The 80,852-nt window shown below is 60.3% G+C and carries 73 protein-coding genes; 30 read left to right on the forward strand and 43 right to left on the reverse strand.

The features are described 5' to 3' along the window. Together GIV35_RS14420 and GIV35_RS14425 are read left to right on the forward strand one after the other, a co-directional pair. Positions 1-532, forward strand: a 532-nt coding sequence (locus GIV35_RS14420) for a DUF2063 domain-containing protein (protein WP_236491410.1), incomplete at its 5' end; no start/stop codon positions are given. Beyond that, positions 529-1,014 (forward strand): DoxX family protein, encoded by a 486-nt coding sequence (locus tag GIV35_RS14425; RefSeq protein ID WP_200648554.1) that lies wholly within the window; start codon positions 529-531, stop codon positions 1,012-1,014. The genes GIV35_RS14420 and GIV35_RS14425, both read left to right, overlap by 4 nt. On the opposite strand, the gene GIV35_RS14430 is transcribed toward GIV35_RS14425, so the two are convergent. Beyond that, on the reverse strand, positions 1,005-1,919 hold the full coding sequence (locus GIV35_RS14430) for a LysR family transcriptional regulator (RefSeq protein WP_213153201.1): 915 nt from the start codon (positions 1,917-1,919) through the stop codon (positions 1,005-1,007). The two genes, GIV35_RS14425 and GIV35_RS14430, sit on opposite strands and share 10 nt — an antisense overlap. Positions 1,920-2,137: 218 nt before the next feature. Here GIV35_RS14430 and GIV35_RS14435 point away from each other — a divergent pair, with 218 nt between their 5' ends. The 3 genes from GIV35_RS14435 to GIV35_RS14445 all read left to right on the forward strand — a co-directional run bounded on the left by GIV35_RS14435 (position 2,138) and on the right by GIV35_RS14445 (position 5,225). Beyond that, on the forward strand, positions 2,138-2,737 hold the full coding sequence (locus GIV35_RS14435; protein ID WP_105226051.1) for a short chain dehydrogenase: 600 nt from the start codon (positions 2,138-2,140) through the stop codon (positions 2,735-2,737). 96 nt (positions 2,738-2,833) lie between these two features. Beyond that, positions 2,834-3,505, forward strand: coding sequence for a COG3650 family protein (locus GIV35_RS14440; RefSeq protein WP_105226050.1), 672 nt, complete (start codon positions 2,834-2,836; stop codon positions 3,503-3,505). 106 nt (positions 3,506-3,611) lie between these two features. Further along, positions 3,612-5,225, forward strand: coding sequence for an NAD(P)/FAD-dependent oxidoreductase (locus GIV35_RS14445; RefSeq protein ID WP_223024638.1), 1,614 nt, complete (start codon positions 3,612-3,614; stop codon positions 5,223-5,225). Between the two features lie 533 nt (positions 5,226-5,758). On the opposite strand, the gene GIV35_RS14450 is transcribed toward GIV35_RS14445, so the two are convergent. Next, positions 5,759-6,853 (reverse strand): PLP-dependent cysteine synthase family protein, encoded by a 1,095-nt coding sequence (locus GIV35_RS14450; RefSeq protein WP_236304393.1) that lies wholly within the window; start codon positions 6,851-6,853, stop codon positions 5,759-5,761. 216 nt (positions 6,854-7,069) lie between these two features. Between GIV35_RS14450 and nhaA the strand changes: the two genes are divergently transcribed. Continuing rightward, the gene (gene nhaA / locus GIV35_RS14455) at positions 7,070-8,254 is read left to right on the forward strand and encodes a Na+/H+ antiporter NhaA (RefSeq protein ID WP_105226049.1); all 1,185 of its coding nucleotides are present in this window, start codon (positions 7,070-7,072) and stop codon (positions 8,252-8,254) included. A 101-nt stretch (positions 8,255-8,355) separates the two neighbouring features. Here nhaA and GIV35_RS14460 read toward each other — a convergent pair whose 3' ends face one another. From GIV35_RS14460 to dinG, 6 genes are all read right to left on the reverse strand, one after another. Then, positions 8,356-8,820 (reverse strand): glycine zipper 2TM domain-containing protein, encoded by a 465-nt coding sequence (locus tag GIV35_RS14460; protein ID WP_003189251.1) that lies wholly within the window; start codon positions 8,818-8,820, stop codon positions 8,356-8,358. Between the two features lie 265 nt (positions 8,821-9,085). Further along, positions 9,086-9,733 (reverse strand): pyridoxamine 5'-phosphate oxidase, encoded by a 648-nt coding sequence (pdxH, locus tag GIV35_RS14465; RefSeq protein WP_105226048.1) that lies wholly within the window; start codon positions 9,731-9,733, stop codon positions 9,086-9,088. A gap of 27 nt (positions 9,734-9,760) precedes the next feature. Continuing rightward, the gene (locus GIV35_RS14470) at positions 9,761-10,900 is read right to left on the reverse strand and encodes an OmpA family protein (protein WP_223024455.1); all 1,140 of its coding nucleotides are present in this window, start codon (positions 10,898-10,900) and stop codon (positions 9,761-9,763) included. A 143-nt stretch (positions 10,901-11,043) separates the two neighbouring features. After that, on the reverse strand, positions 11,044-12,189 hold the full coding sequence (locus GIV35_RS14475; protein WP_060764380.1) for a serine hydrolase domain-containing protein: 1,146 nt from the start codon (positions 12,187-12,189) through the stop codon (positions 11,044-11,046). 82 nt (positions 12,190-12,271) lie between these two features. Beyond that, complete coding sequence (locus tag GIV35_RS14480) at positions 12,272-14,569, reverse strand: beta-galactosidase (protein ID WP_223024456.1); 2,298 nt, start codon at positions 14,567-14,569, stop codon at positions 12,272-12,274. Between the two features lie 88 nt (positions 14,570-14,657). Further along, positions 14,658-16,802 (reverse strand): ATP-dependent DNA helicase DinG, encoded by a 2,145-nt coding sequence (dinG, locus tag GIV35_RS14485; RefSeq protein ID WP_014717263.1) that lies wholly within the window; start codon positions 16,800-16,802, stop codon positions 14,658-14,660. 99 nt (positions 16,803-16,901) lie between these two features. Between dinG and GIV35_RS14490 the strand changes: the two genes are divergently transcribed. Further along, positions 16,902-17,366, forward strand: a complete 465-nt coding sequence (locus tag GIV35_RS14490) for a CopD family protein (protein ID WP_105226044.1) — start codon at positions 16,902-16,904, stop codon at positions 17,364-17,366. A gap of 103 nt (positions 17,367-17,469) precedes the next feature. Here the strand turns inward: GIV35_RS14490 and GIV35_RS14495 are convergent, their stop codons facing one another. Beyond that, positions 17,470-18,228 (reverse strand): hypothetical protein, encoded by a 759-nt coding sequence (locus GIV35_RS14495; RefSeq protein WP_105226043.1) that lies wholly within the window; start codon positions 18,226-18,228, stop codon positions 17,470-17,472. A 179-nt stretch (positions 18,229-18,407) separates the two neighbouring features. On the opposite strand from GIV35_RS14495, the gene GIV35_RS14500 reads away from it, so the two are divergent. From GIV35_RS14500 to pdeM, 14 genes are all read left to right on the forward strand, one after another. Further along, complete coding sequence (locus GIV35_RS14500) at positions 18,408-18,905, forward strand: DUF6231 family protein (RefSeq protein WP_223024457.1); 498 nt, start codon at positions 18,408-18,410, stop codon at positions 18,903-18,905. Positions 18,906-18,909: 4 nt separating this feature from the next. Further along, a complete protein-coding gene (locus GIV35_RS14505; RefSeq protein ID WP_034125936.1) occupies positions 18,910-19,380 on the forward strand; it encodes a YchJ family protein in 471 nt (156 codons plus the stop codon). 21 nt (positions 19,381-19,401) lie between these two features. Next, complete coding sequence (locus GIV35_RS14510) at positions 19,402-19,884, forward strand: LEA type 2 family protein (RefSeq protein ID WP_054897983.1); 483 nt, start codon at positions 19,402-19,404, stop codon at positions 19,882-19,884. After that, on the forward strand, positions 19,881-20,081 hold the full coding sequence (locus GIV35_RS14515) for an SEC-C metal-binding domain-containing protein (protein WP_003189235.1): 201 nt from the start codon (positions 19,881-19,883) through the stop codon (positions 20,079-20,081). Before GIV35_RS14510 ends, GIV35_RS14515 begins: the two co-directional genes overlap by 4 nt. Before the next feature lie 279 nt (positions 20,082-20,360). Further along, positions 20,361-22,802 carry a penicillin acylase family protein gene (locus GIV35_RS14520; protein ID WP_223024243.1) on the forward strand — a complete coding sequence of 814 codons (2,442 nt, stop codon included), beginning with the start codon at positions 20,361-20,363 and terminating at the stop codon, positions 22,800-22,802. Between the two features lie 637 nt (positions 22,803-23,439). Then, complete coding sequence (locus GIV35_RS14525; RefSeq protein WP_223024244.1) at positions 23,440-24,444, forward strand: ligase-associated DNA damage response exonuclease; 1,005 nt, start codon at positions 23,440-23,442, stop codon at positions 24,442-24,444. Then, entirely contained in the window at positions 24,441-26,075 is a 1,635-nt protein-coding gene (locus GIV35_RS14530) for an ATP-dependent DNA ligase (RefSeq protein ID WP_236264875.1), read from the forward strand. Before GIV35_RS14525 ends, GIV35_RS14530 begins: the two co-directional genes overlap by 4 nt. A gap of 308 nt (positions 26,076-26,383) precedes the next feature. Further along, positions 26,384-27,163: a transporter substrate-binding domain-containing protein gene (locus tag GIV35_RS14535; RefSeq protein ID WP_014717255.1), complete on the forward strand. Its 780-nt coding sequence runs from the start codon at positions 26,384-26,386 to the stop codon at positions 27,161-27,163. Positions 27,164-27,220: 57 nt separating this feature from the next. Then, the gene (locus GIV35_RS14540; protein WP_003189227.1) at positions 27,221-27,949 is read left to right on the forward strand and encodes an ABC transporter permease; all 729 of its coding nucleotides are present in this window, start codon (positions 27,221-27,223) and stop codon (positions 27,947-27,949) included. Next, positions 27,946-28,656 carry an ABC transporter permease gene (locus GIV35_RS14545; protein WP_236264874.1) on the forward strand — a complete coding sequence of 237 codons (711 nt, stop codon included), beginning with the start codon at positions 27,946-27,948 and terminating at the stop codon, positions 28,654-28,656. Before GIV35_RS14540 ends, GIV35_RS14545 begins: the two co-directional genes overlap by 4 nt. 9 nt (positions 28,657-28,665) lie before the next feature. Further along, the gene (locus GIV35_RS14550; protein WP_236264873.1) at positions 28,666-29,784 is read left to right on the forward strand and encodes a succinylglutamate desuccinylase/aspartoacylase family protein; all 1,119 of its coding nucleotides are present in this window, start codon (positions 28,666-28,668) and stop codon (positions 29,782-29,784) included. Between the two features lie 13 nt (positions 29,785-29,797). Further along, the gene (locus GIV35_RS14555; RefSeq protein WP_034126849.1) at positions 29,798-30,562 is read left to right on the forward strand and encodes an ABC transporter ATP-binding protein; all 765 of its coding nucleotides are present in this window, start codon (positions 29,798-29,800) and stop codon (positions 30,560-30,562) included. 57 nt (positions 30,563-30,619) lie between these two features. Then, positions 30,620-33,100 (forward strand): ligase-associated DNA damage response DEXH box helicase, encoded by a 2,481-nt coding sequence (locus GIV35_RS14560; RefSeq protein ID WP_223024247.1) that lies wholly within the window; start codon positions 30,620-30,622, stop codon positions 33,098-33,100. Beyond that, positions 33,100-33,750, forward strand: a complete 651-nt coding sequence (gene pdeM / locus GIV35_RS14565) for a ligase-associated DNA damage response endonuclease PdeM (protein ID WP_105226032.1) — start codon at positions 33,100-33,102, stop codon at positions 33,748-33,750. Before GIV35_RS14560 ends, pdeM begins: the two co-directional genes overlap by 1 nt. A 23-nt stretch (positions 33,751-33,773) precedes the next feature. Here the strand turns inward: pdeM and GIV35_RS14570 are convergent, their stop codons facing one another. Both GIV35_RS14570 and dcd read right to left on the reverse strand, forming a co-directional pair. Next, positions 33,774-33,971 carry a hypothetical protein gene (locus tag GIV35_RS14570; protein ID WP_005785769.1) on the reverse strand — a complete coding sequence of 66 codons (198 nt, stop codon included), beginning with the start codon at positions 33,969-33,971 and terminating at the stop codon, positions 33,774-33,776. Positions 33,972-34,079: 108 nt separating this feature from the next. Further along, entirely contained in the window at positions 34,080-34,646 is a 567-nt protein-coding gene (dcd, locus tag GIV35_RS14575) for a dCTP deaminase (RefSeq protein ID WP_003189215.1), read from the reverse strand. A 388-nt stretch (positions 34,647-35,034) separates the two neighbouring features. Between dcd and GIV35_RS14580 the strand changes: the two genes are divergently transcribed. Next, positions 35,035-35,244, forward strand: coding sequence for a cold-shock protein (locus GIV35_RS14580; RefSeq protein WP_002554837.1), 210 nt, complete (start codon positions 35,035-35,037; stop codon positions 35,242-35,244). A 235-nt stretch (positions 35,245-35,479) separates the two neighbouring features. On the opposite strand, the gene rpoS is transcribed toward GIV35_RS14580, so the two are convergent. The 8 genes from rpoS to GIV35_RS14620 all read right to left on the reverse strand — a co-directional run bounded on the left by rpoS (position 35,480) and on the right by GIV35_RS14620 (position 42,603). Then, positions 35,480-36,487 (reverse strand): RNA polymerase sigma factor RpoS, encoded by a 1,008-nt coding sequence (gene rpoS, locus GIV35_RS14585; RefSeq protein WP_034126846.1) that lies wholly within the window; start codon positions 36,485-36,487, stop codon positions 35,480-35,482. 106 nt (positions 36,488-36,593) lie between these two features. After that, positions 36,594-37,430 (reverse strand): peptidoglycan DD-metalloendopeptidase family protein, encoded by an 837-nt coding sequence (locus GIV35_RS14590; protein WP_032893170.1) that lies wholly within the window; start codon positions 37,428-37,430, stop codon positions 36,594-36,596. A gap of 209 nt (positions 37,431-37,639) precedes the next feature. After that, on the reverse strand, positions 37,640-38,275 hold the full coding sequence (locus tag GIV35_RS14595) for a protein-L-isoaspartate(D-aspartate) O-methyltransferase (RefSeq protein ID WP_169850588.1): 636 nt from the start codon (positions 38,273-38,275) through the stop codon (positions 37,640-37,642). Positions 38,276-38,316: 41 nt separating this feature from the next. Continuing rightward, on the reverse strand, positions 38,317-39,066 hold the full coding sequence (surE, locus tag GIV35_RS14600; protein ID WP_003189210.1) for a 5'/3'-nucleotidase SurE: 750 nt from the start codon (positions 39,064-39,066) through the stop codon (positions 38,317-38,319). Further along, positions 39,054-40,112, reverse strand: a complete 1,059-nt coding sequence (truD, locus tag GIV35_RS14605; RefSeq protein ID WP_105226031.1) for a tRNA pseudouridine(13) synthase TruD — start codon at positions 40,110-40,112, stop codon at positions 39,054-39,056. The genes surE and truD overlap by 13 nt, the downstream gene beginning before the upstream one ends. Continuing rightward, positions 40,109-40,582 carry a 2-C-methyl-D-erythritol 2,4-cyclodiphosphate synthase gene (gene ispF / locus GIV35_RS14610; protein WP_105226030.1) on the reverse strand — a complete coding sequence of 158 codons (474 nt, stop codon included), beginning with the start codon at positions 40,580-40,582 and terminating at the stop codon, positions 40,109-40,111. The genes truD and ispF overlap by 4 nt, the downstream gene beginning before the upstream one ends. A 54-nt stretch (positions 40,583-40,636) precedes the next feature. Beyond that, entirely contained in the window at positions 40,637-41,482 is an 846-nt protein-coding gene (fghA, locus tag GIV35_RS14615; protein ID WP_054897990.1) for an S-formylglutathione hydrolase, read from the reverse strand. Between the two features lie 8 nt (positions 41,483-41,490). Next, positions 41,491-42,603, reverse strand: coding sequence for an S-(hydroxymethyl)glutathione dehydrogenase/class III alcohol dehydrogenase (locus GIV35_RS14620; protein ID WP_003189203.1), 1,113 nt, complete (start codon positions 42,601-42,603; stop codon positions 41,491-41,493). A 109-nt stretch (positions 42,604-42,712) separates the two neighbouring features. On the opposite strand from GIV35_RS14620, the gene GIV35_RS14625 reads away from it, so the two are divergent. Next, positions 42,713-43,609 carry a LysR substrate-binding domain-containing protein gene (locus GIV35_RS14625; protein WP_034126841.1) on the forward strand — a complete coding sequence of 299 codons (897 nt, stop codon included), beginning with the start codon at positions 42,713-42,715 and terminating at the stop codon, positions 43,607-43,609. Positions 43,610-44,268: 659 nt separating this feature from the next. On the opposite strand, the gene ispD is transcribed toward GIV35_RS14625, so the two are convergent. The 23 genes from ispD to rpsB form a co-directional block, all read right to left on the reverse strand. Then, positions 44,269-44,976: a 2-C-methyl-D-erythritol 4-phosphate cytidylyltransferase gene (ispD, locus tag GIV35_RS14630; protein WP_236264608.1), complete on the reverse strand. Its 708-nt coding sequence runs from the start codon at positions 44,974-44,976 to the stop codon at positions 44,269-44,271. Further along, positions 44,973-45,251: a cell division protein FtsB gene (gene ftsB / locus GIV35_RS14635; RefSeq protein ID WP_003189195.1), complete on the reverse strand. Its 279-nt coding sequence runs from the start codon at positions 45,249-45,251 to the stop codon at positions 44,973-44,975. The genes ispD and ftsB overlap by 4 nt, the downstream gene beginning before the upstream one ends. Before the next feature lie 171 nt (positions 45,252-45,422). Continuing rightward, positions 45,423-46,712, reverse strand: coding sequence for a phosphopyruvate hydratase (eno, locus tag GIV35_RS14640; RefSeq protein ID WP_054897992.1), 1,290 nt, complete (start codon positions 46,710-46,712; stop codon positions 45,423-45,425). 157 nt (positions 46,713-46,869) lie between these two features. Further along, positions 46,870-47,715 (reverse strand): 3-deoxy-8-phosphooctulonate synthase, encoded by an 846-nt coding sequence (gene kdsA, locus GIV35_RS14645; protein WP_003189190.1) that lies wholly within the window; start codon positions 47,713-47,715, stop codon positions 46,870-46,872. Positions 47,716-47,720: 5 nt separating this feature from the next. Beyond that, positions 47,721-49,352, reverse strand: a complete 1,632-nt coding sequence (locus GIV35_RS14650) for a CTP synthase (RefSeq protein WP_034126838.1) — start codon at positions 49,350-49,352, stop codon at positions 47,721-47,723. Between the two features lie 273 nt (positions 49,353-49,625). After that, on the reverse strand, positions 49,626-50,945 hold the full coding sequence (tilS, locus tag GIV35_RS14655; protein ID WP_236264607.1) for a tRNA lysidine(34) synthetase TilS: 1,320 nt from the start codon (positions 50,943-50,945) through the stop codon (positions 49,626-49,628). A 174-nt stretch (positions 50,946-51,119) separates the two neighbouring features. After that, positions 51,120-52,067, reverse strand: coding sequence for an acetyl-CoA carboxylase carboxyltransferase subunit alpha (locus tag GIV35_RS14660; protein ID WP_003189182.1), 948 nt, complete (start codon positions 52,065-52,067; stop codon positions 51,120-51,122). Between the two features lie 129 nt (positions 52,068-52,196). Next, complete coding sequence (gene dnaE, locus GIV35_RS14665) at positions 52,197-55,718, reverse strand: DNA polymerase III subunit alpha (protein WP_003189180.1); 3,522 nt, start codon at positions 55,716-55,718, stop codon at positions 52,197-52,199. Positions 55,719-55,794: 76 nt separating this feature from the next. Continuing rightward, the gene (gene rnhB, locus GIV35_RS14670; protein ID WP_161793220.1) at positions 55,795-56,421 is read right to left on the reverse strand and encodes a ribonuclease HII; all 627 of its coding nucleotides are present in this window, start codon (positions 56,419-56,421) and stop codon (positions 55,795-55,797) included. A gap of 2 nt (positions 56,422-56,423) precedes the next feature. Then, positions 56,424-57,563, reverse strand: coding sequence for a lipid-A-disaccharide synthase (lpxB, locus tag GIV35_RS14675; protein WP_034126836.1), 1,140 nt, complete (start codon positions 57,561-57,563; stop codon positions 56,424-56,426). Between the two features lie 2 nt (positions 57,564-57,565). Continuing rightward, on the reverse strand, positions 57,566-58,342 hold the full coding sequence (lpxA, locus tag GIV35_RS14680) for an acyl-ACP--UDP-N-acetylglucosamine O-acyltransferase (protein WP_032893181.1): 777 nt from the start codon (positions 58,340-58,342) through the stop codon (positions 57,566-57,568). Beyond that, the gene (gene fabZ / locus GIV35_RS14685; protein WP_003172281.1) at positions 58,339-58,779 is read right to left on the reverse strand and encodes a 3-hydroxyacyl-ACP dehydratase FabZ; all 441 of its coding nucleotides are present in this window, start codon (positions 58,777-58,779) and stop codon (positions 58,339-58,341) included. The genes lpxA and fabZ overlap by 4 nt, the downstream gene beginning before the upstream one ends. Before the next feature lie 111 nt (positions 58,780-58,890). Then, positions 58,891-59,946 carry a UDP-3-O-(3-hydroxymyristoyl)glucosamine N-acyltransferase gene (lpxD, locus tag GIV35_RS14690; RefSeq protein ID WP_105226021.1) on the reverse strand — a complete coding sequence of 352 codons (1,056 nt, stop codon included), beginning with the start codon at positions 59,944-59,946 and terminating at the stop codon, positions 58,891-58,893. Between the two features lie 3 nt (positions 59,947-59,949). Further along, positions 59,950-60,453, reverse strand: coding sequence for an OmpH family outer membrane protein (locus GIV35_RS14695; protein ID WP_003189173.1), 504 nt, complete (start codon positions 60,451-60,453; stop codon positions 59,950-59,952). A gap of 45 nt (positions 60,454-60,498) precedes the next feature. Next, positions 60,499-62,886, reverse strand: a complete 2,388-nt coding sequence (gene bamA, locus GIV35_RS14700) for an outer membrane protein assembly factor BamA (protein ID WP_223024428.1) — start codon at positions 62,884-62,886, stop codon at positions 60,499-60,501. Positions 62,887-62,960: 74 nt separating this feature from the next. Further along, a complete protein-coding gene (gene rseP / locus GIV35_RS14705) occupies positions 62,961-64,313 on the reverse strand; it encodes a sigma E protease regulator RseP (protein WP_105226020.1) in 1,353 nt (450 codons plus the stop codon). Positions 64,314-64,366: 53 nt separating this feature from the next. Next, entirely contained in the window at positions 64,367-65,557 is a 1,191-nt protein-coding gene (gene ispC, locus GIV35_RS14710) for a 1-deoxy-D-xylulose-5-phosphate reductoisomerase (protein WP_223024430.1), read from the reverse strand. Then, positions 65,554-66,360 (reverse strand): phosphatidate cytidylyltransferase, encoded by an 807-nt coding sequence (locus GIV35_RS14715; protein ID WP_223024432.1) that lies wholly within the window; start codon positions 66,358-66,360, stop codon positions 65,554-65,556. Before GIV35_RS14715 ends, ispC begins: the two co-directional genes overlap by 4 nt. Next, on the reverse strand, positions 66,361-67,116 hold the full coding sequence (gene uppS, locus GIV35_RS14720) for a polyprenyl diphosphate synthase (protein ID WP_105226017.1): 756 nt from the start codon (positions 67,114-67,116) through the stop codon (positions 66,361-66,363). It lies immediately after the preceding gene. A 17-nt stretch (positions 67,117-67,133) separates the two neighbouring features. Next, a complete protein-coding gene (gene frr, locus GIV35_RS14725; protein ID WP_003189163.1) occupies positions 67,134-67,691 on the reverse strand; it encodes a ribosome recycling factor in 558 nt (185 codons plus the stop codon). Continuing rightward, positions 67,688-68,431 (reverse strand): UMP kinase, encoded by a 744-nt coding sequence (gene pyrH / locus GIV35_RS14730; protein WP_003189161.1) that lies wholly within the window; start codon positions 68,429-68,431, stop codon positions 67,688-67,690. Before pyrH ends, frr begins: the two co-directional genes overlap by 4 nt. Before the next feature lie 210 nt (positions 68,432-68,641). After that, positions 68,642-69,505: a translation elongation factor Ts gene (gene tsf / locus GIV35_RS14735; RefSeq protein ID WP_054899096.1), complete on the reverse strand. Its 864-nt coding sequence runs from the start codon at positions 69,503-69,505 to the stop codon at positions 68,642-68,644. A 191-nt stretch (positions 69,506-69,696) separates the two neighbouring features. Beyond that, on the reverse strand, positions 69,697-70,434 hold the full coding sequence (rpsB, locus tag GIV35_RS14740) for a 30S ribosomal protein S2 (protein ID WP_003189158.1): 738 nt from the start codon (positions 70,432-70,434) through the stop codon (positions 69,697-69,699). A gap of 388 nt (positions 70,435-70,822) precedes the next feature. Between rpsB and map the strand changes: the two genes are divergently transcribed. The 3 genes from map to dapC all read left to right on the forward strand — a co-directional run bounded on the left by map (position 70,823) and on the right by dapC (position 75,707). After that, complete coding sequence (gene map, locus GIV35_RS14745; RefSeq protein ID WP_003189156.1) at positions 70,823-71,605, forward strand: type I methionyl aminopeptidase; 783 nt, start codon at positions 70,823-70,825, stop codon at positions 71,603-71,605. Positions 71,606-71,669: 64 nt separating this feature from the next. Beyond that, a complete protein-coding gene (locus tag GIV35_RS14750; protein WP_034126830.1) occupies positions 71,670-74,372 on the forward strand; it encodes a [protein-PII] uridylyltransferase in 2,703 nt (900 codons plus the stop codon). A gap of 135 nt (positions 74,373-74,507) precedes the next feature. Continuing rightward, entirely contained in the window at positions 74,508-75,707 is a 1,200-nt protein-coding gene (dapC, locus tag GIV35_RS14755; RefSeq protein WP_034126829.1) for a succinyldiaminopimelate transaminase, read from the forward strand. An 11-nt stretch (positions 75,708-75,718) separates the two neighbouring features. Here the strand turns inward: dapC and GIV35_RS14760 are convergent, their stop codons facing one another. After that, a complete protein-coding gene (locus GIV35_RS14760) occupies positions 75,719-77,362 on the reverse strand; it encodes a Na+/H+ antiporter (protein ID WP_197900958.1) in 1,644 nt (547 codons plus the stop codon). A 279-nt stretch (positions 77,363-77,641) separates the two neighbouring features. Between GIV35_RS14760 and GIV35_RS14765 the strand changes: the two genes are divergently transcribed. From GIV35_RS14765 to GIV35_RS14780, 4 genes are all read left to right on the forward strand, one after another. Next, the gene (locus tag GIV35_RS14765; protein WP_229999207.1) at positions 77,642-77,950 is read left to right on the forward strand and encodes an arsenate reductase; all 309 of its coding nucleotides are present in this window, start codon (positions 77,642-77,644) and stop codon (positions 77,948-77,950) included. A gap of 31 nt (positions 77,951-77,981) precedes the next feature. Further along, positions 77,982-79,016, forward strand: coding sequence for a 2,3,4,5-tetrahydropyridine-2,6-dicarboxylate N-succinyltransferase (gene dapD, locus GIV35_RS14770; RefSeq protein WP_236264606.1), 1,035 nt, complete (start codon positions 77,982-77,984; stop codon positions 79,014-79,016). 68 nt (positions 79,017-79,084) lie between these two features. Then, complete coding sequence (locus GIV35_RS14775) at positions 79,085-80,290, forward strand: aminotransferase class V-fold PLP-dependent enzyme (RefSeq protein ID WP_236264605.1); 1,206 nt, start codon at positions 79,085-79,087, stop codon at positions 80,288-80,290. Next, positions 80,287-80,700 (forward strand): SufE family protein, encoded by a 414-nt coding sequence (locus tag GIV35_RS14780; protein ID WP_236264604.1) that lies wholly within the window; start codon positions 80,287-80,289, stop codon positions 80,698-80,700. The genes GIV35_RS14775 and GIV35_RS14780 overlap by 4 nt, the downstream gene beginning before the upstream one ends. Positions 80,701-80,852 lie beyond the last annotated feature (152 nt).

The following is an 80,852-nucleotide window of genomic DNA, read 5'->3' on the forward strand; positions in this document are numbered from 1 at the left end:
GATCAGTGAGTACGGCGGCACGTTCGCTGACTTTATCCAGGGTTTCGAACCAGCCTGGAGCGTGCCCTACCTGGCCGATGTCGCCCGGCTGGAACGCTTGAGGGTCCGCGCTTATCACGCGGCGGATTGCCAGGTTCTGGATCAGCACTGCGTACTTCGGCAACTGCAAGGTTGCGCACAACTGGGGCAACTGCGTGTACGACTGCATCCGTCACTTGCCACGTTGGAATCTTCCTACGCGGTGGTATCGGTTTGGGCGGCGCACCAGGCCGACGGGGCCATCACCAGCTTGAACCCCTGGCATGCCCAAGGCGCGCTGGTCTTGCGCCAAGGGTTGGTAGTCAAGGTATTCGCCATCGACCGCGGGTCTGTGACCTTTATCAACCGACTCAACCAAGGCGCAGGGCTGGAAATGGCCATAGCTGATGCCCTGCAAGCCTCCGACGAATTCGATTTGCACCTATGTCTCACGCTGTTGATCAGCCACGACGCCATCACCCATTTGCATCTGCAACCAGAGGTATCGCCATGAACTTTCCCGCTCCCTGCCTGGTAAAACGAACCGTCGCACTGTTTGAAAAAATCCCCTACAGCCTGATCGCCTTTATGGCGCGCTTCTCCATTGCGGCGGTGTTCTGGAAGTCTGGCCAGACCAAGGTCGAAGGCTTTGCCATTGACCTGATCAGCGGCACCTTCCAATGGGGTGAGCCCAAACTCGCCGCCTCGACGCTCTTTTTGTTTCGCAGCGAATACCAATTACCTCTGCTGTCGCCAGAGGTGGCCGCGCACCTGGCAACCTTTGCCGAGCACTTTTTCCCGGTATTGATTCTGCTGGGGTTCGCCACGCGCTTCTCGGCCCTGGCCTTGATCGGCATGACCTTGACCATCCAGCTGTTCGTCTACCCTGACGCCTACCCCACTCACGGCACCTGGCTTGCGCTGTTATTGTTGTTGCTTGCCAAAGGCCCGGGCTGCCTGTCCATCGACTACCTGATTGCCCGTCGTTATCGCTGAAGCCGATCCAGCGCTTCGCCGCTGCGCTTGAACCAGTCCACCAGGTAGTCGGCCAGCACCTGGGTACGCCGAGGCAAACCGCCCTGGTAGGGATGCACCAGGTACATCGGCATGCTGCGTGTCTGATAATCGCGCAGCAGCCAGCGCAATCGGCCGTCAGCCAGCTCCGTGGGTAGAACGTAGGACGGCAGGCGAGCAATACCGGCGCCGACCAACGCGGCTTTTTTCAACAGGTTGTAGTGGTTGGAGGCGAAGGTGCCGCTCACCTTTACCCGCAGCAATTCGTGTTGCTGGTGGTACAACCATTCCTCGCGGCCGCTGTAATGACTGTTGAGCAAACAGCTGTGCGCCGCCAGGTCTGCTGGGGTCTGCGGCTCGCCATGCTGTTCCAGATAAGCCGGGCTGGCGCAGGTCATCTCATGCCAGGCCAGCAAAGGTTTAGCCACCAAGCGTTCATGTTCGATGGCGCCCGAACGTACCCCCAAGTCAAAACCATCCCGTGCCAAGTCTCGGTAGCTGTTATTGAGCTCCAGCTCGATCTGCACCTGCGGGTATTGCTTGGAGAACTCCAGCAGCAAGCCATCGAAGAAGGTTTCACCCAACGACACTGGAACGGTCATACGCACAGGGCCAGCCAAATCATCTTTGATCCGCGCCAATGCCTGCCGGGCGCGTTCCACCTGCACCACCAATGCTTGTGCCTGGGGCAGCAACGCCGCGCCGGCAGCAGTAAGGCTCAGCTTGCGCGTGGTGCGGTGCAGCAAAACCACGGCAAACTGCGCTTCCAACTGGCTGATGCGCTTGGACAACTGCCCTTTGCTGCAGCCCAATTGTGCGGCCGCCACGGTGAAACTGCCGGCTTCGATCAGCACGGCGAACGCCGCCAGGTCATCCATTTCGCTCATGAACTGTTTCCATTTGAAAACCAAAAGTTGCCTATTAGCACGTTTATCCAGTTAAAAAGCCACATTAGACTGAACGCAAATCCCAACCCCTGTAGGAGCGAGCTTGCTCGCGAAGAACGTCAACGATCACGCGGTAAGCCTGACTACACGCCGGCGACCTTGAGTTTTTCGCGAGCAAGCTCGCTCCTGCAAGGAATCAGCCCCAGAGGAACAGCACGATGAAAATTCTATTGATCGGTGCCAGCGGCACCATCGGTTCAGCGGTCAAGGCGGAACTGGCCCAGCGCCACGAAGTGATCAGCATCGGCCGCACCAGCGGTGACTTCCAGGTGGATATCAGCGATAGCGCCTCGATCCGCACGCTGTTCGAACAGACCGGCAAGTTCGACGCCCTGATCTGCGCGGCAGGCAGCGTCAACTTCGTGCCCTTGGCAGACATGCACGACAGCGATTTCGAACTGGGCCTGCGTGACAAGCTGATGGGCCAGGTCAACCTGCTGTTGATCGGCCGTGAGTACGCCAACGATGGCGCTTCATTCACTTTCACCAGCGGCATCCTGAACCGTGATCCGATCCGCACCGGCGCTTCGGCGGCCTTGGTCAACGGTGCATTGGACGCCTTCGTCAAAGCGGCGGCCATTGAATTGCCACGCGGCCTGCGTATCAACTCGGTCAGCCCGACGGTGCTGCTGGAAGCCATGGGCAGCTATGCCCCTTATTTCCGTGGCTACAAACCTGCCCCCGCCGCCGATGTGGCGCTGGCTTACGCAAAAAGCGTCGAGGGCCTACAAACTGGTCAGACCTTTATCGTGGGGTGAGGGTGAGTGCTGTAAGAAACGCCTGAAGCTGGCAAGCGGGCTTGTGATGCACGGCCAGCCTGCGTAACGTGGCGGCACTTGCCTGGAGACCCGATAATGCGCGCCGCCCGTACCCTCGTTCTGTTTGCCTTGCTTCCTGTATTCGCCGCCTGCCAACTGTTCGAAAGCGAGCCGGCCAAGCCATCGACTGTCGGGCTGACCCGTATGCAGGGTGAGTTGACCGCGGTGGACGGCAAACTGCTGTTCCAGCCGTGCGGCGGCCAGCGTAGCTACGTGGTCAACGACACCGGCGGCACCAGCGTCCTGCAGGAAGCCGCCTCGCTGGCCGGTCAGCAGGGCAAGCTGTTTGCCGACCTGCGCGGCAAGTTTTCCGGGGTCGCCAGCGGCACCCAGGGTTCAGTGGACCTGCAACAGCTGTATCGCGTCGAACGCTCGACTTCAGCGTGCTCCGACCCGGATTTCAAGCGCATGATCCTGCGGGCCAACGGCCATAAACCCGCCTGGGCAATGAATGTCACGGCCAAGGGTATGGTGCTGGAACGCGAAGGCCATCCACCTTTGGCAGTGCCGTACGTCGAGGAACAACTGGGCGACGGCCGCTTCAATCTGATGACCGAAGCCAACAACCAGCACATCGAACTGTGGGTGGCGCCCCAGCGCTGCGTCGACAGTGTGAGCGGCAGCCTGCAACACATGAGCGCCGAGTTGCGCGTGAACGGCCAGGTGCAGCGTGGTTGCGCAGCATTCGGCGGCTCGCGGGACGACTGATTAGGCCCTGTGCTGTTTTAACCTGACGGAAACTTGCCATTGGGGCTTATAATCGCCGGTTTGCAAAACAGCCGGCCTCCTTGCCCGCCGCCTACCGGATCCTGTCATGTTACGAATCACCGAACTCAAGCTGCCCATCGACCATCCCGAAGAAGACCTGCGCACTGCCATCGTGCAGCGCCTGGGCATCGCCAGTGATGACCTGCTCGATTTCACCCTGTTCAAGCGCAGCTACGATGCGCGTAAAAAGACCTCTGAGCTGTGCTTCATCTATACCGTCGACCTGAACGTGAAGGGTGAAGCCGCCCTGCTGCTCAAGTTTGCCGACGACCGCAACGTCAACCCGGCACCGGATGTCAGCTACAAGGTGGTGGGCCAGGCGCCGGAAGGCCTGGCTGAGCGGCCAATCGTGGTGGGCTTCGGTCCCTGCGGGATCTTCGCCGGGCTGCTGCTGGCACAGATGGGCTTCAAGCCGATCATCCTCGAGCGCGGCAAGGAAGTGCGCCAACGCACCAAGGACACCTGGGGCCTGTGGCGCAAAAGCGTGCTCAACCCCGAGTCCAACGTGCAATTCGGTGAAGGCGGCGCAGGCACCTTCTCCGACGGCAAGCTGTACAGCCAGATCAAGGATCCGAAATTCCACGGTCGCAAAGTGCTGCACGAGTTCGTCAAGGCCGGCGCGCCGGAAGAAATCCTCTACGTCAGCAAGCCGCACATCGGTACCTTCCGCCTGACCGGCGTGGTGGAAAACATGCGCGAGCAGATCATCGCCCTGGGCGGTGAAGTGCGCTTCGAGCAGCGGGTCACCGACGTGTTGATCGAAGACGGCCAGTTGAACGGCGTGGTCATCGATGGCGGCGATCAGATCCTCTCCAAGCACGTGATTCTTGCCCTGGGCCACAGCGCCCGTGACACCTTCCGCATGCTCCACGACCGTGGCGTGTACATGGAAGCCAAGCCGTTCTCGGTGGGTTTCCGTATCGAACACCCACAGTCGCTGATCGACGCCGCACGCCTGGGTAAATACGCCGGCCACCCGAAGCTGGGTGCTGCGGACTACAAGCTGGTGCACCACGCCAAGAACGGCCGTTCGGTCTACAGCTTCTGCATGTGCCCGGGCGGCACCGTCGTGGCTGCGACCTCGGAGCCCCATCGCGTCGTGACCAACGGCATGAGCCAATACTCGCGTAACGAGCGCAATGCCAACTCTGGCATCGTGGTAGGCATTACCCCCGAGGTGGATTACCCGGGTGGCCCGCTGGCCGGTATCGAGTTGCAGGAACGCCTGGAGTCCCACGCCTACATCCTCGGCGGCAGCAACTACGAGGCCCCCGCGCAACTGGTAGGTGACTTCATCGCCGGCAAACCCTCCACCGCGCTGGGCAGTGTGGAGCCGTCCTACAAACCCGGCGTGTCGTTGGGCGACCTGGCCCTGGCCCTGCCGGACTTCGCCATCGAAGCCATCCGCGAAGCCTTGCCGGCGTTCGAGAAGCAGATCAAAGGCTACTCGCTGCACGATGCGGTGCTGACCGGCATCGAGACCCGCACCTCGTCACCACTGCGCATTACCCGCAACGAGTCGATGCAGAGCCTGAACGTCAAAGGCTTGTTCCCGGCCGGAGAAGGCGCGGGGTACGCCGGTGGGATTCTGTCGGCGGGTGTCGATGGGATTCGGATCGCCGAAGCGTTGGCGCGGGATATGCTCGGCATCGAGGCCTAAAGCACGCTGAAGGCCGGCATAAATCCCGTGTGGGAGCTGGCTTGCCTGCGAAAGCGGTGGTGCAGTTAAAAATTCAGTGACTGACACTCCGCTTTCGCGGGCAAGCCCGCTCCCACAGGGGATCTGTGCCGGGCGTTGATCCTGTGGGCAATACACGACCAATGTGGGAGCTAGCTTGCCTGCGATAGCGGTGGTGCAGTTAAAAATTCAGTGACTGACACTCCGCTTTCGCGGGCAAGCCCGCTCCCACAGGGGATCTGTGCCGGGCGTTGATCCTGTGGGCAATACACGACCAGTGTGGGAGCTGGCTTGCCTGCGATAGCGGTGGTGCAGTTAAAAATTCAGTGACTGACACTCAGCTTTCGCGGGCAAGCCCGCTCCCACAGGGGATCTGTGCCGGGCGTTGATCCTGTGGGCAATACACGATCAATGTGGGAGCTGGCTTGCCTGCGATAGCGGTGGGGCAGTTAAAAATTCAGTGACTGACACTCAGCTTTCGCGGGCAAACCCGCACACAGTTGGATAGTGGCGTGTCAGATATTAGCGCGCAGGATGTTAGCGGGTAGCGCCTCACCGCGCTCGACACTCGCCGCAACCGCCGCGATCAACCCTTCCAGCTCATAGCCCTGCCCCGCCAGCCACGCTTGATCGTAATAGGTCGTGGCATAGCGCTCACCACCATCGCACAAGATCGCGACGATCGACCCCGACTCCCCCGCCGCTTTCATCTGTTGCGCCGCCATCAGCGCACCGATCAGGTTGGTCCCGCTGGAACCGCCAACCCGCCGCCCCAAACGCTGCGCCAGGTAATGCATGGCCGCCAGGGACAATGCATCCGGTACCTTGACCATGGCGTCAATCACCGCCGGCAGAAACGATGCTTCCACCCGTGGGCGACCAATCCCTTCAATCCGCGAGCCACAGTCCAGGCGCAGGCTGGCGTCACCACTCTGGTAGAAGTCGAAGAACACCGAGCGTTCGGCATCGGCACACAACACCCGCGTGCAATGCTGGCGATAACGCACATAACGGCCCAGGGTCGCGGTGGTGCCGCCGGTGCCAGGGCTGGAAATCAACCAACTCGGCTCCGGGTGCTGTTCAAAGCGCATCTGCTGGAAGATCGATTCAGCGATGTTGTTGTTCGCCCGCCAGTCGGTGGCACGCTCGGCGTAAGTGAACTGGTCCATGAAGTGACCACCGCTTTCCTGGGCCAGGCGTTCGGATTCGGCGTAGATCTGCGTCGGATCCTGGACCAGATGGCTCTTGCCACCATAGAAGGCAATCTGGGCGATCTTTTCTTGGGACGTGGTAGCGGGCATGACGGCAATAAACGGCAAGCCGAGCAAGCGCGCGAAGTAGGCTTCAGAGATCGCGGTGGAGCCGCTGGACGCTTCAATAACGGGGGCGCCCGGCTTGAGCCAGCCATTGCACAGCGCATACAGGAACAGCGAGCGCGCCAGCCGGTGTTTCAGGCTGCCGGTGGGGTGGCTGGACTCATCCTTGAAGTACAATTCGATGCCTGGCAAACCCGGTAATGGCAGCGGGATCAGGTGGGTATCGGCGCTCCGCTGGAAGTCCGCTTCAATGATACGAATGGCTTCGCGGGCCCAGGTACGGTGGTCGCTCATGGTGGTTTCTCTAAAGGTTCTCAGCGGTGATCTTAGGATGTTTCCCACGCTTCACACAGATACAGTGACGACGCAATTGGACACACAATTGCTAGTCTTTAACCCACCGATGTTCCGGCCAACCCCTTATAACAAATAAGAATATAACTTTTGTTTTAACAACTAACGGTACGGGTTAGGGTACCCACCTATTGAACCTGGATTGGAGAGCATCCCTTGCCTCTGCGTAGCACTTTTACCCGTTTCTTCCAGTTGGAAGCCGCCAGTGGTCTGTTGTTGATCGCCGCTGCCGCTTTGGCACTGATTATCAACAACTCACCGTTGTCGCACCTGTACAACGCCTTTCTCGACACGCCGGTGGTGGCTCAGGTTGGCGCGTTGAAAATCGCCAAGCCGGCGCTGCTTTGGATCAACGATGGCCTGATGGCCCTGTTTTTCCTGCTGATCGGCCTGGAGGTCAAGCGTGAGCTGCTCGATGGTCACCTGTCCAAGCCTTCGCAAGTGGTGCTGCCTGGCGCAGCGGCCATCGGCGGCATGGTGGTGCCGGCGCTGATCTACTGGGCGCTTAACAAGGACAACCCGGCCGCCTTGGCCGGCTGGGCGATCCCCATGGCCACCGACATTGCCTTTGCGCTGGGCGTTCTGGCCCTGCTGGGCAAGCGCGTACCGGTGTCGCTGAAGCTGTTCCTGATGACCCTGGCGATCATTGATGACCTTGGCGCCATCATCGTCATTGCCTTGTTCTATTCCGCTGACTTGTCCACGGCATCCCTGGCGGGCGCGGGAGCCTGCTTGATTGCGCTGATTGCGATGAACCGCCTGGGCGTGATCAAGCTGGGGCCGTATATGATCATCGGCCTGATCCTGTGGGTGTGCGTGCTCAAGAGCGGTGTGCATGCGACCTTGGCGGGTGTAACCCTGGCGTTCTGCATTCCACTGCGCACCAAGAATGCCGAAACCTCACCGCTGCTGAGCCTGGAACACGCCCTGCACCCCTGGGTGGCCTACGCCATCCTGCCGCTGTTCGCGTTCGCCAATGCCGGTGTGTCACTCACCGGTGTCAGCCTGGAGAGCTTCACCCACTCCGTGCCCATGGGCATCGCCGCGGGCCTGTTGATCGGCAAGACAGTCGGTGTGTTCGGCCTCACCTGGCTGGCGATCAAGACCGGCATCGCCTCACTGCCCAGCGGCGCCAATTGGGGCCAGGTACTGGGCGTGGCGATCCTGTGCGGGATCGGCTTCACCATGAGCCTGTTTGTCGGCTCCCTGGCGTTTGTGCCGGGCGCCAGTGAGTTTGCCGGTGAAGATCGCATGGGGATTCTGACCGGGTCGATCCTGGCGGCCTTCATCGGGTATGCGATGACGGCGATGGCAAGTCGCAAGAAAGCCGTCGGTGCATGATTGAAGTCAGTCAGTTGTAGGAGCGAGCTTGCTCGCTCCTACAAACAAAACCCCCAACCGGTCACCCGGTTGGGGGTTTTTCTTCGCCTGTAGCTCAAGGCTTAGCGAGTAACGCGGCTGGTACCGTCGACGGTCATGATGCGTACGCGGTCGCCAATGCGGAAGATTTCATTTTCCTGCACGGCTTGTACGTAGGCACGCATGCTGCCGTCGTCTTCGCGCACGGTGATTTCCACGCCCTGGGTACGGGTCAGGCCTTCTTCGGTGGCCGAGCCCAGCAGGCCGCCCGCAACTGCGCCGATCACAGCAGTCACGATGCTGCCACGGCCGCCACCGATGGCGCTGCCGCCAACGCCGCCGATGACTGCGCCCGCGGCGCCGCCGATTGGGGTCTTGGTCCCTTCGATTTTCACCGGACGCAGGGATTCGATGGTGCCCATGCGAACGGTCTGTACACGACGCGCCTCATCACGAGAGTACGAGTCGCCGGTCAGACTCGAGGCGCAGCCACCCAACAGCAACGACAGGGTGGTAAAGCAGGCAACTAGTAAAACGGACTTACGCATAGCATCAACTCCAAAGGACAGGTATTCATTAAACGCTGTGGCTTGGCGCGTGTCACGGCGCACCAGGCAGAAACTTGCTTTCATTCAGCCTGAGTACAGACTGCCAGCACCAGAGAACTCGACGAACGGTAACCAAGCCAGGGTACGGAACGATGCCATAACCGGCTCGATCAGTGTAGCCGCACAGCCGAAACCGTCCGAAGTCTCTTGAACAGAGACTTCGACGCAACGGTGTTGATTCAGGTGGGATGACGAAAGGTGACGCTCAGGGCGCCAGGCGCTCGCGGCACCATTGGCCGTCTTGCAGGCGGTAGTTGAGGCGATCATGCAGGCGGCTGGCGCGGCCTTGCCAGAACTCGATGCGCTCAGGCAGTAAACGGTACCCTCCCCAATGCTCGGGGCAATCGGGCTGGGTATCGCTGAAACGCTCTTCAGTGGCCTTGAGCAGCGCCTGCAGCTCTTGGCGATCACGAATGACTTTGCTCTGCGGAGAGGCCCAGGCACCCAGGCGACTGCCCAACGGGCGCACCTGATAATAAGCATCCGACTCTTCAGGCGTGACCTTGGCCACGCGCCCTTCAATGCGTACCTGGCGCTCCAGGGTGGGCCAGAAGAAGGTCATGGCCGCAAACGGCCGCGCCGCGAGTTGTTCACCCTTGGCGCTCTGATAGTTGGTGAAGAAGGTAAAGCCCTGTGCATCCAGGCCCTTGAGCAGCAGGATGCGGCAGTGCGGGCGGCCGTCCTGATCCACTGTCGCCAGCGTCATGGCATTGGCCTCCACTGGCGGCTGTTCGGTTTTCACCGCATCAGCAAACCATTGGTGGAACAACGCAAACGGCTCGTCCGGGGCCTGGGCCTCGCTCAAACCGTCCCGTGTGTAGTCACGGCGCATATCGGCCAGTGCCTGGGTCATGCGGCTTTATCCTTGTGGTTCAACAGCTCAATTCTTCGCCTGATCGTTCGAAGCGGGTGCCGCCTTGGCTTTTGCCGTGGCAGGTTTCTTCGCAGCCGGCTTGGCCGCAGCCTTTTTAGCCGCTGGCTTGGCCGCCGCTTTCTTGGCCGTGGCCTTTTTGGCAGGCGCTTTGGCCGCCGGTGCTGGCGCAGGCACATTCTGCACTGCGACCATTTCGGCTACGGGCGGGGTCTTGCCGGAGTTGTACTTGCTCAGCAGTGCCAACATCGTTGTACGCTGAGTGAACATGATTTCCATGCGACGGTTCAGCGCACGCCCCTGATTGCTGTCGTTGGCGGCACGCGGCATAAGGTCGCCCATGCCACGCAGCATCAAGCGATCCTGTTTCAGACCACTCAGGCTGAAAATCGAGGCAATGGACTGCGCGCGTTCCTTGCTCAACGCCTGGCTGGCGGGGGCGCTGCCCGTGGCATCAACGTGGCCCAGCACCAGTACGGCGGTCTTCGGGTCAGCTTCAACGGCCTTGGCCACCCGCGTGAACGGGCCCAGGGTCACAGGCAGCAACATGGCCGGACGCTTCGGGTTGTAGGAACCGTCTACCGGGGCAATCACCACCAGGGTGTTGTCACGGCGCTCCAGTTGCAGGTTGCTGTCCTTGATGGCCGCACGCAGGCGTGGTTCGTATTCGTCCAGCCAAGCTTGGGTGATCTTCGGGTCAGGCATTGGTACATTGGTCACATCGACCTTGGCCAATGGCTTTGGCTTGCTTTCGAACGGCCACCACCAGCGCGGCTCGCTGTCGGTCTTGGCGACGACAGGTGCCGCGTCCGAGGCCGGGGTTGCCGCCTTGAGGTCGGCTTTCAGGTCAGCCTTGGCGTCGGCGGCTTTGTCTTCGGCACTCTTGGTGGAAAACGGCCACCAGCTGTAACCGGTGTCGGCTTTGGCAGCCGGGGCAGCGGCAGCAGCGGTGACAGGCTCAACAGGCTTGGCACCGGCGGCCGGCTTGGCATCCGGCTTGGCGTCGGTCTGGGCCACTGGATCCTTGGTCGCCGCTTTGTCAGATCCAAATGACCACCAATGCCCACCTTCGGCATCATTTTGTGGAGTTTGTGCACAACCCGTAATAGTGAGGCACAGCGCCAGTGCCAAAGACTTGTTCGATAACATGAGATATCCACAAAATGAGAAAAAACCAGAGGGTCGCAGGACCCGTTAAACAGACGCTAAAAGAACATTCAAGTTACAACATGTCGTTCAGCATCTTTTTTATACTTGCCTTTGTAACAAAAAATTGTGAAACAGCAAGGGGTTTATAGACAACCGGCCAATATTCCGACCAACTTCTGGGCCCGCGGGTCCATAAGTACGTAAGGCCCCAGGGTATTAGTCACAAAACCGAAGGCTACATCATGTTCAGGGTCGGCAAACCCGACTGAGCCCCCTGCCCCGGGATGCCCGAATGCACGTGGCCCGAGGCCGAACGTGGCATTGGGCAACTGCGGTTGATCCAACATGCAGCCCAGGCCGAAGCGGGTTTGGGTCAATAAGGTTTTATCCAGCCCGATACTGTGCTCGCGGGTCAATTGTTCGAGCATGTCGCTTTCCAGCAAACTACCGTCCAACAAACCACTATAAAACCCGGCCAGGCTGCGCGCATTACCGTGGCCATTCGCCGCAGGCTGCTGCATGCGTCGCCATTCGGGCTTATTAGTGCTGGTCAGAATAGACGGTGGATTGGCAAATGCACGGGTAGTCATCGCCGCCGGCTCGCGCATCATTACTTGAAGTAACCGTTGCGCGGCTTCATCCCCCATAGTGCCTTTGCTGCGCGCTATATGAGCGACGCGATAAAACTCTTCATCCGCCAGGCCTACATGGAAGTCCAGCCCCAATGGGCGTGCCACCCGCGCCACGATCGACTCCCCCGGCCCGCGCCCGTCGGCGCGGCGCAACAGTTCGCCAACCAGCCAACCGTAGGTGATCGCCTCATAGCCGTGGCCCTGGCCCGGTGTCCACCACGGGGCCTCGGCCGCCAAGGTATCGACCATCAATTGCCAGTCGTACAACGCTTCGGTAGGCAGCATTTCGCGGATGGCGGGCAGCCCGGCCTGGTGGCAGAGCAACTGGCGCAGCGTGATCGCGTCCTTGCCAGCAGCGGCAAACTCCGGCCAGTACTCGGCCACCGGCGCATCAAGCTTGAGCTTGCCTTCGGCCACCAGTTGCAGGGCAGTCACTGCCGTAAAGGTCTTGGTGCAGGAGAACAGGTTGACGATGGTATCGCTGTGCCAGGCCTCGGCACCGTCCTTGTCGGCAGTACCGGCCCACAGGTCGACGACGGTTTGCCCGCCGATCTGGATGCACAGCCCGGCACCACGCTCCTGAGGATCATCGAACAGGGCGGCGAAGGCTTCGCGCACCGCTTCGAACTGCAGCTCGTAATGACCCTGAATCTGCACCTAAGTCCCCTCGGAAAACACCATGAAAAGTGGTCGCCATTCTTTCAGCCATTGTAGGTTTTGTGAACCCGTCAACGATGAATCAATGACCATTTCCAGCGTGTCCACCGGCATGCCCAGCCCCCTGCCCCGCGCCTTTGCCGTCGCGCCCCGGCTTGCCGGCTTCACTTTCACGCATCGCTTGGGTGGCCTTGGCTTTTTGCGCCTCACGGCCCAACTGGTCGAGCGCGGCCAGGTTGCTCTTGCGCACCGTCTCGACAAAGCCCTGGAAGGGTACATCGGTGATGCCGACCAGGCCGAAATGGCCGTTTTCACCATCCAGCAGACGCCCGGTTACCGGCTGGTCCAGGTATTGAAACCAATGCACCCCGACAATCGACGGCTCGGCCACCGCCTGCTTGAGGAAGGTGGAGTACGCCGCGCCGCGCTCTTCTTCGCGGGCCAGTTGCGTCACGCCGCCCCAGAACGGGCCGCGGTCGGCGGAGCCAAAGTTGAATTCGGTGATCAGTACCGGTTTGTCCAGCGCACGCAGCGCGGCGAAGTCATAACCGTCCTGGGGTTTCAGGGTGTACATGTTGAAGCTCAGCACGTCGCAATACTGCGCGCACGAAGCGACGGCCTCGGGCGTGCTCACCGCAAAACGGCCGCCCAGCAACAGCTGGTTGGGCGCGTGCCACTTCAGCGAGTCGGAAATGGTCTTGAAGTAAGCATCGGCGAAGGTCTTCTGGAAATATTTGAAGTCGGCTTCGATTTCCGGGTGTTCAGGGCTGGGCATCGGCGGCTCGAAGCCTGGGTCTTCCATCAGTTCCCAACCAGCCAGTTGAATACCCCAGGCTTTGGAAAGGCCCTCTTCATTGCGGTATTTATCGCGCAGTTGCTTGAGGAAGGCGCGCTTGGCCGGCACGTCGGTGGTCATGCGCAGGGTGCCGTACGCCAGGGCGTAGCGGGATTTTGCATCCTCGCCAGGACCGGCCCAGGCCAGTTCGTTGTCGGCAAAGAAACCGATCAGCCAAGGATCGTCACGGTGATCGCGTGCGGCAATAGCTACTGCGCGCTCGGTGGCCATGGCAAAGCGCGGGTCGAACGGATCGGGCATGCCGCCCCACCAGTCGGTGCCGGTGCTGATGCTGGCATAGTCACCGACAATCGACAGCGGCAAGGTGTACGGCACGCGGTCGGCAGTGGCCAGGTCCGGATCGCTCCAGTTGCCGACGGTGTTGAAGCCCCAGGCTTGCAGGCGATCGAGGGTATGGGTCACCCAGCGTGGCTGGTCCAACGCGTCACCGCCGTAAGTGCGCTGCAAGTTGGCCCCATAGAAATCGTACCAACGCCCGGAGCCAAAACCGCGGCCTTCACCGGCGCCGTTGCCGGTGCGGCTGTCGTCGCTGCCGTAGTACTTGTCAAAGGGTTCGCCGGCCTTGGGCAGCGCCGCGAACATCCACTCGCGCCCCGCCACGTAGGTCTGGCTGTTGTCCGGCGCCACGGTGTTCACCCCCAGCGAGTAGAACGGATGCCCCTGCGGCGTCACCAGGTACCAGCGGCCGTCGCGCTTCTGGGTGCGGAAAAAACCGCTGGCGTCGAAGGCCGGGCCCTTCTTCCAGCCACCGTATTGATCCAGGGAGGACTTGTCCCGCTCGGCCAGCCAGGTCTTGAGCTGCTGTTGTTCCTTGGCGGCCGATGCCTTGAGTTGCTCGTCGCTGCTGACCTTCTCCGGCCAGCGTGCGCGGTTGGATTGGCCATAGGCATCCACCAGTTCAGTGTAGGCAGCCTTCAATACCGGCTCGCTGTCCTGCACGCCAAAGCGCTCGAGCAGGATACTTTGAGCGGCATTGGGCTTGAGCATAGACAGGGTCACCGAGACGATCTGGCTGCGGTCGATTTCCCCGGCGCTGGCGGCCAGCAATACCCGTTGGCCATCCACAGTCATCGGCATCGGCGGGCCGGCCTTCATGCCCTGGCTCAGCGGTGAGTTGGCTTGCAGCGGGACGAGCAGCGTCTGGGCCGGGCCGGCAGGCAGGTCGATGCGGCTGACGAGCATCTTGCCGTCGGCGCTCTGCACCTTGACGTAAAGGGTCAGCGCCCAGTTCATCGCGCTCTGGATACGCAGGCTCATGGCGCTCGATTGCGACCAGTCCCACGTCCCCGCCTGCGGGCTGAGCACCAGGCTCGGCTCGGCCGCTGGGTTGAAGGTGATGCGGCGCAGCACCTCGCCTTCGGGCGTTTGTTCGGCATTGTATTGCGGCAGGCTGGCGTCCTGGGTCGCCACCTTGACCACATCGGCCGGCCGGACGAAGTTGAACAGCGTTTGTTGCCCCTCGGGCGCCGCCATCAACGGCGCAGCGAACAGCAGGGCAAAAAGAGCGGGCAGCGTGCGAATCATACGAACAAGGTTCTCCCAAACGGCCGGTGACTGGCCTGATGATAGTGATGAGATAGACCACAGAGTGGGCGAATCCGCCCACGGTGGCTTAAGAAATTTCGCGCCTGAACGGCGGCAATGCATTGAGGATCGCCTTGCCATAGCGCTGGGTAACCAGGCGACGGTCGAGCAAGGTGATGGTGCCGCGGTCTTCTTCGGTACGCAGCAGACGCCCGCAGGCCTGCACCAGCTTCAGTGAAGCATCCGGCACCGAGATTTCCATGAACGGGTTGCCGCCCCGGGCTTCGATCCATTCGGCCAGTGCGGCCTCGACCGGGTCATCCGGCACCGAGAACGGGATTTTGGCGATCACCACATGTTCGCAGTAGGCACCGGGCAAGTCCACGCCTTCGGCAAAGCTGGCCAGGCCGAACAACACGCTGGAATCCCCACCGTCGACCCGCGCCTTGTGCTTGTTCAGGGTTTCCTGCTTGGACAGGTTGCCCTGGATAAACACCTGCTTGCGCCAGTCGCGGTCGAGGCCGTCGAACACGTCCTGCATCTGTTTGCGCGACGAGAACAGCACCAGGGTGCCGCGGGAGCCTTCCACCAACGACGGCAGATCACGAATGATCGCCGCCGTGTGCGCTGCCGCATCCCGTGGGTCGGCCTTGAGGTCTGGCACCCGCAGCACGCCGGCGTCAGCGTGATGAAACGGGCTGGGCACCACGGCGGTGACGGCCTTTTTCGGCAGGCCGGCACGCATGCGGAAGCGGTCAAAGGTGCCCAGGGCCGTCAGCGTGGCCGAGGTTACCAGGCAGCCATAGGCGACGTTCCACAGGTTGCGGCGCAGCATTTCAGCGGCGAGGATCGGACTGGCGTTGACCTCGATATCGAACAGCGCACCGCTTTCCGACAACGTCAGCCAACGGGCCATGGGCGGGTTGTCTTCCGGGTCTTCGACGGTAAAGGCGGTCCACAGCTCCCAATTGCCTTGGGAACGAGACAGCAAACTGCCGAACAAGGGATACCACTCTTCGGCCTGGTTGCTGGCGATGCCGATATTGACCTCGCCATCCATGCCTTCCTTGAGCAAGTCCGTCAGGCGGGTGAACAGGTCGGTCAGGCGTGAAAAGCCTTTCTTCAGCTCAATGCCCATTTCGCGCATGTGCTCGGGAATCATCCCGCCGACAAAACGGTGGCGCGGGCGCTCTCGGCCCTCGACGTCTTCACCCGGCTTGAAGTCCGCAACCTGCTCGCAGGCGCTGAACATGAACTGCTGCTGGGTCTTGATCTCGCGCGCCAGCTCCGGCACTTGCTCGATCAACTTGCCCAGGTCGCCGGGCAACGGGTGCTGGGCGAGTAACTTGGTGAGGTTCTTGGCAGTGGTTTCCAGCCAGTCGGCCGTGGAGCGCAAGCGGGTGTAATGGGCGAAATGGCCAATGGCCTTGTCTGGCAGGTGGTGGCCTTCGTCGAACACATAGAGGGTGTCGCGTGGGTCGGGCAGTACCGCACCGCCACCCAGGGCCAGGTCAGCCAATACCATGTCGTGGTTGGTGACGATGACATCTACCTTGCCCATGCCTTCGCGCGCCTTGTAGAAGGCGCACTGGCCGAAGTTGGGGCAATGGCGGTTGGTGCATTGGCTGTGGTCGGTGGTCAGGCGCGCCCAGTCTGAATCTTCCAGGGCGGTGGGCCAACTGTCGCGGTCGCCGTCCCATTTGTTGCCGGCCAGCTTCTCGATCATGCTGGTAAACAGCTTCTGGCTGGCCTCATCCACCTCGATCTTGAAACCTTCTTCTTCGAACAAGGAGGCGGTGGCGGTTTGGGCGTGGCCTTCCTGCAGCAATACGTCGAGCTTGGACAGGCACATATAGCGGCCACGGCCCTTGGCCAGGGCGAAGGTAAAGCTCAAGCCGCTGTTGCGCATCAGGTCGGGCAAGTCTTTGTAGACAATCTGCTCTTGCAGCGCGACGGTAGCGGTGGCGATCACCAGGCGCTTGCCAGCAGCCTTGGCCGTGGGAATCGCGGCCAGGCTGTAGGCCACGGTCTTGCCGGTACCGGTACCGGCCTCGACGGCCACTACCGCAGGCTCACCCTCGCGGCGGCCTTCGTCGTCGGTGTCGATATCCCCGAGGACTTTTGCCACTTCGGCGATCATCAGGCGTTGGCCGTAGCGCGGTTTCAAGCTCTTGGCTTCGAGAAAACGCGAATAGGCGCCCTGGATCGTGGTTTTGAGTTCAGTGCTGATCATGGATAGTCGGGCGCAAAAAACGCTGGATAAATTTTCAGTGGTTCGGATCGGTCGCTATCATACCCCGCTAATTAATCCCGCGCAGAACGGAGTACCACAATGACCGCGTTTAGCCTCGCTTATACCCTGCATGTACTGGCCGCATTGATCTGGGTCGGCGGCATGTTTTTCGCCTGGATGATCCTGCGCCCCGCCGCCATGGCGGCGCTTGAGGGCCCTGCCCGGCTGAAGCTGTGGGCAAATGTGTTTCAACGTTTTTTTGTGTGGGTGTGGGTGGCGGTGGTGCTTTTACCGATCAGCGGCATCGGTTTGCTGCAACTGCGCTTCAGCGGTTTTGAGACCGCGCCGCGTTATGTGCAGGTGATGATGGGGCTGTATCTGGTGATGACGGCGTTGTTTATCCGAATCCAGGCCTTGAAGTTCCCGGAGCTGAAGGCAGCGGTGGCGGCTGAGGATTGGTCGGCGGGCGCGGCTGCGCTGGGACAGATTCGCAGGTTGGTGGGGATTAACTTGATCGTGGGGTTGGTGGTGGTGGCGGTGGCTTCGGCTCGGCCGATGTTCTGAGGCGAGTCTTACACCGCTATCGCGGGCAAGCCCGGCTCCCACACTGGAATGCATTCCAAATGTGGGAGCCGGGCTTGCCCGCGATAGCGTCAGGCCAGGCGACTCAGAGCCGCTGGATAGTCACAGACCCCGCAGGCCCAGCCGGCCCCGGTTGCCCCTCCAACCCTGGCCGGCCCTTTTCGCCGCCGTCCGCGCGGTACACCAGGCAGCCCTTGGACTGCCCGCCCTTGCCGGGTTTACCTGCAACACCCGCCAGGCCTCCAGCCCCGCCATCGACCCAGACCTTGATCTGTTCAGCCGGGAATTCCTGCGGCAACTCCAGGCGCACCTGCGCGCCCGCCGCCCCTGGCCGGCCATCGCCGCCGTTATCGCCATTAAAGCCGCGCCCGGCTGAACCCCAAGTGCAACCCGGGTCCACGCCGTTGGCACCGTCCAGGCCCGCATATCCTTGGGCTCCAGCGCCACCACGAGCATCCACCGACAGCGCTTCGGCAGTCAGCGAGTTAATGCGCAAGGTCAGATCACGCCCAGCCTTGGCGGGTTTTTCGTGGGTGCCGGGGGCGCCCCGTGAGGTGATCTGGCTACCGTGCTCCAACTGCGCCTCGCGTACCTGCATTTGCAAGGCGGTATTGCCAGGCACAATGGTGATACGTGCTTCGCGCCCCAAGTGCAGCTCATCTACCGTGACTTGGCTGATGGTGGCCGGAATCAGCAAGGTGCCGTAGTCCGCGACGTCCAGGCGCTCGAGCTGCAACACGCTGGTGCTGCTGGGCAAGCGCATCAACGAATTGGTTTCGACACTGACGCTCTGGGCCAGGGCAACGGGGCTGACCAACAGGGCCAACAGAAAAACCTTACGCATCATGGGGCTCCTGAGTGTTTTCAAATTTTTCTTTGAGCGCACAGTAACGACTTCTACCGGCGATTTGCCAGTGAAGGATCAAAAAACTTCAATTCCACCTCGGTGGGTATCGACCGCCGCGCTCTAGGCCCACGCGCCCAGCCGCGCTAGTCTCTACGGTCTTGATGCGAGGATCTGCAATGACCGCTGGAATTTCTGCCCGTACCCCCCAACAAGCCTTGGCGGCCCTGCTGGACCTTCACAGGCCAAAACGCCTGTTGTTAGTGGGCGCCAGCCAATTTCCTGCGCTGGATGCCTTCAAAGCTGCGCACCCGGACACCGAAGTGTTCTATGCCGCGCCAGGAGCGTTGCCGGAAGACCTCGCCGTGCAGCGCTTTGACCTCGCGCTGGTGGTCGACTGCCTGGAGCACCTGTCCAAACCCCAGGGCCTGACCCTGCTCGGAGGCATCCGTAACCTCAACGCCAGCCGCATTGCCGTGCTGGTCGACCTGGGTGCCTGCGACTGGAAGGACACCGACTTTTTCTCCCTGGCCCTGCAAGCCGGCGAACGCTTCCAACGCGATGATCAGGTGCTGACGCTGTTTACCTATGATCTGCTTGACTATAAACAGGTGCCGGACTGGCTCAACGCCCGCTTCTGGGCCAACCCGGAAAACTTCGGAAAGTATTGGTGGTAACCCGATGAGTACATCCATTTGCCCGTGCGGCAGCGGCAACCTGCTGGATGCCTGCTGCGGCCATTATCACGCCGGTCACCCGGCCCCCTGCGCCAGCGCGTTGATGCGCTCGCGCTACAGCGCCTATGTGCTGGGCCTGGTCGATTACCTGGTCGCCACTACGCTGCCTGCGCAACAGGCCGGCCTGGACCGCGACGCCATTGCCGCCTGGAGTGCCCAGAGCACCTGGCTGGGCCTGGAGGTGGAAAGCTCCGAGGTATTCGGCGGCCAGCCTGAGCACGCCTTTGTCACCTTTACCGCACGCTGGCATGACGCTGCCGGTGAACATAGTCACCGCGAGCAGTCTTCTTTCGTACAGAATGAAGGGCGCTGGTACTTCATCGACCCTACGGTAGAAGTGAAGGCCGGACGTAACGATGCCTGTTTGTGTGGCAGTGGGCAGAAATTCAAGAAGTGCTGTTCCAGCTACTTCTAATCACTCGACGGGGATAGCGCCATGCTTCGGATGTATAGCTTGATGCTGGCGTTGACCCTGGGCCTGACCGGCTGCGCGTCCTGGTTCGAAGACGACGCGCCGCCCCCCCACGTTTCCCTGGTCAAGGTCGAAGTGGTGCGGGCCAAGCTGCTGGAACAGAAATTCAAGCTGTACTTTCGCGTGGACAACCGCGACGACGCCGACCTGACCGTGCGCGGCCTGGTCTACAAGGTCAGCCTGGGCAATCTGGTGTTGACCGAAGGCGAGTCAAACGAGTGGCTGACCGTACCGCCACGCGGTCATAAATTCTTCAAGGTCTCGGTGCGCACCAACCTCTGGCCACAGGTGCGTGAGGTGGTGCAGATGCTGAAAAATCCCGACCGGCCCGTGCCTTATCGTTTAGAGGGCGAACTGAAAACCGGATTATTCATCGGTAATGACGTGCAGGTGGCACACAATGGCGAGATAATCCCCGGCGATTTTATTCCGGAGCAACATCGATGACACAGCAACCCCATGTCCATGGTCCTGACTGCAACCACGATCATGATCATCATGATCACGACCACGGCCATGTCCACGGCCCGAACTGCGGCCACGCTCACCAGGAGCCGGTGCGCAATGCGTTGAAGGACGTAGGTCGCAACGATCCTTGCCCGTGCGGCAGCGAGAAAAAATTCAAGAAGTGCCACGGCGCTTAATTAAACTGTACTGAAGATCAAAATGCCGGCGGCCCCCCGCCCCAGCCTTGATCAAAGGTTGCAGGCGATCAAATGTGGGAGCGGGCTTGCTCGCGAATGCGTTACGTCAATTGATACAGACACTGACTGATACACTGCTTTCGCGAGCAAGCCCGCTCCCACACAGTTCTGCGCCTGACTCAAGTTCTAATGCTTAACCCAAAACTCCCGCTTGCGTCGTTTCGCCGCGCTCACTAACGTAGCGCCTTTACTGACGCTACCCCCCGCAGGAGCTTTGCCATGGCCTCGCCAGCCCTCTTACATATTCTTCCCCGGTTCGGCGTTGCCGCGGCAGTGGTCAGTGCCTTGGGCCTGGCCGGTTGCCAGCTCCAGAACACCCAGGACACCCTGCCGCCCGTTGCCGGCGTGCAGCCAATCAAGGGCCTGGCACAGAATGTGTCGGTGCGCCGCAATGCCCAAGGCATGCCGCTGATCGAAAGCAACACCTTCCACGACGCTCTGTTCAGCCTCGGTTACGTGCACGCCAGCGACCGCATCACCCAGATGGTCACCCTGCGCCTGCTAGCCCAGGGCCGTCTGGCGGAAATGTCGGGGCCGCAAGTGCTGGACGTCGACCGTTTTATGCGGGCGGTCAACCTCAAGAAAAGCGCTGGCGAGTTGTACAACGCTTCATCGCCGCGCCTCAAACGCTTCTTTGAAGTGTATGCCCGAGGCGTCAACGCCTACCTGTTCCGTTATCGCGACAAGTTGCCGACGGACCTGGCCCAGAGCGGCTACAAGCCCGAGTACTGGAAGCCGGAAGATTCGGCGCTGCTGTTCTGCCTGCTCAACTTCAGCCAGTCGAGCAATCTGCAGGAGGAGCTTTCGTCCCTGGTGCTGGCGCAGAAGGTCGGCGTCGACAAACTGGCCTGGCTCACCCCAAGCGCACCGGACGAACCCGTCCCGCTGGCCGAAGCCGACAAGCTCAAAGGCGTCAACGTGAACCAGATCACCGGCCTCGCCGGGCTGGAGACGGTGGGCCAGCAATTGCGCGGCCTCAATGCCCTGGGCGTCACCACCTCAAGCAACTGGGCCATTGGCCCGCAACGCAGCCGCAGCGGCAAAAGCCTGTTGGCCAATGATATCGCCGCGCAGCCACAAGCACCGTCGCCGTGGAACTACGTACAGATTCGTGCGCCCAAATACCAGGCCGTCGGTGCTTCGATTGCCGGCCTGCCGACCCTGCTGGCGGGTTTCAACGGCAAAGTGGCGTGGAGCATGAGCGCGGTCAAGGGCGACACCCAGGACCTATTCCTGGAGAAGGTCAAACGCCAGGGCAGTGCGCTGTACTACGAGAACAACGGCAAATGGCTGCCGGCCGGCGTGCGCAACGAAACCTTCTTCATCAAGGGCCAGCGCTCGATTCGCGAAGTGGTGTACGAAACCCGCCACGGCGCTCTGCTCAACAGCAGCCAGGCGCTCACCAGCGGTCTTGGCCTGGCCTTGCAAACCGCCGACTTCAAGGACGACAAGAGCCTGGATGCGTTCTTCGACCTGTCCCGTGCACAAAACGCCGGCAAGGCCTCGGATGCTACCCGCGAGATTCGCGCCATCGCCCTGAACATGATCTTCGCCGACGCCAGCAACATCGGCTGGCAGGTCACCGGCCGTTTCCCCAACCGCCGCGAAGGCGAAGGCCTGTTGCCATCGCCGGGCTGGGACACGCGCTTTGACTGGGACGGCTACGCCGACGCGATGCTGCACCCGTACGACCAGGACCCGGCCCAAGGCTGGATCGGCACCGCCAACCAGCGTACCGCGCCGCGTGGCTACGGCATGCAACTGTCCAACGCCTGGGATGCACCGGAGCGCAGCGAGCGCCTGGCGCAACTGGCCAACGCCGGCAAGCATGACAGCCGCAGCCTGATCGCCATGCAATACGATCAGACCACCCTCTTCGCCGCCAAGCTCAAGAACATGTTCCAGGCTCCGGGCATGGCCCAGCCGCTCAAGCAGGCCATCGAGGCCCTGCCGACAGCGGAACGTGCCAAGGCCCGCGAAGCAATGGAGCGCCTGATGGCCTTCGATGGTCGGCTGGCAACCACCTCGGCTGACGCGGCAATCTACGAACTGTTCCTGCAGGAAAGCGCGCGGCAGATCTTCCTGGACAAACTTGGCCCGGAAAACAGCGCCAGTTGGAAAGCCTTCGTCAGCAACGCCAGCCTGTCCTACTCGGCCATCGCCGACCACCTGCTGGGCCGTGAGGACAGCCCATTCTGGGATGACACGCGTTCACCGCAAAAAGAAGACAAACCCACGATCCTGGCTCGCACCCTGGCCGCCGCCATCACTACTGGCGACAGCCAACTGGGCGCCGACCACAAGGCCTGGCAGTGGGGCAAGCTGCACAGCACCACCTGGAAAAATACCAGCGGCCAGGTCATCCGCGGTCCCTTTGCCAGCGGTGGCGACCACAATACCTTGAACCCGGCGCCGTATAGCTGGGGCCAGGATTTCAACGCGACCCAGGTGTCGGCGCTGCGCATGATCATCGACTTCGGCCAGGCGGAACCGATGATGGGCCAGGGCGGCATCGGCCAATCCGGCAACCCGGCCAGCCCGAACTATGCCAACGGCATCGACCCGTCGCTGAAAGCGCAGTACCTGAGCTTCCCGATGCAGCCGCAGAACTTTGAAAAGGTGTATGGCAAGACAAGGTTGACCCTGACGCCTGGTAAGTAACCGGGCTTCCCTGACGAAACTGGACAACGCTGTGGGAGCTGGCTTGCCTGCGATAGCAGCCGACGGTAACCACGATGCGAAGCGAGTCGCTCTTGATCTGCTTTTGATCTTAGGCGCCCCGTCAAACCACGCTGGCGGATTACGGGCACACCGAGCCCAAGCGAGGTGCCAAGTGGTGGGGCAAGAGCCTTTTGCTTACTTTTGGCTGGGCCGGCATTCCGGCTCTTTTCAAAAGTGAGCCGCTGTAAAAGCGGAACCCTAAGTGGCCGTTACCGCAGAAATGGATATGTACACGGATAACAGCTTCAGCTGTTAGGCCGCCTTCGCGAGCAAGCCCGCTCCCACAGTTTGATCGCAGGGTGTCAGGTAAATAGGCGTCGGCTGTCAGGCCGCCATCGCAGGCAAGCCAGCTCCCACAGTTTGATCGCAGGGTGTCAGGTAGATAGGCGTCGGCTGTCAGGCCGCCATCGCAGGCAAGCCAGCTCCCACAGTTGGATCGCCGGGGTGTCAGGTAGATAGGTGTCGGCTTTCAGGCCGGCATTGAAGGCAAGCCCACCTTTGCACCACCTGCATTCAGATAGAACTTCTGCACCCAGCCCCGCCTCATAAGTAACAAGCCCACCGCCCCGGCAACTCCATGGACCTTGTCATCGCCCGCCCCGAAGGCCTCTACTGCCCTGCCGGTGATTTTTATATCGACCCCTGGCGCCCAGTGGAACGTGCGGTCATCACTCACGCCCACGGCGACCACGCCCGCACCGGCAATCAACACTACCTGGCCGCCGCCCCCGGCGAAGGTATCCTGCGCTGGCGCCTGGGCCAGGACATCAACCTGCAAACCCTGGCCTACGGTGAACGGTTGGTGCATCACGGCGTGACCTTGAGTTTCCATCCGGCCGGGCATGTACTGGGCTCGGCCCAGGTACGCCTGGAATACCAGGGCGAGGTCTGGGTGGCGTCCGGCGACTACAAGGTCGAACCCGATGGTACCTGCACGCCCTTCGAACCGGTGCGTTGCCACACCTTTATCACCGAATCCACCTTCGGCCTGCCGATTTACCGCTGGCAGCCCCAGGCGCAGATTTTTGCCGGGATCAATGACTGGTGGCAGGCCAATATCGCCAGCGGCAAAGCCAGCGTGTTGTTCTGCTACTCCTTCGGCAAGGCCCAACGCATCCTCCATGGGCTGGACGCCAGCATCGGCCCGATCCTCAGCCACGGCGCGGTCGAACCGTTGAACCGGGTGTACCGCGAAGCGGGCATCTACATCCCCGAGACGCTGTATGCCGGCGACTTCAAAAAGACCGACCCACTGCTGCGCCAAGCCCTGATCATCGCCCCGCCCTCCGCTGGAGGCAGTACCTGGATGCGCCGCTTTGGCGACTACAGCGACGCCTTCGCCAGCGGCTGGATGCGCCTGCGCGGTACCAGACGGCGGCGCGGCGTGGACCGTGGCTTCGTGCTCTCTGACCACGCCGACTGGCCGGGCCTGTTATGGGCCATCGAACAAACCGGCGCGCAACGGGTGATGGTCACCCATGGTTCGGTGGGTGTGTTGGTACGCCACCTGCGGGAAAAGGGCTTGGATGCCCAAGGCTTCAGCACCGAATACGGCGATGACGAAGAAGAGGCCACGGCATGAAAGCCTTCGCTGAGCTGTACGCCAACCTCGACGCCACCACTTCCAGCAATGCCAAGCTCGCCGCCCTGCAAGCCTACTTCATGCAGTCGCCGCCAGCAGATGCCGCTTGGGCCGCTTACTTTCTTAGCGGCGGGCGGCCACGACAGCTGGTGCCGACGCGCCTGCTACGGGACATGGCCACCGAAGCGGCCGGTATCGAACCCTGGCTGTTCGAAGAGAGCTACCAGTCCGTGGGTGACCTAGCCGAGACCATCTCCCTGCTCCTGCCAGAATCCACCTACACCTCCGAAGACGGCCTGGCCGTGTGGCTGGAAGAAAAACTGCTGCCCCTGCGCGGTCTGCCACCCTTGGACCTGGCAGACCGGCTGCCGGCCCTGTGGGCACAACTGGACCAACCGAGCCTGATGGTGTGCATCAAGTTGATCACCGGCAGCTTTCGGGTGGGCGTCTCAAAACTGCTGGTGACCCGCGCCCTCGCTGCCATGGCCGACCTCGACAGCAAGCGCGTGGCGCAGCGGTTGGTGGGCTACACCGATTTGTCGAACCGTCCCACAGCCGAAGGCTATCTAAAGCTGATTGCCGCCGAATCCTCCGACGAACACGCGCAACGTGGCGGGCAACCCTATCCGTTTTTTCTGGCTCACGGGCTGGCGCAACCGGTGGAGCAATTCGACACGCTGCTCGGTTCACCCGCCGATTGGCAGGTGGAATGGAAGTTTGATGGCATCCGCGCACAACTGGTCAAGCGCGAGGGACGCCTGTGGGTCTGGTCTCGCGGTGAAGAGTTGCTGACTGAACGCTTCCCCGAACTCCATAGCCTGGTCGGTGGCCTGCCCGACGGTACGGTGATCGATGGCGAAATTGTGGTGTGGAAAGACTCGGTACAACCCTTCGCGTTGCTGCAACAGCGCATTGGCCGCAAGACCCTGAGTAAAAAAGTCCTTGAGGATGCGCCAGTGGCGGTGCTCGCCTACGACTTGCTGGAGTATCAGGGCGACGACTGGCGCAACCACATCCAGGCCGAACGTCGCACCCAATTGGAACAGGTCATCGCTGCGTGCAACCAACCGGTCTTATTGCCTTCGCCCTTGCTGGAAGGCAAGACCTGGGCAGCCTTGGCCGAGCAGCGCGAAGCCTCTCGCAGCCTGGGCGTGGAAGGCATGATGCTCAAGGATCGCAACGGCCTCTACGGCGTGGGCCGCACCAAGGACATGGGCCTTTGGTGGAAGTGGAAGGTCGACCCCTTCAGCGTCGACGCCGTGTTGATCTACGCCCAGCGCGGCCATGGCCGGCGCGCCAGCCTCTACAGCGACTACACCTTCGCGGTATGGGACGGCCCACCGGGAAGCGAGCGCACACTGGTGCCGTTCGCCAAGGCATATTCCGGGCTGACCGACGAAGAAATGCGCAAGGTCGACGCCATTGTGCGCAAAACCACGGTGGAGAAGTTCGGCCCGGTCAGCAGCGTGACGCCGAGCATGGTGTTTGAGCTGGGTTTTGAAGGGATTGCCCTGTCCAAGCGGCACAAGAGCGGGATTGCGGTGCGGTTTCCGCGAATGCTGCGCTGGCGCCAGGATAAGGCGGTGGAGGAAGCGGACAACCTGGCCACGCTACAAGACCTGCTGACCTGACATAGCCCTTGTGGGAGCTGGCTTGCCTGCGATGACGATGAGTCAGCACCCCATGTAACAACTGACCCACCGCTATCGCAGGCAAGCCAGCTCCCACCTTTTGATCAGCAACAGATCCAGAATGGTGCGCTGGACAATCAGTGCCCACTTTCGGGCGCCGCCTACACTTGGAACTACCTTATCCCACCGTTTAAAAAGCCCATCCGGAACTATGGTGCAGAAATTGCTACTTGTGAAGGGTCTGACACCGTTCAGTAACAGTCCTAATCGCGCCACAAGCGCTTATCTTGGTTTCCAGGGATTACATAATGAAAAAAGCATTGCTGACCCTTTCTGCACTGGCTCTGTGCATGGCTGCTGGTGTTGCTACAGCCAAGGAATACAAGGAATTGCGTTTTGGTGTCGACCCTTCCTACGCACCGTTCGAATCCAAGGCCGCCGACGGCAGCCTGGTGGGCTTCGATATCGACCTGGGCAATGCGATCTGCGCGGAGCTGAAGGTCAAGTGCAAGTGGGTCGAAAGTGACTTCGACGGCATGATCCCGGGCCTCAAAGCCAATAAATTCGATGGCGTGATCTCGTCGATGACCGTGACCCCCGTGCGCGAGAAGGCCATCGACTTCTCCTCCGAGCTGTTCTCGGGCCCGACTTCGCTGGTGTTCAAGAAAGGCGCCGGCTATTCGACGCCAGAATCCCTCAAGGGCAAATCGGTAGGTTACGAGCAAGGCACCATCCAGGAAGCCTACGCCAAGGCCGTACTGGATAAAGCCGGGGTGACCACCAAGGCTTACGCCAACCAGGACCAGGTGTACGCCGACCTGACCTCCGGGCGCCTCGACGCTTCCGTGCAGGACATGCTCCAAGCCGAACTGGGCTTTCTCAAGTCGCCAGCCGGTGCTGGCTATGAAGTGAGCGCCGCCATCGACGACCCGCTGCTGCCGTCGAAAACCGCCATCGGTATCAAAAAAGGTAACACTGAACTCAAGGCGCTTTTGGATAAAGGTATCAAAGCGTTACACGATGATGGCACCTACGCCACTATCCAGAAGAAACACTTTGGCGATCTGAACCTGTACAGCGGCAAGTAAAGCCTGGGGCGCCCTGCTTCAGGTGGGGCGCTTTTTTATCGCCATAGGTCCTGATTTATGTTCGAAGATCTGTTGCAAACCCTTGGGCTGAGCGCATTCAGCCTGAAGGGTTTCGGCCCGCTGTTGCTGCAAGGCACCTGGATGACCATCAAGTTGTCGGTGCTGTCCCTGGCCGTCAGCGTATTGCTGGGCCTGCTCGGCGCCAGCGCCAAACTGTCCAGCCTGGCCATTGTGCGTATCCCCGCCCAGCTCTATACCACTCTGATTCGCGGTGTGCCGGACCTGGTGCTGATGCTGTTGATTTTCTACAGCTTGCAAACCTGGCTCAGTGGCTTTACCGACTTTATGGAATGGGAATACATCGAGATCGACCCGTTCAGCGCCGGGGTGATCACCCTGGGCTTTATCTACGGTGCGTATTTCACCGAAACCTTTCGCGGTGCGATCCTCGCCGTGCCCCGCGGCCAACTCGAAGCCGCCACCGCTTACGGGCTCAAGCGCGGGCAGCGTTTTCGCTACGTGACCTTCCCGCAGATGATGCGCTTTGCGCTGCCGGGCATCGGCAATAACTGGATGGTGATGCTCAAGGCCACCGCACTGGTGTCGATCATCGGCCTCGCAGACTTGGTAAAAGCCGCCCAGGACGCTGGCAAGAGCACCTATCAACTGTTTTATTTCCTGGTGCTGGCGGCGCTGATCTACCTGTTGATCACCAGTGCCTCCAACTTCGTCTTGCGCCGACTTGAACGTCGCTACTCCGCAGGCGCCCGGGAGGCAGTGCGATGATTGAGCTATTGCAGGAATACTGGCGCCCTTTTCTGTACAGCGACGGCCAGCACATCACCGGCCTGGCCATGACCTTGTGGCTGCTCAGCGCCTCATTGGTCATCGGTTTTCTGGTGTCGATTCCACTGTCCATCGCCCGCGTTTCGCGCAAGCGCATGGTGCGTTGGCCCGTGCAGTTCTACACCTACCTGTTTCGTGGCACTCCGCTCTATATCCAATTGCTGATCTGCTACACCGGCATCTACAGCCTTGCCGCCGTACGAGCACAACCGGTGCTGGATGCGTTCTTTCGCGACGCGATGAACTGCACCCTGCTCGCCTTCGCCCTCAACACTTGCGCCTACACCACGGAGATTTTCGCCGGGGCAATCCGCAGCATGGCCCACGGCGAAGTCGAGGCGGCCAAGGCTTACGGCCTCAGTGGCTGGAAGCTGTACGCCTACGTGATCATGCCTTGCGCGTTGCGACGCTCGTTGCCCTACTACAGCAACGAAGTGATCCTGATGCTGCATTCGACCACCGTGGCCTTTACCGCGACGATCCCGGACATCCTCAAAGTGGCGCGGGATGCCAACTCTGCCACCTTCATGACCTTCCAGTCATTTGGCATTGCCGCACTGATCTATCTGACGGTGACCTTTGCCCTGGTCGGCCTGTTTCGCCTGGCGGAACGTCGTTGGCTGGCCTTTCTCGGGCCGAGCCACTAAGGAGCTTGCATGCACCATCAGCTACATGACCTGATCGCACCGGTGCCCGGCACGGCGCGGCAGATCCACAGTTTTCACTTCGGCCCGCAGCAGCCCGAAGGCAAGGTGTACATCCAGTCCTCCCTGCACGCCGATGAATTGCCGGGCATGCTGGTGGCCTGGCATCTGAAGGCGCGCCTGGCAGAACTTGAAACGGCCGGGCGCTTGCGCAGCGAAATCGTGCTGGTGCCCGTCGCCAACCCGGTGGGCCTCGAACAGGTATTGATGGATATCCCCTTGGGCCGCTACGAACTGGAAAGCGGGCAGAACTTCAATCGCCTGTTTGTCGACCTCAGCGAAGACGTGGGTAACCAGGTCGAAGACCTGCTGGGCGATGATCCACAGCGCAATGCCCAATTGATCCGCAGCGCACTGTCCCGCGCCCTGGCCGCGCACACCGCCCAGACCCAGTTGCACTCCCAACGCCTGGTTCTGCAACGCCTGGCCTGTGATGCCGACGTGGTGCTGGACCTGCATTGCGACTTCGAAGCCGTGGCGCACCTGTACACCACGCCCGAAGCCTGGCCACAGGTAGAACCGTTGGCGCGCTACCTGGGCTCGGAGGCCAACCTGTTGGCCACCGATTCCGGTGGGCAGTCTTTTGACGAGTGTTTCACCCTGGTGTGGTGGCAGTTGCAGCAACGCTTCGGCGAACGCTACCCGATCCCCATGGGCAGCTGGTCGGTGACCGTCGAGCTGCGTGGCCAGGGCGATGTCAACCACGGCCTCGCCGCGCTGGACTGCCAGGCCATCATTGATTATTTGATCCACTTCGGCGCCGTTCGCGGCGATGCAGCCCCCTTGCCTGCCCTGGCCTACCCGGCTACGCCGTTGGCGGCGGTGGAGCCAGTGACGACTACGGTGGGTGGCTTGCTCGTGTTCAGCGCCCTGCCGGGGGAATACCTGGAGGCGGGGCAATTGGTCGCTGAAATCATCGACCCCATTACCGACCGCGTGACGCCTGTGCACTGCCAGCACGCCGGGCTGCTTTACGCCCGTTCGCTACGCCGCATGGCCACGGCCGGCATGGTGATCTGCCATGTCGCCGGCACACAGGCCTACCGCAGCGGTTATCTACTTTCGCCTTGAGGATGCATGCCCCATGTACAAACTGACCGTTGAAGGCCTGCACAAAAGCTATGGCGACAATCAAGTGCTCAAAGGTGTGTCGCTCAAGGCCAAGACCGGTGATGTGATCAGCCTGATCGGCGCCAGTGGCTCAGGCAAGAGTACCTTCCTGCGCTGTATCAACTTTTTGGAAACCCCCAACGATGGCGCCATGACCCTGGACGGCCAGGCAATCCGCATGGTCAGCGACCGCCATGGCATGCGTGTGGCCGACGACGCCGAATTGCAACGCTTGCGCACACGGCTGGCGATGGTGTTCCAGCACTTCAACTTGTGGAGCCACATGAGCGTGCTGGAAAACATCACCATGGCCCCCCGCCGCGTGCTGGGTTGCAGCAAGAAGGACGCCGAAGACCGTGCGCGCCGCTACCTGGACAAAGTCGGGCTGCCGGCGCGCGTGGCTGATCAATACCCGGCGTTCCTCTCCGGCGGCCAGCAGCAGCGTGTCGCCATCGCCCGCGCCCTGGCCATGGAGCCGGAGGTGATGCTGTTCGATGAACCCACGTCGGCGCTGGACCCGGAGTTGGTGGGCGAAGTTTTGAAGGTGATCCAGGGCCTGGCCGAGGAAGGCCGTACCATGATTATGGTGACCCACGAGATGAGCTTTGCGCGCAAGGTTTCAAGCCAGGTGCTGTTCCTGCATCAGGGTCTGGTGGAGGAGCAGGGCTTGCCGGAGGATGTGCTGGGCAATCCGAAAAGCGAACGCCTGCAACAGTTTCTGAGTGGCAATTTGAAGTAAACCTTTATGACGCCTGGAGGGTCTGTGCAATAGAGCCTTCAGAGCGTCAGTTGCCGAATGGCAAAAACCCACGACTTCGCCAAGCAATGGTTTGCCACCCAAGGCTGGAAGCCATTCGCCTTTCAGAAAGAGGTATGGGCCGCGGTCAAGGCCGGCCAATCAGGGTTACTGCATGCCAGCACCGGGGCGGGTAAAACCTATGCCCTGTGGTTTGCCGCCCTCAATCGTTTCGCCATTACCCGCCCGCCCGTCACAGGCAAACGCAAACCGCCTGCCGAGCCGCTGACCGTCCTGTGGATCACGCCGATGCGCGCCCTGGCCACCGACTCCGCACGTGCCCTGCAAGCCCCGTTGGAGGCCCTTCAGATTCCCTGGAGTGTAGGTCTGCGCACCGGTGACACCAGCAGCAGTGAACGCGCACGCCAGACCCGTCGCCAACCCACCGCTCTGGTCACCACTCCGGAAAGCCTGACCCTGATGCTGGCCCGTGCCGACAGTGAAACCAGCCTGGCGCACCTGCGCATGGTCATCGTGGATGAATGGCACGAACTGATCGGCAATAAGCGCGGCGTGCAGTTGCAACTGGCACTGGCACGCTTGCGGCGCTGGCATCCTGAGTTGATGGTGTGGGGCATTTCCGCAACGCTGGGTAATCAGGCCCACGCTTTGGAGGTACTGGTCCCACAGGGCGGCGGCATCAATGTACAGGGGCAAACGGCCAAGGCACTGAAGGTCGACACCTTGCTGCCGCCCGTCACCGAGCGCTTTCCCTGGGCCGGGCATATCGGCTTGAAGATGTTGCCGCAAGTGGTCGCCGAGGTAGAGGCCAGCAGCAGTTGCCTGGTATTTACCAACACCCGCGCGCAATCCGAGATCTGGTACCAGGCGATTCTGGGCGCTCGTCCGGACTGGGCCGGCTTGATTGCCCTGCACCACGGTTCGTTATCGAGAGAGACCCGGGACTGGGTGGAGCGAGCGTTGAAAGATGGACAGCTCAAGGCAGTGGTGTGCACCTCCAGCCTGGACCTGGGCGTGGACTTCCTGCCGGTGGAACGGGTGCTGCAAATCGGCTCCGCCAAGGGTGTGGCGCGGCTGATGCAACGCGCCGGGCGTTCCGGCCACGCGCCAGGGCGGCCCTCACGGGTAACGCTGGTGCCAACCCACAGCCTGGAGCTGGTGGAAGCCGCAGCCGCCCAGGATGCGATCGCCCAACGGCGCATCGAAGCGCGGGAATCACCTTACAAGCCGCTGGATGTGCTGGTCCAACACTTGGTCAGCATGGCCTTGGGCGGCGGGTTTACTCCGGCGGCACTGTTGGACGAAGTGCGCGGCGCCTGGGCCTATCGCGACCTCACCGAAGCGGATTGGGCCTGGGCCCTGGGGTTTGTGCGCCATGGTGGCCTGTCACTCACCGCTTATCCGGATTACCGCCGGGTGGAGCCCGATGAGCACGGCATCTGGCGTGTTCCGGATGCCCGCCTGGCACGCCGCCACCGCATGAGCGTGGGCACCATCGTCAGTGATGCCAGTATCCAGCTCAAGTTCTGGAGCAAAGGCGGCGGCGGCAAGAACCTGGGCAGTGTCGAGGAAGGGTTTATTGCAAGGCTCAAGCCGGGGGATGGGTTTCTGTTCGCCGGGCGCTTGCTGGAACTGGTGCGTGTGGAAAACATGACCGCCTATGTGCGCCGCAGCAACGCGAAAAAAGCCGCCGTGCCACGCTGGAATGGCGGGCGCATGCCCCTTTCCAACGAACTGGCCCAGGCGGTGGTCGAGCGTTTTGATGCCGCCGCGCATGGGCACTTCGACGGGCCTGAGATGCAGGCGGTGCAACCGTTGCTGCACACCCAATTGCGCTGGTCCGGGCTGCCGACCCGCGAGCATTTGCTGGCTGAAACCCTGCGGTCGCGGGAGGGCTGGCACTTGTTTCTGTATCCGTTCGCTGGCCGCCAGGTACACCTGGGCTTGGCCAGTTTGCTGGCGTGGCGGGTCAGCCAGCAGCAGCCGCTAACCTTTTCGATTGCGGTGAATGATTATGGCCTGGAGCTGTTGAGCGCTACCGAGGTGCAGTGGCCCCAGTTGTTGAACACTAGAGTGCTGAGCCCCCAAGGCCTGCTGGCGGACGTGGTCGCCAGCCTCAATGCCGGTGAACTGGCCCTGCGCCGCTTTCGCGAGATTGCGCGAATCGCCGGGCTGGTATTTGCCGGGTATCCCGGCGCGCCAAAAAGCACGCGACAAGTGCAGGCTTCCAGTGGTTTGTTCTTTGAAGTGTTCAAGCAATATGACCCACAAAATCTGCTGCTGGCCCAGGCTGGGGAAGAAGTTCTGCGGGACGAGCTGGATATTCGCCGGCTGGAACAGACGCTGAATCATCTGTCGACATTGAAGCTGGACCTGCACAGGATCCAGCGGCCCACGCCCCTGGCCTTTCCGCTGCTGGTAGAACGGATGCGCGAAAGCATGAGCTCGGAAAAACTCTCGGAGCGCATCGCGCGGATGGTCAAGGACCTGGAAAAAATCGCCGACAAAGGGCAAGGCTGATGCATTACCCACTGACGCTGGAAGATGAAGAGCTATGGCTATTGCCGCAGAAAGCTGTGTACTGGCCGGCGCGTAAATGCCTGCTGATCGCCGATGCGCATTTTGGCAAGGCGTCGGCCTATCGCAGCCTGGGGCAACCCGTGCCACAGGGCACGACTACGGCGAATCTGGAACGCCTGGATGATTTGATATCGGCCTTGCCCTGCGCGCAGTTGATCTTTCTCGGCGATTTCCTACACGGCCCTGGCTCACACGCCACAGGCACCCTGAACGCAGTCCGTGCCTGGCGTGAACGTAATAGCACGCTGGTCTTGACCTTGATTCGCGGCAATCACGACAAACGTGCCGGCGATCCACCGCTGGATTTGGGCATCGAAGTGGTCGCGGAGCCTGTGCTGATGGGCCCTTTCGCCTTGCAACATGAACCCGACGCTCATGCCAGCCATCATGTACTGGCGGGGCATGTGCATCCGGTGTACCACCTGCGCGGTAAAGGGCGCCAGCGGCTACGCCTGCCGTGCTTCCAGATCGGCACTCAGGTTAGCCTGCTGCCGGCCTTCGGCGCGTTCACAGGGGGTTATGCCGTGGAGCAGGCGCAGGACCAGCGAATCTTTGTGATTGGCGATCACCAGGTCTGGCCGATTCAATGAATCGAGACAAGCCTGCTCAGGTATCAGGCAACAGGCGCGGGTGGCGGCTCGTCCGGTAAGGTCGGCTCACCCGGCTCGGTAGGCTGCGGGTAATCAGGTTCGGGTTGACCAGGGATGCCCCCCGCGTGCGCGGGGTTGGCCATCAAGGACCAGGCCAGAACACCAATCTGGTTGGGTTCAAGCCGGGCGAGTTCTGCGCTGATTCGCGGGTCGATCTTCATAAGGTACTCCTCAAGTATGGCCCGACGCGTTTCACACGCGCCGAAGCAGTACACCTAGATAGAGTCACTTTCTGCAGACAAATTCCCTTTACCCGTAGGCGCTTTCGATCAAGCGCGTGGGAGAGTGACGCCACGCTGGCCCTGATACTTGCCCGCGCGGTCTTTGTAGGACACTTCACAGGCCTCATCGGACTGCAGGAACAGCATCTGTGCCACGCCCTCGTTGGCGTAGATCTTTGCCGGCAAGGTGGTGGTATTGGAGAACTCTAGGGTCACATGGCCTTCCCACTCCGGCTCAAGCGGCGTGACGTTCACGATAATGCCGCAGCGGGCATAGGTGCTTTTACCCAGGCAAATGGTCAACACGTCACGAGGAATACGGAAGAATTCCACGGTGCGCGCCAGGGCGAAAGAGTTGGGCGGGATGATGCACACGTCGCTCTTGACGTCGACGAAGCTCTTTTCGTCGAAGTTTTTCGGATCGACGATCGCCGAATTGATGTTGGTGAACACTTTGAATTCATCGGCGCAACGCACGTCGTAGCCATAGCTGGAAACGCCGTACGAAATCACGCGCTCGTCGCCTTCGCCACGAATCTGGCGTTCGACGAACGGCTCGATCATGCCGTGTTCCTGCGCCATGCGGCGAATCCACTTGTCCGATTTGATGCTCATGGCGGTGTCCTGAATAGCGAGGCGAAAAAAATCTGTGGGCCATCTTACCGGGGCCGGCGTTGGGGTTCAAAGGCCGCACCGGTTTTCTTGATCAATGCACTGCCAGCTATAAGCCGCAGCCAGCGTGGCCGGGGCCCGGGTGCCCGGCGCCAATGACTGTAAATACCACCGCCAGTCACGAAATTAGAGAAACCTTCGGAAATACCATTGGCACGTTCCTGAAAAAGGGTTAAGGTGGCGCCACTGTGCTGCTTGTGTCACTGAGAATCTCTACACGATATGTTGAATTTCGATCCAACCATCTCCAAGAATTTTTCCTGCTCTTTGCACTCAGTCTCGGCCAGGGCTTTTCCTGAGTCGCAGTTAACTTTGTCCAAGGAGATACACCATGTCTAATCGCCAAACTGGTACCGTTAAGTGGTTCAACGATGAAAAAGGCTTCGGCTTCATCACTCCACAATCCGGTGACGACCTGTTCGTTCACTTCAAAGCTATCCAATCCGACGGCTTCAAAAGCCTGAAAGAAGGCCAACAGGTTTCTTTCATCGCTACCCGCGGTCAGAAAGGCATGCAAGCTGAAGAAGTTCAAGTTATCTAACTTGTACTGACTTAGTCGAAAAAACCCCGCCCTTAAAAGCGGGGTTTTTTTATGCCTGGATTTTGGTGCGCTACACCGATGTAATGACGGACAAAAATGTGGGAGCGCAGCTGTATGTGGGAGCTGGCTTGCCTGCGATGCTATCGACTCGGTGCACTAGCTATACCGAGTTGATGCTATCGCAGGCAAGCCAGCTCCCACAAAAGCCGGCTCCCACATTTTTGTCTTGTGTCGTTTATTGGAACAACGACTCACTCGACAAGCCATTCTTCTCCAGGATCTCGCGCAAGCGCTTGAGGCCCTCCACCTGGATCTGCCGCACCCGCTCACGGGTCAGGCCAATCTCCAGGCCTACATCCTCCAGGGTGCTGCTCTCATGGCCGCGCAGGCCGAAGCGGCGAATCACCACTTCACGCTGCTTGTCCGTGAGCTCTGACAGCCACTGGTCAATACTTTGGGAAAGATCATCGTCTTGCAGCAGCTCGCAAGGGTCTGTCGGACGATCATCGGTCAGGGTGTCTAGCAGGGTCTTATCCGAATCCGGCCCCAGCGAGACATCGACCGAAGAGACACGCTCGTTAAGGCCCAGCATGCGCTTGACCTCCCCTACCGGTTTTTCCAGGAGGTTGGCGATCTCTTCAGGCGAAGGTTCATGATCGAGTTTTTGCGTCAGCTCACGCGCCGCCCGCAGGTAGACGTTGAGCTCCTTGACCACATGGATCGGCAACCGGATCGTGCGGGTCTGATTCATGATCGCCCGTTCGATGGTCTGGCGAATCCACCAGGTGGCATAGGTGGAGAAACGGAAGCCCCGCTCAGGGTCGAACTTCTCCACAGCCCGGATCAAGCCCAGGTTGCCCTCCTCGATCAGGTCCAACAGGGAAAGCCCACGATTGACGTAGCGTCGGGCGATCTTCACCACCAGGCGCAGGTTGCTTTCAATCATGCGCTTACGCCCAGCCGGATCGCCCTTCTGCGACAGACGCGCAAAATGGACTTCTTCTTCGGGGGTCAACAGAGGGGAAAAGCCGATTTCATTGAGGTACAGCTGGGTCGCATCGAGCGCCCGCGTGTAATCAACGTACTTGTGCTGCTTCAACGCGGCAGCATTTTTGGATTTGGTGCGAACTGAAGGTGGTGATACCCCTTCATTATCTGACATCGTTTCCAAATCGATGCCGGTCTCCATAAGGAGAACCTCATCGTCGATGTCAAACTCCGGCACTTCTTTACTGAGAGCCATTGTTATAGTCCTTTGGTGAGTTCGACCTCAAGCTCAAGCGACGCCTCTATCCTTGGCAACGCTGGAGCCTGTTCCTTCTACGTGAGGGAACAGGCTGTGCAACACATCAACGACGGGGCAGGAATTGCAGCGGATCTACAGGCTTCCCTTGGCGGCGAATCTCAAAGTGCAGTTTCACCCGGTCTGTGCCCGTTGACCCCATTTCGGCAATCGTCTGTCCGACCTTGACCTGCTGCCCCTCCCGAACCAACAACCTGCGGTTATGACCGTAGGCACTGACGTAGGTATCGCTGTGTTTGATGATGACCAGCTCGCCGTAGCCCCGCAAACCACTCCCGGCGTACACCACTGTCCCATCAGACGCAGCTAAAACAGGCTGTCCCAAATCCCCGGCGATATCAATGCCTTTATTCAAACTACCGTTTGAAGAGAATTTTCCAATCAACACGCCGTTTGAAGGCCATCCCCATCCGGTCGGCGCAGGCCCGGCAGGTGGCAACGGCGCGGGTGCCGGCTTGCTCGCAACCGTAGGGGCGGCGCTGCCTGCAGGCCGGGTAATGATGGTGGTCTTGCTCGACGACGATGGCGAAGATCCCGACTTTGTCACAACTGCCGTAGGGGCAGAACCTGAGCGACCGTCGAAACGAATGGTCTGCCCGGGATGGATCGTATACGGCACAGGAATGTTGTTACGGGCGGCCAGCGCCTTGTAGTCCCAGCCATAACGGAAGGCAATCGAGAACAGTGTGTCGCCTTTGCGCACCACGTATTGGCCCGTGGTGACCGTAGGTCTCTGGGGGGTTGCGTTGGTACGGTCAACGACCCGCGCACCGCCGGATGGCGTGCTCGAGCAGGCTGCCAATAAGGAACTCAAGACAAGGCCAAGCACCAGTCGCTGAAAGCTTGTTTTACTCATTCGCTGCGCAGGACCTGTGAGACTCACCCGCCGCTCCCTTTGTGGTGGCTGAACGTTAACGCCTGTATCAGGCTTGAAATATGACGCAAGTATAACTGGGCATTGGCTTTTTACTGGCACCTGACTGAAAGGAAAAATTCATCATGTTTAATCGTGGCTGCCAGGCATGTTGATTCAATGGACCCCGCCGTAAGACACATCCGCGCTTACAGAATTCACTGCCCGCGAATAAATGATCAGGCCAGCGGGCCGTTGAGCAAGGGTACGAACCGCACGGCACCGAGTACATGCCGGGAAAAACCTTCGTCCTCACGGATAATAAGCATCAACTGTTGCACTTCGCCGGAGCCCACCGGGATGACCAGCCGCCCGCCAGGTGCCAATTGATCCAGCAAGGCTTGCGGCACATCGGTGGCCACGGCGGTGACGATGATACCGTTGTAGGGCGCCAGCGCCGGCCAGCCCTCCCAACCATCGCCCCAGCGGAATACCACGTTGCGCAGGTTCAGTTCCACCAGACGTTCCTTGGCCCGGTCCTGTAGCACCTTGATGCGCTCGACCGAAAACACCCGTTCTACCAATTGCGACAGCACGGCCGTCTGGTAGCCGGAGCCGGTACCAATCTCCAGCACCTTGTCCAACGGCCCCGCCGCCAGCAATAGCTCGCTCATACGCGCAACCATATAGGGCTGTGAGATGGTCTGGTTGTGGCCGATGGGCAACGCTGTGTCTTCATAGGCGCGATGCGCCAGCGCCTCATCAACAAACAGGTGCCGCGGCGTGCGCCGGATCACTTCCAGCACCTGCGCGTTGGACAAGCCTTCTTCATACAGACGCTGGATCAACCGCTCCCGGGTGCGCTGGGAGGTCATCCCGATGCCACGGCGCAACAGGTCGTCTTGTTCACGAGCCATCAACGCAGTCCCTCCAGCCAGCCATCAAGGCCACTGAAGGCATCACTGAAGGTGCGATCAAACAGCAGAGGGGTAACGGAGACATAGCCTTGCATCACCGCATGAAAGTCCGTGCCTTCGCCGCCATCTTCGGCGTCGCCGGCGGCGGCGATCCAATACCCTTCCTTGCCGCGAGGGTCGACCACCTTCAAGGGCGCTGCCGCACGGGCGCGATGACCCAGGCGCGTGAGTTGGATACCGCGAATATGGTCGAGGGGCAAGTTGGGGATATTGACGTTGAGCACCGTACGCGGCGGCAGGTCCAGGGAAGCATGGGCCTCCACCAACTTGCGCGCGTAGTAGGCCGCCGTCGCCAGGTTATCCAGTTGCCGCGAAGCAAAGGAAAAGGCGAAGCCGGTGCGGCCCAGGAAGCGCCCTTCAAGGGCGGCCGCCACGGTGCCGGAATACAGCACGTCATCACCCAGGTTGGCGCCCAGGTTGATCCCCGAGACCACCAGGTCTGGCTGGTGCTCCAGCAGACTGTTGATCGCCAGGTGCACGCAGTCGGTGGGGGTGCCGTTAACGCTGATAAAGCCATTGGCCAGGACCCGCGGATGCAGCGGACGGTCGAGCGTCAGCGAACTGCTGGCGCCGCTCTTGTCCTGGTCGGGGGCAACCACCACGCACTCGGCGTAATCCTGCAGCGCAGCATGGAGCGCGGCAAGACCGGGTGCGGTGGCACCGTCATCGTTTGATATCAGAATACGCATGGGCTGTCCGTCTGCCCCACCGGCACCAGATCAACAAGCTCGCGCACCAAGACAGTGGCGAAGCATCCGGCCGGCAGGACGAATTCCAATTGCAGAATGTCAGGCCCGGGATAATGCCACGTCAACCCGCCAATGGGCAGTCGCAGAATGCGACGTTCCTGGCTCATTCCCGCCTTCACCAGCCAATCACGTAGGTCTGCTTCGCCAGCGGCGACAGATTGTTCCAGCTCGTACGTAAGACCTTTCGCCGGCGAGTCGCCTTCGCCCCACTGCGGGCCGGTGGGATGCAGGTCCAGGATCGCCAGGCGCGGGTCACTGCATTCAGCTTCCCCGGCCGGAAAAAAACTGCGACTGTCGGTAAACGCCAGCAGATCGCCAACTTGGGCACGCTGCCATGAACCGTCGGCGACGCGAGCCGCCAACACTTGGTTGAACAGGTAACTGCGAGCCGTGGACAGCAAGCGCGAGCGCACGTTGCGCTGCTCGGGCAGGGCCTTGCGGGCAGCCCACTCGCGAGCATCCACCACATTGCCGCCGTTGTGGCCAAACCGCTGGGTGCCGAAATAATTGGGGATGCCGTGCCGGGCAATCAACTGCAGACGTGCGTCGATGGCAGCGATGTCACCGGCCAGTTGGGTCAGGCGCAAGGTGAAACCATTGGCCGAATGGGCCCCACGCTGCAACTTGCGCTTGTGACGGGCGGTTTTAAGGATCTTGAGGGTGTCGTTTTCCGCGCCGCTCATGTCCGGGTCGGCCTTGCCGGGCAATTGCACGCTGAACCACTGGCGGGTCAGGGCCTGACGATCCTTGAGCCCGGCATAGCTGACGGTGCGCAATGGCACCCCAGCAGCCTTGGCGATACGCCGTGCGGCTTCCTCAGTGTTCAAGCCGCGCTTTTCCACCCACAGCCACAGGTGCTCGCCATCGCCGGTCAGCGGGATGTCCAGCACCTCATCAACCTGGAAGTCTTCGGCCGTGGCCTTCAGTACCGCGCTGCCCAGGGCCTCGCCATAGGCCCGCGGGCCCAGCAGTTGCAGATCGTTCATGCGCGCAGCAACAAGGCGACGGAGTGCACCGCAATGCCCTCTTCACGACCGGTAAACCCGAGCTTTTCGGTGGTGGTGGCTTTCACGTTGACTTGATCCAATTCAATTTGCAGGTCTTCGGCGATCGCTGTGCGCATCGCTTCAATATGGGGGGCCATTTTCGGCGCCTGGGCGACGATGGTGTTATCGACGTTGCCGACCTTCCAGCCCTTGGCATGGATCAGGCCGACCACATGGCGCAGCAACACACGGCTGTCCGCGCCCTTGAAGGTGGGGTCGGTGTCCGGAAAATGCTTGCCGATATCGCCTAATGCAGCCGCGCCGAGCAAGGCATCGCTCAAGGCGTGCAGGACCACGTCGCCGTCGGAATGAGCCAGCAACCCATGGTGGTGTGCAATGCGCACGCCGCCCAGGGTGATGAAATCGCCTTCAGCGAAACGGTGCACATCGTAGCCGTGGCCAATACGCATAAAAAAACGCCCCGATTTAATTCAGGGCGTGATTCTACCTACTTTTGCCTCAGATTAACCGAGCAAAGCACGCCCATGATGGCGCAAATGGTCTTCGATGAAGCTGGCGATGAAAAAGTAGCTGTGGTCGTAGCCAGGCTGCAGGCGCAGTTCCAGCGGATGGTTGGCTGCCTTGGCCGCCTGCAGCAGGGCTTCGGGCTTTAGCTGAACGGCGAGAAAATCGTCGCGATCGCCCTGATCCACCAACAGCGGCAGCTTTTCCGAGGCTTCGCTGATCAGCACGCAGGCATCCCATTCACGCCACTTAGAGCGCTCTTCACCCAAATAACGGGAAAAGGCTTTCTGACCCCATGGGCAGTCCATCGGGTTGTTGATCGGCGAAAACGCCGACACCGACAGGTAACGTCCAGGGTTGCGCAATGCACAGACCAGCGCACCGTGACCGCCCATGGAGTGGCCGCTGATGCCGCGTTTATCCGACGCAGGGAAATGCGCTTCCACCAAGGCCGGTAACTCCTGCACCACGTAGTCATGCATCCGATAGTGCTTGGCCCAGGGTTCCTGGGTGGCATTGAGGTAGAAACCGGCGCCGAGGCCAAAATCCCAGGCGTTGTCCGGATCATCCGGCACACCGGGGCCACGGGGGCTGGTGTCCGGTGCAACGATGATCAAGCCCAACTCGGCGGCCATGCGCTGGGCGCCGGCTTTCTGCATGAAGTTCTCATCGGTGCAGGTCAGACCGGACAGCCAATACAGCACCGGTAATTTACCGCCCTGCTCTGCTTGCGGCGGCAGATAGACCGCGAAGGTCATGTCGCAACCGAGCACATCCGAATGATGCTTGTAGCGTTTATGCCAGCCGCCGAAGCTCTTCTGGCATGACAGGTTTTCCAGACTCATGGCCGACCTCAGAAGTGAATGACGGTACGAATGCTCTTGCCTTCATGCATCAGGTCAAACGCTTTGTTGATATCTTCCAGACCCATGGTGTGGGTGATGAAGGTATCCAGCGGGATTTCACCGGTCTGGGCCATTTCCACGTAGCTTGGCAATTCGGTACGACCGCGCACACCACCAAACGCCGACCCACGCCAGACGCGCCCGGTGACCAGTTGGAATGGGCGAGTGGCAATTTCCTGGCCAGCACCGGCCACACCGATGATCACCGATTCGCCCCAGCCTTTGTGGCAGCACTCAAGGGCCGCACGCATCAGTTGTACGTTGCCGATGCACTCGAAGGAAAAGTCCACGCCGCCGTCAGTCAGGTCGACAATCACGTCCTGGATCGGGCGGTCGTAGTCCTTCGGGTTGATGCAATCGGTAGCGCCCAGTTGCTTGGCGATTTCGAACTTGGCCGGGTTGATATCGATGGCGATGATACGCCCGGCCTTGGCTTTGACCGCACCGATAATCGCCGACAGGCCAATACCGCCCAGGCCGAAGACGGCCACGGTGTCGCCCGGCTTGACCTTGGCGGTGTTGATCACCGCACCGATGCCGGTGGTGACACCGCAACCGAGCAGGCAAACTTTTTCCAACGGCGCTTCTTTAGGAATCTTGGCCACAGAGATTTCCGGCAGCACGGTGTACTCGGAGAACGTCGAGGTGCCCATGTAGTGGAAGATCGGCTGGCCCTTGTAGGAGAAACGCGTGGTGCCATCCGGCATCAAGCCCTTGCCCTGCGTGGCGCGAATGGCCTGGCACAGGTTGGTCTTGCCACTCAGGCAGAACTTGCACTTGCCGCATTCAGGTGTGTACAGCGGGATCACGTGATCGCCCACAGCCACCGAAGTCACGCCCTCGCCAATGGCTTCCACCACTGCGCCGCCTTCATGGCCGAGGATCGACGGGAAGATGCCTTCCGGGTCGGCGCCCGACAAGGTGTAGGCGTCGGTGTGGCACACGCCGGACGCAACTACCCGCAGCAGCACCTCGCCAGCCTTGGGCATGGCGACATCCACTTCAACAATCTCAAGGGGCTTCTTGGCTTCGAAGGCTACGGCGGCACGGGACTTGATCATCCGGGTTTCTCCATCGGGTTAAAAACTGAGGCAGTGAGTGTAAAACATCGCCCATTGATGAATAATCCGAACCAAAGCAAAACATTATTGCCGTACAGGGACAATCAGCATGCTGGAGAACCGCTGGGAAGGCATTGACGAGTTTGTCGCGGTGGCCGAATGCAGCCAGTTCACGGCGGCGGCCGAACGGTTGGGGGTATCGTCCTCCCACGTCAGCCGGCAAGTGGCACGCCTGGAAGAACGCCTGCAAACACGGTTGCTGTACCGCAGTACGCGCAAGGTGACCTTGACCGAAGCCGGCCAGACCTTCCTGCAGCACTGCCAGCGCCTGCAGGACGGTCGCGAGGAAGCGTTGCGGGCGGTGGGCGACCTGACCAGCGAACCCAAGGGCATGTTGCGCATGACCTGCGCCGTGGCCTATGGCGAACGTTTTATCGTGCCGCTGGTGACGCGGTTCATGGCGCACTATCCGCAACTGCGCGTGGACATCGAGTTGACCAACCGCTCGCTGGACCTGGTCCATGAAGGCCTCGACCTGGCCATCCGCCTGGGACGCCTGCAGGACTCGCGCATGGTCGCCAGCCGCCTGGCGCCTCGGCGCATGTACCTGTGCGCCTCCCCCTCCTACCTCGAACGGTACGGTCGGCCACACAGCTTGTCGGAGTTGAGCCGGCATAACTGCCTGATTGGCAGCTCGGATATCTGGCAAATGGCCCAGGATGGGCGGGAATTTTCCCAGCGTGTGCAAGGCAATTGGCGCTGCAACAGTGGGCAAGCGGTGCTGGATGCGGCGCTGCAAGGCATGGGCTTGTGCCAGTTGCCGGATTACTACGTGCTGGAGCATCTGCACAGCGGGGCGTTGGTGTCGCTGCTGCAGGCTCATCAACCGCCGAATACCGCCGTGTGGGCGCTGTATCCGCAGCAGCGGCATTTGTCGCCGAAGGTGAGGAAGCTGGTGGATTTCTTGAAGGTGGGGTTGGCGCAGAGGCCGGAGTACAAGCATTGAATTGAGGTGGTCTGCACCGGCCTCATCGCGGGCAAGCCCGGCTCCCACAGTTGGACGTGTTGTTTGATGTGGCAGCGATCAAATGTGGGAGCTGGCTTGCCTGCGATGAACATAGGTATCTACACAACTTCGGTACGACGCTAAACCTGTGGCGAGGGAGCTTGCTCCCGCGACGGCCTGGCAGCCGACGCTGATCTAACTGACGCACCGCGATCCAACTGTGGGAGCTGGCTTGCCTGCGAAGACGGCTTGACAGTCAACACAGTCGGACCGTGTACATATCCATTCCTGCGGTAACGGCCACTTAGGGTTCCGCCCTGACGGCGGCTCACTTTGCAAAAGCGGCAAAGTAAGCAAAACGCTCTTGCCCCACCACTCGGCACCTCGCTTAGGCTCGGTGTGCCCGTAATCCGCCAGTGATTTGGGGGGTCGCCGCCACGCGCCATCCATGGCGCGGGGCGGCTAAACCGGCATCCCTGCCGGTTTACCCCCCAAATCCCTGTCGAATTCCGGCCAGCGTGGTTTAACGGGGCGCCTAAGATCAAAAGCAGATCAAGATCAAGAGCGTCTCGCTTCGCATCGTGGTTACCGTCGGCTGCTACAGCCTACAAAGTTGTATAGATACCTATGCTGCGATGAAGCAGACCCGGTCTGACAGGTTACCGCCGGTTAACCCAGCGCAATTTCAACCACTCCAAGTCTTCCGGCCGAGTCACCTTGATATTGTCCGAACGGCCTTCGATCAGGCGCGGTGCCTGCCCGGACCATTCCATGGCCGACGCTTCATCGGTGATCACCGCATCGGCCACCAGGCTGTCGGCCAAGGCGCGATGCAAGGCGCCCAGGCGGAACATCTGCGGCGTGTAAGCCTGCCAGATCAGGCGGCGATCAATGGTGTCCACCACACGGCCATGCTTGTCGACACGCTTGAGGGTGTCGCGTGCCGGTACCGCCAGCAGGCCGCCTACTGGATCGTCAGCCAGTTCCGCCAACAATTTGTCGAGGTCATCACGGCTCAGGTTAGGCCGCGCAGCGTCATGCACCAACACCCAGTCGTCATCACTTGCGCCCAGGGCGTTGAGTTGCAGCAGCGCATTGAGTACCGAGCCGGAACGTTCCGAGCCCCCGTCGGCACGCTGGATACGCGGGTCATTGGCGTATGCCAAGGTGGGCCAATAAGGATCGTCAATTGCAAGACTGACCACCAGGCCCTTGAGGCATGGATGGTCGAGAAAACAGCCGAGGCTGTGTTCGAGAATAGTACGCCCGCCCAATTGCAGGTACTGCTTGGGACGGTCCGCAGCCATACGGGCACCGACGCCCGCGGCAGGAATCACGGCCCAGAAGGCCGGTAAATCGTGGCTCATTGGGCCAACTGGTAGAGGGTCTCGCCCTCCTTGACCATGCCCAACTCATGACGAGCCCGCTCTTCAACGGTCTCCGTGCCTTTTTTCAGCTCAAGCACTTCAGCGTCGAGGACACGGTTGCGCTCCAGCAGGCGTTCGTTTTCGGCACGCTGGTCGGCAATTTGCTGGGTCAACTCTTCCACCTGCGCAAAGCTGCCATTACCGACCCATAGGCGGTACTGCAGGCCAGCCAGCAACAAGAGCAAGACGAGGAACAACCAATTGGGACTGCGCATCGAAATCCGGGTATCCATTGAATAAAGACAGTCATGCAAACCTTTTGCAGCAACTGATAGCACAAAGCCTGGAAAACCCAGGCTTGCGCTTGTCAGTCAGCAGATTAGCGCCGAAATTCACATTTCCGTGAGATTTCCGACGCAATCCGCCGACTTTTTACCATTTACTGCTTAGCCGCGAAACTCGCCGCGACCGTTGTACTTGGCCTTACCTGCCAATTGCTCTTCGATGCGCAGCAATTGGTTGTACTTGGAGACGCGATCGGAACGGCACAGGGAACCGGTCTTGATCTGGCCCGCCGAAGTACCCACGGCCAGGTCGGCAATGGTGGAATCTTCGGTTTCGCCGGAGCGATGGGAGATCACGGCGGTGTAGCCCGCGGCCTTGGCCATCTGGATGGCTTCCAGGGTTTCGGTCAGGGTGCCGATCTGGTTGAACTTGATCAGGATCGAGTTGGCGATCTTCTTGTCGATGCCTTCTTTCAGGATCTTGGTGTTGGTCACGAACAGGTCGTCACCCACCAGCTGGATTTTTTCGCCGATCTTGTCGGTGAGGATTTTCCAGCCATCCCAGTCGGACTCGTCCAGGCCGTCTTCGATCGAGATGATCGGGTAGCGCTGGGTCAGGCCCTTGAGGTATTCAGCGAAGCCTTCGGAGTCGAACACCTGGCCTTCGCCGGACAGGTTGTACTTGCCGTCTTCATAGAATTCGCTGGCGGCGCAGTCCAGGGCCAGGGTCACGTCGGTGCCCAGCGTGTAGCCAGCGTTGGCCACTGCTTCGGAGATGACTTTCAGTGCATCTTCGTTGGAGGCCAGGTTCGGCGCGAAACCACCTTCGTCACCCACGGCAGTGCTCAGGCCACGGGCCTTCAGTACAGCCTTGAGGTGATGGAAAATCTCGGTGCCCATGCGCAGGCCTTCGGAGAAGGACTTGGCGCCCACTGGCTGCACCATGAATTCCTGGATGTCGACGTTGTTATCCGCGTGCTCGCCACCGTTGATGATGTTCATCATCGGCACCGGCATCGAGTAGACGCCCGGAGTGCCATTCAGGTTGGCAATGTGTGCGTACAACGGCAGGTCCTGGTCCTGGGCTGCTGCCTTGGCGGCGGCCAGGGATACCGCGAGGATGGCGTTGGCGCCGAGGCTGCCTTTGTTTTCAGTGCCGTCGAGCTTGATCATTGCGTGGTCCAGAGCTTTCTGGTCCAGCGGGTCCTTGCCCAGCAACAGGTCACGAATCGGACCGTTGATGTTGGCTACAGCCTTGAGTACACCCTTGCCCAGGTAACGGCTCTTGTCGCCATCACGCAGTTCCAGCGCTTCGCGCGAACCGGTGGAAGCACCGGACGGCGCGCAGGCGCTGCCGATGATGCCGTTATCGAGAAGCACGTCGGCTTCGACGGTGGGGTTGCCACGGGAGTCGAGAACTTCACGACCTTTGATGTCGACGATTTTTGCCATTGTTGTAAACACTCCAAAGTTGACGAAAACGACGCAGCTGAAGGAAATCTTTTGACCGACCGCAAGGGTGGAACAACGGGGCAGGCTTGCAGACGACAAGGCTCAGGCCCGGGGGCCTGAGCGTAAAGCGTGGGAAATTCTACCGGAGAAATGCCAGTTACGCGGTCTCTACCGTCGGAAAACTCTTGACCAGCTCGTCCAACTGCTTGAGTTGGGCCAGGAATGGCTCCAGCTTGTCCAGGCGCAGGGCGCATGGGCCATCACATTTGGCGTTGTCCGGGTCCGGGTGAGCTTCAAGGAACAGGCCCGCCAGGGACTGGCTCATGCCCGCCTTGGCCAGGTCCGTCACCTGGGCACGTCGCCCGCCAGCGGAGTCCGAGCGACCACCGGGCATTTGCAGCGCGTGGGTCACGTCGAAGAACACTGGGTATTCGAACTGTTTCATGATGCCGAAACCGAGCATGTCCACCACGAGGTTGTTATAGCCGAAGCTCGAACCCCGCTCGCAAAGGATCAACTGGTCGTTACCCGCTTCCACGCATTTGCTCAGGATGTGTTTCATCTCCTGAGGGGCGAGGAATTGGGCTTTCTTGATGTTGATCACCGCGCCGGTCTTGGCCATGGCGACCACGAGGTCGGTCTGGCGCGACAGGAAGGCCGGCAACTGGATGATGTCGCACACCTCGGCGACCACGGCAGCCTGCTCAGGCTCGTGGACGTCGGTGATGATCGGCACGCCGAAGGCTTGCTTGATGTCCTGGAAGATCCGCATGCCTTCTTCAAGGCCCGGGCCGCGATAGGAGGTCACGGACGAACGGTTGGCCTTGTCGAAGCTGGCCTTGAAGACGTAAGGAATACCCAGCTTCTGGGTGACCCGCACGTACTCTTCACACACCTGCATCGCCATGTCGCGGCTTTCCAGCACGTTCATGCCGCCGAACAGCACCATGGGCTTGTCGTTGGCAATCTCGATGTCGCCTACGCGAATGATCTTCTGGGCCATCAGGTTTACGCCTTCTTCTGATGTTGCGTCAGTGCTGCTTTGACGAAACCACTGAACAACGGGTGACCGTCACGCGGTGTCGAGGTGAACTCCGGGTGGAACTGGCAAGCCACGAACCAAGGATGATCCGGTGCCTCGACCACTTCAACCAGCTTGCCATCACCGGAGCGGCCGGAGATTTTCAGGCCAGCTTCTTTGATCTGCGGCAGCAGGTTGTTGTTCACTTCGTAACGGTGACGGTGACGCTCGACGATCACGTCCTTGCCGTAGCAGTCGTGTACCAGCGAGCCGGCTTCCAGCAGGCAATCTTGTGCACCCAGGCGCATGGTGCCGCCCAGGTCGGAAGTTTCGGTGCGGGTTTCAACGGCGCCGGTGGCGTCTTCCCACTCGGTGATCAGGCCCACGACCGGATGGCCGCTGGTGTGATCGAACTCGGTGGAGTTGGCGTCTTTCCAGCCCAGCACGTTACGGGCGAACTCGATAACAGCCACTTGCATGCCCAGGCAGATACCCAGGTACGGCACCTTGTTTTCACGGGCGTACTGCACGGCAGTGATCTTGCCTTCCACGCCACGCAGGCCGAAACCGCCGGGAACGAGGATAGCGTCAACACCTTCGAGCAGCGCGGTGCCTTGGTTCTCGATGTCTTCGGAGTCGATGTAGCGCAGGTTGACCTTGGTACGGTTGCTGATACCGGCGTGGCTCATCGCTTCGATCAGCGACTTGTACGCGTCCAGCAGTTCCATGTACTTGCCGACCATGGCGATGGTGACTTCATGCTCAGGGTTGAGCTTGGCGTCGACAACCGCTTCCCACTCGGACAGGTCGGCGCCGCCGCACTGCAGGCCGAAACGCTCGACCACAAAATCATCCAGCCCCTGGGAATGCAGGATGCCCGGGATCTTGTAGATGGTGTCGGCGTCTTCCAGGGCAATCACCGCACGTTCTTCAACGTTGGTGAACTGCGCGATCTTGCGGCGCGAGGAAATGTCGATCGGGTGATCGGAGCGGCATACCAGCACATCCGGCTGCAGGCCGATGGAACGCAGTTCCTTGACCGAATGCTGGGTAGGCTTGGTTTTGGTTTCGCCGGCAGTGGCGATGTACGGCACCAGTGTCAGGTGCATCAGCATCGCGCGCTTGGCGCCGACTTCGAAACGCAACTGGCGGATGGCTTCGAGGAACGGTTGGGACTCGATGTCACCCACGGTGCCACCGATCTCGACCATCGCCACGTCGGCATCGCCTGCACCCTTGATGATGCGGCGCTTGATTTCGTCGGTGATGTGCGGGATCACCTGGATGGTTGCACCCAGGTAGTCACCACGGCGCTCTTTGCGCAGCACGTGCTCGTAGACACGGCCGGTGGTGAAGTTGTTGTTCTGGGTCATGGTCGTGCGGATGAACCGCTCGTAGTGGCCCAGGTCCAGGTCGGTCTCGGCGCCGTCGTGGGTGACGAACACTTCACCGTGCTGGAACGGGCTCATGGTGCCCGGGTCAACGTTGATGTACGGGTCCAGCTTGAGCATGGTGACCTTAAGTCCCCGCGCCTCCAGGATGGCCGCCAATGAAGCGGAGGCAATGCCTTTCCCCAATGAAGAAACAACACCGCCCGTGACGAATATGTAGCGCGTCATGAAAAACCCTAGAAGTCTGCGTTAAAGCGGTCCGAGCCGCCGGGGAAAGCGAAGGAAGGCCGAAGCCCCCGATCACCTGCATTAATCACAGTGCACCTTTCAAAAAAACCGCCGCGTTGTGACAGACCAGCAATGAAGCACCGGTACGTTGATCGCTACACATTTTTTGGAATCGCCCAGCAAAGACTGCTTGGTAATCGGCAACGACTGCGATTCAGGCGAATCCACAGAAGTTGTATCAAGAAGGGAGCGTAGTCTACCGGAAAGGCGCTATCAGCTCAAACCTTGATCGCAGGTCTGTGGCAACCAATCCAATTGCACCTCACCCACCGACCTGGACCATGCCCCCGCAACGCTTGGCACAGCCAGCAATTGCTCGCCCCGATAGACCAGCGGCAATCTGCCACGGGCGAAGCCCGGCATGCCGCTTTCATTCAGCAGACGTTTGAGATCCCGCCGGCCTCGGCCTGCTACGTCGATGATTTCGCCACCCTGGCGATAACGCACCTCCAGCGGGCCTTCGGGGGCCTTGCCGATAAATCTCAGTTGACCATTGCCCGTTAACTCTAGTGGATTTTGCGGATCGGGCCAGCTCACCGATGCGTCGGAAAACTCCGACCATGTTGAGGGCAACCACCAGATGCGTTCACCGCTACGCTGCATTTGGCCGTCGGCCAGGCGCCACAGAGGCTGAGCGTCGCTCTTGGCATCGCGCAGGGCATACCAACCGGCCCAGTGGTCGCTGTCGGGTAAACGGGTCAGTGGCGTGAGCCAATGCCGCAGGGCGTTACGCTGGCGGGCATCGGATAGCTCGCGTAATGGTTCAAGCGCCAGGGACGGCAGAGGCAACCAGGGAAACGCAGAAGGCTGATCGGCGCGCTGCAGGTCCATCAGCGCCAATTCGTCGAGCAGCCCTTGAGCCTCGGTCATGTGTTCAGCCGTGCGAGCCAAGTGGGTGATCGCCTGTGGCCAGCGTTCCGTCAGCGTGGGAAGTACGCGGTGACGCAGGTAATTGCGGGAAAACCGTGGATCAACGTTGGAGGGGTCTTCGATCCACTGCAACTGATGCTGATGGGCATAGGCTTCCAGGTCGCTACGGGAAAATGCCAGCAAGGGCCGCACCAAGTACCCCTGTGCCAAGGGGCGATGCTCAGGCATAGCCGCCAGCCCTCGTACACCGGCGCCACGCAGCAGGCGAAACAGCAGGGTTTCGGCTTGATCGTCGCGATGCTGGCCAGTGAAAAGCACCTCCCCCACCCCCAGGACCTGCATGAACGCTTGGTAGCGCGCCTCGCGGGCCGCACGTTCAAGGCTCGCACCCTGACTGACCTGCACGCGCATGACGCGCAAAGGTACGCCCAGGCTGTCGCAGACCGATTGGCAATGAGAGGGCCAAGCATCGGCAGCAGCTTGCAGGCCATGGTGGACATGGACGGCGCTGACAGGAGGCAGATTTTCGATTTTGGCCAATGAGGCCAGGAGGTGCAGCAGAACGGTGGAGTCGAGACCGCCGGAGAATGCGATATGCCAGGCCGGCGCGTTGCGCCAGTCGGCCAGGGTGTGCAGGAGTGTGGCCGGCAGGGTTGGTTTCATCACACGTCACCGCCGCAAAGCTTGAATACGTTCGTCAGCATACACAAAGCAAATGTGGGAGCCGGGCTTGCCTGCGATGCAGGCACCTCGGGGTATCAGTGATACCAAGGTGATGCTATCGCCGGCAAGCCAGCTCCCACACAAGCCGGCTACCACATTGGGTACAGCGTCGGCTTAGAGGCCGTAGCTCATCAGGCGCTCATAACGACGAGCCAGCAGCGCTTCGTTATCCAGCTTCTTGAGCATCGCCAGTTGCGACCCCAACTCGGCACGGATGGTCGCAGCGGCGGCAGCCGGGTCACGGTGAGCGCCGCCCAGTGGCTCGGCGATGACCTTGTCCACGATACCCAGGCCTTTGAGGCGATCGGCGGTGATGCCCATGGCTTCGGCAGCGTCCGGCGCCTTTTCGGCGGTTTTCCACAGGATCGAGGCACAACCTTCCGGCGAGATCACCGCGTAGGTCGAGTACTGCAACATGTTCAGTTGGTCGCAGACACCAATGGCCAGGGCACCGCCGGAACCACCTTCACCAATCACAGTGGCGATGATCGGGGTTTTCAGGCGCGCCATGACGCGCAGGTTCCAGGCAATCGCTTCGCTCTGGTTGCGCTCTTCGGCGTCGATACCCGGGTAGGCACCCGGCGTGTCGATGAAGGTCAGGATCGGCATCTTGAAGCGCTCGGCCATTTCCATCAGGCGGCACGCCTTGCGATAGCCTTCCGGGCGCGGCATACCGAAGTTGCGGCGTACTTTCTCGCGCACTTCACGGCCTTTCTGGTGACCGATCACCATCACCGGCTGGTCGTCCAGGCGAGCGATGCCGCCCACGATGGCTGCGTCGTCCGAGAAGTGACGGTCGCCGTGCAACTCGTCGAACTCGGTGAAGATGTGTTCGATGTAGTCCAGGGTGTAGGGACGGCGCGGGTGGCGAGCCAGGCGCGCGATCTGCCAGCTGGTCAGCTTGCCGAAGATGTCTTCGGTGAGCGTGCTGCTCTTGTCTTGCAGGCGAGCGATTTCATCACCGATGTTCAGCGAATTGTCATTGCCGACCAGGCGCAGCTCTTCGATCTTGGCTTGCAGGTCAGCGATCGGCTGTTCGAAATCAAGAAAATTCGGGTTCATAAGCGTCCGTCTTGGGTCGACGGCCAAGGGGTGCCTGGCCAGCCGGTTGTCTATTCGCGCCCTACCTTAAGGGAGAGGCGCGTTTAGGTCGAGATTAAATGTTTAGTCGAGATCAGATCTATCTGACCGTCAACGGTATTGGAGGAAGACGTTGTCTCGCCCGAACTGGTCACGCAAAGCTTGAATCAAGCCATCAGCGGGATCAATTCGCCACGTCTCACCAAACTGCAACATGGCCTTGGCATCGCTGCCGGTGTACTCCATGGTCACCGGGCATGCGCCACGATGGCGTTTTAGCAGGTCACCCAACCAGCGTAGCTGATCGCCCTTAAGCGCTTCGGTCTTGACCTTCAGGCGCAGGCTTTCGGCCAGGTTGGTGCGGGCGTCTTCCATGCTCATCACGCGCTTGATGCGCAGGCGCAGGCCACCGGAGAAGTCATCATTGCTGACCTCCCCTTCCACCACCACCATGGCGTCGGTCTGCAACAGCGACTGGGCGGAATGAAACGCGTCGGCAAACAATGACGCTTCGATGCGGCCCGAGCGGTCATCGAGGGTGATGAAGCCCATCTTGTCGCCCTTCTTATTTTTCATCACCCGCAGGGCAATGATCATACCGGCGACGGTCTGGGTATCCCGCGCCGGTTTGAGGTCGATGATGCGCTGGCGTGCAAAACGGCGGATTTCGCCTTCGTACTCGTCAATCGGGTGACCGGTGAGGTACAGGCCCAAGGTGTCTTTTTCACCCTTGAGGCGTTCCTTCAGAGTCAGCTCCTTGGCCTTGCGGTGATTCGCGTAGACATCCGCATCTTCTTCGACGAACAGCCCGCCAAACAGGTCGGCGTGGCCGCTGTCATGGGTACGGGCGGTCTGTTCGGCGGCCTTGATCGCCTCTTCCATGGCGGTCAGCAGCACCGCACGGTTGCGGTCGATATTGGCCTGGTAAGCCTTCGGCTCATCATGAAAATACGGGCCAAGACGGTCGAGTGCGCCGCTGCGGATCAGGCCATCGAGGGTACGCTTGTTGATGCGTTTGAGGTCAACGCGTGCGCAAAAGTCGAACAGGTCCTTGAACGGCCCGTCCTGACGCGCTTCGGTAATGGCCTCGACCGGGCCTTCGCCCACGCCTTTGATCGCGCCGAGGCCATAGATGATGCGGCCTTCGTCGTTCACCGTGAACTTGAACTCCGAAGCGTTCACGTCCGGCGCGTCGAGGCGCAGCTTCATGGTGCGCACTTCCTCGATCAAGGTCACGACCTTGTCGGTGTTGTGCATATCCGCCGAGAGTACCGCCGCCATGAATGGTGCCGGATAGTGGGCTTTCAACCAGGCGGTCTGGTACGACACCAGGCCATAGGCGGCGGAGTGGGATTTGTTGAAGCCATAACCGGCGAACTTTTCTACCAGGTCGAAGATGTTACCGGCCAGGTCGGCATCGATGTTGTTGGTGGCGCAACCTTCAATGAAACCGCCGCGCTGCTTGGCCATTTCCTCGGGCTTTTTCTTACCCATGGCGCGACGCAGCATGTCCGCACCGCCGAGGGTGTAGCCGGCCATCACCTGGGCGATCTGCATCACCTGTTCCTGGTACAGGATGATGCCGTAGGTCGGCGCCAGTACGGGCTTGAGGCCTTCATACTGATAGTCGGAATGCGGGTAAGCCAGCTCGGCCCGGCCGTGTTTACGGTTGATGAAGTCATCCACCATGCCCGATTGCAGCGGGCCCGGACGGAACAGGGCCACCAGTGCGATCAAGTCTTCCAGGCAGTCGGGCTTGAGCTTTTTGATCAGCTCCTTCATACCCCGGGATTCAAGCTGGAACACTGCGGTGGTTTCGGCTTTTTGCAGCAGGCTATAGGTCGGTTTGTCGTCCAGCGGGATAAACGCGATATCCAGCGGTTCTTCGCCGACCTTGGCACGGTCGCGGTTGATGGTCTTGAGTGCCCAGTCGATGATCGTCAGGGTCCGCAGGCCGAGGAAGTCGAACTTCACCAGGCCGGCGGCCTCCACGTCGTCCTTGTCGAACTGGGTGACCAGGCCGTCGCCTTCTTCATCGCAATAGATCGGCGAAAAGTCGGTGAGCTTGGTCGGCGCAATAACCACACCACCGGCGTGTTTACCGACGTTACGCACCACGCCTTCGAGCTTGCGCGCCATGTCCCAGATTTCGGCGGCTTCTTCATCGACCTTGATGAAGTCGCGCAGGATTTCTTCCTGCTCGTAGGCTTTTTCCAGGGTCATGCCGACTTCGAACGGGATCATCTTCGACAGGCGGTCCGCCAAACCGTAGGACTTGCCCTGCACCCGCGCCACGTCGCGGATTACCGCTTTGGCGGCCATGGAACCGAAGGTGATGATCTGACTTACTGCGTTGCGGCCGTATTTCTCGGCCACGTATTCAATGACGCGGTCACGACCATCCATGCAGAAGTCGACGTCGAAGTCGGGCATGGATACCCGTTCCGGGTTCAGGAAACGTTCGAACAGCAGGTCATATTCCAGCGGGTCGAGGTCGGTAATCTTCTGTACGTAAGCCACCAGCGAGCCAGCACCTGACCCCCGGCCCGGACCTACCGGCACGCCGTTGTTTTTGGCCCACTGGATAAAGTCCATTACGATCAGGAAGTAACCGGGAAACCCCATCTGGATGATGATATCCAGCTCGAAATTCAACCGATCGACATACACCTGGCGCTTGGCTTCGTAGTCCTCGGTGGTGTCCTTGGGCAGCAGGACGCTGAGGCGTTCCTCCAGGCCATCGAACGACACTTTGCGAAAGTATTCGTCGATGGTCATGCCATCGGGAATCGGGAAGTTGGGCAAAAAGTGCTTGCCCAGCTTCACTTCAATATTGCAGCGCTTGGCGATCTCGACGGAGTTTTCCAGGGCCTCGGGCAAGTCGCTGAACAGCTCCGCCATTTCCTCGGCGCTTTTGAGGTACTGCTCTTCGCTGTAGTTCTTCGAGCGACGCGGGTCGTCCAGGGCCCGGCCTTCGCCGATGCACACGCGGGTCTCGTGGGCTTCGAAATCTTCTTTCTTGATAAAGCGCACATCATTGGTCGCCACCAGCGGCGCACCCAGCTTATCGGCCAGGGCTACGGCAGCGTGCAGATGCTCTTCATCGTTGGGGCGGTTGGTGCGCTGGACTTCCAGGTAGAACCGGCCTGGGAACACCTGCATCCACTCACGCGCCAGCACTTCGGCTTCCTGAGGGTTGCCGCCCAGCAGCGCGATACCGATTTCGCCCTCTTTGGCCGCCGAGAGCATGATCAGGCCTTCGCTGGCTTCGGCCACCCACTCGCGCTCGATGATGATCGAGCCGTTGCGCTGACCATCGATAAAGCCACGGGAGATCAGTTCGGTGAGGTTGCGATAACCCACGCCGTTCATCGCCAGCAGGCTGATGCGGCTCAGGGGGTTATCCGGGTCTTTGTTGGACAGCCACAGATCGGCGCCGCAGATTGGCTTGATGCCGGCGCCCATGGCGTTCTTGTAGAACTTGACCAGGGAACACATGTTGTTCTGGTCGGTAACCGCAACCGCAGGCATGTTCATGCCCACCAGGGTTTTGACCAGCGGTTTGATCCGTACCAGGCCGTCGACCAGGGAGTACTCAGTGTGCAGGCGTAGATGAACGAATGAAGCCGGCATAGTGATCCTGTCTTGATACATGAAAACAACAAGGCCCGGATTGTACCGGGCCTGGGTAAAAACATCAGCCTTGCTGCTATACCTCGATCAGACTTTCACGGGCCTCATAAGCCTGGCGCACCGGGGCAAACGAGCGGCGATGGATCGGGGTGGGGCCGAGCCGAGCCAGGGCTTCCAGATGAACGGGCGTCGGGTAGCCTTTATGGCCACCAATACCGTAACCGGGATAGATCAATTCGAACGCGGCCATTTCACGGTCGCGGCTGACCTTGGCCAGGATCGAGGCGGCGGCAATGGCGGGAACCTTGCTATCGCCCTTGACCACCGCTTCGGACGGCATTGTCAGTTTGGGGCAGCGGTTACCGTCGATCATCGCCATTTTCGGGGTGATGTGCAGCCCTTCCACAGCGCGCTGCATCGCCAGCATGGTGGCGTGCAGGATATTCAGCTCGTCGATTTCTTCGACTTCAGCCCGGGCGATATGCCAGCTCAAGGCTTTCTCACAGATCTCGTCATAGAGCTTTTCGCGACGGGCTTCGGTGAGCTTCTTCGAATCGTTGAGCCCCAGGATCGGGCGGTTCGGATCAAGGATCACCGCCGCCGTGACCACTGCGCCACACAGCGGGCCGCGCCCGACTTCGTCAACACCCGCCACCAGTTCGTGGGCTTGGGCGACGAGACTGAAATCCAGGCCCATTTGCATGGTCATAAGGCTTCCTGTTTATGGCCGATCAGGGTCAACACGGCGTCGGCCGCCTGGTTCGAGGCATCACGGCGTAACGTGCGATGAATATCGTCGAAACCACGGGTCTGCTCTTCGCCGCCGTCAATCAAGGGTAGTAGGGTTTGCGCAAGCGCTTCGGGCGTTGCATCGTCCTGCAACAACTCCGGCACCAGCAGGCGCTGGGCCAGCAGGTTGGGCAAGGAAATGTAAGGGCTCTTGACCATGCGCTTGAGGATCCAGAAGGTCAGTGGCGCCAGGCGATAGGCCACGACCATCGGCCGCTTGTACAGCAAGGCCTCAAGCGTGGCAGTGCCCGAGGCGATCAACACCGCATCGCAGGCTGCCAGGGCCAGGTGGGACTGGCCATCGAGCAGGGTCAACGGCAGGTTGCGACCTTCCAGCAGGGTTTCGATCTGTGCACGACGTTGTGGACTGGCGCAAGGCAGCACAAAGCGGATTCCCGGCTTTTGCGCCTGAAGACGTTCGGCAGCATCAAAAAACAACGCACCCAAGCGCCCCACCTCACCGCCACGACTGCCCGGCATCAACGCCACCAACGGGCCATCGGGCAAGCCCAGCTCGGCGCGCGCAGCCGCACGATCAGCCTGCAAGGGAATGGCGTCCGCCAGGGTGTGGCCGACAAACCGCACCGGCACGCCCTTCTCCTCGTAGAACCGGGCTTCGAATGGAAGCAAGGTCAACATCAGGTCGCAGCCTTCGCGGATTTTCAACACACGCTTCTGGCGCCACGCCCACACGGATGGGCTGACGTAGTGCACGGTCTTGATCCCGGCCTGGCGCAACTTGAGTTCGATATTGAGCGTGAAGTCCGGCGCATCGATGCCGATAAAGACGTCAGGTTTTTCTTCGATCAGCGTCTTGATCAGCAGCTTGCGGCGAGCCAGCAGCTCACGCAGGCGCCCCAAGACTTCCACCAGCCCCATGACCGACAGGCGCTCCATGGGGAAATAGGAGGTCAGGCCTTCGGCCTGCATCAACGGGCCGCCGACCCCGATAAATTCCACCGCCGGATGCTGGGCCTTGAGCGCGCGCATCAAGCCAGCACCCAGGATATCGCCGGAAGCTTCACCGGCCACGAGCGCAATACGCAGAGTGGCCATGATCAGCGGGTGATGCCGCGAGTCGAGGTCTGGATAGAATCACGGAATACCGCGACTTCCGGGAACTGCGTGGCAGGCTCGGCCAACTCGGCCAGGGCCTGCTCCACGGTCAACCCTTGGCGGTAAACCGTCTTGTAGGCACGGCGCAGGGCGTGGATGGCTTCTTCGCTGAAACCACGACGACGCATGCCTTCAAAATTCATGCTGCGGGCTTCGGCAGGATTGCCGAACACCGTCACGAATGCCGGGACATCCTTGCCGATGGCGGTGCCCATACCGGAAAAGCTGTGGGCGCCGATATGGCAGTATTGATGTACCAGGGTGAAGCCGGAAAGGATCGCCCAGTCATCAACGTGCACATGGCCTGCCAACGCAGTGTTGTTGACCAGGATGCAATGATTGCCGATCACGCTGTCATGGCCGATGTGCGCATAGGCCATGACCAGGTTGTGATCACCCAAGGTGGTTTCGGCGCGATCCTGCACGGTGCCACGGTGAATGGTGACGCCTTCACGGATAATATTGTGGTCACCGATTACCAGGCGTGTTTCTTCACCCTTGTACTTCATGTCCGGGGTGTCTTCGCCTACCGAGGAAAACTGGTAGATGCGATTGTGTTTGCCAATACGGGTCGGACCCTTGAGGATCACGTGCGGCCCGATGACAGTCCCCTCGCCGATTTCCACACCTGCGCCGACGATCGACCAAGGGCCGACCTCAACGTCGGCGGCCAGTACGGCCGACGGATCGATGATTGCGCGAGGGTCAATCAAACTCATAGTTTGCGTTCCGCACAGATGATCTCGGCAGAGCACACCGGCTTGCCATCTACCGAGGCCTGGCATTCGAACTTCCAGATCTGGCGTTTGCAACTGATGAACTTGGCTTCCAGGATCAACTGGTCACCCGGGGTGACCGGGTTGCGAAAACGCAGCTTGTCCGAACCCACGAAATAGTAAAGCGTGCCGTCAGCAGGCTTGAGGTCGAGCATTTTGAAACCAAGGATACCGGCAGCCTGGGCCATGGCTTCGATGATCAACACACCTGGCATGATTGGATGCGCAGGAAAGTGACCATTGAAGAATGGTTCGTTGATGCTGACATTCTTGTAGGCACGAATGCGCTTTTCCTCGACATTGAGGTCCACTACGCGGTCCACCAGCAGGAACGGGTAACGGTGAGGCAGGTATTCGCGAATCTCGTTGATGTCCATCATTTCGGGGGGAAGCCTGTAATAAAGATTGGGGGCGGGCGCACCAGGCGCACGCCCCGCTAGCAAATCAAGGAGGCCGTCTAGCGGCTGCGCACACTTGATATGGAAATGGTATCAGCCTTCTGATGAAGCATTACCGCCAGGGGTCACGTCCCCGACACGCTTTTCAAGCTGTTTGATACGTCGTGCCATGTCGTCGATCTTCCTCAAACGCGCGGCGCTCTTGCGCCATTCGGCCGCAGGTTGCATCGCGGTACCGGACGAGTAGGCCCCTGGCTCTGTGATCGAGTGGGTCACCATGGTCATGCCGGTGATGAAGACGTTGTCGCAAATATCGATATGCCCCACCAGCCCTACGCCACCGGCGAGCATGCAATGCTTGCCGATCTTGGTGCTGCCGGAGATGCCCACGCAGGCCGCCATGGCGGTGTGATCGCCAATCTGTACGTTGTGGGCGATCTGGATCTGGTTATCGAGCTTCACACCGTTACCGATCACGGTATCAGCCAGGGCCCCGCGATCCACGGCGGTGTTCACGCCAATCTCCACATCATCGCCGATCAATACGCCACCGACCTGGGCGATCTTGTGCCAGACACCTTTGGAGTTGGCAAAGCCAAAGCCTTCGCCGCCGATAACAGCACCGGACTGAATGACCACACGCCGACCAATACGCACATCGTGGTAGAGGGTCACGCGGGGAGCCAGCCAACCATCAGCACCAATTTCACAGCGTGCACCGATAAAGCAGTGGGCACCCACGGTGACACCAGCACCAATACGCGCCCCGCTTTCGATCACGGCGAATGCACCGATGCTGGCGGCAGGATCAACCTGGGCATCATCGGCGATCACGGCAGACGGGTGAATACCGCCGGCCGCCTTCGGCTTGGGATCGAACAGGTGCGACGCCTTGGCGTACGACAGGTACGGGTCGGCCACCACCAGCGCGTCCCCGGTAAACCCTTCGGCGTCGGCGGCCTTCAGCAACACGGCTGCGGCCTGGCAGTCGACCAGGTATTTACGGTATTGAGGATTTGCGAGGAAGCTCAACTGAGCTGGGCCAGCCTCCTGCAAGGTGGCTAGCCCAGTGATTTCTTTCTCCTTGGAGCCACGCAAGGTGGCCCCCAGGAACTCGGCCAACTCGCCGAGCTTGATAGTCGCTGTCATGGTTTACTTCAGCTGGTTCATGCGCTCGATCACCTGGCGGGTGATGTCGTATTGAGGCTTGACGTCGATCACGGCGCCACGCTCGAACACCAGGTCAAAGGCACCCTTCTTGATGACTTCTTCCACAGCGCTGTCCAATTTCGGCTTGAGCTGCTTGAGCATTTCGCGGTCGGCCACAGCCTTGGCTTCGTTCAGCTCCTTGGATTGGAACTGGTAGTCACGGGCCTTTTGCTTGAATTCAAGCTCCAGACGCTCGCGCTCGCCTTGCTGCATCTTGTCGCCACCGGCTACAAGGCGGTCCTGGATACCCTTGGCGCTGCTTTCCAGCGTCTTGAGCTTGGTCAGTTGCGGACCGAATTTCTTCTCGGCATCCACGGCGTATCGCTTGGCCGCATCGGACTCCAGCAGGGCCATCTGATAGTTCAGGACCGCGATTTTCATTTCGGCGAAGGCCGGGGTGGTGACCAGCACAGTGGCCAGCAAGACCAATTGAGTCAACTTACGCACGATGTACTCCTACAGAATCCGTTGTCGTTATCTTAGGTCAGACGCTTAGAACGTCTGGCCGAGGGAGAATTGGAAAATCTGGGTTTCAGCGTTATCCGGTTTCTTGATCGGCATGGCCAGAGCAAAGCTCAACGGGCCCAGCGCAGTCACCCAGGTCACACCCACGCCAACAGAGCTCGCCAGGTTGCTGAGGCTCACGTCGTTGCACTGAGTGTTGGACTTCACGCCACTTGGGTTGGTGATCTGATCGCACTTGGAGTCAAACACGTTACCCACGTCCCAGAAGACCGAAGTACGCAGGGAACGCTGATCTTTTACGAATGGCAGCGGGAACAGAATTTCGGCACCACCCTGGATCAGCACGTTACCACCGAAAGGAAGCGGGTCGTTGTCGGAGTCCACTTGCGTACCCTGGTTACCTGTAAAGGCCTGGCCACGGCTCGGCGTGCCACGCGGACCCAAGGTACTGTCCTTGAAGCCACGTACCGAGTTGAAACCACCTGCATAGTAGTTTTCATAGAACGGCAAGCCATTGGTCGAACCATAGCCGTCGCCATAGCCCAACTCTGTGTGCAGGCGCATGGTGTAGTTATCGCTCAACGGCTGGAACAACTGGCCGCGGTAGTCGAGCTTGAAGAACGACAGGTCGCTGCCCGGCGTAGTGACTTCCGCGGTCAGGCTCTGGGAGTGGCCGCGGGTTGCCAGTACACCTTTGTTCAGGGTCGACTCGGACCAACCGGCAGACGCCTTGAAGTTCAGGAACTTGTCGCCTTCACGACGGGTGAAGTCGAAGATTTCGTCCACGGTGTACACACCGGTCTTGATCTCATCCTGCTGGGCTGTGAGGCCGAAGGTCAGGCGCGAGGTCTCGCTGATCGGGTAACCCACGTTGACACCGGCGCCCAGGCTGTCGATCGCATAGCTTGCAACGTCAACATCGAGGTCTTTGTAGTCGGTGGTGCGATAGAAGGCGTTGTAGCCCAGGCTCACACCGTCTGCAGTCCAGTAGGGGTCGGTGTAGCCGAAGTTGTATCGGCTCTGGTATTCGCTGCGGGTCAGGCCGATGGACACACGGTTACCGGTACCCAGGAAATTGTTCTGCGTGATGGAACCACCCAGGATCAAACCGGCACTCTGGGCGAAACCGACGCTGGCGGTGATCGAACCCGAGGCTTGTTCTTCAACGGCGTAGTTCACGTCTACCTGGTCATCCACACCCGGTACGGCCGGGGTTTCGACGTTGACTTCCTTGAAGAAGCCCAGGCGTTCAAGACGGGTCTTGGACTGGTCGATCAGGTAAGTCGAAGCCCAGCCACCTTCCATCTGACGCATTTCGCGACGCAGCACTTCGTCCGCAGACTTGGTGTTGCCACGGAAGTTGATACGGTTGACGTAGGCACGCTTGCCAGGATCGACGACGAAGGTGATGTCCACGGTGTGGTCTTCATCATTCGGGGTCGGCACGCCGTTGACGTTGGCGAAGGTATAACCTTCGTTACCCAGGCGGCGGGTGATCAGTTCGGACGTGGTGGTCATCAGCTTGCGCGAGAACACCTGGTCCTTCTGCACGAGCAACAGGGACTTGACCTGGTCTTCAGGCACTTTCAGGTCGCCGCTGAGCTTGACGTCACGAACCTTGTACTTCTCGCCTTCGTTGACGTTGACGGTGATGTAGACGTGCTTCTTGTCCGGGGTGATGGACACCTGGGTCGAAGCGATGTCCATGTTGATGTAGCCACGGTCCAGGTAGTAGGAGCGCAGGCGTTCCAGGTCACCGGAGAGCTTTTCACGGGCATACTTGTCATCGTTCTTGAAGAACGACAGCCAGTTGGTGGTCTTGAGTTCGAACAGGTCAATCAGGTCGTCATCGGCGAACTTGGTGTTGCCCACCACGTTGATGTGCTGGATGGCGGCGACGGTACCTTCGTTGATGTTGACCTTCAGGCCTACACGGTTACGAGGCTGGGGGATCACTTCGGTTTCCACGGTCGCGGAGTAGCGGCCCTGGGCAACGTACTGGCGTTGCAGTTCGTTACGCACACCCTCAAGGGTCGCGCGCTGGAAGATCTCGCCCTCGGCCAGGCCCGATTGCTTAAGGCCCTTCATCAGGTCCTCAGTGGAGATGGCCTTGTTACCTTCGATCGCGATACTGGCGACGGAAGGTCGCTCGACGACCGTGATGACCAGGACGTTGCCTTCGCGACCCAGTTGGATATCTTGAAAGAACCCGGTTTTGAACAGCGCACGAGTGGATTCCACCAGGCGACGATCATCCGCCTGTTCCCCGACGTTCAACGGCAAGGCACCAAAGACGCTACCCGCGGAGACCCGCTGGAGGCCATTGACGCGAATATCGGAGATGGTGAAGGACTCGGCGTGAACTTCGGCGATCATCAATACGGTGAGAACCGCAGTTAGCAGCAGACGTTTCATGAAGTCCTTTCTTATTCCAACTGGCAATAAACAAACTGCCGCAAAATGCGGCAGATTCGCAATTCAGCGAAGCGTTACAGACGTCCCAGATCGTTGACCAGGGCTAACAACATCACCCCGACCACCAAACTGATACCAATCTGTATCCCCCAACCCTGCACCCGATCCGACAAGGGGCGACCACGCACCCACTCGACCAGATAAAACAGCAGATGCCCCCCATCCAATACTGGAATGGGCAGCAAATTCAGAACCCCAAGGCTAATACTCAGATAAGCCAGGAAATTCAGGAAATCCGCGACACCCGACTGGGCAGAAGCGCCCGCCACTTTAGCAATGGTTATCGGTCCACTCAAGTTTTTTACCGAGAGCTCACCGAACAACATTTTCTTGAGGGATTCGAGGGTCAGCACGCTCATGGTCCAGGTGCGTTTCGCGCCCTCTGCAATCGCTGCCAAAGGCCCGTAGCTGACCTCTCGCACCATCGATGGCGGCCATTCGACACCTTTGACCCCGGCCCCCAGGTAACCCCCGGCCGCCTTGGCTTCGCCTCGCACCGACAGGGTCACGGGGACGTCGATTTGAGCACCCTCGCGCTCAACTTTCAGCACAATTTTGGTATCAGGGCGCACACGCACCAGGTCGACCACCTGCTGCCAGTCACCCAGTGCCTGGCCATCAAGGGCCAACAGGCGATCACCGGTTTTCAGGCCAGCAGCCTGGGCCGGACCCTTTGGATCAAGCTCGGCCAGCACCGGCGGCAAGGCCGGACGCCAAGGGCGGATCCCCAGGGATTTGATCGGATCGGGCTCATCGGCGCCCTTGAGCCAATGGTCCAGCGCCAATGCCCGCGGGGTTTCGGCGCTGGAGTCCTGGTCACGCACTACCACATTGACGGTGCCGCTTTCACCCAGGCGACGCACCAACTGCAAATTGACCGCGCCCCACCCTGTGGTGGGTTCGCCATCAATGGATACAATTTCCTGCCCAGCCGTCAGGCCGGCCTTGGCTGCAATGCTGTCGGCTTCGACCGCACCAATGACCGGGCGCACCTGCTGGCTGCCCAGCATGGCCAAGACCCAGAAGAACACCATCGCCAACAGGAAGTTGGCAATCGGCCCCGCCGCAACAATCGCAATACGCTGACGAACGGTCTTGCGATTGAAGGATTGGTCCAGCTGGTCTGCAGGCACTTCGCCTTCGCGCTCATCGAGCATCTTGACGTAGCCGCCCAACGGGATAGCAGCAATGACAAACTCAGTGCCGCGGCGATCATGCCAGCGCAACAACGGCATGCCGAAACCGACGGAAAAGCGCAATACCTTGACGCCGCAACGACGCGCCACCCAGAAGTGGCCGAATTCGTGGAAGGTCACCAACACACCCAGAGCAACCAGGGTGCCGACAATCATGTAGAGCGCACTCATCTAATTTCTCCGCATTTCAATCCAATGCCTGAAGACTCAAACCTGCCCGCGGCCTAACCCGCATTGCGATCCAACCATTGCCCGGCCAGGGCTCGGGCCTTGGTGTCGGCCTCGAACACCTCCTCCAGATCATTCACTGCCACTACCGGCTCAAGCGCCAGGACGTCCTCGATGATACTCGCGATCTGCGGAAAGCGGATGCGCCGCTCAAGAAACGCCGCCACGGCCACTTCGTTGGCCGCGTTAAGCATCGCCGGGGCACTGTTACCCGCCTCGGCCGCTTGCCGCGCCAGGCGCAAACAAGGGAAACGCTGCTCGTCCGGGGCTTCGAAGTCCAGGCGCGCGATTGCAAACAAGTCCAACGGCGCTACGCCGGAATCAATCCGCTCAGGCCACGCCAAGGCGTTGGCGATCGGTGTGCGCATGTCCGGGTTACCCAATTGCGCCAACACCGAACCATCCACGTAATCGACCAGGGAATGGATCACACTTTGCGGGTGAATGACCACCTCAACCTGGTCAGGCCGCGCATCGAACAGCCAGCATGCCTCGATCAACTCCAGGCCCTTGTTCATCATGCTCGCCGAATCCACGGAGATTTTGCGCCCCATGGACCAGTTCGGGTGGGCGCATGCCTGATCGGGAGACACATGGTCCAGCTCGACCGACGGAGTCTGGCGGAATGGCCCACCCGATGCCGTCAGCAGAATCCGGCGCACGCCGACCTGGCTCAAGCCGCGGGCAAAATCACCGGGCATGCACTGGAAGATGGCGTTGTGCTCGCTGTCCAGAGGCAGCAGCACCGCTCCGCTCTTACGCACCGCTTGCATAAAGAGTGCGCCGGACATGACCAAGGCTTCTTTGTTGGCCAGCAGGATTTTCTTGCCAGCATCGACTGCCGCCAAGGTCGGACGCAAACCTGCCGCACCGACAATCGCCGCCACTACGGTATCCACGTCCGCATCGGCCGAGACCTGGCATAAGCCTGCCTCGCCAACCAATACCTGAGTGGCCAGCCCGGCAGCCCGCAGATCATCCTGCAGACTGCGAGCCGCAGCAGCTTCCGGCACCACGGCAAAGCGCGGCGAGTGACGCACGCACAAGGCCAGCAACTCGCGCAAACGCGTGAAGCCGGTCAGGGCGAAAACCTGATAGCGATCGGGGTGACGCGCAATGACATCAAGGGTACTGAGCCCGACCGAGCCGGTCGCGCCCAGCACCGTAACCTGCTGCAGGCGGCTCACGAAGCGATCATCCACAACAGCACGGCAAAAATAGGCAGCGCAGCTGTGAGGCTGTCGATACGGTCAAGCACACCGCCATGGCCTGGCAGCAGGTTACTGCTGTCCTTGATGCCCGCCTGGCGTTTGAACATGCTCTCGGTAAGGTCGCCCACCACCGAGACGAAGACGACAATAGCCGTCCCCAGCAAGGCCAGGAGCACTTCCTTTACCGACCAGTCACGCACCACACCGACCACCAGGGTGATCAGCAGCGTCAAGGCCAGGCCGCCGTATACGCCTTCCCAGCTCTTGCCAGGACTTACGGCCGGGGCCAGCTTGCGTTTGCCAAAGGCTCTCCCCGAGAAGTAGGCACCAATGTCGGCGCCCCATACCAACACCATCACAGCCAGGATCAATTCGTTGCCCAGCGGGTAACGCTTGATCTCCACCAGCCCTTGCCAGGCCGGCAAGAGGATCGCCAGGCCAATCACCAGCTTGCAGGCCACGCTGGACCACTGGCTACTGGTGCGCGGATAGGTGAGCACCAGGAAAGTCGCCAACGCCCACCACAACACTGCAGCCCCCAGCACCCAGGGCGCGATGTCCGGCAGGATGTACATGAAGAACAACAACAGCGCGACCAAGGCGGCATAGGCCACACGCGGCAACTGGTTGACGAAGCCTGCCAGGCGCGCCCACTCCCACGCACCAAGGGTCACAACCAGGCCGATGAACAGCGCAAAGCCGGAACCGTCGAGCAGGAAAAAACCGCACAAGGCAATCGGCAGCAGGATCAGCGCCGTGATGATTCGTTGTTTAAGCATTTAAACCCGGGCTCCAGCTTCGATCTGCTCGCTCGTTTTACCGAAGCGACGCTGACGGGAAGCGAAATCAGCCAGTGCATTACGCATGGCATCGTGTTTGAAGTCCGGCCAGAACAGGTCGGAGAAGTACAGCTCGGTGTAGGCCAGCTGCCACAGCAGGAAATTGCTGATGCGATGCTCGCCACCGGTGCGAATGCACAAGTCCGGCAACGGCAGGTCGCCGGTCACCAGACAGGTTTGCAACAGTTGGGGCGTGATGTCGTCCGGGCGCAGATGGCCGGCCTGCACTTCGCGAGCCAGCCGCTGCGCAGCCTGGGCAATATCCCACTGGCCACCGTAGTTGGCTGCGATCTGCAACACAAAACGGTTACTACCGGCAGTGATGGCCTCGGCTTCGCGCATGGCAGCTTGCAGCTCCGGATGGAACCGCGAGCGATCACCGATGATACGCAGACTGATGTTGTTGTCGTTGAGGCGCTTGGCCTCACGACGCAGAGCCTTGAAGAACAGGTCCATCAAGGCACTGACTTCATCGGCGGGTCGCTGCCAGTTCTCACTTGAGAACGCGAACAAGGTCAATACTTCGACCTTGGCCTCGGCGCACACCTCAATCACCGCCCTTACCGCGTCAACACCCGCTTTATGCCCGGCAACACCCGGCATAAAGCGTTTTTTCGCCCAGCGATTATTCCCATCCATGATGATCGCGACATGGCGCGGCACCACGGAGGGCACAGTCTGCTTGGTCTTTTCCATGAAGGCGTCCTGACCCCTTATACGGCCATCAGGTCCTTTTCTTTTTCTTCGGTCGCCTTGGTGATCTGGGCTTCGGCGTCCTTGGTCAGCTTGTCGATATCAGCGACGGCGCGGCGTTCTTCGTCTTCGCTGATTTCCTTGTCCTTGACCAGCTTCTTCAGGTCGCCCAGCGCATCGCGGCGGATGTTACGCACGGCAACGCGCGCATCCTCAGCAGCACTGCGCGCCTGCTTGGTGAAGCCCTTGCGGGTTTCTTCGGTCAGGGCTGGCATGGAGATCAGCAGCAACTCGCCCAGGTTGGTCGGGTTGAGGTTCAGGCCGGCACTCTGGATAGCCTTGTCGACGGCGGCGAGCATGTTGCGCTCGAAGGCAACAACTTGCAGGGTACGCGAATCCTTCACGGTCACGTTGGCCACACCGCTCAGCGGGGTGTCGGAACCGTAGTAAGGCACCATCACGCTGCCCAGGATGCTTGGGTGCGCCTTGCCAGTACGGATCTGGCCAAAGGCGTGGCTCAAGGATTCCAGGGATTTCTGCATACGCGCCTGGGCGTCTTTCTTGATTTCGTTGATCATTGTTGGCCTTCCTCGATCAGAGTCCCTTCTGCGCCGCCGTGTACGATATTCAGCAGGGCGCCGGGCTTGTTCATGTTAAATACGCGCAGCGGCATCTTGTGGTCGCGGCACAGGCAGATAGCGGTCAGGTCCATGACACCCAGCTTGCGATCCAGTACTTCATCGTAGGTCAGATGATCGAACTTCTCGGCATGCGGGTCTTTGAATGGGTCTGCAGTGTATACGCCATCCACCTTGGTCGCCTTCAACACCACGTCGGCATCGATTTCGATAGCACGCAGGCATGCGGCCGAGTCGGTAGTGAAGAACGGGTTACCTGTGCCAGCAGCAAAGATCACCACTTCCTTGGAGTTCAGGTGGCGCATGGCTTTGCGGCGATCATAGTGATCGGTCACGCCAACCATGGAAATTGCCGACATCACGATGGCCGAGATGTTGGCGCGCTCCAGGGCGTCGCGCATGGCGAGGGCGTTCATCACAGTGGCCAGCATGCCCATGTGGTCGCCCGTAACCCGGTCCATACCGGCCGCACTCAGTGCCGCACCGCGGAACAGGTTGCCACCACCAATCACCAGGCCGACCTGCACGCCGATACCGACCAACTGGCCAACTTCCAGCGCCATGCGGTCAAGCACCTTGGGGTCGATCCCGAACTCTTCCGAGCCCATCAGGGCCTCGCCGCTGAGCTTGAGTAGAATGCGTTTATAGCGAGCCTGATAACCACTGCCCTGCTGAGCCATTGCGAATCTCTCCTGCGGCGTATTTTTTAAAAATTCTTGGCGAGCCGTTTACGGCTTGCGTTCACTCTAGCTGGACGCTGTCACAGCGCCATCGGAACACGGCTTTGTAAGCCAGTTCCGAGAGGAAACCAAATAAAATTGGCCTTCCCATTTGAAAAGAGGCTGCGCGCGTGAGCGGGCAGCCTCTTTCGGCGACAGTTTGGAACTGTCTTATTGCTTGGCGGCAGCCAGCTGGGCAGCAACTTCTTCAGCGAAGTTGTCGACCGGCTTCTCGATGCCTTCGCCTACTTTGAAGTAAGTGAAGGAAACGATTTCAGCACCGGCTTTCTTGGCCAGTTCGCCAACCTTGATCTCCGGGTTCTTGACGAACGCCTGCTCAACCAGGCTTGCTTCGGCCAGGAACTTGCTGATACGGCCTTTGACCATGTTCTCAACAATATTTTCTGGCTTGCCTTTGATTTTTTCTTCGTTCAGCTGCAGGAACACAGCTTTTTCACGCTCGATCGCTTCGGCCGAAACTTCCGAAGGCAGCAGGAACTCAGGGTTGCTTGCAGCAACGTGCATCGCGATGTCTTTGGCCAGCTCAACGTCGCCGCCTTTCAGAACAACTGCAACACCGATTTTGTTGCCGTGCAGGTAGCCACCAACTACATCACCTTCAACGCGAACCAGGCGACGGATGTTGACGTTTTCGCCAACCTTGCCGACCAGTACCAGGCGAGCTGCTTCTTGAGCTTCGATCAGAGGCTCAACAGTGGTCAGCTTGTCAGCGAAAGCTTTTTCGACGCTGGAAGCAACGAATGCCTTGAAGTCATCCTGCAGAGCCAGGAAGTCGGTCTGGGAGTTCACTTCCAGCAGAACGGCAGATTTGCCGTCTTCTTTCAGAGCGATAGCGCCTTCAGCAGCCACGTTGCCTGCTTTCTTGGCAGCCTTGATGGCGCCGGAAGCACGCATGTCATCAATGGCTTTTTCGATGTCGCCGCCGGCCTTGGTCAAGGCCTTTTTGCAATCCATCATGCCTTCGCCGGTACGCTCACGCAGTTCTTTAACCAACGCTGCAGTAATCTCTGCCATTTCAAAATCCTCTTGGATAGGTTTTCAACCATTCCACCCGATCAAACGGGCGATCAATTCTTCCCGAATCTCCGTTGTAGGCCGCTGCACGTTACAAATAATGTAGCTGCGCTGCCGACAAATGGTTTTCGAGGTGGCAAAAAGGGGGCCAAGCCCCCTTTTTGCTTACTGAGTCAACGCCAGGGCGTCAATTACTCAGCGGCAGCTACCGGAGCTTCTTCAACGAACTGCTCGGTACCACCAGCAACGTGGTTGCGACCACGGATTACAGCGTCAGCCATCGAACCCATGTACAGCTGGATAGCGCGGATTGCGTCATCGTTGCCTGGGATGATGTAGTCAACGCCTTCCGGGCTGCTGTTGGTATCGACTACGCCGATAACCGGGATGCCCAGCTTGTTGGCTTCGGTGATCGCGATGCGCTCGTGATCAACGTCGATAACGAACAGTGCGTCAGGCAGACCGCCCATGTCCTTGATACCACCCAGGGAACGATCGAGCTTTTCCAGGTCACGGGAGCGCATCAGCGCTTCTTTCTTGGTCAGCTTGGCGAAAGTACCGTCTTCGGCTTGCACTTCAAGGTCACGCAGACGCTTGATGGAAGCACGGATGGTTTTGAAGTTGGTCAGCATGCCGCCCAACCAGCGGTGATCGACGTACGGCGAACCGCAACGTGCTGCTTCTTCAGCAACGATCTTGCCAGCGGAACGCTTGGTGCCGACGAACAGGATCTTGTTTTTGCCCTGGGCCAGACGCTCTACGAAAGTCAGCGCTTCGTTGAACATTGGCAGGGTTTTTTCAAGGTTGATAATGTGAATCTTGTTACGCGCGCCGAAAATGTACTTACCCATTTTCGGGTTCCAGTAACGGGTCTGGTGACCGAAGTGCACACCGGCCTTCAGCATATCGCGCATGTTGACTTGGGACATGATAGTTCCTTAATAAGTCGGGTTTGGCCTCCACGTATCCCAATGACCAACCAGCGGCATCAAGGCCTCCGGCACCCAGGTCATCGTGTCGACACGTGTGTGGATTTAAGCTTTGCGGGGTATCCCCGGAAAGCGGCGCATTTTATACCACAGCATCGGCAAAAACGAAACCCGCAATCACACTTGCCGGTCGTCGTCTTTGCGTAAGCCCTTGAATACAGCCAACATGCCTCTACCTCATAGAGAGAAGCGATCACCAGACGCGCATGATTTGCCAGCATCGTCTGTTAGAATCGCGTTTTTTGGGACTTGCGCGAATGCTGTACCCCTTTGTCGCGCTCCCCGTGAACCGTATTGATTTCAGCGCGTCGCGCTAGAGAGAGCCTGTATGACCGTTACCTTGAAAACCGCCGAAGACATCGCAGGCATGCGCGTTGCCGGCAAACTGGCTGCCGACGTGCTGGAAATGATCGCCGAACACGTCAAGCCCGGCGTCACCACCGAAGCGCTGGACCGCATTTGCCACGACTATATAGTCGACGTGCAAAAAGCCATCCCTGCCCCGCTGAATTACAAAGGCTTCCCCAAGTCGATCTGCACCTCGATCAACCACGTGGTCTGCCACGGCATTCCCGGTGACAAGCCACTGAAAGACGGCGACACCCTGAACATCGACGTCACGGTGATCAAGGATGGTTACCACGGCGACACCAGCCGCATGTTCCACGTCGGTAATGTGCCGGTGTGGGCCGAGCGTCTGTCCCAGGTCACCCAGGAATGCATGTACAAGGCCATCGAGATCGTCAAGCCCGGCTGCCGCCTGGGTGACATCGGTGAAGTGATCCAGAAGCACGCGGAAAAGAACGGCTTCTCGGTGGTGCGCGAGTTCTGCGGCCACGGTATCGGCAAGGTGTTCCACGAAGAGCCGCAGATTCTGCATTACGGCCGCGCCGGCACCGGCATGGAACTCAAGGCTGGCATGACCTTCACCATTGAACCGATGATTAACCAGGGCAAGGCCGACACCAAGGTGCTGGGCGACGGCTGGACCGCCATCACCAAGGACCGCAAACTCTCTGCCCAGTGGGAGCACACCCTGCTGGTCACCGACACTGGCTATGAGATCTTCACCCTGCGCGCTGACGACACCATCCCACGCGTTTCGGCCTGAAGGTCGCCCAGGTTTTCCCGCAGCGTGTTGTGACTGACTGATAGATAGAAAGGAAAGCCGAACGATGCCCCAGGTGGATCCCGAACTCTTCGACCGTGGCCAATTCCAGGCCGAGCTGGCACTGAAGGCAAGCCCCATCGCCGCCTTCAAGAAGGCCATCCGCCAAGCCCGCGAGGTGCTCGATGCGCGCTTTCGCAGCGGCCGGGATATTCGCCGCCTGATCGAAGACCGCGCCTGGTTCGTCGATAACATCCTGCAAAAGGCCTGGGAGCAGTTCAATTGGAGTTTCGACGCCGATATCGCCCTGGTGGCGGTCGGCGGCTACGGTCGCGGCGAACTGCATCCCTACTCCGACATCGACCTGCTGATCCTGCTGGACCAGGCCGATCATGAGATCTTTCGCGATTCCATCGAGCGCTTTCTGACGTTGCTGTGGGACATCGGCCTGGAAGTCGGCCAGAGCGTACGCTCGGTGGACGAATGCGCCGAAGAGGCCCGTGCCGACCTGACGGTGGTCACCAACCTGATGGAAAGCCGCACCATCTGCGGCCCCGAGCGCCTGCGCCAGCGCATGCTCGAAGTCACCAGCACCGCACACATGTGGCCAAGCAAAGACTTTTTCCTGGCCAAGCGCGCCGAGCAAAAAGCCCGGCACCACAAGTACAACGACACCGAATACAACCTGGAACCCAACGTCAAAGGCTCACCCGGTGGGCTGCGGGATATCCAGACAATTTTGTGGGTGGCGCGCCGCCAATACGGCACGCTGAACCTGCGCGCCCTGGCCGGCGAAGGCTTTCTGGTGGAGAGCGAAAATTCCCTGCTGGCCTCGTCCCAGGAATTCCTGTGGAAGGTGCGCTACGCCCTGCACATGCTGGCCGGTCGTTCCGAAGACCGCCTGCTCTTCGATCACCAGCGCTCTATCGCTACCCTTCTGGGCTTTGAAGGCGAAGATGCGAAGACCAGCATCGAAAGCTTCATGCAGCAGTACTACCGGGTGGTCATGAGCATTGCCCAGCTCAGCGACTTGATCATCCAGCACTTCGAAGAAGTGATCCTGGCCCCCGAGGACGAAGCGCCGCCGCAGCCGATCAATGCGCGTTTCCAGTTGCACGACGGATATATCGAAGCACGCAACGACAACGTGTTCCGCCGCACGCCGTTCGCCATGCTGGAAATCTTCGTGTTGATGGCCCAGCAGCCGGAGATCAAAGGCGTGCGCGCCGATACCATCCGCTTGCTGCGGGAAAACCGTCACCTGATCGACGACGATTTTCGCAACGACATTCGCAATACCAGCCTGTTTATCGAACTGTTCAAGTGCCGCATCGGCATCCATCGCAACCTGCGGCGCATGAACCGCTACGGCATTCTCGGGCGCTACCTGCCGGAGTTCGGCTTTATCGTCGGGCAGATGCAGCACGACCTGTTCCATATCTATACCGTCGATGCCCACACCCTGAACCTGATCAAGCACCTGCGTAAGCTGCAGTACACCCAGGTGTCAGAGAAATTCCCGCTGGCCAGTAAGCTGATGGCCAAGCTGCCCAAGCCCGAGCTGATTTACCTGGCCGGCTTGTATCACGACATCGGCAAGGGCCGGCATGGCGACCACTCGGAGATCGGCGCGGTGGATGCCGAAGCCTTCTGCCAGCGCCACCAGTTGCCGTTGTGGGACAGTCGCCTGATTGTCTGGCTGGTGCAGAACCACCTGGTGATGTCGACCACGGCCCAGCGCAAGGACTTGTCCGACCCACAGGTGATTCACGACTTTGCCGGCATCGTCGGCGATGAGACCCGTCTCGACTACCTCTATGTGCTGACCGTCTCCGATATCAACGCCACTAACCCCACGCTGTGGAACTCCTGGCGCGCCAGCCTGTTGCGCCAGCTGTACACCGAGACCAAGCGCGCCCTGCGCCGTGGCCTGGAGAACCCGGTGGACCGCGAAGAGCAGATCCGCCGCACCCAAAGCGCAGCCCTGGATATCCTGGTGCGCGGCGGTAACGACCCGGACGACGTCGAGCAACTCTGGTCGCAACTGGGTGATGATTACTTCCTGCGCCACACCGCCGGCGACGTGGCCTGGCACAGTGACGCAATCCTGCAGCAACCCGCCGATGGCGGCCCGTTGGTCTTGATCAAGGAAACCACCCAGCGCGAATTCGAAGGCGGCACGCAGATCTTCATCTACGCGCCCGACCAGCACGACTTCTTCGCCGTGACCGTGGCGGCCATGGACCAGCTCAACCTGAACATCCATGACGCCCGGGTCATCACCTCCAGCAGCCAGTTCACCCTCGACACCTACATCGTGCTCGACGCCGACGGCGACTCGATTGGCGACAACCCGGCGCGCGTGAAAAAGATCCGCGAGGGCCTGACCGAAGCCCTGCGCAACCCCGACGACTACCCCACCATCATCCAGCGCCGGGTGCCGCGCCAGCTCAAGCATTTTGCCTTTGCGCCTCAGGTGACCATTTCCAACGACGCACAGCGACCGGTGACGGTGCTGGAGCTCAGCGCACCGGATCGCCCAGGCCTGCTGGCGCGTATCGGCGGGATTTTCCTGGAGTTCGACCTGTCATTGCAAAATGCCAAGATTGCGACCCTGGGCGAGCGGGTGGAAGACGTGTTCTTTATCACCGATGCCGACAACCAGCCACTGTCCGACCCGGAGCTGTGCCTGCGTTTACAGGCGGCAATCGTGGAGCAGTTGAGCGTGACCCAGGAACCCGGTGTCGAGCTGACCAGACTGACTATTTGAATTCTTAACTTTGTGAACACGAGTCATGTGGGAGCTGGCTTGCCTGCGATGCAGACACCTCGGCCCGTCCGATCGACCGCAGATCGCAGCCAAGCCAGCTCCCATAGGTCCGCGCTCACCGTGATAGAGGCTTATATGAACAACGCCCTTAACCAGTTGCAGCCCTACCCCTTCGAGAAGCTGCGCGCCCTGCTCGGCAGCGTGACGCCGAACCCGGACAAACGCCCGATCGCACTGTCCATCGGCGAGCCCAAGCACACGTCACCGGCCTTCGTTGCCGAGGCCTTGAGCAATAACCTCGATCAAATGGCGGTGTACCCCACCACATTGGGTATCCCGGCACTGCGTGAAGCCATCGGCGCCTGGTGCGAACGCCGCTTCAACGTGCCCAAGGGCTGGCTGGACCCAGCGCGCAACATCCTGCCGGTCAACGGTACGCGCGAGGCGCTGTTTGCCTTCACCCAGACCGTGGTCAACCGTGGCGACGATGCGCTGGTAGTGAGCCCCAACCCGTTCTACCAGATCTACGAAGGCGCCGCGTTCCTGGCCGGGGCCAAGCCGCATTACCTGCCGTGCCTGGATAGCAACGGCTTCAATCCAGACTTCGATGCTGTCTCTGCGGATATCTGGAAACGTTGCCAGATCCTGTTCCTGTGCTCCCCCGGTAACCCGACCGGTGCGCTGATTCCAGTCGCCACGCTGAAAAAACTCATCGCCCTGGCCGATAAATACGATTTCGTCATCGCCGCCGACGAATGCTACAGCGAGCTGTACTTCGACGAGCAAACCCCACCCCCGGGCCTGCTCAGCGCCTGCGTCGAACTGGGCCGTCAGGACTTCAAGCGTTGTGTGGTATTCCACAGCCTGTCCAAGCGCTCCAACCTGCCAGGCCTGCGTTCAGGCTTCGTGGCCGGCGACGCCGAGATCCTCAAGGCCTTTTTGCTGTACCGCACCTACCATGGCTGCGCGATGCCGGTGCAAACCCAGTTGGCCAGCATCGCCGCCTGGCAGGACGAGGCCCATGTACTGGCCAACCGTGACCTGTACCGCGAGAAGTTCGACGCAGTGCTGGCGATCCTCAAGCCGGTGCTGGACGTGCAAAGCCCGGACGGCGGCTTTTACCTGTGGCCGAATGTACAAGGCGATGACGCCGCCTTCTGCCGCGATTTGTTCGTGGAAGAACATGTGACGGTGGTGCCGGGCTCTTACCTGTCGCGGGAAGTGGACGGCTTTAACCCAGGTGCGGGGCGTGTGCGCCTGGCATTGGTTGCGCCGTTGGCCGAATGCGTGGAAGCGGCTGAGCGGATTCGCGACTTTATCCAGCGTCGCCGTTAAGGGCTTACGGGTCACTTCATGTGACCCAAATTCGCCTCGCTCATATCCAGTTCCGCCAGCACCTCCCTCAATACGTCATCACCAATCTGGTGGTGACGGCTCAAGCTGTACAACTCCAACCGTTGCGCGCGCAGAGCCTTGAGCCGCAGCTTGCGCTCAAGCAGGTCCATTTGCTGCGCCAGCGCCTGAGCTTCAGCCGAATCGTTGAAGACTTCCAATTGATGGCGATATTCCGACATCAGCCGTGCCTTCAGTTCGGTAGCCAATGCCGCCTGGGCGGCGTCCGGCGTTTCGGCCTCGGCTGGCTCGTCGGCCTCCAGTGCATGAATCGCGGCCACGGCGGTCTTTTTCCAGGCTTCGCGCACTTCTTTGTGGCGTTTTTCATCCGGGCTATTCTCGACCCCGCGTAACAGCAGCGGCAGCGCGATACAGGCAGCGACCAGTGATAACAGGATCACACCGGCAGCGATAAAGATCAGCAGGTCACGCTCAGGGAAATCCTGGCCAGGCGCCAACAGCAAGGGCACCGACATGACGCCCGCCAGGGTCACCGCACCGCGTACACCGCCGACGGTCAACAACCAGCAGGAACGGGCCGTCGGCACCAGGGTCAGCGCGTTTTTGCCACGTAGCCTGCGCAGCAACCCCGACAGCCGCCAGATGCTTTGCACCCAGATAAAGCGCAATACCACCAGCACCAGGAAGATCGCCACCACATCCAGGCAGCGATACATCAAGGTGGGCCACAGCGTGGTTTCATGGCTGACCACGGCCTTGATGATGTCAGGCAGTTGCAGACCGAGCAGCAGGAAGATCAGGCCGTTAAAGGCAAACTCCACCAACGACCACACGCTGCGGTTGAGCAGGCGCGTGCTGGTCTGGCGCGGCAGCAGGTCGAGCCAGCTTTGCATCATGCCCGCTGCCACCGCCGAGAGGATGCCGGACGCGCCCAGGCGTTCAGCCAGTACGTACGCAGCAAAGGGCAGCAACAACATGAACACCACATGGGTCGCCGGGTCATCCCAACCGCGCGCGATCATCCAGGCGCGCAGGCGGCCGACCAACCAGCTCAACGCCACGCCGATCGCCAGCCCGCCCACCGCCACCAACACAAACGTCAGGCTGGCATCCGCCAGGGAAAAGACTCCGGTCAACGCCGCAGCCAGGGCGAACTTGAAAGTCACCAGGCCCGACGCGTCATTCATCAAGGCCTCACCCTGGAGCATGTGCATCAGCGGCTTGGGCAAACGGTTCTGGGAAATGGCCGACACCGCCACGGCGTCCGTCGGCGAGAGCACCGCTGCCAGGGCAAAGGCCACCGGTAAGGGGATCGAGGGCAGCAACCAATGAATGAAGTAACCGGCGCCCACCACGGTGAACAGCACCAGCCCCACCGCCAATGTCAGGATCGGGCCACGCAGGTGCCACAACTCACGCTTGGGCATGCGCCAACCATCGGAAAACAACAGTGGCGGCAGGAACAGAAACAGGAACAGCTCAGGGTCCAGCGCCACATGCAGCCCCAACGTGGGCCAGGCCAGCAAGGCGCCGGCGGCGATCTGCACCAGGGGCAAGGGCAGTGGGATGATGCGCCCGATCAGGCGCGAAAAGCTGACCAGCATCAGCAAGATAAGAACGGTGTAGGCGGTTTGCATAACGCGGGTTTCCCGGACAATCGGCTTGCAAAGACACATAAGGCAACAACTGGCCGTTGAAGTGCCATATTACCCGGCTATGTTACCTGGCTATGTTACTGGCCTATGCTGCGCAATGCGCTTTTGCACAAAAGTCGCACGCTGTTGACGAGCGGCGCCGAAACCCGCTGGTCGTGGCATAATCGGCGATCTTTCATTTTCATACGTCCAAAGGGGGGCAATTCCTTGAGTGCTTCAAGCAAAACCTTGCACCTTTTCGGCATCAAAGCCTGCGACACCATGAAAAAGGCGCGCACCTGGCTCGATGAGCACGGGGTGAGCTATGAGTTCCATGACTACAAAACGGCCGGTATCGACCGCGAACACTTGACCCAATGGTGCAATGAGCACGGTTGGCAGGTGGTTTTGAACCGTGCGGGCACCACCTTTCGCAAACTCGAAGACGAACGCAAAGCCGATCTCGATCAGTCGAAAGCCATTGAATTGATGCTCGCACAACCCTCGATGATCAAGCGCCCGGTGCTCGATCTCGGTGACAGAACCCTGATTGGCTTCAAGCCAGATAGTTATTCGGCGGCCCTCAAGTAGGCCAGCCTTCCATTTTTGTAGAGGTAACAGCATGTCCAATTCCCTGTTCAGCCTGGGCTTCGGCGTCGGCACTCAGAACCGCCAAGGTGCTTGGCTGGAAGTGTTTTACGCACAACCCTTGCTCTACCCGTCGGCTGAAATCGTTGCCGCCATCGCACCGATCCTCGGTTACACCGAAGGCAACCAGGCGATCACCTTCACCGTGAGCCAGGCCCTGCAACTGGCCGACGCGCTCAAAGGCGTCGATGCTGCCCAGGCAGCCCTGCTCAGCCGTCTGGCTGAAAGCCACACGCCGCTGGTCGCGACCTTGCTGGCCGAAGACGCAGCGCTGACGTCCACGCCTGAGGCCTACCTCAAGCTGCACCTGCTGTCCCATCGTCTGGTCAAGCCCCACGGCCTGAGCCTGGCCGGTGTGTTCCCGCAGTTGCCGAACGTGGCCTGGACCAGCCAGGGCGCCATCGACATCAATGAACTGGCCGAGCGCCAACTGGAAGCGCGCCTGCGTGGCGACCTGCTGGAAGTGTTCTCGGTGGACAAGTTCCCGAAAATGACCGACTACGTCGTACCGGCTGGCGTGCGTATCGCTGACGCTGCACGTATCCGCCTGGGCGCGTACGTGGGCGAAGGCACCACCGTGATGCACGAAGGCTTCGTCAACTTCAACGCGGGCACCGAAGGCCCGGGCATGATCGAAGGCCGCGTATCGGCGGGCGTATTCGTCGGCAAGGGCTCGGACCTGGGCGGCGGTTGCTCCACCATGGGCACCCTGTCGGGCGGCGGCAATATCGTGATCAAGGTGGGCGAAGGCTGCCTGATCGGCGCCAACGCCGGTACCGGTATCCCATTGGGCGACCGCAACACCGTGGAATCGGGCCTCTACATCACCGCCGGCACCAAGGTTGCCCTGCTGGACGAGCAGAACCAACTGGTCAAGGTGGTCAAGGCACGCGAGTTGGCTGGCCAGCCGGACCTGCTGTTCCGTCGTAACTCCGAGACCGGTGCCGTGGAGTGCAAAACCCACAAATCGGCCATCGAACTGAACGAAGCGCTGCACGCTCACAACTAAGCAGCCACTCGATGCCACTAGCGGGCCGCACCCTCGGGGGCGGCGCGCTTATACGAGTCTTGATCACCATGCTTGTGCCCTCCCCCTGGCGCGCCGACTTCCCGGCCATCGCCACCCTGCAACGGCAAGACCAGACCTATCTGGACAGCGCCGCCACCACGCAAAAACCCCAAGCCCTGCTGGATGCCATCAGTCATTACTACGCCAATGGCGCAGCGAATGTGCACCGTGCCCAGCATTTGCCCGGGGCCCATGCTACCCAGGCCTTTGAAGACAGCCGCAGCAAGGTCGCGCAGTGGTTGAACGCAGGTGACCGCGGGCAGGTTGTGTTTACCCACGGCGCAACGTCTGCGCTGAACCTCCTGGCCTATGGCCTGGAACACTTATTCAATGCGGGCGATGAGATTGCCATCAGCGCCCTGGAACACCACGCCAACCTGTTGCCCTGGCAGCAATTGGCCAAACGCCGCGCGCTCACGCTGGTGGTATTACCCCTGGACGATGAAGGCGTAATCGACCTGGACGCCGCAGCCCGCTTGATTGGCCCGCGCACGCGCCTGCTGGCGGTGAGCCAGTTGTCCAACGTGCTCGGTGCCTGGCAGCCGCTGCAAGCCTTGCTGGCGCTGGCCCAGGCACATGGCGCCCTCACGGTGGTGGACGGCGCCCAAGGCATCGTCCATGGCCGCCACGACGTACAGGCCCTGGGCTGCGACTTCTACGTGTTCTCCAGCCACAAACTCTATGGCCCGGACGGCGTCGGCGTGCTGTATGGCCGTAATGAGGCCCTGCACCACCTGCGCCACTGGCAGTTCGGCGGCGAGATGGTGCAACAGGCCGACTACCACAGCGCCAGCTTTCGCCCCGCGCCGCTGGGCTTTGAAGCCGGCACCCCACCGATCGCCAGCGTGATCGGCCTGGGCGCGAGCCTGGATTACCTGAGCTCGCTGGATGCCTCGGCGGTGATCGCCCACGAAGCCGCCCTGCATGACTACCTGCTGCGTGGGCTTAAGGCACGTAATGGCGTGCGCGTGCTGGGATCGCCGCAGGTGGCGCTGGTGAGTTTTGTGGTGGAGGGCGTGCACAACGCCGACCTCGCCCACCTGCTGACCGAGCAAGGCATTGCTGTGCGTGCCGGTCATCACTGCGCGATGCCATTGTTGAAGGCAATGCATCTGTCAGGCGCAATCCGCGTTTCCCTGGCGCTCTACAACGATTCCGACGACCTGGAACGCTTTTTTGAAGCGCTGGACCAGGCGCTGGACATGCTGCGATGAGCTTGCCGCTGGAGGCACAAGCCGCGCTGGAAGCCTTCCAGGCCGTGGGCAGTTGGGAGCAGCGCGCACGGATGCTGATGCAATGGGGTGAACGCTTGCCCGCCCTGGCTGATGACGAAAAGGTCGACGCTAACCTGGTGCAAGGTTGCGAAAGCCTGGTGTGGCTGGTGGGGCGCTTGCAGGACGGCGATTGGCAGTTTGCTGCGAGCAGCGAGGCACGGATGATTCGCGGGTTGGTGGCGTTGCTGCTGGCACGGGTCAATGGGTTGTCGGCTGGTGAACTGCAAGCGGTCGACCTGCCTGACTGGTTCAATCGACTGGGCTTGTCGCGCCAGTTATCGCCGTCGCGCAGCAATGGCTTGAATGCCGTACTGCAACGCATGCGAGACCTGACGCGTACGCAGAAATAATGTGGGAGCTGGCTTGCCTGCGATAGCCATAGGTATCTACATAACTCTGTTAGCTCAACGGTAACCACGATGCGAAGCGAGCCGCTCTTGATCTTGATCTGCTTTTGATCTTAGGCGCCCCGTTAAACCACGCTGGCCGGAATTCGACAGGG

The organism is Pseudomonas sp. PA-1-6B (genome assembly GCF_021609545.1).
Classification (GTDB): Bacteria; Pseudomonadota; Gammaproteobacteria; order Pseudomonadales; family Pseudomonadaceae; genus Aquipseudomonas; species Aquipseudomonas fluorescens_BV.

Bases quoted from the DNA above. Each gene is read 5' to 3' on its own strand.
- rpoS (WP_034126846.1), bottom strand. From the start codon at position 36,487: ATGGCTCTCAGTAAAGAAGTGCCGGAGTTTGACATCGACGATGAGGTT.
- GIV35_RS14550 (WP_236264873.1), top strand. From the start codon at position 28,666: ATGCACCATCAGCTACATGACCTGATCGCACCGGTGCCCGGCACGGCG.
- fabZ (WP_003172281.1), bottom strand. From the start codon at position 58,779: ATGATGGACATCAACGAGATTCGCGAATACCTGCCTCACCGTTACCCG.
- tilS (WP_236264607.1), bottom strand. From the start codon at position 50,945: ATGAAACCAACCCTGCCGGCCACACTCCTGCACACCCTGGCCGACTGG.
- GIV35_RS14510 (WP_054897983.1), top strand. From the start codon at position 19,402: ATGCTTCGGATGTATAGCTTGATGCTGGCGTTGACCCTGGGCCTGACC.
- GIV35_RS14560 (WP_223024247.1), top strand. From the start codon at position 30,620: ATGGCAAAAACCCACGACTTCGCCAAGCAATGGTTTGCCACCCAAGGC.
- GIV35_RS14625 (WP_034126841.1), top strand. From the start codon at position 42,713: ATGCTGGAGAACCGCTGGGAAGGCATTGACGAGTTTGTCGCGGTGGCC.
- tsf (WP_054899096.1), bottom strand. From the start codon at position 69,505: ATGGCAGAGATTACTGCAGCGTTGGTTAAAGAACTGCGTGAGCGTACC.
- GIV35_RS14505 (WP_034125936.1), top strand. From the start codon at position 18,910: ATGAGTACATCCATTTGCCCGTGCGGCAGCGGCAACCTGCTGGATGCC.
- rpsB (WP_003189158.1), bottom strand. From the start codon at position 70,434: ATGTCCCAAGTCAACATGCGCGATATGCTGAAGGCCGGTGTGCACTTC.
- GIV35_RS14570 (WP_005785769.1), bottom strand. From the start codon at position 33,971: ATGAAGATCGACCCGCGAATCAGCGCAGAACTCGCCCGGCTTGAACCC.
- GIV35_RS14580 (WP_002554837.1), top strand. From the start codon at position 35,035: ATGTCTAATCGCCAAACTGGTACCGTTAAGTGGTTCAACGATGAAAAA.
- ispD (WP_236264608.1), bottom strand. From the start codon at position 44,976: ATGAGCCACGATTTACCGGCCTTCTGGGCCGTGATTCCTGCCGCGGGC.
- dnaE (WP_003189180.1), bottom strand. From the start codon at position 55,718: ATGCCGGCTTCATTCGTTCATCTACGCCTGCACACTGAGTACTCCCTG.
- GIV35_RS14500 (WP_223024457.1), top strand. From the start codon at position 18,408: ATGACCGCTGGAATTTCTGCCCGTACCCCCCAACAAGCCTTGGCGGCC.
- surE (WP_003189210.1), bottom strand. From the start codon at position 39,066: ATGCGTATTCTGATATCAAACGATGACGGTGCCACCGCACCCGGTCTT.
- GIV35_RS14750 (WP_034126830.1), top strand. From the start codon at position 71,670: ATGCCCCAGGTGGATCCCGAACTCTTCGACCGTGGCCAATTCCAGGCC.
- GIV35_RS14445 (WP_223024638.1), top strand. From the start codon at position 3,612: ATGTTACGAATCACCGAACTCAAGCTGCCCATCGACCATCCCGAAGAA.
- GIV35_RS14545 (WP_236264874.1), top strand. From the start codon at position 27,946: ATGATTGAGCTATTGCAGGAATACTGGCGCCCTTTTCTGTACAGCGAC.
- lpxB (WP_034126836.1), bottom strand. From the start codon at position 57,563: ATGGCCACTCTGCGTATTGCGCTCGTGGCCGGTGAAGCTTCCGGCGAT.
- lpxD (WP_105226021.1), bottom strand. From the start codon at position 59,946: ATGACAGCGACTATCAAGCTCGGCGAGTTGGCCGAGTTCCTGGGGGCC.
- uppS (WP_105226017.1), bottom strand. From the start codon at position 67,116: ATGGAAAAGACCAAGCAGACTGTGCCCTCCGTGGTGCCGCGCCATGTC.
- dinG (WP_014717263.1), bottom strand. From the start codon at position 16,802: ATGATCAGCACTGAACTCAAAACCACGATCCAGGGCGCCTATTCGCGT.
- lpxA (WP_032893181.1), bottom strand. From the start codon at position 58,342: ATGAGTTTGATTGACCCTCGCGCAATCATCGATCCGTCGGCCGTACTG.
- GIV35_RS14450 (WP_236304393.1), bottom strand. From the start codon at position 6,853: ATGAGCGACCACCGTACCTGGGCCCGCGAAGCCATTCGTATCATTGAA.
- dapD (WP_236264606.1), top strand. From the start codon at position 77,982: ATGTCCAATTCCCTGTTCAGCCTGGGCTTCGGCGTCGGCACTCAGAAC.
- pyrH (WP_003189161.1), bottom strand. From the start codon at position 68,431: ATGGCTCAGCAGGGCAGTGGTTATCAGGCTCGCTATAAACGCATTCTA.
- pdxH (WP_105226048.1), bottom strand. From the start codon at position 9,733: ATGACCCAGGCACTGGCCGATATGCGCCGTGACTACACACGGGACGGT.
- GIV35_RS14440 (WP_105226050.1), top strand. From the start codon at position 2,834: ATGCGCGCCGCCCGTACCCTCGTTCTGTTTGCCTTGCTTCCTGTATTC.
- ftsB (WP_003189195.1), bottom strand. From the start codon at position 45,251: ATGCGCAGTCCCAATTGGTTGTTCCTCGTCTTGCTCTTGTTGCTGGCT.
- GIV35_RS14525 (WP_223024244.1), top strand. From the start codon at position 23,440: ATGGACCTTGTCATCGCCCGCCCCGAAGGCCTCTACTGCCCTGCCGGT.
- GIV35_RS14435 (WP_105226051.1), top strand. From the start codon at position 2,138: ATGAAAATTCTATTGATCGGTGCCAGCGGCACCATCGGTTCAGCGGTC.
- rseP (WP_105226020.1), bottom strand. From the start codon at position 64,313: ATGAGTGCGCTCTACATGATTGTCGGCACCCTGGTTGCTCTGGGTGTG.
- GIV35_RS14780 (WP_236264604.1), top strand. From the start codon at position 80,287: ATGAGCTTGCCGCTGGAGGCACAAGCCGCGCTGGAAGCCTTCCAGGCC.
- GIV35_RS14470 (WP_223024455.1), bottom strand. From the start codon at position 10,900: ATGTTATCGAACAAGTCTTTGGCACTGGCGCTGTGCCTCACTATTACG.
- kdsA (WP_003189190.1), bottom strand. From the start codon at position 47,715: ATGGCCCAGAAGATCATTCGCGTAGGCGACATCGAGATTGCCAACGAC.
- GIV35_RS14425 (WP_200648554.1), top strand. From the start codon at position 529: ATGAACTTTCCCGCTCCCTGCCTGGTAAAACGAACCGTCGCACTGTTT.
- GIV35_RS14480 (WP_223024456.1), bottom strand. From the start codon at position 14,569: ATGATTCGCACGCTGCCCGCTCTTTTTGCCCTGCTGTTCGCTGCGCCG.
- GIV35_RS14530 (WP_236264875.1), top strand. From the start codon at position 24,441: ATGAAAGCCTTCGCTGAGCTGTACGCCAACCTCGACGCCACCACTTCC.
- GIV35_RS14715 (WP_223024432.1), bottom strand. From the start codon at position 66,360: ATGCTTAAACAACGAATCATCACGGCGCTGATCCTGCTGCCGATTGCC.
- ispF (WP_105226030.1), bottom strand. From the start codon at position 40,582: ATGCGTATTGGCCACGGCTACGATGTGCACCGTTTCGCTGAAGGCGAT.
- pdeM (WP_105226032.1), top strand. From the start codon at position 33,100: ATGCATTACCCACTGACGCTGGAAGATGAAGAGCTATGGCTATTGCCG.
- GIV35_RS14515 (WP_003189235.1), top strand. From the start codon at position 19,881: ATGACACAGCAACCCCATGTCCATGGTCCTGACTGCAACCACGATCAT.
- eno (WP_054897992.1), bottom strand. From the start codon at position 46,712: ATGGCAAAAATCGTCGACATCAAAGGTCGTGAAGTTCTCGACTCCCGT.
- GIV35_RS14540 (WP_003189227.1), top strand. From the start codon at position 27,221: ATGTTCGAAGATCTGTTGCAAACCCTTGGGCTGAGCGCATTCAGCCTG.
- map (WP_003189156.1), top strand. From the start codon at position 70,823: ATGACCGTTACCTTGAAAACCGCCGAAGACATCGCAGGCATGCGCGTT.
- GIV35_RS14650 (WP_034126838.1), bottom strand. From the start codon at position 49,352: ATGACGCGCTACATATTCGTCACGGGCGGTGTTGTTTCTTCATTGGGG.
- rnhB (WP_161793220.1), bottom strand. From the start codon at position 56,421: ATGCAAATGGGCCTGGATTTCAGTCTCGTCGCCCAAGCCCACGAACTG.
- GIV35_RS14595 (WP_169850588.1), bottom strand. From the start codon at position 38,275: ATGACCTCCCAGCGCACCCGGGAGCGGTTGATCCAGCGTCTGTATGAA.
- GIV35_RS14775 (WP_236264605.1), top strand. From the start codon at position 79,085: ATGCTTGTGCCCTCCCCCTGGCGCGCCGACTTCCCGGCCATCGCCACC.
- GIV35_RS14555 (WP_034126849.1), top strand. From the start codon at position 29,798: ATGTACAAACTGACCGTTGAAGGCCTGCACAAAAGCTATGGCGACAAT.
- GIV35_RS14520 (WP_223024243.1), top strand. From the start codon at position 20,361: ATGGCCTCGCCAGCCCTCTTACATATTCTTCCCCGGTTCGGCGTTGCC.
- truD (WP_105226031.1), bottom strand. From the start codon at position 40,112: ATGAACGATCTGCAACTGCTGGGCCCGCGGGCCTATGGCGAGGCCCTG.
- fghA (WP_054897990.1), bottom strand. From the start codon at position 41,482: ATGAGTCTGGAAAACCTGTCATGCCAGAAGAGCTTCGGCGGCTGGCAT.
- GIV35_RS14430 (WP_213153201.1), bottom strand. From the start codon at position 1,919: ATGAGCGAAATGGATGACCTGGCGGCGTTCGCCGTGCTGATCGAAGCC.
- GIV35_RS14620 (WP_003189203.1), bottom strand. From the start codon at position 42,603: ATGATCAAGTCCCGTGCCGCCGTAGCCTTCGAAGCCAAGAAGCCCCTT.
- GIV35_RS14660 (WP_003189182.1), bottom strand. From the start codon at position 52,067: ATGAACCCGAATTTTCTTGATTTCGAACAGCCGATCGCTGACCTGCAA.
- frr (WP_003189163.1), bottom strand. From the start codon at position 67,691: ATGATCAACGAAATCAAGAAAGACGCCCAGGCGCGTATGCAGAAATCC.
- GIV35_RS14460 (WP_003189251.1), bottom strand. From the start codon at position 8,820: ATGCGTAAGTCCGTTTTACTAGTTGCCTGCTTTACCACCCTGTCGTTG.
- GIV35_RS14760 (WP_197900958.1), bottom strand. From the start codon at position 77,362: ATGCAAACCGCCTACACCGTTCTTATCTTGCTGATGCTGGTCAGCTTT.
- GIV35_RS14495 (WP_105226043.1), bottom strand. From the start codon at position 18,228: ATGCGTAAGGTTTTTCTGTTGGCCCTGTTGGTCAGCCCCGTTGCCCTG.
- GIV35_RS14535 (WP_014717255.1), top strand. From the start codon at position 26,384: ATGAAAAAAGCATTGCTGACCCTTTCTGCACTGGCTCTGTGCATGGCT.
- bamA (WP_223024428.1), bottom strand. From the start codon at position 62,886: ATGAAACGTCTGCTGCTAACTGCGGTTCTCACCGTATTGATGATCGCC.
- GIV35_RS14490 (WP_105226044.1), top strand. From the start codon at position 16,902: ATGACCGCGTTTAGCCTCGCTTATACCCTGCATGTACTGGCCGCATTG.
- GIV35_RS14765 (WP_229999207.1), top strand. From the start codon at position 77,642: ATGAAAAAGGCGCGCACCTGGCTCGATGAGCACGGGGTGAGCTATGAG.
- dapC (WP_034126829.1), top strand. From the start codon at position 74,508: ATGAACAACGCCCTTAACCAGTTGCAGCCCTACCCCTTCGAGAAGCTG.
- dcd (WP_003189215.1), bottom strand. From the start codon at position 34,646: ATGAGCATCAAATCGGACAAGTGGATTCGCCGCATGGCGCAGGAACAC.